This is a genomic window from Streptomyces sp. NPDC001231, from assembly GCF_042896885.1.
Classification (GTDB): Bacteria; Actinomycetota; Actinomycetes; order Streptomycetales; family Streptomycetaceae; genus Streptomyces.
The window spans coordinates 1-106,280 of record NZ_JBIAXS010000031.1 but is presented as its reverse complement, the minus strand read 5'-3'; the positions used below and the strand labels follow the sequence as shown (position 1 = coordinate 106,280).

The following is a 106,280-nucleotide window of genomic DNA, read 5'->3' as shown; positions in this document are numbered from 1 at the left end:
GCCACCGGCCTGCCCCCACGGCACCCGATCCGCCCAGTACGAACCCCTACGAACCAGCCCCGCCAGGGTTGACGAAACAGATAGGGGCACCCCCCGGGTTTCCCGCTGTAGGGGGTCGCATGGAATGCGTGGGCCATATTGCGGCCCTGGGCCCGGATACCGAGGGACTGAAGGTCGGTGAGCGCGTGGTGGCCGCTGTGGTCCCGGCGGTACCCGGGCCCCCCGTGGCCGGCACCTGGCAGGAATACCTCGTTGCCGACACGCGAAGGCTTCTGCCGGTCCCCGACCGTCTGAGCGACTCCAGCGCCTGTCAACTCGCCGTCAACCCGTTGACCGCGCTGCTCCTCGTGACGCGCGAACTCGACGTACAGCCGGGCGAATGGCTGTTGCAGACGGCCGCGGGCTCCACCGTCGGCCGGCTCGTCATTCAGCTGTCCAGGAATCTGGGTATTCGCACGATCAATGTCGTGCGGCGACGTGATGCCGTCGAGGAGATCAAAGTGCTTGGTGGTGACGAGGTCATTTGCACTGAGGACGAGGACCTGTTGCAGCGTGTGGCTGAGATAGCGGGGCCAGTCGGCGTGCGGAAGGCCGTCGACTGTGTCGCGGGCCCCGTGGGTGCCCAGGTGTCCCAGGCATTGGCTCCGGGAGGGGAGGTCGTGGTCTACGGCGCACTCTCGACGCATCGGCAGACCGCCCCTGCGGCACTGACGATCCCGCTGCAGGCACGCTCGGTCATCTACGAGACCAAAGCAGTCCGTGGCTTCTGGCTGAACCGCTGGTTCGGCACTGCCTCACCCGAGGATGCGCTGCGCACGCTGTCCCAGGTTCGCGGTCTCGTCGCCGACGAGGTGCTGAGCATCCCCCGGGGCCAGCCGTTCCCGCTCGAACGCTTCGCTGAAGCCGTCTCGCTCGCCGAAGCACCCGCACACGGCACCAAACCACTCTTCGTCTTCGAAGACGGCCGGGACGAAGACGACAGGTAGGAAGCGGCGCTTCCGGTGCGTCCGCGGCGTGCCAAGGCCGCCAGGTGAACCTAGCCAAGCCCGATGAAGCCCGCGTCATTCGACCAGGTCAGCGCCTGCACCAGTGTTCTGGGGAGGCCGCACGTCATCTCTGAGGTGGAGTGGATCTAGGAGGCTGCTGCGATGGCCCGTCCTCGGTTTCGTCCTCACGTTCGCGGCGGTCACTCTTGTGGACTGGTCGCCGACGGTGAAATGGGCCCCGTAGCCGAGCGCCGTCTCACATGCGTGGCTGCGGCGTCCGATGCACGCTGGTGGTGGCGAGGACTTCGTACGTGGGGACCCTGCGTGCGTGTGCGAGTCGCGCATGGACCTGGGGCGTGCCAGGACACAGTCCGGTTCAGCGCCTCCCATTGCAGAGTCGTCCCTCGCCCCAGTGCCTGATTTGCTCGGCAGGCGGCAGCAGGAAGGAAGCGCGATGGAGATCAAAGGCTCGGTTGCCCTGGTGACGGGGGCCAATCGTGGCATTGGCCACGCGTTTGCTCGCGCACTGATCGAGCGGGGAGCTGCCAAGGTCTACGCCGGTGTCCGCGATCCGGCGAGCGTGAGCGACGGGGACCTTTCTGTGCTGCGTTTGGACGTCACCGAGCCGGAGGACGTCGCCGCCGCGGCCGCGGCCGCCGGTGACGTCACCATCGTCGTCAACAACGCGGGGGTCGGAGGTTTTGGGACCAGGCTACTGACGGGCTCCTTCGACGGCGCGCGCGAGGCGATGGAGATCAACTACTTCGGCACCTGGGCCGTGTCCCGTGCCTTTGCCCCGGTCCTGGCGCGCAACGGCGGCGGCGCGCTGGTGAACATGCTGTCGGCTGTCTCCTGGCTCCCCCGGCCGGAGTATCCCGGATATGCGGCCTCCAAGGCAGCCCAGTGGTCGTTGACGGGCGCGCTGCGGGAGGGTCTGCGCGAGCAGGGAACGCTTGTGATCGGGGTCCACGCCGGTTTCGTGGAGACGGATCTCAGCAGTTTCACGGATGCGCCGAAGATCAGCGCGGCGGAGGTGGCGGAGCAGACCATGGACGCCCTGGCGAACGACCGGGTCGAGGTGCTCGCCGACGAGCGGACCAAGCAGATCAAGCATGCCCTTGCGCAACCGCTTGAACAGTGAGCGGGGGAGGCTATTTGCCGAGCGTCGCGGCCGGCTGAGGTCGTTTGCTCCGGCCTTGGTTGCGTACGGGGCCAGGAACGCGGTCAGCGCCGTGAGCACTTCCTGGGGGCCTCTTCGGCTACCCAGTGGCTGGTGGCGGGAATGACTTTGCTTCGCACGTCGTGTGCGACAGGTTTCATGGTGTCGGCGACGTTTTCACCGAGGCTTCCCGCACCGGGGATCGCAGGGACGGCAGGGTCAGCGGGCGTGTTTTACAGCCAAAGTAGCACCGGCGCAAGGAGGAATCATGGCCGAGACATACGATCCACGCCGCACGGCCGTTCTGCTGGTCGACCCCTATAACGACTTCCTCTCGGAGGGCGGCAAGGTCTGGCCGCGTCTGGAGCCCGTGGCCGGCAAGGTCGGTCTGCTGGACCATCTGCGCTCTGTGATCGTCTCGGCCCGTGCGACCGGTGTGCGCGTGGTGTTCGTGCCGCACCGCCGCTGGGAGCCGGGTGACTACGAGACGTGGGACCATCCGACCCCCTCGCAGCGGAAAATCCAGCAGCTCCACCACTTCGCCAGGGGATCCTGGGGCGGGGAGTTCCACCCCGACTTCCAGCCGCAGCCGGGCGAGGTCGTCGCTCAGGAGCACTGGGGGTCGAGCGGGTTCGCCAACACGGACCTGGACATGCAGCTCAAGCAGCACGGCATCACCCACGTGGTCCTTGTCGGCGTGCTGGCCAACACCTGCGTCGAGGCCACCGCTCGTTTCGCCATGGAGCTCGGCCACCACGTGACGCTGGTTCGCGACGCCACGGCGGCCCTCAGTCCCGAGATGATGCACGCCGCTCACGAACTCAACGGCCCCACCTACGCCCAGGCCATCGTCACCACGAACCAACTCATCGCCGCTTTCGACGGATCCCAACCATGACAGTCGGGCTCGTCCGTGTTGAGGCCGAAGAAGCAGTTCGCCTGCCATGCCTACGCACTGCGGGCCTGCCAGGAGGGACCTGCACAGCGCTCTTCCTGCCCCTCGCAGTGGCCTCTCATGGCTCGGCGATCCTGTGCCGGGCAGTCCGCTCACGCATCGCGCACGCATGGACAAGCGTGGCCTGGGGCGTTGACCGGCTGCAAGACGTCAGCGCGCAGAGCGCTCTTCGGGTACTGCGAAGCGGCCGTCTGCGCGGCGTGGACGTGTCGGAGCCTCGATGCTGCCTGGACGAGTGACCGAGCCGTGGTCCCGGCCTCCGCGCGGCTGGGCACCGAGTCAGCGGCGAGACGGAAAGCGCGTGGACGACGAGCGTTCGACGCACACGACGGACCCCCGACCTCACCCTGCGCAGCAACTCCGCCGACCTTGACGCTGAACGGCTCGTTCGGGCCTGAGTCGAGGATGAGGCCAGGAGGGTCCTACGCCTACTCGCCGAGAAGGTGCTGATTCTGATGGCGGCGCATGTCGGCACACTGCTGCATGCAGCGGCGCCGCTCGGGCTGGTGTGGGCGGCCCGAGGACGGGAATGGTTGACCGTTTCAGCTTCGCCTCATGAGGGCCGTGCCACTGAATGCTTGGAGGTGTTCACTTTCAACTCGGACCAGCGCTCGGGATCCTGATCAGTACCGACCAGGTGGCCGATCTCCAGCGCGGAATAGGTGCTCCCACTGCACCCCCGACTGCCCTCCGGGATCTCGATGAGCAACGCGTAGATTCGCAGCAGATATGCGGGAGAAATGTGGACGCCATTCATCTCGATCTCCGAGCCATCGTCGCCGAGGACGGAGACAGACGAATGCCTTGCCGATCGCGGCGTGCGCGGCTTCGCGCCGCTTTTGGGTGAAGAAGCCGGCGGCGGTTATTCCCTCGACGAGCCAGAACGGTTCATTCCCCAGGAAGCAGTTCTGCTGGGGAATCTCGTTGAAGACGATGAACGTACCGTTCCTGGCTGCACGCTGCTGCCGATCGACCACATTGCCGCGGACCGGCCGTTCTACTCCGGCTGTGAGCATGGTGGTCGTGCCGTAAGAAGCGGGATGAACGTGCAGGTCATCGCGAGATCCTTCCGGTCGACTGCTGTGGGCCTCGCCGGCCCTGCCCGGCGCCATGCACGACGTCCGCGGAGCCCGCGAACACGACATTGTCGACGCTCTCGCCGAGGCCCGCATCAAGTGCTGGGTTACCGGGGTGACGGCGGCACGGTCCGCATCCCGTGCTGGGGACGGTGGGAGGCCCTCTCCGCAGGCCAGGAGGCGGTGGACCAGTCTCCCGCGAAGATTCGGAGCCAGATCACCGCACGCGGCAGCCGCAACTCGACGACGCCCGCTCGGCAGGGCGGAGGACTCCAGATCCCTGCGGTGCGTTCACTCGGATGGCCCGTGTGCGGAGACGAGCAGACAGGTGTCCTCGACTCTGGAATCCCGGGCGTCGCCTGACGCCCTCGCACCGGAGGAGTGGCATGCGCATATCCTGCAAGTCGCGCGTGACCCAGGAGCACGTGACCCACGAGGACCTCGGCGACCTGCTGGAATGCCGCCAGGCTGCGCTGGCGGCCTACGACGGCGAGGAGCCCCAACCTGGGTCGTCGTGAACCGTAGCCCTTCGGCTGCCGTCCCGCGTTGAAGAACTCGGAGTGGGTGACCTGGCAGGCGTAGCCGCCCCCGCGTAATCGCAGCCGAGCGACGGTGAAGATCACCGGCAAGATCGGCTACACCACATGGCGGGACACCGTCTATGGCTGCGCGGCACCCTCGCTCGCCGCTCTTGAGTCGAGGGTGCCGCGCAGTCGGGGCGCGGCCTGGCACCGGGGGGTGCCCTGCCCCGCCGACGCCACCGGAGTGGCTGGTCGAGCACGGACTGAACCGCCGGAACGTGGTCGCCGTGCATGCTGGGGACTGCTGGACGGTCCGCAAGAGCGGGCGGTGCGTGCCGGTGAGCAGGCCGCAGGCGCTGGAGGCGCTGCGGCAGCAGGTACCGGCGTGCGCACAGTGCCGACCGGACACGCTGCTCGGCTTCCTGGAGTAGCCCCTGACCTGCGACGGGCTTCCGCCCCGGCGCCCGGCACCAGCTCGGGGGCAGCGACGATACCAAGGCGGGGGGCAACGGCGATAGCAAGGCGAAGTCGAAGCCGGCCGAGGTGCACAAGCCCGAGGACGACGTCAAGATCACGAAGTGTTCGTCGACCGGCAATCTCGCCGGCTTCCCGCAGGCCGAGCTGGTCGTCGAGAATCACGACTCGCGTAGCCGCTCATACATGGTGCAGGTCGAGTTCGTCGACGGCTCCGGCACGCGCTCCAGCGAGGGCGTGGCGATGGTGAACAACCTGGCGGCGGGCCAGAAGGCCAACGAGAAGGCCGGGGGTCTCGCCAGGGCACCCGATGGGCTGAAGTGCCGTATCACCAAGGTCAGTCGGCACTGACCTGACATCGGATTGTGCGGCGCGAGGCCCCCGCCGCGGAGTTCGGCGGGGGCCTCGTCGTGTGTCTGCGTTGTCGTTGCTACCGCCGCGGCGCCTCGACCAGTGCATGACCGACATTCAGGCGTCGTGATGCCCGCTCTCGGAGCTGGAGCAGGCAATACCCGCGGCGTGCGGCATGGCGGCTGAAGCGAGGGCATACGGCAACCGTCACCCACAAGTGGACTTGTTGGGCGACGGTTCCAGTCTCCACGGGGAGGCCAGCATCTATGGCCTCACAGGATCACCATCCCCCAACTCCAGCCACCACACGTCGTTGTCCTGGACAAGGTCCACCACCTGTCTCTGTCCGTCGCCGAAGCGAAGTTCGACGGCGGCCAGACCCGGTACGACGGGGTCCGATACGACTGCTTCGACCGGCTCGCCGGCGTGTGCGCCGTACCTGGAGATCAGGCCTTGCGCGGCCCGCTCTCTGGCGGTGTACCAGGGCGCGCCGATACGCGCCAGGTCCGCGGCATCACCGGCCTGAAGGCGTTGGACGTACACCTTGACGAGCGGTTCGACCTCGTCGGCGACCTCCTTCGCCTCAGGGTAAGGGTTGTCCCGTAACTGATCTTTGGCAGCACGAGGGTGGCTGGCCGGTATCGCATCCCAGGTTCCCTTTGGGGAGGCACTGAGGTTTTCTCAGTGGATAGACCGGCGATCAGCACTGCCACAGGAATGAGCCCTCGCTGCACAGCGTGCATGCGAAGGCGTATCCGCAACCGCCTCCGCCGAAGTTCATCGCCGTCCGGTGGTCGCGGCCCTCTTCGAGCTGGACCACGAAGCTCATCGGCTGCCCGCACGCCGGGCATGCCGGGGTCTCGTCGTGCTGCAGCCACGACGGAACGCCGCCCAACTGGCCGAGGACGTCCCTCAAGGGGCGTCCGTGAGCCTGGGCCCAGCGGTTGCGTGCCTCATGGTAGGGAGCCGCGTCGATCACCGCGCAGTCGATGCCGCAGGTCTCCGGCAGCAGGGCCTCGCCTTCCGTCGGCACCGGGGCCGCGGTGAGTCCGAGACCAGGGAACAGCAGTGCCCGGTTGCCACCTGCGACCGGGTCCCACTCGTCGCACAGCCCTGGATCGTTCTGACACATGAAGACCGACAGGACCCACCCGGCCGACGCCGTCGGCCTGGCCCCCTGGGCGCCGGGGTCGTTCACCAGCAGCTGCGCAAGGAACTGCATCGGCCCGGAGCACGCGGCGCACTGCGGCCAGCTGAACCCGGCGGGCACCATCGGCACGCCGCCGGTACGTGTCACTAGCGCATGATCATCGACCGGACCAGCGTGCGTCATCAAGGTGGTGGTCATAGCCGGGAAGCCTAGATCAGCCATGCGACAGACCCCTGAGGCCTGACTGTGGGGAGGGCGGCGCCGTGCTGGTAGGACAGGGCTCTTCACATACGATCATCCCCCGAACCAGAGGCTTCACAGTGGTCCCCTACGCTGCCACGCTCGACGTCCCACGCCGCACCGCCGAGTTCCTCGCCCGTCTGCTGGCCGCGCACCGGCGCCGGATCGGCACCCCGAAGGGCTCGCGGGCGCTGGGTCCGTTCCGGCAGGCGGTGCTGGTGCTGCGCTGGTTCCGCGAGCGCGGCTGTGTACATTGCCTGGCCCGCGACGCGGGCATCTCGCAGGCCACCGGCTACCGTTACCTGCACGAGGGCATCGATGTCCTCGCCGACCAGGCCCCTGACCTGCATGAAGTCCTCGCCCGCTGCCGGCGTGAGGGCATCACCCACCTGATCCTGGACGGCACGCTGATCACTGCGACCGTGTGGCCAGCGTGCGCGAGAACGGCAACGACTGGTGGTTCAGCCAGAAACACAAGTCCTGCGGCGGGAACGTGCAGTTCCTGGCCGCCCCGGACGGCACGCCGCTGTGGGTATCCGAGGTCGAGCCCGGCAGCGTTCCTGACATCACCGCCGCCCGACTCCACGTCCTCCCGGCCTTGTACAAGGCGGCCGCCGACGGCCTGCCCACCCTCGCGGACAAGGGCTACATCGGCGCCGGCATCGGCATCCACGTCCCCATCCGCCGCCCGAAGGGCCGCTCCGAACAGGCCCTGCACACCGACGTCCGCACCACCAACACCCTGCTCAGGAGCGTCCGCGCCCTCGGCGAACGCGCCGCCGCAGACCTCAAGCAACGCTGGCGCACCCTGCAGCACATCACCCTCAGCCCCAGCCGGATCGGTGCCATCGCACGCGCCGCACTCGTTCTCAACGGAACCTGGAAATGATCACCGTTGAGAAAACGTCACTGACCTCGGCTCACCCCTGCGACCGCACGACACAACAGCGGGTAGCAGACGCCTCCTCCCGACAACGTGCGGACCTCCCGACCTGGGGCGATGAGCAGGGCCCTGTTATCGTGCGCCGATGTCAACGATCAAACAGTTCCAAGTGACCTTCGACTGCGCGGAGCCTGCGCGCCTCGCCGCCTTCTGGTGCGAGGTGCTGGGGTACGTCGTGCCGACGGTCCCGGAGGGCTTTGCCACGTGGGAGGAGTACCACCGCTCGCTGCCGCCCGAGGATGAGATCTACTTCGCGTGCACTGATCCCTCGGGTGCGGGCCCGCGCTTGCTCTTCCAGCGAGTTCCCGAAGGCAAGGTCGTCAAGAACCGGGTGCATCTCGATGTGCGGGCCGGCGCCGGGCTCGTGGGTGAGGAGCGCCTTGTCACACTCGAGGCCGAATGCGCACGGCTGATGGCGCTCGGCGCGAAACACGTGCTGACGCAGCGCGCCGATGGCGTCAACGAGTCGTGCATCACGATGCAGGACATCGAGGGCAACGAGTTCTGCCTCGCCTGATTCTCCTCCGAGACTGCGAGGTGGGGAGCCGTCTCCGGCCTTGGGGAACATCGGGGCAGCCGATATCGGCTGCCCCGATGTTCCCCAAGGCCGGTCTCCCGTGGACCTCTCAGGTCCCGCATGCGGCGGGAGTCATCCCGTGAGAGCGAGGTTGTGTAGGCGGGCAACGCCGTGCATCGCGTGGCGCACACCGTCGCCTCTCAGGCGGCAGTCGCGCAGGATCTTCCAGGTCTTCATACGGGCGAAGGCGTGCTCGACGCGGGCGCGAACCCGTTTGTGGCTCTTGTTGTGGGCCTGCTTCCAGTCGAGCAGTTCCTCGCCCTTGCGCCGGCGGTGCGGCATGATCAGCCCGGTGCCCAGGTAGCCGCCGTCCGCGATCGTCGTAGTGTTACCGACTGCCTGCTTGGCACCGGACTCGGCCCATGCCCGGCAGTCGTTGCGGTTCCCCGGCAGAGGCCGGCCGACCACCACGACCAGGCGGGTGTCGGCGTCGATGACCACCTGGTGGTTCGTCGAGTAGCGATAGTTCTTCGACTGCTCGGCGACCCTGTGGTCGCGGGTGGGTACCAGCGTCCCATCCACGATCAGCACCGCGTCCTTGGCGAAGCGCCTGCGCGGGGCCAGCGCGAGCCTGGGGCCGAGGTGGTCGATGACGCGATCGGCGGTGGACTTGGACACTCCGAAGAGCGGCGCGAGTTGGCGCAGGGTCAAGTTGGTGTGCCAGTACGCGGCCACCAGCAGCACCCGGTCCTCCAGGGACAGCTTCCACGGCCGACCACGGCCCGGCGCGTCGCCGCCCTCGCGGCGCAGCTGCCTCATCAACTTGCCGAAGGCATGCGGGCTCAGTCCGGCGAACGGGGCTATCCAGGACGGCTCAGACGCCGTGATCACACCAGCCACGGCCGAGATCATCCCACGGCAAGATCACTTACGGGACACCCCTTAGGTGCAATGCCAGTGACTTAAGCGGCTACTGACGCTCCGGGCGAAGGCGTTTCCGCACGTCAGAGCCTCGAAGTGCTACATAAGTCATCGGTATTGCCCTTAGGTGGACTCTACGGGGCGGAACGTCACGTTCACCGCGGGCGTAGCCCGCAGTGCGTAGGGGGCGGAAGGCTCCCGGAGCAGCCACCATGCGGCGGCAGCCGCTCCCAGAAGGGCCAGAGCCGTCGCCATGACCCACAGGCGCTTTTTGGGGAGTTCGGGCATCAGTACCAACCCGGCTTGATACGGACAATGTCCGCCCAAGTGCCCCGCTGGCTGTTGACGTAGACATCGAGGCGCTGGTTCAGACGGTTGTTGTTGTGCGCGCTCACGTAGGCCTTTCCGTTCTTCATCTTGGTGACGACGCCCGCGTGGTCCCAGCCTCCCTTGCCACCCCAGTTGAAGAAGACCACGTCACCGACCTTGGCTTCCTTCTGCTTGGTCTCCGTGTTCACCGCAAAGGTGGCGTTCCGGGAGACAAACTGCCGCATCTTGTCGGCGACGGTCCAGGTCTGCGAGTTGGTGTAGTAGAAACCACCACCGGAGTGCGGCGGCGCCGCATGCTTGAGCCGCCACCAGTTGTCCACGCTCTTCTTGTCCTTGTTCACACCCTTCATGCGCATGCCGCCGCCGTGGTACAGCGCCTTGGAGACGAAGTTGGTGCAGTCCTGACTGTACTCGGCACGGTCGTTCCAATGGTTCTTCGCCCACGTCGCCGTGCCACTGGCGTTGATGTTGGCATACGGCCCGTACTGCGTCTCGGAGGCCAAGAACGCACTGGGGGCGATGGTGAACGTCCGGGTGTCCGCCGCGTCGGGGCCGTCGTTCTCCACGGTGCCAAAGGTGACGGTGCCGAACGCGTCGTCGTCCTTGGCCAGTTGCTGTTCGTACTGCTCAGCGTTCATCCTGTTGCGCAGCACCGGCGCGCCCCCGCCCGAGAAGGTGTAAAGGACAGTCACCTCGCTGGTCTCCGGGTCCGATGGCTCGTCCGCGAGCGTCCGCTGCTCGCTCACCGTGGCGCGGACGGACACCGACCCGTCGGCCGAAGGCAGCACCAGGGCGTCGGACAGGTCGGACGTGATCGACGTATAGGTGAGGTCGTCCGCCTTCAAGGCGTCCCGGGTGTCGATCAGCCACGACTCCTCCGCCTTCAACAGCCATGAGTACATGCCGGCATTCGGTCGCCCGTTCACAGCGGCGCCGGCGCTGTTGTGCGCGCCCGTCGTCAAGGACGCGCCGGCTTGGAGATATTCGCTGACCGCCTGCGTGTACGTCTCACCGTTCAGCGGAGCGCTCAACGGCTTGACCGCCTCGCTGGTGACGGCGTCACTCCTGCCATAGGGATTCGACGCGCTGACCCGGAAGGTGCACGGCGTCCCGTTGGTGAGGCCGGTGATCGCGACGTCCCTGCCGCTCGAGCTTCGCTTGGCCACCACGACGCCGGCGGGGTCGACGGCCGTCACTTCGTACGTGAGCAACGTGTCGTTGTACCCGCTGTCCTCACTGGCACCCCACATGACCAGTGCACCCCTGTCCGCCGCCCGGGCGCGGACCGCGGTGGGCGGCGACGGCGGTGTGGCCGCCCCGTACTCGACCGTGAGCGTGGCCGAGGCCCGGCGAATGCTTCGAACGCCCCTGATTCGCAATCTGCCTCCGCGTGTCAGTCCTGCGCCACTGTCAACGGTGACCCGGGTGAAGATCAGCCGGGGAAGCGGACCGACTCCAGCACCCGGGCTGTCTCCGCGTGCCCCGTGTAGTCCAGGAACAGCACCCGGGAGACGGGCAGGTGCCACGCCTGGGGTGAGAAGCGGTAGCCGCTCGCGCAGGCGGCAGTCCAGCGGTCGTAGGCCGCCTTGCGGCTGCCCACCGGACGCAGGCCCGACTCGATCGGCGGCGACGACGTGCCGCTGGTGATGCCGTTGAAGGAACCATCCGCGAGGGTCGGGCGGACCGGGCAGGGCTGGACGTCGGTGGCCGCGTACCAGCCGCCGGGCTGACGGGCCTCGTAGAGCCGCAGTTCGTTTCCGGCGATGGAGCCGGACTTGATAGCGATTCCGGCGCAGCCGAACGTCGTGGCCAGCCCGGCCCGGTATGCGGGCTGCACGCAGGCGTCGCTGCCGTACTTCGTCAGCGTCCAGCCCGGAGGTATCTCGAACGTCAGCCGGGCGAAGGTGACACGGGGCCAGGCGGCGCGAGTGCGGGGCGCGGCCGTGTTCTCGACGACTGCTTGTTTCGGTGTAGGCGCGGACGTGGTGCGGGCCGGGGTGGGACTCGACGATGCGGGCGCCGGGGAACTCGTTGATGCCTGAGGGGACAAGGGACTCCCGGTTGACGGCTCCGCGCCGGTGACCGCGGGCTTCGCCGACGCGGCTCCCTCGTTGGCCGGGCCGCACGCGCTCGCGGCGACAGCCACGGTCAGGCTCGCGGCCGCCAGCAGCAGGGGTCTGAGGCACTTCTTCATTGAGGATCTCTTCATGGCACGCAGGAGTGTGCCATCCGTCTGCCGACCCGCGTCTCACACGTACATAACGAAAGTCCCGCTTCCCCTGTGGCTGAGGAGAGAGGCGGCGGGCCCGCGGGCTCGGATCGCACAGAAAGTGCGGCTTGGTGTCACATGACTTGACGCAGCGCCGTCGCTCCTTTGACCAACACCTCGCCGTCATCCTTGATTGGCCCACCAAACACCGGCTGTCGACCCGCTGGCGCCGTTGTCGGCGTGGTCGCCCCTCTCGCTGAATCGCCAGGTGAGAGAGGTCATCTAAGACCTCGGTGCCTGACGGGACTCCGAACCACCCATCTCGGTAGCCTTCACGCTACTCAGGGATGATGCCGGCGTCAGCCCGTGAAGGCGGGCAACGGGTTTTCCCGTCCTCGTTCACCAATCCCGGGTGGCGATCAGCTTCTCTGCATCTGCGTCCGGGAACCCGTAGGCCGACGCGACAAACCAGAAGTCCTCAGCGATCTCCTCCCGCGCGACCGTCTCGATCTCACTTCCGGCTGCCTCGAACTCCGCCTCCAGCAGGTTGAACTCCTCTGTCGCGGCCTCGGTGAGCGCGTACAGGGCAACCAGATCCGTCGGCTGCTCAGACTCGACCCGCTCACACAGCCGCAACAGGATCGCCCTGCCCTTGTCAACGACGTGATCGGGGAAGTACGGGTCCGCGTACAGCTGCCTCAGAAACGCGTGTCCCGCGACCTGTTGATTTGTGATCGGCATAGCGCACCCATCCCTGTAGAAGGACTGATCTGCGGATCATGCACCAGACCACTGACAAGACGCCGTCGCCTGGCAGGCGCGGCACGAGCGCAGGGCCCGTTTGACTTTCGTCGTAGGAGGCAAGGGTGGTCCCGCGAGTGCCTTCGCCCGTGTGGTGACAGCCATGGAGGGCCGCTCGGCTTCCGAAGTCTTGGCACTGTTATCTGCCGTCGAACAGCCGGTCAAAGTCGCCGCGGCGAGCAGTGCAAGTAAGGCACGTAGGTGACCCGGCCCCCATATTCGAGTGAGCCCGCGGGATGGATGTACGTAGGGTGGCGGGCGTGGATCCAGCTGACTTCTACTCCGGCATCGTCGCAGAGCTCTACCGACCGCTGAAGTCAGTCTCCCAGGACCCTGAGCCGTACGCGGCCCTCATTCGGCAAGTCGGCGAGCCGGCACTGGAGTTGGGATGCGGGGACGGTGATCCCCTACTGGAACTGCGCCGACGCGGCCTGGAGGTCGAAGGCGTCGACTCCTCCGCGGACATGCTGGAGCGCCTGCGGCGCCGGGCGGATGAGCAAAGCCTTCCCATCACCGTGTTTCACCAGCGCATGGAGGCCTTGAACCTGCCCCGCCGCTATCGGGCGATCTTCCTCGCGGGGCCGACCTTCAACCTGCTCCCGGACGACGCCACCGCGCTGGCCGCGCTGCGCGGCATCCGCGCTCACCTGGCGGACGACGGCGCTGCCCTGGTGCCCCTGTTCACCCCCGTACCGACCCCGGCCGAACAGATCGGCCGTGTGCGCACGGCCGCCGCACCGGGCGGCGCCGAGCTTCGGGTGTCCGTCGTCGCCGAGCAACGCGATGAGACAACTCGGACGCAGACGACGCTTCTGCGCTACGAACGCCACCACGGCTCCGACAGCAGCGTCGTGGAGCGCCCCTGGGTCTTGCATTGGTATTCCCGCGATGAGTTCGAGGAACTGGTTACGACCGCCGGCCTTGCCGTGACCGCGGTCACCGATCCGCGCGGCAAACCTGCCCACGCCGATGCCACCGACCTGCACTTCCGGCTCCAAGTCGCCTCCTGATCGTCCCTGTTCGGGTCATCCGGATTTTCGTGACGCTTCGTCAGCAGGTGGCTGACAGTATCGGCCGTCACGGTCGTCACCGGGCCGAACAGCCAGATCGCGCCGCCTCCTGGCGGTGGTCCGGCCATGGTTGCGGTCCACGTCGTGGACTCGAAACGGCTGTTCGCGACGGGCAGGTCCTACGGTGGCAGGAGGCCTTCGCACACGCCCCGCCGGCCGCGGTGAAGACATGTTGGCCGCGCCGGCGACCACGAAGAGCTGGGCCGCCCTTCCGGGGGCGCCGCGTGGGGTTCTGGCCCTCGTTCACCGCGATGGTCTGGTCGCGCAGTTCGGCCGCCAAGGCGGTGACCGCCTCAATGGGGACAACGCCGCACCTGTTCAGTGAGGTCCGCGAGGCGGAGGCACGGCTGGTGGCCGAATCAGCCGTCGGCCACGGCCACGTCCGCTTCCGCGTCCGCTTCCGCTTCCGCGTCCGCGTGAAGTAACGCCAGGTTCTGGCACCGGATCTTGGACTCGCTCACGCAAGTCCAAGGTCACGTTCAACCAGGCCAGGATGCTCACGCGCCAGATGACGATCGCGGCCAACTCATCGAGCGCCCGCTGAAACCACATCGATGGGGCCCAGCACGGCTGGTGCCTGATGCTTCCCAAGCCTCCCCCCGCACGCCGACGGCGAGCAGCACTACGCGCCGTGAAATCACCTCCCGGTCGGCGTCATAGGTGAACTCGTCCAGCCTGAAAACGCGATCGCGTAGCGCGCCGCCCGCTACATACACTGACGGGCATGGCATGCCGCATCAGCGAGTTGGTCATCGACGCCGCCGACCCCGACCGGCTCGCCGTATTCTGGAGCAAGGTCCTCGGCTACGTCGAACTCGGCCGGGAAGACGACGGAAGCATCGAGATCGGGCCGCCCGGCGTCGGCTTCGGCGGCCCGCAGCCCACGCTCATTCTCAGCCCCAGCAGCAACCCGCGGACCGGGAAGCTCCCGCTGCACATCGACGTCAGCCCCACCGACCGAGACCAGGACGCCGAGTTGGAGCGGCTGCTCTCTCTCGGCGCCAGGCCAGTCGACGTCGGCCAGACCGGCGCCGAGAACTGGTACGTGCTGGCCGACCCGGAAGGCAACGAGTTCTGCCTCCTGCACACCCGGCTCCGGCCCCTCTGACCACGAGCGATTGCGCTCTTTGTTCGGGCGTGACCGCAAGGACAGTCTCGGCTGCGGCCTTCAGGCCAGTCTCGGAGCCGACAGCGAGTCAGCGCAGGAAGGTCCGATGCTCGGGCAGAGAGCAGCTGGTGGCTGGCTCGTCAGCCAATGCCGGTGCCCGCGCGCCGCTGTCGCCGATGATGATGACCACGCTGGCCAACTAACTCGTTCACCGCCCAAGCGCGGTCGTAGTCCGATCGTCGAGGAGGTCGCCGGGTTCGCCACCGCCGCGCTGGCCCGCCAGGACGACCGCGCACGGCAGCGCCGGGGCTCCCTGGGCAGGCTGACCGCCATTCCACATCAGGAGGACTGCGGCTTGGCGGGGGCCGCCGTGCCGGCGCACGGCGCGGGCCTCGACCTCGGTCGGCGCCATGTGGTGCTCCGGGCCCAGCCGGCGGAAGCCGAAAACGGAACGCCCGGCGAACTCGCACAACAGGTACCGCCGAGCGGGTCGCCCACTTGGGGCCGTACGCCGTGACCGCGCCCGAGGCGGACGGGCGGTGGCCGTCGTTCCCCTCGCCGAGGGCGAGCCGGATTCCCGCGGAGAACGATGTCTGCGGCGCCAACTGCGCCTGCTCGCACCTGGCCTGTGCGGCAGCGGCCTCTCGGTCGGCGTCGGCAGACCGGGCGAGGGCGCGCGCGGAATGCGGCGATCGTCGGACGAGGCGCACCACGCGGCGCTGGCTGCGCAGCGACGGTCGGAGGGACGGTCCGAGGCACTGAGCCTGGTGGGCATCGCATCCACAGGGTGGAGGAACTCACCAGCCGCGGCCTGTCCCAATGGCGGGACCGCCTCGACTTCCAACCGGCCCTCGAGATCTCCCGCGATCGGCTGCGGGCCGACCGAAAGTGATGGTCGGCGGGCGGCGTCGCGGGCAGGATGGTCGCCATGACGGATGAAGGCTCCTCCATCGACTCCACCAGGCCCAGCATCGCCCGCGTCTACGACTACCTGCTCGGCGGCAAGGACAACTACGCCGTGGACCGGGAGGTCGGCGACGTGTTCAAACGTGACCTTCCAGGTTCGGTGGCCATCGCCTTCGCCAACCGCGCGGCTCTGACCCGGGCGGTCGGGGAGATCGTGACGACCACCGACGTACGGCAGTTCATCGACCTGGGCAGTGGTCTTCCGACCGCCGACAACGTCCACCAGGTCGCGCAACGCCACGCTCCGGAGTCCCGGGTCGTGTACGTCGACACCGACCCCCAAGTGCTGGTCCACGGCCGCGCGTTGCTGGAGGAGAACGACCGGACCCGGGTCGTCCCGGTCGACGTTCGGAACCCCGAGGACGTCCGTACCCACCCGGACACCCTGGAACTGATCGACTTCGATCGCCCCGTCGCCGTCGTGTTCAGCGCCATCCTCCACCACGTCAACGACGACGAGGACCCGGCTGGAATCGTCCGCTACTGGCGCGACCACGTGCCCTCGGGGAGCTACTTCTTCGTCAGCCACTTCCGTTCCGGCAACAACCCGGAGACAGCGGAGGCCGAGGGAGTCCTCCAGCAGACCTTCGGCCGCGGTCGGTGGCGCACCGACGGGGAGATCGAATCCCTGCTGGACGGCCTGGAGATCCTCGGCCCCGGGATCGTCCCTGCACCCCTGTGGCGTCCCGACATGGCTGAAGGCCCGTGGAGCGGCAACGGCGAACGGGAACTCACCGTCTGGGAATGCCTCATCGCCGCCGGGCTGGCCCGGAAGGCCTAGGGTCCGGCCTCGGTATCGGGGCTCGGCCTTCGGTCTGTGCGGCGTTGTCGGCCCGGAGATGCCTGCCGAACGCCCGTGGCAAAATCAGCGGGTGCAGATCAGGATGCTGGGTCCATTGGAGGTACGCACGGACGACGGCCTCTTGGTCGACGTGCCGGGCGCGCGGTTGCGCGGACTGCTGGTCGCCCTCGCGCTCAAGCCGGGTCACGTGGTCCCGAAGGCATCGCTCATCGACTGGATCTGGGGCGAGCACCCGCCCGCCGATGCGACGAACGCCCTGCAACGCTTGGTTTCCCGGCTGCGGAAGGTACTGCCGGACGGCGTGGTCGAGGGGCTGACGGACGGCTACCGGTTGACGGTGGAGCCCGACGCCGTCGACACCGCGCGGTTCGAACGCCTCGTCGGCGCGGGCCAGGCCCGCGCCGAGGACGCCTCCCGGCGGGTGCGGCCGCTGCGCGAGGCCCTTGAGCTGTGGCGCGGTGCGGCCCTGCAGGACGTCGGTCTTCAGGACAGCGCCGCGTTCGACGCCGCTGTCGTACGGCTGGAGGGGTTGCGCCTGTCCGCCACCGAGGAGCGGGCCGACGCGGAGGTCGCCCTCGGGCGCGGTGCGGGGATGGTCACGGAGCTGACCGACCTGGTGGCCGCGCACCCGGTACGGGAGCGGCTCGTCGGCGCGCTGATGCGCGCCCTCGTCGCGGCCGGTCGCGACAGCGAGGCGCTGCTGGTGTACCAGCGCGCGAGGGAGGCCCTGGCCGACACGCTGGGCGTCGACCCCTCGCAGGAGCTGTCGGCGTTGCATGTCGCGCTGTTGCGGGGTGAGCTGCGGCAGGGTGAACCGAGCCGCAAGACCAATCTGCGCGCCGAGCTGACCACCTTCGTCGGCAGGGGTGCCGATGTCGCGGCGGTCCGTGAGTTGATAGCCGGGCACCGGCTCACCACCGTGATCGGGCCGGGTGGCTCGGGGAAGACGCGGCTGGCCACGGAGACCGCGCGCACGCTGCTCGGCGAACTGCCGGACGGGGCCTGGCTGGTGGAGCTGGCCGCCATCGGGGCGGACGGCGACGTGGCGCAGTCGGCGCTCGCCGGGCTGGGCCTGCGGGACACCCTGCTCGGCGGGGCCCCGAACGCGGAGCCGACGGACCGGCTCATCGCCGCGGTCCGCGAGCGGGAGGCGCTGCTGATCCTGGACAACTGCGAGCACGTGATCGAGTCGGCGGCGGTGTTCGCCCACCGGGTGCTCGGGGAGTGCCGGCGGCTGCGGATCCTGGCGACGAGCCGGGAACCGCTCGGCATCACCGGGGAGGCGCTGTGGCTGGTCGAGCCGCTGGCCCTGCCGGAGGGGGACGCGGACCCGGGTCGGATCGAGTCCTCGCCCGCCGTGCAGCTGCTGCGGGACCGGGCCGGGGCGGTGCGCCGGAATCTCACGGTCGACGCCTCCACGCTGGCGACGGCGGTGCGCGTCTGCCGGGCGCTGGACGGGATGCCACTGGCGATCGAACTGGCCGCGGCCCGGTTGCGCACCATGTCCATCGGCCAGTTGGCCAACCGGCTCGACAACCGGTTCCGCCTGCTGACCAGCGGTAGTCGCACCGCGTTGCCGCGGCACAAGACGCTGCGCGCGGTGGTCGACTGGAGCTGGGAACTGCTCACCGAGGCCGAGCGGATGGTTCTGCGCAGGCTCTCGGTGTTCGCCGGCGGGGCGAGTCTGGAAGCGGCCGAACGGGTCTGCGCGGGCGACGCGGTCGAGCGGGAGCAGGTACTCGATCTGCTCACCGCGCTGACCGAGAAGTCGCTGCTGCTCACCGAGGGCGACAGAGCCCCGCGCTACCGCATGCTGGGCACGATCAAGGAGTACGCCGGGCACCGGCTCGCGGACGTGGGGGAATCGGACCGGGCCCGCCACGCACACCTGGCCTACTTCACCGAACTCACCGAGACCGCGGAGCCGCACCTGCGCCGCGCCGAGCAACTGGAGTGGCTCGCCACGCTCGGGGCCGAGCACGACAACATCGGTGCCGCGATGCGCGGCGCACTCGCGGCGGACGAGGCGCAGGCGGCGATGCGGCTCGCGGCCGGTGCCGGCTGGTACTGGTGGCTCGGCGGGCACAGGACCGAGGGCATCGAACTGATCACCGCGGCCGCCAGGACGCCCGGTGAGGTGCCCGACGAGATGCGGGCCACGGTGTACGCGCTGATCGTGCTGTTCGTGAGCTCCGGGCGCAACGACGAGCGCCAGGCCGCGGAGTGGATCCACGAGGCGCACCGGCTCAGCCGGCTCGGCGGGCGCCGCCATCCGCACATGGGGTTCGTCGAGGCGTTGGAGCGCATACTGCGGGCGCCCGACACGTCCCTGTCCGCGTTCGAACCGCTGCTGGACGACGAGGACCCCTGGGTGCGCGCACTGGCCCGGTGGCACCTGGGCAAGATGCGGATCGTGCTCGGCCAGGACACGCGCAACGCGGACGCGTACCTGGAGACGGCGCTCGCCGAGTTCCGGGCGCTCGGCGAGCGGTTCGGGATCTCGCTCGCCCTGATCGAGCTGGCGGAGCGGACCGCCGTGCGCGGCGGGTTCGTCGATGCGTGCGAGCACTACGAGCAGGCGATCGCGGTCGTCACCGAGGTCGGTGCCATCGAGGACGTCATCCACATGCGGTCGCGGCAGGCGCAGTTGTACTGGCTGCTGGGCGACAAGGCCGCCAGTGCGGCCGCCATCGCCGAGGCCGAGCGGTGCGCGGAGCGGGTCACCTGGCCGTACGCGCTGGCCGAACTGGCCCTCGCGAAGGCGGCACTCGCCCGGTGGGGCGGCGACGCCGCGGAGGCGCGCGGGCAACTCGGCGTCGCGACGGCCCTGCTGGGCGACGAAGCGGAGAGGGCGAACATCCGCGCGGGGACGCACGACCTGCTCGGCTACCTCGCCGACGACCTCGGCGAGGCCCGCGCGCACCGCGTGGCAGCCTGCGAGGCGGCGGCCGAGGCGGGGTACGCGCCGCTGCTCGCGCAGGTGCTCGTCGGGGTCGCGGACCTGGCCCTGCGCCGCGGTGAGCACGAGCAGGCCGCGCGGCTGCTCGGGGCGAGCCTCGGCGTGCGCGGGCTCGAGGACCGCTCCCAGCCGGACACCCCCCGGATCGAGCAGGCCGTGCGGAACCGCCTCGGCGACACGCGGTTCGCCGAGGCGGCTCGGGAGGGGACGCGTGCCAGCTGGTCTCAGCTGGTCGAGGTCACGCTCGCCTCCTGAACGCGGAGACCGCCCACACGTATCCGAGGACGGCGAGCCCGACGCACCAGGCGAGGGCCGCGATCGCGTCGCCGGTCGACGGGTGGCCCGCCAGCAGCCCGCGCAGCGTCTCGATGATCGGGGTGAAGGGCTGGTACTCCGCGAACTGCCGCACGCCGGTCCCCATCGTGTCGGCGGGCACGAACGCGCTGCTCAGGAACGGCAGCATGATCAGCGGCACGGTGGCCAGGCCCGCCGACTCCGCGGTCTTCGCACCCAGGCCCATGGCGACGGTGAGCCAGCTGGTCGCGAAGGCGAGCAGCAGCATGATGCCGATCGCGGCGAGCCACTGGAGGAAGCTCGCGTGCGGACGGAATCCCATCGCGAAGCCGACGCCGATGATGGCCGCGTCGGCGATCAGACTGCGCACCGTGGTGGAGACGACATGACCGGCCAGCACGGCGCCGTGAGAGACGTCCATGGCCTTGAACCGGTTGATGATGCCCTTCGTCATGTCGCCGTTCACGGCCGCCGCGGTCGGCCCCAACCCGTAGGTGATGGCCATCACCATCAGGCCCGGCACCGCGTAATCGACGTACTTTCCCTCGACTTTGAAGGCGCCACCGAACACGTAGACGAACATGAGCATCATCACGATGGGAAACAGGACCGCCTGGAACACGGTGACCGGATTCCGGGCCGTGTGCTTGAAGTTGCGGCGCAGCATGATCGCCGCGTCGCCGAACGACGTCGAGACACTGCTCATTTCGCGATCGCCTCCGTGCTCGTGTTCGTGCTGATGCGTCCGGTCAGGGCGAGGAACACGTCATCGAGGTCCGGCGTGTGCACCGAGAACTCCACTGCGTTGATGGTGTGTTCGTCGAGCTTGTCCAGTAGGGCCCGCAGCGACTTGGACCCGCCGTCGCTGGGGACGCGCAGGGTCAGTTCCTGGTCGTCCCGTGTGGAGTCGGTCAGGACCCGTGCCGCCGCGCCGAGTTCGTAGAGGTCGGTGAACCGGAGCCGGACGTGACTGCCGGGGGCCTGGCGCTTGAGCTCCTCGGGGGTGCCCTGGGCGACCAGGCGGCCCTGGTCGAGCACCGCGATCCGGTCGGCGAGCTGGTCGGCTTCTTCCAGGTACTGGGTGGTGAGGAAGATGGTGGTGCCGTCGGCCACCAACTCGCGGACGATCCCCCACATCGTGCGCCGGCTGCGCGGGTCGAGACCCGTCGTCGGCTCGTCCAGGAAGATGATCCGCGGGTTGCCCACCAGCGTCATCGCCAGGTCCAGCTTCCGGCGCATACCGCCGGAGTAGGCCGACGCCGGCTTGTCCGCCGACTCCAGCAGGTCGAACCGTTCCAGCAGCCCCGCGACCACGCGGCCAGCGGAGCGCACCCGCTTCAGGTCCGCCATCAGCTGAAGGTTCTCGCGGCCGGACAGCAGCTCGTCCACCGCGGCGAACTGACCGGTCACGCCGATGACCGCGCGGACCTCCTTGGTCGCGGTCAGCACGTCGTGCCCGGCGACGCGCACCGTCCCGGCGTCGGCTCGCATCAACGTCGTCAGGACGTTCACCGTCGTCGTCTTGCCCGCCCCGTTCGGGCCGAGCAGGGAAAATACCGATCCTGCGGCGACGTCGAAGTCGATGCCGTCCAACACGACCTTGTCGCCATAAGCCTTCCGCAGCCCTGAAACCGCGATCGCCGAATTGTTCATGCCCCCACGGTCCCCGCCGGGCCTGACACCCACCTGTCACACCCCTGACACGACCACTGACACGCCGCTCCACCGCATCGCAGGCGCCCGGACGGCGCATTCTCCGGGCGGGCTTATGGGGGGAACCTCATGTGCACCCGCATAGAGGGTTCTGCCTGGCATGCACGGCCCGCACGCGAAGCGTACGGCGCTGCTTCCATGCCTCGGCGGAGGCGATCGCCGATGTCACCGGCCTGGTGGCACCCGGCGGCAGCAGCCGCTGAGACGGCCCCTGCGGCGGACCGCCGCGCGGAGGAGCCAGCCGCTGTTACTCGGCGTCGTCGGCGCGGAGGGTCAGGTCGAGGAGGCCGGGGAAGCGGGCGTCGAACTCCTCGCGGCGCAGCCGGTTGAGCCGTTTGGGGCCCTGGTCGCGCTGTTCGACCAGGCCGGCGTCGCGCAGGACCGAGAAGTGGTGGCTCTTTGCGGCCCGGCCGACCGGTACGTCGAAGTTGCTGCAGCTGAGCGCCCAGTCGGGGTGGCAGGCCAGGTCGCGGACCAGCTGGATGCGCACGGGATCCGCGAGCGCGGACAGGGCGGTGAGAAGCGGGACGTCGTCGGGGTGTGTGTGCACGGGCGCCGGACGGTGACTTGCGCCTTCAGCCCGGTCCGACATTCCGATGCCCTCCTTCGCCCAGTGTTCGATGACCATCTTACAGTGCTAGTGTTCGCTTCCGGTTGAACACTCATGGAAGGGTGGGCTTGCGTATGCGTGCGGTCGAGTTCCAGGAGTACGGCGGTCCCGAGGTACTGCGGATCGTGCAGACCGCGGAACCCGAGCCGGGCCCTGGCCAGGTGGCCATCGAGGCCTTCTGGGCGGGGGTGAACTTCGCGGACGTGAAGGCGCGTGCCGAGGGGTACCGGGTGGCGTCGCTGCCCTACCGTCCGGGCCTGGAGGTCTCCGGGCGCATCCGGGCGGTCGGGGAGGGCGTCGAGGGTCTGCGTGCAGGGCAGGAGGTCGCCGCGCTCGTCGACGGCGGCGGCTACGCCGAGGTCGTACTCGCGGAGGCCGCGAGGGTCTTCCCGTTGCCCGACGGGCTGGCCCTGCGGACCGCGGCCACGCTGCCGACCGTGCTGCCGACCGCGCACGCCCTGGTCCACGAGGTGGGGCGGCTGCGGGCCGGGGAGAGCGTGCTGGTGCACGGCGCGGCGGGGGGCATCGGCACGGCCGTCGGGCAGCTGGCCCGGGCAGCGGGCGCCGACGCGGTGTACGGGGTGGCCTCCAGCGACGCCAAGGCCGACTACGCACTCAAGCACGGCTACGACGAGGTGTTCCGGCCCGACACCTTCGAGACGGACGTCCGCCGGGCGACCGGCGGCAGGGGCGTCGACCTGGTCCTGGACCCGGTGGGCGGCGACACGCTGCGCCGCGGTCTGGAGGCACTGGCCGTCTTCGGGCGTCTGGTGTCCTTCGGCAACGCCGGCGGCGCCGAGCCCTGGCGGGCCGGGCAGGGCGAGCTGTACGCGCAAGGCCGCTCCGTCGGGGGCTTCTCCGTGCTCGCCCTCGCCCAGTCCGCACCCGACGCCCTGCGTGCCCTTACCGAACGCGCCCTGCGCACCGTCTGCGACGGAGCGGTCGCCCTTCCCGTCACCGCCGAGTTCCCTCTGTCGGACGCGGCCGGCGCACACCAGCTCATCGGCGGGCGCACGTCCACGGGCAAGCTGCTGCTGCGCATCACCGACTGACCGTTGCCTCCCGCACACGACGGGCCGTCAGCCGGGCCCACACGCCGGTCACCCGACAGGAGTGACAGGCCCGGGGCGCATGCCGAGCGGCGTACGGCCGACCGATGAGCCTGCCCCTTGCCAGGGCGCCCGGAGCGTGTGTCGGGCGGCAGACGGACCAGCGTCACGAAACGGTGACTGTGCCCCCAGAACGCCGCACTTCCCCCCACAGAGCCGCTACGGTCATCGCTTCCACGATCAACCCCCGGGGGCACCATGACCAACCCGTACACAACGCCGCAGCCTGCCCGTCCCGCACCGAAGTGGGCGCGGAAACGGTACGTGCTGCCCGCGCTCGGCCTCGCCTTCTGTCTCGGCATCGGCGCCGGTGCCGGCGACAGCCAGCCGCAGGACGACGCCGAGCCGGCCGCGGCCACGCCTCAGCCGACCGCCACCGTCACCGCGATGGCGACCGTGACCACCACACCGGCCGTCGACCCCGAGCCGACGCCCACCGTCACGGAAACCGTGGAGGTGGAGGTTACGGAGACCGTCACCGCACAGCCCGCCTACAACGGCAGCGGCAGCAACGGCGGGAGCAGCAGTAGCGGCGGTGGCGGCGGAGGCAGCGCCTACTACGCCAACTGCGCCGCCGCCCGTGCAGCTGGTGCCGCACCCGTCCGCCGCGGCGACCCCGGCTACGGCCGGCACCTCGACCGAGACGGCGACGGCGTCGGCTGCGAATAGCCACGGACCCGGGGGATCATGAAACTCGTCCGGCTACTGCCGGCTGTCCTGCTCACTTGCCTGGCCATCGGCGGGCCTCATGGCTGTTGACGAAACGCGGCGCCTGGTTCGGCCCGCTCGTGAGCCTGGCCCTGTTCTCGGATCACGGGTATTGAGCAGCCAAGGCGAGGGCATGCCTGGCATAGGACGGCTGCGTGAGGCGACGCCGCTCGACGTGGGGCCGAACCTTGGCCATGATCAGTGGAACGCTTGGAAACAGCTCCATCACGTCGTCTGATCGAACAAGCCCGCGGCTCGCGAGCAACGCAACAAGCTCCAGCTTCTGCAGCAAGTCCTCAAGCGCATGAGCGTCTTCCTTCGTCAGCGACTCGAAGTCTCCGAGCTCCCCGTCACGGATCCGCCGGCGTATCACGCGAAGCCCAGGAGCCTGGTACTCCTGGTGAAGAGCCACAAGCGACTGCAAAGCGCGTGCGTGCTTCGCCTCCCGCACCTGAGCCGCCGCGTAACCACAGGCGACTGTCACAACCACCGCGCTGAACGCGCCACTTATTGCCGTGACTGCATCCCACCCGGACATACCGCTCCCCCCGCACAAGCTGTCTGGCCCCCCACACACCCGCGCCCCAACCGCAGTAGTGCTCCACCAGACTGGACGTATGGAGTCAAGATCATCCACCCTGGCCACCTGACTGTCCACCAGACCGCGCGCATACTCGGCATCGGTCACGGCTACCGCCCCGACTCCCCTGCGTGCGGCCGGGTTTGACGCGGCCGGCTGAGGCTGTCGGATCAGGCGTCGGACGGAGACGTCAGGGTGGCGGACGAGGGCCTCGTCCGCCGGGTCCTGCTACCAGCCGGCCTTGACCCCGTTGTAGGCCTTGCGGCAGTCGGCGTTGGTGGCCTCCACGGAGAGCTTCTGCATGGTGTTCTGCCAGACCTTCTTGGCCACCTTCTCCAACTCCCGTGTCTGGGCGGGGATGTTCGGAGCGTACTTCTTGATCGTCCCGATGGCGGAGGTGGTGAACTTGTTGCACGCGGGTCCGGCGGCGTTCCGGTAGCGGGTGTCCAGGTCCGTGGCCACCGCCTGGCCGTTCTTGGTGGCCCAGTTGTTCCAGGCCGCGCACGCCTCCTGGGTCATGGCCTGCTGGTCGGCGTCGCTCAGGTTCATGACCTCGACCAGCATGGCGTTCTGGACCTTGTCGGGGACCGTGAAGTCCGTGACCGGGAACTTGTCGAGCGTGGTGAGCAGCGCCTCCTGACACGCGGGCGGCAGCGGGGCCGCCTGCGCGGAGGCGGGGAAGGCCAGGGCGGAGGCGGACAGGAGGGCCGCGGTGAGGACCGTGCGCTGGACGGTACGCGACAGGGTCATGGGGGTGTACTCCTTGCATGAAGAATGTGACGGTTCGGGGTGAATCAACACCCGGTTGCAGAACGATCATTGGCCCCGCAGGACACGGCCGCCCGTTCCGGTGGCAGCGCGTCGCGGGTTCGGCGGCGGAAGACCATGAACCCCGCCAGTGCCGCCCCCGTCAGCCAGAGCAACTGGATCGCGAGGCCCTCGGCCACCGGCGCGGTGGAGAAGGCCGCGGACATGCTGGCCTGCACGGCTCCGTACGAGGGCAGGAAGCGCACGACGGCGCTGTCCGACCCGGAACTGGACAGGGGGTTCTGCAGTGCGACGTCGATGACGCTGATCATCAGGATGGCGAACATGCCCTCCACCTCGCGGCGGAGCACCGAGCCGAAGACCACTCCGAGCGCACCGTAGGTCAGGGCGGCGCAGAACAGCGCGGCGGCGAGCATGAGGGGCTGTCGGGGGGACCAGGCGAAGCCGGCGGCGGCCGTGGCGTACGCGGCGATGGCGGCGCAGACCAGGGTGAGCGCGGAGAGCTTGGCGAGGACCAGGTGGTGGCGCGGGTACCCCGCCATGGCCAGGCGCCGGTCGAAGGCACCGCCCGTGAAGGTGGCGGCGAACATCATGAACCCGGCGATCAGGGTGACGGCGTTCAGCGCGCCGGTGATCTGGGTGAGATGGTTGCCGGGCGGGGTCAGGACCTCTCCCGTGGCCCGCAGCCGGAACGGCGCCGGGCGGTCGGGAATGGTCAGATAGGCCAGGGCGATCCATACGGGGATGTACACCACCACGAGCAGCATCGCGAACCGGTTGCGGGCGTGACCGATCAGCGCGTACCGGGAGGCCGTGGTGAACAGCGACCAGTGCCGCCTCATGCCGCCACCTCCGCGCGCCGGTCCTGGCGGTGGAGGCGTCCGTTCTCCAGGCGCCACAACTCGTCCAGCCGGTCGATGTCGTACGCCAGGTGCGAGACGACCAGCACCGAGCGTCCGGCGTCGCGCAGCCTGGTCGCCAGCTCCCAGAAGCGCAGATACGTCTCCCAGTCGAAGCCTTGGTAGGGCTCGTCCAGCAGCAGTACGTCCGGGTCGTGCATGAGCGCGAGGGTCAGGTTCAGCTTCTGCCGTGAACCCCCGCTCAGCAGACCCGCACGCTGGTCGAGATACTCGGTGAAGGCAAGCGTCTCCATCACCTCCTCGGCCCGCCGAAGGTCCGCGAGACCGAAGGCGTGCCGGAAGAAGTCCAGGTGCTGGCGGACGGTGAAGGAGTCGTCCAGGACCACCGACTGCGGGCAGTAGCCGAACCTGCCGCTGTGGCGCACCGAGCCCCGGTCCGGCCGGAGTTCACCGGAGAGGATCCTCAGCAGCGTCGTCTTTCCGGCGCCGTTCTCCCCGACGATCCCGGCCAGGGCCCCGGGCCGCAGCCGGAGGTCGACGCCCCGTAGAACTGTGTGCTGCCGGTAGGAGTGGTGCACATCTGTGACGTCCATCGCGCTGCTCCGTCGTGCCAGGTGATCCGGTTGGCCGCGGAACCGGTCCGTGTCCTCCGAGTCGGCGACGGAACCGGGCCGCTCGTGCCCAACGAGCAGGCAGCACAGGGGAAACGAAGCCGGGAGCGGTTCCGTCGCACGGCGTCAATCCGGCGCGCACCGCGTCACGCCTGCGGCGGTTTCGCCGGCGGAAGCGGCTGTCGGGGCAGGCGGGGCGGCTAGCGTGGCCGGCACCGGGGTGTCGGCAGGTCCGCCCGCCCGGGTTCCGCCCCGGTCCAGGAAGGTCGGTCAGTCATGCGGAGAACATGTGTGATCGGCGCGGGTCCGTCCGGCCTGGCCGCGAGCAAGGTCTTCGCCTCGCGGAACGTCCCGTTCGATTGCTTCGAGGCCGGGTCCGGCATCGGTGGACTCTGGCGGTACGGCAACGACAACGGCATGTCTGGGGTGTACGCGTCGCTGCACGCGAACATCTCGAAGGAGAGCATGTCCTTCTCCTCCCTGGCCATGCCGGAGACCGGCCCGGTCTTTCCGCACCACAGCATGGTCCTGGCCTATCTGGAGGACTACGCCGCGTCGTTCGGCCTGCACCGCCACATCGTGTGCGGCACGGAGGTCACTTCGGTGCGGCCCCTGGACGGCGGCGGCTGGGAGGTGGTCTGCCGGCGCCGCGGCGACGCGGTCGAGGAGACGCGGCGCTACTCCGAGGTGGTGGTGGCCAACGGGCACCACTGGGACCCGCGGCTCCCGGCCCCCGCCGTGCCCGGTGCCGAGGAGTTCGAGGGGACCGCGATCCACTCGCACGACTACCGCACCCCCGACCCGTACGCCGGTCTGCGGGTGCTGGTGATCGGCATGGGCAACTCCGCGTGCGAAATCGCGGCGGAGATCTCGCGCACGGCGGCGCGGACGTTCCTGTCCGCGCGCGACGCGGCGCACCTGTTCCCCAAGATGCTGCTCGGCCGTCCGGCGGACCACCTGGTGTGGAGCCCGCTGTCCGATGTCCCGCGGTTCCTCAAGGACCCCGCCCTGCGGCTCCTCCTGCGGCTCACCCGTGGTGCCCCGGCTCGTTACGGGCTCCCCGAACCGGACCGCGGGCCGCTCGCACGCCACCCCTCCACGTCCGACGAACTCCTCGTCCAACTGGCCCGTGGCGCGGTCACACCGAAGCCCGGTGTCGGTTCCTTCGGCCGGGACACGGCGGCCTTCACGGACGGAAGCCGGGAGCCGGTGGACGCCGTGGTGTACGCCACCGGCTACAAGATCTCCTTCCCCTTCCTGGAGCCCTCCGTGTTCGCCGTCCCGGACGGCCGCACGGAGCTCTATCTGCGCACGGTTCCGCCCCGCATCCCCGGGCTCTACTTCATGGGGCTCGCGCAGCCCTCCGGTGCGGCCTTCCCGCTGCTCGAACCGCAGGCGGAATGGATCGCCGAGCTGATCGAGGGCGCGGTCGCCCTGCCGTCACCGGCGGACATGACGCGGGCGATCGCGCGTGAGTGGCGCCGCCATCGCAGGACGTACGTGTCCACCTACCGCCACGGGATCGAAGTCGACTTCCGCTCCTACCGAAGGGCTCTCCGCCGGGAACGCCGGGCGGGCAGGCGTCGCGCACACGGCGCCGTCCCGGCCCTGCCCGCCGTGACCGGCGCCGCCCCGGCGGCCGACGCCGTGTGATCCGCTCCGCTCGGGCCGGGCGCTGCCACGCGGAACCCGAAGTGGCGGTCCGGCACGATCGGTTGGCCCGGGGGCCGCACGCAAGCGCTGGGTACGGCCCCGGTGCCGGTTCATTCACTCCGGCGCCACGGCCCCCTCCAGCTCACCGACGGCCCGCTCCCACAGTTCCGGAAGCAACTCCCCGAGCGGTAGGGCGCGGTCGGACACGAAGGCCACCTCGGCCCAGCTGCCGAAGAACGAAAGGCCCACTCCGAAGAGATGGCCGGGCACGAGCAGGGGGAGCAGGGCGACGCCCGTCACCTGGGTGTTCCCCAGGCTGCCCTTGTCGGCGACCGGCATGGACGTGGCCATGACCTGGGTGACGCGCGAGGAGAGCATCCTTCGCAGGTACCACTCGGTCGGGCGGTCCGGCATGTGGCGCACCAGGTCCTGAATCGCCTGCCGCCAGGCCTCGCCCCGCAGTTTCCGGGTCGTCGCCATGACATGCTCCAGCCGCCGCAGGGGCGCGTCGCCGTCCTGGGGCCGGGTGCCGCGTTCCACGGCGGTCCGCACGGGCAGCTCCAGCGGCAGCGCGAAACAGCGGTTGCCCCAGGTCTGTTCCTCGTCCGGACGGCGTGCGTCGACGGGCAGCAGTGCCGTCACCCGGGGAAGCCGTACACCGGACTTGGCCGACCAGGCCGACAACGCCCCGGCGAGCGCGGCCAGATGGGCGTCGTGGGCCGATCCGCCACGTGCCGCACCGATCCGGCGGAGGGCGTCCGCCGGTACCCGTCCCCGCCACAACCGCCGCTCTCCCGTGGGGACGAAGGGGACGGCAGGACGGTGGCCGCGGACCGCGAGGGAGCCGGCCACGAACTTCGCGGCCAGCCCGACGGCGGTGCCCACCCGCCGGGGCAGAGCGGTCAGGCGGCCCTTCCCCGGAACCGGGCGGGCCGAAGCCTCCCCCTCTCCCAGCATGGCGCGGAACGTCATCGCGGCGGCCGAACCGTCCTGGCAGGCGTGGTGGAAGCGGTAGCACAGGGCGTACTCGTCGGGCGCGTGGCCGTGGACCAGCCAGACCCCCCAGTAGGTGCCGGGCGCGAACGGCGCGTTGAGCGCGGTGTGCAGGGCGGCGTCCCACCCCTCGGGGCCCTCCGCGACGACCTCGTGGACGTGCCGGTCGATGCTGAAGTCGGCGTCCTGCCGCCAGCGGGGGCGCCGTGGGCCGCCCTCGACCCGGCTCGTGAGCAGGGGCAGCCGCCCCAGGCGGAAGCCCACGTAGGCGCGGAGGTCCGCCAGGCTCGGGGGCGGACCGCTCAGATACGCGACGCCGCCGGCGTCCCAGCGGACGTCGGGGTGGCGGCGTTCCATGCTGAGGAAGGCCCGGTCGACCGTGTGGGTGGGGCGGCTGAGGCAGGAAGAGGGCTGCTGGGCTGGCTCAACGGACTCGGGCATCGGGGAACTTCCATTCGTGCCGAGGGACGGGCAGGCGGGGCGAGGCCGGGCAGTCGGCCATCCCGACCGGCCGCGGGATGGATCACCGATCGCAAGGGCCGCCGACGAGTACGGATCCGCGGCGGCGCCGAATGCGTCACCTCGGCCTGGATCAACACGGTTTATATCCGGACGTGGTGAGCGGCCGCGCGCCCGCAGCCGCCTCGGAGTACGGGCTTCCTCCGCGCCGGGAGTACGCGTTCCCCCTGCCCCACCGGGCTCGACGCCCCGCACCGCCCGCCGGCGGCGAGGCGGCACCACCCGGAACCACCTGTCCGCCACCGCCGGCGAGATCACCCGGAAGGAGGACAGTCCTCCCCGTGGCCCGCTCGGTCGCGGCTGCTCCGTCGCGTCCGTACGGGCCGGGCGCCCTGGCTCGCGACCGGGGCTTTCAAGGGTCGGTCCGGGACACGCACAGACCGTGGCCTGGGTCATCCGTTCAGGTGAGCCGGCGGGTTCAGAAGCAGCGTCACCATTCACCGTCTGACACTGTGTGCCTTGCGCCGGCGATCATCAGGCCGCGCCCGCCGGTGTCATGCCGCGCCATGGGACGGTCGGCTGCATCCCACTCCCCGGCCGCCGGAGCGGCCCAGCCTTCACCGCCCTCGCGCGCGGTCGTGGTCCTGTCCCTTTTCGGAGCCCTTGGAGCCAAGGTCATGCACGTCGCCCTCACCGGCGCCACCGGATTCCTAGGACTGCGCCTGCTGCGCTGTCTGCTCGACACACACCGGTCGGTGACGGTCCTGGCCCACGCGGGGTCGGGCGACGCGCTGCACCGCATCACCCGGTTCTTCGCGCTGACCGGCGCGCCCGAGGCGTTCGTCGCCGGACTCCCCGGCCGGCTGCGGGTGGTGGAGACCGATCTGGAGCGGCCCGGGCTGGGCCTGTCCGGGCGCGCGTTCCAGGAGTTGGCCGACGGCCTCGGCGCGATCTGGCACAGCGCGGGCAGCATCAACCTTGAGGCCGAGCTTCCCGAGTTGCGCCGGACCAACGTCGAAGGGACCCGCCACGTACTGGAGTTGGCTGCCGCCGGACGCGGGAGACCCGTGGTCCACCATGTGAGTACCGCCTTCGTGGCCGGGAGCCGGCGTGAGGGGGTGGCGTACGAGGACGAGCTGGACGACGCGTACGGCTTCGAGAACGCCTACGAACGCTCCAAGTACGAGGCGGAGGTGTTGGTCCACGCGTGGTCGCGGGAGCACCGCCGTCCGGTCGTGGTGCTGCGGCCGAGCATCCTGGTCACGGACCTGCCGCCGCACCCGGACCTGCCCTCGCACCCGCTTCAGGTCATCGAGCGGATCCTGCGCGACGCGCGACGCACCGCCGGTCCCGGGAGCCCGGATCACGACGGCGCCGCGTCCGAGGGCCCCCGCAGCTCCGGCCCTGGCGGCCGTCCCCGCCTCCGGTTGGTGGGTCATCCGCACGGTCATCTGAACCTGATGCCGGTGGAGCACGCGGCCGAGGCCATGGTGCGGCTGGCCGGCCTGACGCCCTCGGGCGGAGTCGACACGTACCACGTCGTCCATGACCGCGACGTGCCCGTGCCGACGATCGTGACCCTGCTGGAGCGGCTGGTCCGGTTGTCGATCGACCTGGTCGCCACGAAGCCGGACGACCCGTCGGCACTGGAGGCGCTGGTGGACTTCTACCCGGGTCTGACGGCCTACCTGACCCACCGGCGGCGCTTCGACGACACCCGGGTCCGGGCCCTGTTCGGGCCGTCGGCGGCCTCCGGCCGGGTGGACCTCGACCACCTGTGGTCCGGACTGGCCCCGAGGGACCCGGTTCCCACCGGGTCGTCGCCCAGGCCCACGGCCGCCTTCCCGTCCGCCCGGTACGCCTGACCCGCACACCTCCTCTCCCGCTGGAGCCCCTCCGTGCCCGTCCTCTCCGCCCCTGACGCCCCCGCCGCGTCCGTACCGGTCTTCTCCCTGGAGGAGATCGCCGCCCGTGCCCGACGGATCCGGGAACCCGTGCACATCGTCAGCGGGCCGAGCGGCCGTGAGCTTGGCCTCGCGACCGGCCCCTTACCCGAGGGCCCGGTGCTCGGTACGCTGCCGCCGCTGTACCCCGAGTGGCTCGGTGGGCGCACGTTCTGCGAGGCGCACGGCGTCCGTTTCCCCTATGTGGCGGGCGAGATGGCGAACGGCATCTCGACGACCCGGATGGTGTCCGCGATGGCGCGGGCGGAGATGCTCGGGTTCTTCGGCGCCGGTGGCCTGGCGTACGCCGAGGTGGAGCGGGCCGTGCACGCGCTGGCGCAGGAGCTGCGGTCCCGGCCGAACTGGGGGGTGAACCTCATCCACTCGCCGGCCGAGCCCGCGCTGGAGTTCCGCGTCGCCGAGCTGCTGTCGCACCACGGAGTGCCCCGGATCTCGGCGTCGGCGTTCATGGAGCTGACCCCGGCCGTCGTGCTGTGCTCGGCCCGGGGACTGCGCCGGGGCGCCGACGGCGGGATCGTCCGGCGCACACGGATGCTCGCCAAGGTCTCCCGGCCCGAGGTGGCCGAGAGGTTCCTCTCCCCCGCCCCGGCAGCGCTGCTGGACCGGCTCGTCGCCGACGGGAGGCTGACCCCGGAGGAGGCCGGTCTGGCGGCCCGGGTGCCGGTGGCCGAGGACATCACCGTGGAGGCCGACAGCGGAGGCCACACCGACAACCGGCCGCTGTCGGTCCTGCTGCCGAGGATCGTCCTGCTGCGCGACGCGCTGTGCCGGCGGTTCGGCTACCCCCGGCCGGTCAGGATCGGCGCGGCCGGAGGGCTGGGCACGCCGGCCGCGGTGGCCGCCGCCTTCGCCCTCGGCGCGTCCTACGTGGTCGTCGGATCGGTGAACCAGACGGCCGTCGAGGCGGGCCTGTCCGACGAGGCCAAGGCGATGCTCTGCGAGGCGGATGTCGCCGATGTGGCCATGGCACCGGCGGCGGACATGTTCGAACTGGGGGTCACGCTGCAAGTGCTGTCCAGGGGAACGATGTTCGCGCGGCGGGCCGACAGGCTCCACGCGGCGTACCGGGCGCACGGTTCGCTGGAGGAGATCCCGCCCGCGGTGCGAGCGACGCTCGAACGGGACGTGCTGCACGCCTCGTTCGACGAGGTCTGGCAGCGGACGCGCGCGTTCTGGGAGCGGCGCGACCCCTCGGAGATCACGCGTGCGGAGGCCGATCCCAAGCACCGTATGGCGCTGGTCTTCCGTTGGTACCTGGGCAGTTCCAGCCGGTGGGCGATCAACGGCGAGACGGCCCGGCGTGCCGACTACCAGATCTGGTGCGGACCGGCGATGGGCGCGTTCAACCGCTGGGTCGCGGGCACGTTCCTGGCCGAACCGGCGAACCGGTCCGTGGTGCAGATCGCGCTCAACCTGCTCGAAGGCGCCGCGGTGCTCACCCGCGCCCATCAACTGCGCACTTACGGAGTCCCGTTGCCGTCCGAGGCGTTCGCCTACACCCCGTACGGGCCGGCATGAAAGGCCCCGGTGCCCCTCAGGTGTCAGCAGCAGCCGCCCAGCTCCGAGGAGATGCCGTGTCCGCCTCCACCCCCGGGCCGGTGCCCGTCGCCGTGGTCGGTGTAGGCGCCCTGGTGCCCGGCGCGACGGACGCGGCCGGCTACTGGGGGATCGTGACCGGCGGCCGGGACCTGATCACCGAAGTTCCCGCCTCCCGCTGGCTGGTGGCGGACCACTACGACCCGGACCCGGCAGCCCCCGACAAGACGTACGCCCGCCGGGGCGCCTTCCTGCCGGAGGTGGACTTCGACCCGTTGGCGTACGGTGTGCCGCCCGCCAACCTGTCGGCGACGGACACCTCCCAACTGCTCGCCCTGATGGTCGCCGACCAAGTGCTGACCGACGCCGGTGGTCTGCCGGGCATGGACCGGGACCGGGTCGGCGTCGTCCTCGGCGCGGCCGCCCTGGAACTGCTCCCGCACATGTACGGCCGCGCCCAACGCCCGGTGTGGCTGAAGGCGTTGCGGGAGAGCGGTCTCGCCGAGGCCGAGGCGCGAGCCGTGTGTGACCGCATCACGGCGCACTTCAGCCCGTGGCAGGAGTCGACCTTCCCCGGCCTGCTCGGCAATGTCGTCGCGGGCCGGATCGCCAACCGGTTCGACCTGCACGGCATCAACCACACCACCGACGCCGCCTGTGCCAGCTCCCTGGCGGCCCTTTCCACGGCAGTCGGTGAACTGGCGCTCGGGCGGGCCGACCTGGTGATCAGCGGAGGCGTGGACACCGGGAACGACATCGGCATGTTCCTGTGCTTCTCCAAGACGCCCGCGCTCTCCCGCACCGGTGACTGCCGTCCGTTCTCGGACGCGGCGGACGGCACCATGCTCGGCGAGGCGGTCGTCATGTACGCACTGAAGCGGCTGTCCGACGCGGAGCGGGACGGAGACCGGATCCACGCCGTGATCCGGGGCATCGGCACCTCGTCCGACGGCAGGAGTACGGCGATCTACGCGCCGCTTCCCGACGGTCAGGCACGGGCTCTGCGCCGCGCGTACGAGCAGGCGGGCTACGGTCCGCAGACCGTGGAGCTGGTCGAGGCGCACGGGACCGGTACGAAGGCCGGGGACGCCGCCGAACTGACGGCTCTGCGCGAGGCGTTCGAGGCATCGGGGCGTCCGGACGGGCAGTGGTGCGCGATCGGCTCGGTCAAGTCGCAGATCGGGCACACCAAGTGCGCCGCGGGTGCGGCAGGGCTGCTCAAGGCGGTCATGGCCCTGCACCACAAGGTGCTGCCGCCGACCATCAAGGTCGACCGGCCGGTCCCGGCGGCCGCGGCTCCGGACGGCCCGTTCTACGTCAACACCGAGACGCGGCCGTGGGTACGGCCCGTCGGTCATCCGCGCCGGGCGTCGGTGTCGAGCTTCGGCTTCGGGGGCAGCAACTTCCACGTCACGCTGGAGGAGTACGTGCCCTCGGGCACCCCGGCCCGGGTGCCGCCGCGCCATCGCTCCGCGCCGAGCGAACTCGTCCTGTTCAGCGGCGCGTCACCGTCCGACCTGGTGCCTCCGGAGACGGACGGCGATCGACCGCCGGCCGCGCTCGCCAGGGAGAGCCACCGCGCGTTCTCCCCCACCGACCGAGTGCGGCTGGCCATCGTCGCCACCGGCGCCGAGGACCTGCGGGAGAAGTTCGCGCAGGCGCTCACGCTGATCCGGCAGCGGCCCGACACGGCGTTCTCGACACCGAACGGCGTCCGGTACGCCTTCGGGGACCCGGCGCCCGGCCGACTCGCCTTCCTGTTCCCGGGGCAGGGATCCCAGTACGTCGGGATGGGCGCCGACCTCGCGATGCTGTCGCCGGCCGCCCAGGCCGTGTGGGACCGGCTGGGCGGCACCAGGTTCGACGGGCGGACCCTGCACCGGGTGGTGTTCCCGCCGCCCGCCTTCACCGACGAGGAACGCGCTGCCCGGGCGGCGCGTCTGGCCGCCACCGAGTGGGCGCAGCCCGCGCTCGCGGTGCACGCGCTCGCGCTGCTGGACGTACTGCGAGGTCTGGGGCTGCGACCGGACTGCGTCGCGGGCCACAGTTTCGGTGAGCTGGTGGCGCTGCACAGCGCGGGTGTCCTGGACGCCGACGCGCTGGTCGGCCTGGCCCGCAGGCGCGGTGAACTGATGCGGGACGCGGCCGTCGTACCGGGCGCGATGCTGGCCGTGGCGGCGGACCGCGAGCACGTGGTGTCGGTGCTGGCCGCCGGCGACTTCGGCGACATCTGGCCGGCCAACCACAACTCGCCGCGCCAGGTGGTGCTTTCGGGTACGACGGAGGCTGTCGCGCGCGCGGAGGAGGGGTTCGCGGCCGAGGGTGTCGGCACACGCCGACTGAGCACGTCGACCGCGTTCCACAGCCCGCTGGTCGCTCCGGCCGGTGAACCGCTCGCCGCGTTCCTGCGGACGGTCCCGCTCACGGAGCCCCGGATCGAGGTGTACGGCAACGCGGACGCGGCCCCGTACCCGTCGTCGCCCGACGAGGTGCGCCGCCGGATCGCCGGCCATCTGGCCTCACCGGTGCTCTTCCAGGACCAGATCGAGGCGATGTACGCGGCGGGAGTGCGGACCTTCGTCGAGGTCGGCGCGGGAACCGCGCTGACCGGCCTGGTCGGACAGATCCTCGGTGACCGCGAGCACGCGGCCGTCCCCCTGGACCGGCCGGACCGGTCCGGCGTCACCACCCTGCACACCGCGCTCGGCGAACTCGCCGTACGCGGTGTCCCTCTCGACTTCGATCCCCTCTGGGCGCCGTACGCCTCGCCTGGAACCTCAGTGAAGGAGCACGCACCCCGGATGACCGTGAAGATCAGCGGAGCCAACTACGGTCAGCTCTACCCGCCTCGCACGGAAGCCGCCGAACCACCGGCGCCGCCTGCGCCCGCGCTGGAAGCCGGGCCGGAACACCCCCACCCGCATCCCGCACCCGTGTCCGACATCCCGGCGGTTCCCATGTCCGCGTACACCCACGCTCCCGCGCACGCTCAGGAGTCGGCGACGTTCGGGACGGCACCCGTCCAGGATCCCGAGCCCGCGTACGACGCCGCGGCCGCGTACAGTGCCGAGCCCGGCGCCGCCCTCGGCGCCGAGTGGTACGCCGCGGTGGAGAGCGTCCAGCGGCAGACGGCGGAGGCGCACGCGGCCTGTCAACGCATGCTGACCGACAGCCATTTGGCCTTTCTTCGGATGACCGAGACCACCCTGGCCGCGATGCTCGGCGTGCGGAGCGTCGGCGGTGTGCTCGACGCCCCGGCTCCCCCGGCACCGCTGCCGCTCCCCCGTCCCTCGGCGCCCCGGCAGGCTCCGGCACCCCTGACGTCGGCCCCGGTGGCGGCCGGCGTTCCCGAGGCCACGCCCGCCCGCGTTCCCGCCGGGCCGGGCGAGACGTTCTCGTCGGCACCAGTCACCGCCGAGCACCGGGCACCGGCCGCCGTCCCGGTGAATCCCCCGTCCCCGGCCGCCGATGCCGCGCCTCTGTCGGCACCCGCACTCGAGGAACTACTGCTCTCGGTGGTGGCCCGGCTCACCGGCTACCCGGCGGAGATGCTCAACGTGGACATGGAGTTGGAGGCGGATCTGGGAGTCGACTCGATCAAGCGCGTCGAGATCCTGTCGGCCGTACGCCGAAGCGTGGGCGACGTGGCGACGGGAGACGTCGGAGAACTCGGCAGGCTCCGCACGCTGCGCGAGATCGTCGAGGCACTCACCGCGGCCGACCGGCCGCCCGCTGCCCCCGCGCCGGACTCCCCGACCGTGACCGGGGCCCCCGCCGAGACGGTCCCCGCCGTCCCGGAGATCCCCGCCATGCGCACCGGCTCCGGGCAGGAGACGGCGCTGACGAGGCTGGTACAGCGCGCGGTGGAGTCTCCGGCGTCCGGGCTGGCGACAGCGGGGCTCCTGGACGGGCCGCTCGTGGTGACGGGCGGGGGCCCCGAGGGCTCCGCGATCACCGCCCTCGTGGCGCGGAAGCTCGTGGAGCACGGCGTGGACGCCACCGCCGTGGCGGAGGTTCCCGAGGGCGCGCGCGGTGTCGTACACCTCGGCGGGCTGACCGGGGGCGGCGCGCCGGACGATGCGCGGGAGCTCCACCGGTCGCTGTTCCGCGCGGCACGCACGGTGGCGGCGCACGCAGCGGCGGCACAAGCGGCCGGACGGGACGGGCTGTTCGTGACCGTGCAGGACACCGGAGGAGACTTCGGGCTCGGCGGCCACGCACCCGACCGCGCATGGCTGGGCGGGGTCGCCGGTCTGGCCAGGACCGCGGCGAAGGAGTGGCCGGGCGCCTCGGTCAAGGCCGTCGACTGCGAGCGGGGCGGCCGGAGCGACGAGGAGGTCGCCGAGGCGATCGTGCGGGAACTGCTCGAAGGCGGCCCCGACCCGGAGGCCGGTCTCCGCGCGGACGGAACCCGCTCCACCCTGCGGGCGGTACCCGCGCCGGTGATGCCGGGCGGCACCCGGCGGATCACGTCGGAGTCGGTGATCGTGGCCACCGGAGGGGCCCGCGGGGTGACCGCCGCCGCGCTGCTCGACCTGGCCAGGACCCACCGTCCGCGGATCGTGCTGCTGGGCAGGACGGCACCGGTTCCCGAGCCCGAAGGGCTCGCGTCCGCCGCCGACGAACCGACGCTCACCCGGCTGCTCGCCGAGCGCTCCGCAGAGGACGCTGCGGACTCCTCGCCCGCCCGGATCGCGGCGCGGGCCCGGGAGATCCTGGCCGCGCGCGAGGTGCGGGCGACGCTCGCGGCGCTGGAGGAGGCGGGGTCCCCCGTCCGGTACGTCCAGGTGGACGTCCGCGACGGCGACGCCGTGGCCGCCGCGCTGCGCGACGTACGTGACGCGTGGGGGCCGGTCACCGGCATCGTGCACGGTGCGGGAGTGCTGGCCGACAAGCTGATCGCCGACAAGACCGACGAGCAGGTCGAGTTGGTGATGTCCACCAAGGTGGACGGTCTGCGCGCGCTGCTGGCCGCGACGGCGGACGATCCGCTGGACGTGATCTGCCTGTTCTCCTCGGTGGCCGCCGTGTTCGGCAACGCGGGTCAGAGCGACTACGCCATGGCCAACGAGATCCTGGGTCAGGTCGCGTCCGCCGAACAGGCCCGCCGCCCCGGCTGCCTGGTGCGGTGCGTCGCCTGGGGTCCGTGGCACGGCGGCATGGTCACACCCGCTCTGGCCGGGCATTTCGACCGGTCCGGGGTTCCGCTGATCCCTCTGGAGCAGGGGGCGGCCGCATTCACGGCCGAGCTGGACGGCACAGCCGGTGAGACCCGTGTCGTCCTGGTGGCCGGGGAAGAGCCGGCGGCCCTGTCCCCGGCGGGCGATCCGCGTCCGACGCAGTTGCTCGTCCGGGCGGACAGCCTGCCGCAACTGGCCGACCACGCGATCACCGGGGTTCCCGTGCTGCCGGTGGCGATGGTCCTGAACTGGTTCGCGGGGGCGGCCACCGCCTGGCTGCCGGATACCGGCCCTCTCGTCCTGCGCGACCTGCGGGTGTACAAGAAGTGCGTCCTTCCCGAACTGGCCGGCACAGGCCACCGGCTCACCGTGCACGGCAGCCGGGGCGCGGCCGGTTCGCCGTCGGGGCTGGAGGCGGAACTGCGGGGGGACAGCGGGATGACGCACTTCCGGGCCGTGCTGGACACCGGGATCGAAGCGCCGGATCCGGCCGCGTGGGGCGGCCCGGACGGCCTCAAGCCGCTGGACCGCACCGAGTTGTACGACGGGGAGAACCTCTTCCACGGCCCCCGGTTCCACTCAGTCCGCTCGCTGAACGGTGTTTCGAAGCACGGAGCCGAGGCGACCGTCGCGGGCGTACGCGCCCTGGACTGGCCGGGTGAGCACTGGCCGCTCGACCCGGCCGCCGTGGACGGCGCGCTCCAACTCGCCCTGGTCTGGGCGCAGGAGGAGCTCGGGGCGGCGACGCTGCCGATGGCCGTCGCGGAGTGCAGGGTGCACCGGCGCGGCCCTGTGGACGGCACCGTGCGGTGTGTGCTGCGGGGCCGGAAGGTGCACAGCACGGGGGCGCGCTGCGACGCGGCGCTGATCGACGCCGACGGAGCCGTCCGCCTGGAACTGCTCGGCGTGGAACTCGTCCGCCGCCCTTCCTGAGCCCCCGGCGCCACCCGAGCCCCCGGCCCCCGCGAACCAGCCCTGCCCTACCCTGCCCAGCCGTGCCCTGCCGTGAAGTGAGACCCGTATGGAATTCGAACCGATCGCCGTCGTCGGCCGGGGCTGTGTGCTGCCCGACGCACTCGATCCGGACACGTTCTGGGACAACGTCGCCGCGGGCCGCACCAGCCTGTCGGCCGTCCCGGAAGGCCGGTGGCGGCTGCCGCGCCACTGGGCCATGGGGTCGGTGGACGACCACCTCGACCGCACCTGGACCGATGTCGGCGGGTATGTGCGGGGGTTCGAGTCCGTCTTCGACCCGAGCGGCTTCCGGATCGCCCCGGAGCGGATCCTGTCGCTGGACCCGCTCTTCCACTGGGTCATGTACGGCGTCCGGCAGGCGCTCACGGAGGCGGGCCGCGAGGGCCCGCTGCCGCGCGCGGGCCTCGTGCTGGGAAACCTGTCCTATCCCACGCCCTCGGGGGCGGCTTTCGCCGAGCACGTCTGGCTGTCCGCCCAGCGGCCCCCGCTCCGTGACGCCCTGCTGACGGGGGAGCGCCGGGAGCGGCCCGACGCCCGGAACCGCTTCTCGTCCGGGCTGCCCGCCCGGCTCGCGGCCCGGGCCCTCGGGCTGGGCGCGGGGGCGTGGTCCCTCGACGCCGCCTGCGCGTCGTCGCTGTACGCGGTCAAGCTGGCGTGCGACCGGCTGCACGACGGCACGGCGGACCTGATGGTGGCCGGTGCGGTCAGCCGGGCGGACCCCCTCTACCTGCACGTGGGGTTCTGCGGGCTGTCCGCGACGAGCCGCACGGGGCGCAGCCGGCCCTTCCACCGGGACGCGGACGGGCTGGTGCACGGCGAGGGCGCCGGGTTCGTCGCCCTGATGCGGCTGTCCGAGGCCCGCGCCGCCCGTCTGCCCGTGCTCGGGGTGATCCGCGGTGTCGGGTTGTCCAACGACGGGCGCGGCGCCGGGCTGATCAGTCCGTCGGAGGAGGGCCAGGTCCGGGCCATGCGACTGGCGTACGACGCGGCGGGCGTCGCGCCCGAGACCGTGTCGCTCGTCGAGTGCCATGCGACGGGGACGCCGGTCGGGGACGCGGTGGAGGCGCGCGGCATGACGCGGGTCTTCGGGGCCGGTGCAGACGTGCCCATCGGTTCGGTGAAGTCGAATGTCGGGCATCTGCTGGCCTCGGCGGGCGTGGCCGGGCTGTTGAAGGTGCTCGGCGCGCTGCGCTCGGGGGTCCGTCCGGCGACGCTCGGGGCGGAACGGCCGCTGGAGGCGCTGGCGGGCACGCCGTTGCGGGTGCTGACCGCGCCGGAACCGTGGTCGGGGCAGCGCCGGGCCGCGGTGAGCGCGTTCGGGTTCGGCGGGACCAACGCCCATCTGGTGGTGGACCTTCCGGACGGCGACCTGGTGCCGGCCGTACCGCGGCCGATCCGCCCGCCGTCCGCCGCCGTGCCCGCCCCGGCCCGGGTGCGGGAAACGCCGGGCGGCCGTGCACCGGTGGCGATCGTGGCCCTCGGCGCCCGCGTCGGCGACGGGACCTGTACCGAGGACTTCCGGCGGGCGGTGCTGGGCGGTGAACGGCGTGGCCCCGCGTCGGAGATCGCCGTGGAGTTGAGGGACCTGTGCTTCCCGCCCCTGGCCCTTCGGCGAACGGTGCGCCATCAGCTCCTGGTGCTGGAGGCCGCCCGCGAGGCCGTACGGTCGGTGTCCCTGCCCCGGGAGCGGACCATGGTGGTCGTCGGCATGGGGGTGGACCCCGAGGTGGCCCGGGCGGGCGCCCGCTGGCGGGTTCCTCACTGGCTGGAACAGGCCGGGCTGCCCGCCACGGCACCGTCGGCGGGCCTCGCCCGGGACGCGTTCGTGCCGCCCATGACCGCGGAGGCGGTGGTGGGCAGCATGCCGAACCTCGTGGCGAACCGGATCAGCACCCAACTCGACCTGGCAGGCCCGGGGTTCGCGGTCTCGGCGGAGGAGGCGTCCGGGCTGGTGGCGCTGGAGCTCGCGGCCCGGGCCATCCGGTCGGGGGAGGCCGACGCCGCGCTCGTCGGTGCCACCGACCTGTCCTGCGAGGCGGTGCACCGGGCCGCACAGCGGGAACTAGTGCCCCGACAGGCACTGGGACGCGAGGACGAACCGGGAGACGCCGCCGTCGTCCTGGTCCTCAAGTCCCTGGACACCGCGCGCAGGGACGGCGACACCGTCGTCGCCCTGCTCGACGAGGATTCCGCCGGCGCACCCGACATGGTCATGGGGGACGGCCCGGACGCGGTGTTCGACCCGGCATCCGTCTTCGGGCGCGCTCACGCCGCGTATGGTCTGGTCTCCGTCGCGGTCGCGGCGCTGTCGCTCCAGCACCGCGCGGTGCCGCGGCCGGGCGCTCCGGCGGACACCGCGGCCGTCGCGCACACCGCGAAGGCCGCGGTGACACCGTTGGAAGGGCCCACCGCGAGTGTCCGGCTGCGCGCGGGAGACGCCCGGCCGTGGCTGCGGAGCCCGGCTCCGCGCCTGCACGTCTTCTCCGGGGCCGACCGGCAAGAGGTACTGGCCGCGCTGGAGGCCGGTGCGGAGTCCGGCGCCGGACCGGCCCGGCTGGCGCTCGTGGCGGACGACGACGCGTTGCCGGGCCGTATGGAGGCCGCCCGCCGCTGGCTGGCCGGGGGCGGGGCCCGTCCGGCCGATGCGGTGTACCGGGACAGGCCGGTCACGGGGCAGACCGCGTTCGTGTACACCAACGGCTCGGCCACGTACCCGGGTATGGGCCACGAGCTGATGCTCGCACTGCCGTCGCTCGGCGAGGCGGTCCGTGCCCGGCACGGGGCGATCGGTGCACGACTGCGGTCCCGGACGGAGCCCGGAGTGCTCGACCAGATCTGGGCCGCCGCCGAACTCGCGGTCCTCCACACCGTGTTCACCCGGGAAGTGCTCGGGCTTCGACCGGACGCCGCCCTCGGGTACTCCTCGGGCGAGTCGGCCGCCCTGGTGGCGCTGGGTGCCTGGCCGGACGCCGCGAGGCTGTACGACGCCACCCGGGACAGCGGCCTGTTCACGACCGAACTCACCGGTAAGCTCCGGGCGGTCCGGCGCCACTGGGAGCGTCTGGGCGTCCAGGGCTCCCGCTGGTCGAGCTATCTGGTCACCGCGCCCCTGGAGGCGGTCCGTGCGGAACTCGCCGCCGAGGCCGCGGTCCATCTGATGGCGGTGAACGCGCCCGGAGTCTGCGTCATCGGCGGCGAGTCGCGCGCGTGCGCGGCCGTCGTGTCCAGGATCGGCGCCGACCGCGCGATCGGGCTCGACTACGACATGGCCGCCCACGCACCGGAGTTGGCGGACGTCCGCGAGGTATGGCGTCAGGCCCACCGCCAGCCCACGGTCGACGTGCCCGGTGTGCGGTTCTACAGCGGGGCCACCGGGCAGTCGTACCGGCCGACGGCCGAACGGGCCGCCGAGGCGCTCACCGCGCAGGGGCTGAACACGATCGACTTCGCCGCCACGGTCGAGCAGGCGTGGGCGGACGGCGTCCGGATCTTCGTGGAGCACGGGCCGCGCAAGCTGTGCACCGGCTGGATCAAGCGGGTGCTCGGCGACCGGGACCATGTGGCCGTCGCGCTGGACACCCCGGGCGACACCGGGCTGCGGCAGCCCTGCCTCGCGGTGGCCGAACTCGTCGCCGCCGGGGTGCCGGTCCGCGCCGACGAGCTGTTCGCCCGGCTCGCGGAAGCGGCCACCGAGGTCCCGCGTCCCGGGCCCACCGTCACCGTGCCCGTACCCACGCCGCCGATTCTGCCGCCGCTGGAGCCGGCCCTGGTGACCCTCCCCCGGGCCCCCGAACTGGCGCCGGTGCCGGACCGGGCTGTCCGCCCGTCGGAGGCGCCCGGTGCCGTGGGGCGGCGCCCCCTGCCGGACGTCCGGCCGACGGACTCGGACGGGCGGGAGGCGCAGGAGGCCGGCGCCCGTGCCGCGGTCCTCCGGCAGAGCCGGCGCGTCGCCGCGCTGCACCAGGAGATCCTCGCCGGGCACACCGAGGCCCATCAGCGGTTCCTGCGGATGTCCGCTCTCGCCGTCACCGCGCTGAGGAGCGGCGCGCCCGTGCCCGTACGGCCACCGGGCCCACCGGTCCTCCCGGCGAGGCGTCCGACGGCCGGGCCGCCATCGGTTCCCACACGGCCCACGCCCCGCCCGGCGCCCGTACACCCCGCGCCCCGCCCCGCGCCCCTGCCCGCTTCCCCGCCGGAAACGGCACCCGCACCGCCCCTCAGGCCGGGGCCGAAGTTCAACCGCGCCCAACTGGAGCACCTCGCCTCCCGGGAGATCTCCACGCTGTTCGGCCCCCGGTTCGCCGAGCAGGACGCGTACGCGGTGCAGACCCGGATGCCCGGGCCGCCCATGCTGCTCGCGGACCGGGTCACCGGCATCGACGCCGTGCCGGCGGCGCTCGCCGCGCCCGGCCCGGTGCGCACCGACGGGACGATCTGGACGGAGACCGACGTCCTGCCGGACAGCTGGTACCTGGACTCCACCGGGCGTATGCCCGCCGGGCTGATGATCGAGGCCGGCCAGGCGGATCTGCTTCTGCTCAGCTGGCTGGGCGTCGACCTCCTCAACCGGGGCGAGCGCGCCTACCGGCTGCTCGGCTGCGAAGTGACGTACCACGGCAGTCCGCCGGAAGCGGGCGACACCCTGCGCTACGAGATCCACGTCGACGGCCACGCGGAGCACGACGGCGTCCGGCTGTCCTTCTTCCACTACGACTGCTACGTGGACGGCGAACTCCGGCTCAGCGTCCGCGAGGGCCAGGCCGGGTTCTTCACCCCCGGGGAACTCACGGGCAGCGGCGGTGTGCGGTGGGATCCCGCCGGGCGGCCGCCCGGCGACGACCTGCCGTTCGACCCGCCCGCCGTGCGCTGCGCGCGGACCCGCTTCGACGCGGACCGGGTACGCGCCCTGGCCCAGGGGCGGCCGGCGGACTGCTTCGGCCCCGGCTGGGAGGCGACGGCGGCCCACGTCCGCTCACCGGTGCTCGACGACGGCAGGCTGCGGCTGCTGCACGAGGTGACCGCGTTCGACCCGGCCGGAGGGCCGTGGGGCCGCGGCTACCTGCGGGCCGAAACCCCTCTGTCGCCGGACGACTGGTTCTTCGCTGGGCACTTCAGGAACGACCCCTGCATGCCGGGCACCCTGATGCTCCAGGGCGGTCTCCAGGCGATGGCGTTCCACCTGACGGCGATGGGCTTCACCGTGGACCGGGACGGCTGGCGTTTCGAGCCCGTCGACGGTCGGCCCGTCAGGGCGATGTGCCGCGGCCAGGCCACTCCGGCCGGCCGGCGGGTCGTCTACGAGGTGTTCGTGCGCGGTGTCTCGGCCGGGCCGGTGCCGACGCTGTACGCCGATGTGCTGGGCTGGGTGGACGGGACGAAGGCGTTCCTGGGACAGGACGTGGCGCTGCGGCTGGTGCCCGACTGGCCGCTGTCGCACTGGCGGCGCTCGGGCCCGCCCGTCGTGCAGGACAGCGGTACACCGGTGCCGCTCCCCCTGCTGGGCGGGCTGGCCGGGCACCGTGAGGAGAAGCCGGTCGCGACGGCGGCCGATGGACTCCCCTTCGGCTACGCCTCGTTGCTGGCGTGTGCCTGGGGCAGACCGAGTGAGGCGTTCGGCACCGCGTACGAGCCGTTCGACGGCACCCGCAGGGTCGCGCGGCTGCCCGGTCCCCCATACCACTTCATGAGCCGGATCGGCTCGGTGGACGGTCCGCAGGGCGGTATGCGGGAGGGCAGCAGTGTCGTCGCCGAGTACGACGTGCCCGCGCGGGCCTGGTACTTCGAGCAGAGCGGCGGCCATGCGATGCCGTTCGCCGTCCTGATGGAGATCGCGCTGCAACCCTGCGGGTGGCTGGCCTCGTACGTGGGCAGCGCGTTGACCACGGACACGGATCTGCTGTTCCGCAACCTCGACGGGTCGGGGACGGTCACCGGTGAGGTCACTCCGGCGACGGGTACGGTCCGCACCCATGCCGAACTGACGCGTGTCTCCCGCAGCGGGGACATGATCATCGAGTCGTTCCGGGTGAGGTGCACGGCCGACGGCATGCCGCTGTTCGACCTGTCCACGGCCTTCGGCTACTTCCCGCCGTCGGCCTTCGACGACCAGCAGGGTCTCACGGTGTCGGCCGAGGACCGGGCCCGCCTCGACGAGCCCTGTGACCACATCGTCGATCTGACCGCCCGGCCCGCTCGCCACTGCGCCGGGGAACCGCGGCTGCCGGGCCCCATGCTGCTGATGCTCGACCGGATCACCGGCTCCTGGCCGGACGGGGGCAGCAGGGGGCTCGGGCGGCTGCGGTCGGAGAAGGACGTGGTCCCGGACGAGTGGTTCTTCCGGGCGCACTTCTTCCAGGACCCGGTGCAGCCGGGATCGTTGGGCGTCGAGGCCATGTGCCAGCTGCTCCAGTACCACCTGCTCGAGCGCGGCGCGGCGGACGGCATCCCGCACCCACGCTTCGAGCCGGTGCTGCCCGGCCGCGAGACGACCTGGACGTACCGCGGCCAGATCACCCCGGCCAACCGGCTGATCCGGGTGGACATGGACATCGTGGAGAGCGGCACGGACGCCCGGGGGCCCTACGCGACGGCTGACGCGACGCTGTGGGGCGACGACACGTGCATCTACCGAGTACGCGGGCTGGGCATGCGCGTGGTGTCCGCCGCGTCCATGCCCTGACCTGCTGACCTGTCTCATTACCTCAGCGGTAATCGATCTTCCGTGCGGAACCGGTCAAGGTGGGAGTCACCGGGGCCCGGCGGTCCACTCCGCACGGGTCACGATCCACGTGACCAGCGTTTTCGACCTCGACGGAGGCTGATCGGCATGTCCGCCACCACCCTGCTCGGCACCCTCTCCCGCACGGACCACCCGCACACCATGCTGCGCCGCTTCCTCGCCCTCGACGCCGTCGTCACCGGCGTCAACGGGCTGGTCTACATGATCGACTCGAAGCCGGTCGGCAACCTGCTCGGCATCGGATCCGGTCTGCTGTTCGAACTCGGCATCTTCCTGGTGCTGTACGCCGCGGGGGTCGGCTGTCTCGCCACGCGGAAGCAGCCGTCGGCCCTCGCCGTGAAGGCGGTCATCGACGCCAATGTGCTGTGGGCCGTGCTCAGCATCGTCGCGATGCTCGCCTGGTTCTCGCCGACGACCGCGGGCGCCGTCTGGATCCCCGTGCAGGCCATGACCGTCGCCGGTTTCGGTGTGCTCCAGTTCCTCTCGCTGCGTGCCACTACGGCCTGAGGCGCTGGGGTATCGCCCTTCTTCCTCCTTCACGGACCCCGTCCCGCCGCCGGCAGCAGGACGACCAGCCGGGCGCCGGGACGGTTGTCCTCGATGCGGGTGCTGCCGTGGTGGGCCGTGACGGTGTCGCGGACGATGGCGAGGCCGAGACCGCTGCCGCCGGTGTCCCGGGCACGGGCGTCGTCGAGCCGGGTGAAGCGCCCGAAGACGCGCTCACGGTCGGCCTCGGGGATGCCCGGCCCGTCGTCGGCGACGGTCAGTTGCGCGGTGTCGCCGAGCGTGTGGAGGCTGACGTCGATCCGGGCGCTGGCATGGCGCAGCGCGTTGTCCAGCAGGTTGCGCACGACCCGGGCGAGGGCGTCCTCGTCGCCCGCCACACGTGCCGCGCCGACGGCGTGCTGGTCGATGACGAGCCGGGTCCGCCGACGGGCTTCGCGCACCTCGGTGAAGACGATCTCATCCAGGTCGACGGGGTGGGCCCGCAGCCGTGGACGGGCGTCGAGCCGCGCGAGCTGGAGCAGGTCGTCGACGAGCCGCGTGAGCCGCTCGGTCTGCGACAGGAGTCCGGTGGCGAGGGACCGCCCGTCGGCCAGGCCGGGGTGGTGGGCGGCGACGGACAGGCGTGTGTGCAGGGTGCTCAGGGGATTGCGCAGTTCGTGTGCCGCGTCCGCGACGAACCGCCGCTGCCGCCGGGTCGATGTGTCCAGACGGGCCAGCAGGTCGTTGAGGGTCGTGGCCAGCCGGCCGAGCGCGTCGTCGGCGGGCGGTACGTCGAGGCGGCGGCTCAGGTCGGAGGCGCTGATCTCGGCGGTCTGGGCGCGCATGCCGTCCACGGGGCGCAGCGCGCGCCCGGTGAGCAGCCACACGACTCCGGTGAGGGCGGCGACGACCGCCGGAACTCCGGTGGCCAGACCGACGGTGAGCTGGGCCAGGCCGTGGTCGACGCTCTCGGTGGGTACGGCCACGTAGACGGTCACCGGGTCACGGGCGGCGCCCGCGGGGATGCCGACGGCGCGCCATGTCCCGCCCGTCCCTACGGGAATGTCGTCGACGGTGTGGGCGTGCGGGGTGTCGGCCCGGCTCGCCGGGAAGGTGAAAGCGCGCGGCCGGCCACGCAGGTTGGCCGAGCTGGACAGCACTCTCCCGCTCCGCGCGATCACCTGTACGGCGACTCCCCCGTGGTCGGTGGTGGGCACTTCCGCCGTCATCCGGTTGCTGTCCTCGTCCGCCGCCACGACCTGGGCTCGTTGCAGGGCGGTCTGGTCGAGTCCGGTGATCAGGCTGGCGTGCAGCCAGACGACGAGCAGCACGGCGGCTCCGGCCAGCCCCGCGGCGATGACCGCTGCCGCGGCGGCGGTCAGGCGCAGCCGCAGTGACCGGCGGGCCCACCAGTACCGGACGCCCGCGGTCATGGGTCACCCCGCACCGCCGCGCAGCCGGTAGCCGGCACCACGGACGGTCTCGATGGTCCGGCGGCCGAAGGGCGCGTCGATCTTGCGGCGGAGGTAGCCGACGTAGACCTCGACGATGTTGGTGTCGCCGTCGAAGTGCTCGTCCCATACGTGGGTGAGGATGTCCGTCTTGCTGATCACCTCGTCGGGGTGCCTGAGCAGGTATTCCAGGAGGGTGAACTCCCTTGTGGTCAGTTCGATTTCGCGGTGTCCACGGCAGCAGCGGCGGCGGGCGGGGTCGAGTGTGAGGTCTCCGGCGGTGAGGACGGCGGGGCGGGCGGGTGCTCCTCGCCGCAGAAGGGCCCGGAGGTGGGCGACGAGCACGACGTAGGAGAAGGGCTTGGTCAGGTAGTCGTCGGCGCCGAGGTCGAGGGCGTCGGCCTCGTCGTACTCCCCGTCCTTCGCGGTGAGCATGAGCACCGGTGTCCAGGCTCTGGCCGCCCGCAGGCGTTTGAGGACCTCGTACCCGGACAAGCCGGGCAGCATGATGTCGAGCACGATGACGTCGTACGGTTCGTGGAGGGCCCGCCACAGTCCGTCCGGGCCGTCGTGTGCCAGGTCCGAGACGAAACCCTCGGCGGCAAGTCCGTCGGCGATCGCCTCGGCGAGTGCGTGCTCGTCCTCGATGATCAGCGTCCGCATGGCAGCCTCTCGAGAACCACGATAGCTCCGGACCGGAGCGGCTGTTTCCCGGGAGGGAGCCGGAGAAGTGTGCGCCACGGCGGTGGGGTCACCTCTCCATCACCGATTCCACCAGGTCCATGGCCAGGTCCAGGGTGTGGTGCACCGGCAGGCCGTGGTCGGTGTACCAGTCGGTCGTGGCCTCCGGGTGGGGGCCGGTGACCGCGACCCGCCCGCGGCCGAAGCGGGTCACGAGGGCGGCGGGGGCGCCGTTGTCGTAGGTGGCGAGGACCGTGGCGTCGGCGTGCTCGTCGAGGTCGAAGAGGGGGCCGTCCTGGAAGAACACCGTGCGGGGGCGGCCTCGCCAGGTCACCGTGATCAGTGTGTCGCTCTCCTCGTGGACGGTGGCTCCCGGGGAGGAGATGTACTGGTCGGTGTCACCGGGGAGCAGGGCGAAGCCCGGTGTGGCCCCGGCGAGGTAGCCGCCGAGGCAGAACCCGAGGTAGCGCCCGCCGTCGCGGACGAAGCCGCGGATCGCCCGGCGCCGCCACCGCAGTCTCCGGTAGGCGGAGGCGAGCGTGCCGCCACCGGGCTGGGCGTACAGCAGGGCCTGGGAGAGAAGTCCGGCCGAGAGCGGAAGCGCCTCGTTCGGGCCGGTGAAGCGGACGTCGAGGTTCCACGGCCCGGAGGAGAGCAGTCCTGCGACCGCCTCGGGGCAGCCGGGCGACGAGGCCGGGCCGCGGTAGACGAGAGCGAGAGGGCGGCGCCCCGCGGCGGCCCCTGAATGCCTTGGGTATGTCATGGCTGCCTCACAGCGGGCACGTCGTCGGCCCGGCCGTCCGCAGGTGCGCTGTCGTCTCCTTCGGCGGGGAGCCCGTGCCAGCTCGTTCCCGGCGTCAGACGCTCGCCCTTCATCACCAGGGACAGCGCACCGAGCCGGACACCGGCGCCCACCTGCGTGTCGTAGAGCACGACGGTCCGCGTACCCACGCTCGCGGCGGGGCCGACGGTCACCGTGGACATCTTCATCACACGGTCCTCGAACAGGTGGGTCTGGAGGGAGACGAACATGCCGATCGAGGCGTCGTCGCCCACCTCGACGAGGTCGAACTCGGTGAGGTACGTGGTGCCGATCCAGGTGCGCCGTCCGATGCGGGCACCGAGCCGGCGCAGCACCGGCGGCAGGAAGGGCGTCCCCACCAGGGCGCCCACGCCCGCGGGTACCGCCGCCGCTTCGAAGAGGCCGGTGACGAACTCCGTGCGGCGCACGAACAGGCTCCACAGGGGCTCCACACGCGGCCGGTACCGTCCGGCGACGGCCCACTTCGCGAGCACGCAGCACCCGATGACGGCCAGCACCGCCCCGGCGGCGAAGAGCGGCGACACGAGCGGCGGCACCCACGGCCCGGTGCGGCGGGCGGTGTCCGACAGGGCGAGCAGGTACAGGAAGGCGGCGGTCGCGAGCACCGACATGGGCAGGGTGGCGCGGAAGAACTCGATGGCCAGGCGGCCGAGTACGGCCTTGCGGGTGGGCCGGAACGTCTTCTCCTCCGGATAGGACCCGCTGTCCTGGCGCACCGGCAGCCGCAGGGCCGGTGAGCCGAGCCAGGTGCTGCCGGCGGGCACGCGCTCCGGGGGCGGCACCGTGCCCACGCCGACGAGAGAGCCCGGGCCGAGCCTCGTCCCGGCCGGGACGAGCGCCGCGTTGCCCACGAAGGCGCGTTCGCCGATGTCGGTGGGTTCGAAGGCCATGCGTCCGGCCGCGAAGGCGGCTACGCCGACGCCGGCCATGTCGGCGACGAAGCTGCCGTCGCGGAGGGTGAGCAGGTCGGGATCGATGTGCGCCGCGGTGGAGATCTCGGCGCGCCGGCCGACGCGGGCGCCGAGCAGCCGCAGCCACGGGACGGTGTAGAGCGTGGCGTAGAGCGAGTTGGTGAGGGTGAGGCTCTGCTCCAGCAGCTTGTCGGCGATCCACTTGCGCACGCCCAGCGCCGAGCGCGCCGGGTGGATTCCGGCAGGCGTCCTCGGCAGGACCGCCCGCTTCCCGGCGGCGACGACCACGCACACCGTGGCCACGAAGACCGGGCCGGACAAGATGGTCGCGGCGACGGCCGCGGGCGTGTCACCGCTCGACCAGGCCCACCAGAGAAGGGCGGCACTCGGCAGGGCCGCGGCGACCACGACGGACTCCAGCAGGACCAGTCCGAGCACGACGGCGGCCAGTTGCCGGGGCCGCCAGCGTTCCGCCTCGGTCCGCTCGCGCAGCATCGTCTCGACGAGCGGGGCGAGTGCCCCGACCGGTCGTGCGGGCGATCCGGCGCGGCGCGCTCCGGCCGGGACGGCCTTGCCCGGGCCCGACACGGACTGCTCGCCGAGCGCGGACCCGGGGCCCAGGTAGGCGCCTGGTTCGAGGACCGCGTTGGCACCGACGTACGCCCTCTCGCCGACGGTGATCGGGGCGACGGTGACCCATCCGTCGGCGACCTGCCAGGGGCGCAGGGTGGCGCCGTAGCCGATCGTGGCGTCCCGGTCGACGCGCAGCAGCGTGGGCAGGCCGACGAAGCCGGTGGCGATGGTGGTGCGAGGGCCGACGTGGGCGCCGAGGAGCCTCAGGTAGGGGCCCATGAACGGGGATCCGCTGAGCATCCGCAGTGGGCTGATCCCCAGCAGCAGCACGTCCAACAGCCACAGCCGCAGGTACGTCGCCCCCCAGAGGGGGTACCGGCCGGGCCGGATGCCCGCCGCCAGCGGCCGCGCGAGAAGGACGGGAGCCAGCCAGCGTACGGCGAACCAGCCGGCCAGTACCGAGACGGCCGGCCCGGCGGCCGCGCTGCCGGACATCTGTCCGTGGCTCAGCGCGAAGGACGCGGCCACCGGGCCGGTGAGCAGGAGGAGCAGTGCGTAGAAGGCCGTTGCCTGGAGGAGTCCGGCCCGCGCGATGCGGGCGCGGCCGTGCCGCAGGGGGGCGGGGCGGGGCTGCCGCGGCGCGCGGGAGGCGCCGGCCGCGGCGCGCAGCCGGGCGGCGAAGCTGGTCACGGTCGGGTTCTCGTACAGGTCACGCAGGGTGGGGCCGGGTCCGCCGCCCGGGTCGCGCAGCAGCGACACCGCGCGGGCGGCGAGCAGCGAGTGACCGCCGAGGTCGGTGAAGAAGTCGGCCTCCGCGGAGAGTTCGCCGGGGTCCATGCCGAGCGTCCGTGCCCAGGCGTCGCGCACCCTCGCCTCGAGCCGGTCGCGGACCGGCGCCACTGGGCCGGTGCCGGCGAGGCGGCGGCCGGTGGGTGCGGGCAGTTTCGTGCGGTCCGTCTTGCCGCTGGGCATGACGGGCAGCCGATCGAGGAAGTCCAGCGTCGCGGGCACCATGTAGGCGGGCAGCGACCGGCGCAGGCGCCGGTGCAGCCGGGCCGCGAGATCGTCGTCGGGGACCGCGCCGTCCCCGGCGGGCACGACGTAGGCGGCGAGGACACGGCCACCGTCGGGTCCGTCCCGCGGCGACACGGGGGTGGTGGCCGCCTGGGCCACGCCGGGGTCCTCCAGCAGCACGTTGTCGATCTCCTCCAGGGACACCCGGTAGCCGCGGATCTTCACCTCGGCGTCGGCCCGGCCGAGGTACTCGATCTCCCCGTCGTCGGTCATCCTGCCGAGGTCTCCGGTGCGGTACAGGCGGCCCGAGCCGGGCGCCGAAGGGTGCTGGACGAAGCGCTCCGCGGTCAGGTCGGGCCGTCCCGTGTAGCCGCGTGCGAGGCCCGGACCGCCCAGGCAGATCTCACCGACGGCGCCGTGCGGCACGGGCCGCAGCCGCTCGTCCAGGAGGACGGCCGAGCAGGTCGGCAGCGGGCGGCCGATGGTCACCGGACGCCCCGGCAGGAGTTCCTGCCAGGTGGCGGTGACGGTTGCCTCGGTCGGCCCGTAGGTGTTGAGGATGCGCCGCCCCGGCCTGCTCCACCGCTCGACGAGCGAGGCGGGGCACGCCTCGCCGCCGACGACGACCTCGCGGAGCCGCGGAAGGTCACGGGAGATCGTCGCCAGCAGTGTCGGGACGCAGTACAGAGCGGTGACCTGGTGCTCCTCGAGGAAGCCGGCGAGATCGTCGCCCAACTGCCCGGGGCCGCCCGGTCCGGCGACGAGCGTGGCGCCGGCCGCCCAGGTGGGCCAGATCTCCTCGATGGAGAAGTCGAACGAGAGGGTCATGCCCTGGTACACGCGATCGTGCGGCCGTACGCCGTAGATCGGTCCCACCACGCGCAGGAAGTTGCAGATGCTCGACTGCGCGATCTCCACGCCCTTCGGCCTGCCGCTGGACCCCGAGGTGTACATCACGTACGCCAGCGGATCGTCCGCGCCCCCGGCCGCGGCGGCGGGCCGCTCGGGCGGCAGGGCGGCCAGGTCCGCGGCACACGTGTCGACCTCGATCACCGGGCACGACCGCTCCGCCCAAGCGGCACCGGACGCGAGCGCCGACGTGGTCAGCACCACGGCCGCGCCCGCGTCGCCCAGGATGAAGGCGACCCGGTCCGGCGGCGCGGCCGGGTCGATCGGCACGAACGCCGCGCCTGCCTTGCACACGCCCAGCAGGCACACGTACATGTCCACGGAGCGGGGCAGCAGCAGGGCCGCGCGGCTGCCCGGACCGATGCCGGCACGGTGCAGATGCCGGGCCATTCGATTGGCCCGCGCGTCGAGATCGGCGTAAGTGAGGAGCCGCGATCCGCATTCGAGGGCCGGGGCTGACGGAGTGCGGTCGCAGGCGTCGTCGAAGAAGCGGTTCAGCCTGTCACCGGCGCCCTCGCTCGCCGGGGCCGCGCGGCCCCGGCGAGGAGAGACGGGTGGGGCCGCGGTGCGGGAAACCATGGGCTCCTCCTCTTCGATGCGAGATGGACTCGCTTCCCCTGTGCGAAAAGGACCCGGTCGTCCCCAGGACACCTCCAGCCTCGGTGACGCCCGCTGAGAAGACACTGAGAAGCCGGCCGGGGGCGGCCCCGCGTGCCGCCCCCGTCAAGTCCCGGGCGAACCGGACGTGGTGGTGACGTTGACGACCGCCGCCACCCCGTCGACGCGAAGGGTGCCGCCGTCGCGGTCCGGGAACAGGACCGCGTCGAACCGGTCGAGGGTGACGCCGGACTCCTCGACGGCCACCGTGCCCGCCAAGGCGATCACGAGGACCAGGACCCCGGTCCGCGGGACGACGGCGAACCCCTCACGCGCCATGCGGACGTGCGCCGTCGCGCGGGTGCGCCGCGTCATCACGTTGAGGTCGACGATGGGGCCGGAGAGCAGCCGGCAGTCGGTGACCGCGTCACCCGGAAAGGAAAAGGGCTCGTACGCGTCGGCGACGGTGTGCGCGGCACCGTCGACGATCAGCTCCATCCCCGCCCCGTCCACGACGGTGATGACCCTGTCCACGCCCGCGAAGGAGGAGAACGGCCCGCTTTGAGCGATGTCGGCGAGACTCACACGCCAGACGAAGTCCTCCAGACCCGCCCTGGAGGCGTCGGCGGCGACCTGACGGGTCAGACCGCCGCCGTTCTTCCAGCGCGTCACCGACCGGTCGCGCGCCCGCAGCACCTGGCCGCCCGTCATGCCGTCATCTCCTTCAAGGCGGACTCGGTGAAGACCCGGTAACCGGTGTCGGGCCGGTATCCGTGTATCTCGCGAGTGTCGAGAGCTCCCATGTACCGCAGCACAGTCTCGTTGATCACCTGGCCCGGAACGAGCACGGGGAAGCCCGGAGGGTACGGAGTGACGAAGGTGGCCGAGACGACCTCCTGCCCGGCCGCCACGGCCTCGGCGACTTCGTCCGCCATCACGTACTCGCACTTGTCGTCGTCGTACGCCAGGAAGAACGCCTTGCGCAGGTCGCCCTCCGGTGTGTGAACGCCCGGACGGAACGCGGCATGGAACGCGCTGAAGTCCGGCAGGGCGGCGGACCCGTCGCCGAGGGCGGCTCTTCGCCGATGGTGCAGGACACGTTCGCGGGGGCTCATCTCCTCGATGTTCTCCTCCAGTTCCTCGACGATCTTGACGAGCACCTCGATGAGGTAGGCGACCGCGCTGCGGGTGGTTCCGATGGTGGTCATGAACAGCAGCGTGTTGCGCGTGGTCTTGTTGACCTGGACGCCGTAGCGGTCCATGAGATGTTCGTGCTTGAAGGTGTCCCCGTCGATGCCCGTGCGGCCGATGTGCAGGGTCGCCCGGGTCGGATCGAGGACGAACTCGTCGTCCTCCCAGGCGGCCGCCATCTTCGCCAGCCCGGTCCGCAGGGGCTGGTCCACACCGGAGGAACGGAACCGGGCGGGTATCAGCTCGGGCGTGGTGAGGAAGTGCAGGTACCGGCTCAGCACCGGGTGCTGGTCGATCGCGTCCCTGAGGACGCCCGCCTGTTCGAGCTGCTTCTGCACCAGTTCGAAGCCCTCCAGGGCGGCCTGTCGGCGGCCGAGGTCGAGCGAGGCGAGGATCTGGTAGTTCGGCGACGTCGACGTATGCGTCATGTAGGCCTCGTGGAACGTCTCGGCCGCCTTGTGTCTGAAGTCCTGGTCGAAGACGTGGATCATGGAGCCCTGGCGCAGTGACGTCAGCGTCTTGTGCGTCGACTGGGTGGCGTACACGCGGATGCGGACGGTGTCCGGATCCGGCATCAGACGGTGGCTGAGCAGGGTCTCGTCGTCCGGGTCGTCCCCGAGGGCCTCGCGGTGCGCGGCGTACTGTCCGGCGTAGTCCGCGTCGCGGTAGCGGTCGGTCAGCTCGCGTGCCGCGGCCATGGCGGTGCGGCGGCGGTAGACCGGGTGGAAGCGGGCGAAGGCGAACCAGGCCTCGTCCCAGAGGAACGCCAGGTCCGGCTTGAGTGCCAGGCACTCCTCCATCACCCGGGCGGGGTTGTAGACGATCCCGTCGAAGGTGCAGTTGGTGAGCAGGAGGAGCCTGACCCGGTCCAGCAGTCCCTCGCGGCGCAGCATCAGCAGCTTTCGCTTGATCTCCTCCACCGGCACGGCCCCGTACATGCCGTACTGGTCCATCGGATAGGCGTCGAGGTAGACCACATGGGCACCGGCGAGCATCAGCCCGTAGTGGTGCGACTTGTGACAGTTGCGGTCCACGAGCACGATGTCGCCCGGCCGGACCAGGGCCTGCACCACGATCTTGTTGGCGGTGGACGTGCCGTTGGTGACGAAGTACGTCTGCCGGGCACCGAACGCCTGGGCCGCGAGGTCCTGTGCCTCCCGCAGCGGGCCTGTGGGCTCCAGCAGCGAGTCCAGGCCGCCGGAGGTGGCGGACGTCTCGGCGAGGAAGATGTTGAGCCCGTAGAAGCGGGCCATCTCCGGGATCCAGTGGGAGCCGACCACGGAGGTACCGCGGGAGATGGGAAGAGCGTGGAAGACCCCGGTCGGGCGCCGGCTGTGCGCTCGCAGAGCGGTGAAGAACGGTGCCGTGTAGCGTTCGCCGATGCCGTGCAGGATCGACAGGTGAAGTTCCAGAAGCCCCTCCCGGGCGTGGAAGACCCGCGCGAAGCCCCGGCTGAGCGTGCCCGCGGTCCTCTCCACCGCCCCTTCCGTCATCAGGTAGAGGTCCAGCTCCGGCCGTAGTTCCAGCAATCGGGCGCCGAGCGCCTGGGCCCGCTGCTCGAACCGGTCCTCCTCCGGGACGGTCTCGGCGGCGGTTCCTTCGAAGAACCGCCGCACCACCTGCAGGTCGTGCCGGGAACGGTTGGCGAATCGGCGGCGGATGACGACGGCCTGAAGACTGGGGTTCACCAGCGCCGCGATCACCGCGTCCTCGAAGCTGGGGGCCACGACGAGGTCGTAGACGAATTCGTCCTCGGCGCGGCGCAGGTGGCGCAGGGCCTCCCGCAGCGCCTGCTCCTCCGTCTCGTCGAGATCTCCGACGACGAGCACTTCGAAGTACGGCTTGGCCGCGGGCTCGTGCGGCGAAGACGGCTCCTCGGCGGCCGCTTCCTCGGGGTGTTCCGGTGCCGTCGAGACATTGCGGTAGGTGTCCGTGCCCAGGGCCAGGTTCAGGTCGTCCGCGCACTCCGCCAGCCGGCGCCGGTCACCGATCTCGTGGAGCCGGCGCAGCTCGCCGAGGCCCGCCTTGCCGGGAAAGGCATAGCAGTTCTCGATCGGCGTCAGCAGCCGGAACAGTTCCGCCAGCTGGTCGGTCAACGACTCCGGGCGGGTGTCGGTGCTCGGGCCGAGGCGCAACCGACGCGTCAGTTCCGCCAATGAGTTCCATGCGTCGGCGCGCAGTTGCCTGACGCTGTTGTAGACGCCTGGGAATGTCACCTCGTCGGTGTGGGTCGCGGCGACGGCCACCGACCGGGCGCCGCGTTGTGGTGCCGACGGGGCGTCGGCCGATCCAGCAGTCTGTGCCATGTGTTCCATGAAGCCCCAGGTCATGGCGCTCTCACTACGCCCGGGAGCAGCAATCCGTCTCGTATCCCAGACGCCTCGGGGTGATTCGGAATCGGCGTTTCCGGACGGACGTACGCTCGCGATATGTCCACGGTCCCCGCCGCAGCACAGGTGCTCGCCGTCCTCCGCTACCTCGCGGCCCAGGCCGGTCCGGTGCCGGCCGCGGCCATCAGCCGCGACGTGGGACTGCCCCGGTCGACGACCTATCACCTGCTCGACACCCTGGCACGCGACGGCTTCGTCGTGCACCTGCCCGAAGAGCGTCGCTACGGCCTGGGGGTCAGCGCCTTCGAGCTCGGCTCCGGATACAGCCGCCAGGCACCGTTCCAGCGCCTGGCGCGGGTCCCGCTGGCACAACTCGTCGACCGTACCGGGCACAACGCGCATCTGGCCGTGTTGCACGGCCGCGAGGTGATCTACGTCATCGAGGAGCGAGCACCGGGACGCGCGCCGCTGGTCACCGAGGTCGGCGTACGGCTGCCGGCGCACCTCACCGCGAGCGGCCGGGCCGTGCTGGCGCGCCTGGCGCAGGCCCAGGTCCGCGCCCTGTTCCCCGACCCCTCTGCGTTCGTCCTGCGCAACGGGCTCGGACCCACCTCGCTGTCCGCTCTGCGCAACCTCCTCGTGGAAGTACGGCGCCGCGGATACGCGACGGAGGACGGAGAGGTGACGACCGGTTTCTCCTCCGTCGCCGCCCCCGTTCTCGATCACAGCGCCCACCCGATCGCGGGTGTGGCGGTCACCTTCCCGGCCGAGGAAGCGGATCCGGAGCGTCGGCAACGGTTCGCCACGGAGGTGGCCCGGACCGCCCGTGAGCTGAGCCGCCGCGTCGGCGGAGTCGCCGACGCGCCACACCGCCCGGGAGAACCGGCTCCCTCGGCGTAGGAACTCGTACGAGCTCGTGGGCCCGCGCGGGCTCGTACGGCCTCGCCATGTCTCCTCATGGCCTCCCACCGCCTCTCACGGCCTCTCACGGCCTTTCACGGCGAGACGGCCGCTGCCCCGGCGCACCGCGATGGGTGCGCCGGGGCCGCCGGCTCCTGGATACGGGCTCCCGGATACGGACCTCCTCGGAGAGGGAGACCGTCAGGAGAGGCGGCCGACCTCGGCCTCGGCCGCGGCAAGGGCCCGGCCGGAGGCCACGTACTGGACGGCCTCCTCGATCTCGGGGGCGAGCCAGCGGTCGGCGCCAGGACCCTCGACCACCTCGCGCAGACCGTCACGTACCGCGGCGGTGCCCGGTGCCGGCGTCAGCGGGGCGCGCAGATCCAGGGCACGAGCGGCGGTGTAGAGCTCCACGGCGAGGACGCGGGCGAGCCCGTCGAGGGCGCGGCGCAACTTGCGGGCGGCGGCCCAGCCCATCGAGACGTGGTCCTCCTGCATGGCGCTGGAGGGGATGGAGTCGACGGAGGCCGGGCCGGCCAGGCGCTTGAGCTCGGAGACGATCGCCGCCTGGGTGTACTGGGCGATCATGTGTCCGGAGTCGACGCCCGGGTCCTCGGCGAGGAACGCGTTCAGGCCGTGGTTCCGGGACACGTCGAGGAACCGGTCCGTGCGGCGCTCGGCGACCGAGGCGAGGTCGGCCACCGAGATGGCCAGGAAGTCCAGGACGCAGGCGACGGGCGCGCCGTGGAAGTTGCCGTTGGACTCGACCCTTCCGTCGAGCGTGACCACCGGGTTGTCCACCGCGCTGGCCAGTTCGCGGGAGGCCACCAGTTCGGCGTGCGTGAGGGTGTCGCGGGCCGCGCCGTGGACCTGCGGGGAGCAGCGCAGCGAGTAGGCGTCCTGGACGCGGGTGCACTCCGGGCCGCGGTGGCTGGCCGTGATCGCCGAACCGGCGAGCAGCGCCCGCAGGTTGGCGGCACTGTCGGCCTGGCCCGGGTGCGGGCGCAGCGCCTGAAGGTCGGCGGCGAAGACGGCGTCGGTGCCCAGCTGTCCCTCGACGCTCATCGCCGCGCTGATGTCGGCGGTGCGCAGCAGCAGCCTCAGATCGTGGCAGGCCAGGACCAGCATGCCGAGCATGCCGTCGGTGCCGTTGATGAGCGCCAGGCCCTCCTTCTCCTGGAGGACGACCGGGGTGATACCGGCGGCGGCGAGCGCCTCGGCGGCCGGCTTGAGCACCCCCTGGGCGTCCCGGACCTCGCCCTCGCCCATGATCGCCAGTGCGCAGTGTGCGAGGGGGGCGAGGTCACCGGAGCAACCGAGGGAACCGTACTCGCGCACCACCGGGGTGATCCCGGCGTTGAGCAGCGCGGCGTAGGCCTCGGCGGTCTCCGTGCGAACGCCGGTACGTCCGGTGGCAAGGGTCGACAGACGCAGCAGCATGAGTGCGCGGACGACCTCACGCTCGACCTCGGGACCGGAGCCCGCGGCGTGGGAGCGCACCAGGCTGCGCTGGAGCTGGGTGCGCAGTTCGGTGGGGATGTGGCGCGTGGCCAGGGCGCCGAAGCCGGTGGAGACACCGTAGTGCGGCACCACGTCGTCGGCCAGGCCCTCGATCACTTCGCGACTGCGAGCGATCTCCTTGAGGGCCTCCTCCGCGAGGACCACGGGCGCACCGTGGCGGGCGACGGAAACAACGTCGTCGGCGGAAAGGGGGCCGACATTCACAACAACAGTCATAAATCTATGAAGTCCCATGTCAGAGCAGCTTCGCGAGGCGCTGACGGCACTCATTGTCCGGGATCCCAGACATTGCGCTCCGGGCGGTGCGGGAACGCCGATGGGGTCCGCCCGGCCGGGCGGACCCCATCGGCGTTCGAGGGTGGTGTGCGGTTACCCCCGCAACTATCCCTGAGCTGCGGAGACGGGTTCCTCCGCCGCCTGCTCGGAGGCCTCGGAGAGGTCCGCGCGGGCACCGCGCGGACGGGCCCACAGGAAGTACACGCCCGACAGGAGTGCCAGCCAGACGGCGCCGACGATCAGCGCGACTCGGGTGCTGTCGGAGAAGGCGAGGAGCCCGAGCACGCCGATCATGAAGGCGATCGTGATGATCTGGCCATAGGGCCAGAACGGGGCCGGGTACTTGAGTGCGGCCTGCTCCTGCGGAGACATCTTGCGGCGGGCGGCGACCTGCGCCACCAGGATCATCAGCCAGACCCAGACGGTGGCGAACGTCGCGATCGAGGCGATGATGACGAAGACGTTCTCGGGCATCAGGTAGTTCAGCAGGACGCCGAGCAGCAGCGCGCCCATCATGATGACCACGGTCAGCCACGGCGCCCCGTTGCGGGAGACCCGGCGCAGGGCCGTGGGAGCCTGGCCGCGCTCGGCCATGCCGTACATGATGCGGCCGGCGGCGAAGATGTCGCTGTTGATCGCGGACAGGGCCGCGGTGATGACCACCAGGTTCAGCACGGTCGCCGCGGACTTGATGCCGAGGCCGACGAAGATCTGGACGAACGGGCTGCCCGAGGAGTCGACGTTCTGCCAGGGGTTGAGCGACATGATCACCGCGATGGTCAGCACGTAGAACAGCACGATGCGCAGGGGGATCGTGTTGACCGCGCTCGGGATCGTCCTCTCCGGGTCCTGGGCCTCTCCGGCGGTGACGCCGATGATCTCGGTGCCGCCGAAGGCGAACATCACCACGGCCAGGGACATGATGACGCCGTGGACTCCGTGCGGGAAGAACCCGCCGTTGTTCCAGAGGTTCGACACCCCTATGTGGGCGCTGCCGGTGTGGATGCCGAAGACGAGGATCGCCACACCGGCGATGATCATCGCGATGATGGCGACGACCTTCACAAGGGAGAGCCAGAACTCCAGCTCACCGAAGACCTTGACGCTGAACAGGTTCATCACGCCGACGACGCCGACGACCGCCAGCACCCAGATCCAGCGCGGTACGCCGGGGAACCAGAAGCCCATGTACACGCCGAACGCGGTGACATCGGCCAGACAGACGATGACCAGCTCGAAGGCGTAGGTCCATCCGGTCGCGAACCCGGCCAGCGGGCCGAGGTACTTGGTGGCGTACTCACCGAACGATCCCGCGCACGGGTCGCTCACCGCCATCTCGCCGAGGGACCGCAGGACCAGGAAGACGGCTGCTCCGCCGATCAGATAGGCCAGGAGGACCGCGGGACCGGCAGCCTTGATGGATTCGGATGATCCATAGAAGAGCCCTGTCCCGATCGCTGAGCCCAGCGCAAGGAAGCGGATGTGCCGGGACTTGAGTCCCCTGGTCAAGGTCGTCGCCGTGTCCTTGGTCAACGTAGTGCTCCTTGGGGACGGGAGGTCCCGGACGGGTGTGAGGTGAGGGGGGCGCTTGCCGTTGCTGCGACGGCCATCGCCGCGCTCCTGGAACGAGAGCCTTGTATATTCCTGTATAGACAGGCACGTCAATAGGTGAACCAATGAGCGGACACGAGATCATCGAGACGAAATCGAGCAGCACCTCGCCCGCGGTCGGGCGCGCGCTGGACATCCTGCTGCACCTCGCCAGCCGCTCGGGCCCCGCGCAGGCCGGCGCGCTGGCCCGGGATCTGGGCATCCCGCGCTCGTCCGTCTACCACATCCTCTCGGTGCTGGTCGATCGCGGATTCGTCACCTACGTCCCGAAGGAGCAGGCGTACGGTCTGGGCGTCGCGTCCTTCGAGATCGGCTCCGCCTATCTGCGGCACGAACCACTGGAGCGGCTCGCGCGCCCGATCCTGCGCAGCCTGGCCCATCGCCTGGGCCAGACCGTGCACCTGGGCATCCTCTACGGCGCGGAGTCGGTCTACCTGCTCAAGGAGCGGCCGCCCGCGGGCCAAGGCGGCGACGTCGACGTCGCCCTCGTCACCGACATCGGTGTCCGGCTGCCGGCGCACCTGACGGCCAACGGCCGTTCGATCCTCGCCCACTGCGGCGAAGCGCAGCTGCGCGCCCTCTTCCCGCGACCGGGGAACCTCGTCACCCGCACGGGCAAGGGCCCGCGCTCACTGTCCGAGCTGCGGAGCCTGCTGGCACGGGACCATGAGCGCGGCTGGTCGGAGGAGATCGAGCTGGTCTCCGAGGGGCTCCGCTCGGTGGGGGTGGCGGCGTTCGACCACAACGAGCGGCCCGTGGCGGCCCTCAGCAGCACGTGGAGCCGGCACTACAGCCGTCATGACGCGGACCATGTGCGGCACGTCCTGCAACAGGGGGCGGCACGGCTGACGGCCGCGGTGTCCGGCCGCGCTCCCTCGGGGCCGGCGGCCGGCAGCGGGGCGCAGGATCCGTCCCCCGGACATCGGCGTTGCCCGGACGCGGCATGACCGGTGCGCGGCCCGGCGGTCAGTGCGTGTCGAACGTGCCCTCGAGGCGGTACCTGGAACCGGGATGCAGCAGCCGCGCGATGCTGACGAGCGCGCCCCGCGACCAGGTGCGGCGCTGAATCAGCAAGCACGGCTCCGACTCCTCGACACCCAGGATCGCGCACTCCTCCGCGGACGGCAGGACCGCCTCCACGATGTGTTCCCCCTTGCCCAGCGGCGCGACCTCGGACAGGAACGTGAACGGCGTGCGCCGGGTGAAGTCCTGCTCCAGGTAGCCGGGGGCGAAGTCCGGGTTGACGTAGCGGTCCTCCAGCTGGATGGCCACGCCGTCCTCGAAGTGCACCACTCGCGACCGGAAGACCGTGTGCCGCTCGCCGAGGCCGAACTGAGCGCTGACCTTCCCCGCTTCCTCCTCGCGCAAGGACAGCACCCGGGCGTGGTAGCGGTGGCCGCGGCGGCGGACCTCGTCGGCGATGTTGTGCACCTCGACCAGGGCGGAACTGCCCTTGTTCAGGGCCACGAAGGTACCCACCCCCATGACGCGCCGGAGCAGGCCCTGCGCGGTCAGCTCGCGCAGCGCGCGGTTGATCGTCATGCGGGACAGGCCGAGTGACTCGACGAACTGGTTCTCCGACGGCAAGGCGTCGCCCTCGCGCCAGCGACCGCTGGTGATCTGCTCGGTCACGAGGTCCTTCACCCGCTGGTACGCGGGAGCCGAACCCGGCGCCTGTTCCTCGTACAGACGGGCGAGGTCCGCACCCTCCACGGCCACGCCGTTCACCATCCTCGTCACCCTTGGTCCCCCCTGACACCCGGCCGGCGGGCTGTCGGAAAAATTCTAGGGGAAGCGCCTTCGTCCCTGTCCGCCGAGTTGGTCCGTGCCTGCCCGCCGAGCCGGTCCGTCCCCGTCCGCCGAGCTCGTTTCTCGGATCCGAGAAATCCGGGCGACGCGCCTGGCCGCCGGTGTGCCCCTCACGTGTCATGGGGCACGGAACAAGGTTCGACATCCCACCCAGGAGACAGCATGGCCGGCGATTCCCCAGAGGCCCGCAGCATCCGCGCCCCCCGCGGCTCCGAACTGAACTGCCTCGGCTGGCAGCAGGAAGGCGCCCTGCGGATGCTCATGAACAATCTCGACCCCGAGGTCGCCGAGCACCCGGAGGAGCTGGTCGTCTACGGCGGCACCGGCAAGGCCGCCCGCAACTGGGCCGCTTACGACGCCATCGTCCGCACCCTCAAGACGCTGAAGAGCGACGAGACACTGCTCGTGCAGTCCGGCAAGCCGGTCGGTGTCATGCGCACCCACGAGTGGGCACCGCGGGTGCTCCTCGCCAACTCGAACCTGGTCGGCGACTGGGCGAACTGGGAGGAGTTCCGGTCCCTGGAGGCGCAGGGCCTGACCATGTACGGCCAGATGACGGCCGGTTCCTGGATCTACATCGGCAGCCAGGGCATCCTCCAGGGCACCTACGAGACCTTCGGCGCCGTGGCCCGGAAGAAGTTCAACGGCACACTCGCCGGCACCATCACGCTCACCGCCGGCGTCGGCGGCATGGGTGGCGCCCAGCCTCTCGCCGTGACGATGAACGACGGCGTCGCCATCTGCGTCGACGTCGACCGCACCCGCATCGAGCGCCGCATCGCCCACCGCTACCTCGACGTCGCGGCGGACAGCCTGGACCACTCGCTCCAGCTCGCCATCGAGGCCCGGGACGCCCGCAGGCCGCTGTCCATCGGCCTCACCGGCAACGCCGCGGAGATCTTCCCGAAGCTGCTGGAGATGGGCGCGCCCATCGACATCGTGACCGACCAGACATCGGCGCACGACCCGCTGTCCTACCTCCCCGTCGGCGTGAGCGTCGAGGAGTGGCACGAGCAGGCCCGCAAGGACCCGGCCGACTTCACCGAGCGTTCCCGCAAGTCCATGGCCAAGCACGTCGAGGCGATGGTCGGCTTCCTCGACAAGGGCGCCGAGGTCTTCGACTACGGCAACTCGATCCGCGACGAGGCCCGCAAGGCCGGTTACCAGCGCGCGTTCGACTTCCCCGGCTTCGTCCCGGCGCACATCCGCCCGCTGTTCGAGGAGGGCCTCGGCCCGTTCCGCTGGGCCGCCCTGTCCGGCGACCCCAAGGACATCGAGGCCACGGACAAGGCCATCATGGAGCTCTTCCCGGAGAACGAGCACCTGCACCGCTGGATCAAGATGGCCGGCGAGCGCGTGGCCTTCGAGGGTCTGCCCGCCCGCATCTGCTGGCTCGGCTACGGCGAGCGCCACCGCGCCGGCCTGAAGTTCAACGAGATGGTCGCCTCCGGTGAGCTGTCCGCTCCGATCGCCATCGGCCGTGACCACCTGGACTCCGGCTCCGTCGCCTCGCCGTACCGCGAGACCGAGTCGATGCTCGACGGATCCGACGCCATCGCCGACTGGCCGCTGCTCAACGCCCTGGTGAACACCTCCTCCGGTGCCTCCTGGGTCTCCATCCACCACGGCGGAGGCGTCGGCATGGGCCGCTCCATCCACGCCGGCCAGGTCTGCATCGCCGACGGCACCGAACTCGCGGCCCAGAAGCTCTCCCGCGTGCTGACCAACGACCCCGGCATGGGCGTCATCCGCCACGTGGACGCCGGCTACGAGCACGCCACCTCGGTGGCTCAGCAGCGCGGCGTGCGCGTCCCGATGGCCGAGAGCGACACGGAATGAGCACGGACCGCACCGCGATGCCCGCCGGCACCGCGACGGTGACGGCGGATGTGGCTCCAGAGCCCTGGACGGGCCGGGACGACGGGCCCGGGGCCGACAACCTGCGCTGGCACCACGTGGTCGGCCTCGAACCCCATGACGCCGAACCGGGGGACGTCGCGTTCGTCGGCTTCCGCAGCGACGAGGGAGTCCGGCGCAACAAGGGCCGTCAGGGTGCGGCGGACGGCCCGCACGCGCTGCGCGGCGCCCTCGCGTCCATGGCACTGGCGACGCCGGTGCGGGCGCTGGACGCCGGCGACATCGAGGTGGCGGACGGCGACCTGGAGAACGGGCAGCACCGCCTGGGCCGGGTACTCACCTCGCTCGTCGACCGCGGCCACCCCGTGGTGGTGCTCGGCGGCGGCCACGAAGTCGCCTACGGCAGCTACCTGGGGCTGGCCGGCACCCGCGCCCTGCACGAGGGCGCTCGTCTCGGGGTGCTGAACCTCGACGCGCACTTCGACCTGCGCGACGACGTCCGGCCCAGCTCCGGCACACCGTTCCTCCAGATGGCACACGGCGAGGAGCGGCGCGGACAGCGGCTGAACTACTGGGTGCTCGGAGTGAGCCAGCCGAGCAACACCACCCGTCTGTTCCACACCGCGGACAGGCTCGGGGTGCGGTACCTGCTAGACACCGAGTGCGGCCTGCCCGACCTCCAGCGCGTCGACGCGTTCATCGACGAGTTCCTCGCGAGCTGCGACGTCGTGCACCTCAGCATCGACCTCGACGTGCTCCCCGCCGGTACGGCTCCGGGTGTGAGTGCCCCGGCCGCCTACGGGGTGCGGATGGAGGTCGTCGAGCACGTCTGCGCCGTGGTGGCGGCGAGCGGGAAGCTGGCCGTCTGCGACGTCGCCGAGCTGAATCCCGACCTCGACGTCGACCACCGCACGGCGCGGGCCGGCGCCCGGCTGGTCCACCGCATCCTGACCACCAGGAGCGCGACCGCCCGCCGGGCGTGACCTTCGAGCCGGTCGCCAGGCTGCGAGAGCGAAAAGGCCGCAGCCTGGCGACCTCCGTCTGAGTACGGACCTGAGTACGCGCGCTCATGCTCCGCGGCACGGCGCGCGCCAGACTCCACGGCATGACCCACCTACCGCCACCGGCCGAGGAGTTGCGGATCCTCGACGCGGAGTTGTGGCAACTCGACGCCCGCCGGACCCAGTTGCTGGCCCGCCGCGCCTACCTGATCGGTCTCCTCCAGCCGGCCTTCCCGCCCGCTCCGCCCGGGGCGCGGCGGCCCGAGACCACCGCGCCCCGGGTGCAGAACGTGCTCCTCGTCCTCGGCGGCGTCCTGCTGACCGTCGCCGCGATCGCGTTCACCCTGGTCAGCTGGGGGCACCTGGGGATCGCCGGGCGGTCCGCGGTACTCGCCACGGTCACCGTGGCGGCGCTCGGCGCTCCCGTGCTGCTGCTGAAGCGCGGGCTGGGCTCGACGGCGGAGGCGCTGGCGGGCCTCGGTCTGGCGCTGACGGTCCTCGACGCGTACGCGTTGCACGAGGTCGCGCTGCCGGCCGCCGACGGCACGGGGTACGCGGCCGTCGCGGCGGCGGTCCTGGGCGGGGCGTGGTGGGGGTACGGGAAGGGGCTCGGTTCCCTGCGCGTCCCCTTCCCCGCGGCGCTGGCCGCCGCCCAGTTTCCACTGCTGCTGTGGGCGGTGGCGGCCGGTACGGGCCCGTACGCGATCACGGCCGCGCTGTTGCTGACGGCCGCGTTCGATACGGTCGTCGCGCTCCAAACGTCCGCGAGGTCCCTGCGCGTCTCCGCCGCCATCGGCTCGTACGGGACGGGCGGTTGGGGCGTGGGGGCGGCCGGCGTTCTCTCCTGGGAGGCCTCGGGACCGAGCGCCGCCGCCCGTGCGTCGGCGCTCCTCGCCCTCGCGGCGGCGGTCGCGCTGTACGCCGCGTGGCGCGCTCCGCGGCAGGGCCTCGCCGTCGGCGCCGCGGTGACCGGCGGGCTGCTCCTGGTCGCGGCGCTCGGCGGCATCCCGCGCGCGTCGCTGCCCGGGGTGTGGACGGTGCCCGGCTATCTGGCCTGCGGGGTCGGGCTGCTGTCGGCCGTCCGCGGTCCGCTCCCGGAACCCGTGCGGCGCGGTGCCGTCCGGGCGTCGGCCGCCGTCCAGTCCCTGGCGGTGGTGTGGGCGCTGCCCCTGGTCGTCGTGGCGCTGTGGGGTCCGGTCGGATGGACGGGACGGGTCTGGTCGGGGGCGCCGTCGGATCTGCGCGCCGCGGTGACGGTCTGGGCGCCCTGGCCGGCGGACGCGGCGGCCGCGCCGCTGGTGCTCGCGGTCGTCGCGGCGGTTCTGGCCGGGGCGGCCCGCGTCACCACGACCCGGCGCGACCCGGCCGCGGCCGGTGCCGCGGTCCTGGTCTGGGCGACCGCGCTCGTCTTCCCGGCCGCCCTGCAACTCCCTTATGTGGCCGGTCTGTTCACGCAGGGGCTGACGGTCGTGGCGGCGCTGGCCGTGGCGGCGTACACGCCTCGGACGCCGACGTCCCGCACCGCCGTCCTCCTCTCCCTGTTCACCGCGGCCGGCCTCGCGCTCCTCTCGCTGGCCTCCCAGGGCGCCACCCTGGCCGTGCTCGCCGCGCTGACGGCGATCTTCGCGGTGGCCGCCGCACACCCGCGCCTGACCGCCGTCTGCGCGAGCGCGTCCCTGGCCGGTGCGGCGGGTCTCGCCTGTGCGGTGGGGGCCGCCGCGGGCCGGGCGCCCGCGCACACGGCGCTGCTGGTCCTGGTCGTCCCGGCCGCAGCGGCCCTGCTCGCGGCGCGGGTCCCGCGGGCCGGGGTGCCGGTCGAGGTCACGGGCGCCGTCGCGGGGCTGCTGGCCGTCGGGCTGGCCGTCACCGACCCGCCCGTGCTGGCCCTCGTACTGGCCCTGTGCGGGGTGATCGCGGCGGGCACCGCCGTGCGTGCCGACCGCCGTCAGGTGGGGTACGTCGCCGCCGCGCTGTTCGTGCTGGCCACCTGGGTGCGGCTCGGGTCGTGGGCCGTGGTCGCCCCGGAGGCGTACACCCTGCCGGTGACCGTCCCGGCGCTGGTCGTGGGCTTCGTCCGGCGTCGTCGGGACCCGGAGACTTCGTCGTGGACGGCGTACGGTCCCGGGCTGTCGGTGGCGCTCGTGCCGAGCCTGCTCTCGGCGTGGGCCGACGCGGACTGGCCGCGCCCCCTGCTGCTCGGCACGGCGGCCCTCGTCCTCACCCTGCTGGGTGCCCGCCACCGGCTCCAGGCGCCGCTCGTCCTCGGCGGGAGCGTGCTCGTGCTGGACGCGCTGCACCAACTCGCCCCCTACCTGGTGCAGTTGGCGGGCGTACTCCCCCGCTGGCTGCCTCCCGCGTTCGCCGGGCTGCTGCTGCTCGTGCTGGGTGCGACGTACGAGCAGCGGCTCCGGGACGCCCGGCGGGTGCGGGAGGCACTGGGGCGGATGCGCTGAGGGACGGCTACGGCATTCGGACGGCGAGCGTCGAGAGACCCGTAGGCTCGTGGCTGTCCATGGTTACGGAAGAGGGGGTCCAGAACATGAACGGGACAGTGACGGCGGTCAGCAGCAACGGGGAGTACTCGTTCACCAAGCCGAACCGGGGCAGCATCACACTGCTCGCCGGGCTCGGTGTGGAGGGGGACGTGCACGCGGGTGTGACGGTCAAGCACCGGTCGCGCGTCGCGCAGGATCCGACCCAACCGAATCTGCGCCAGGTCCACCTCATCCATGAAGAGCTCTTCGACGAGGTCGGCGCAGCAGGGTTCACGGTGGCGCCCGGCGAACTCGGCGAGAACATCACCACGCGCGGCATCGATCTGCTCGGTCTGCCGGTCGGCACCTTGCTGCGCGTCGGCGACTCCGCCGTCCTGGAGGTCACCGGCCTGCGCAATCCCTGTCGGCAGATCGACACCTTTCAGGACGGCTTGCTGAAGCAGGTCGTCGGCCGCGACGAGGCGGGGAACATCGTGCGCAGAGCCGGGATCATGACCATCGTGAGGGAAGGCGGCGTGGCGCGTCCCGGCGACACGATCGAAGCGGAACTGCCCAGCGGTCCGCACCGACCCCTGGACCGGGTCTGACGTGACTTCCGCGCAGCCCGTGGCACGAGCAGTCGAGACGCCGGGGCTACGGGCCGCTCGGGTGGTGGGTGAGGCTGCCGGTGTTCTTGACGATCACCGTGTCGCCGGTCCGGCTGAAATCGTAGAAGCGGTGGGCGTCCGCCGTGCTCAGGTGGATGCAGCCGTGTGAGGTGTCGGCCCGGCCGATGACGTGGTCCCACGGTGCCGCGTGGACGAACACTCCCGCGCTGGTCAGGCGCACGGCCCAGTGGACCGTGAGGACGTAGTAGTTGGGGTTGCCCGGATCACAGGTGACGTTCGCGCTGCACGAGGTCATCTTGACGACGGCGTCCTTGCCCAGCACGTGGAACGTTCCGGACGGCGTCCGGAAGCCGGGCTTTCCGAAGCCGATGGTGAAGGTCATCACCGTCCGGCCGTGATCCGTGACGGTCATCCGGTGGGTCGCCGCGTCGATCGTCGAAACGTGGCCCCCGGAGGCCGCCCGGGCGGGACCGGCGCCCAGCGTCAGGACCGTCGCGAGGGCGCCGACCAGTACGAGCCGGGTGGCGTCACGGAGGCGTGGGCGTGGAACCTGGCGTTGGTGTGCCATTTCTGATCACCGCCGCTCTGTGCATGAACCAGGATATTCCGCCCTCTCCGCGTCGGCGTCCGCGAGCGTCTCCTCCGAGAGCGTCCACAGGCGCCGGGCGCCCGCCGGGTCGACGGCGTAGCGGGCCACGCCCTGCGGGGACCTCCGAGGCGTCGCAGTCGTCAGCCGGGAAGGCGGCACCCCGACACCGACACAAACCTTGCGGGCGGGCAGCATCGATCTCGCCCTGTTGTCGTCGGCGCCGCCGTTTCGCGCGCCGGACAGCGAATCGCCCCCCACTGGCGCTGCATACGCTGAAGGCGCGGGCCCTGTGTCCGGCCGTGCCGGCGGCGCACCCGCTGGGGCGCGGGGATTTCTTCGATGTGACGGACCTGCGCGGACAGCGGTGGATCGCTGGTTCGTCACCCGGCGCGGACGGGCTGATGGGGGTGTGGCCGGGCCTGGACGAGCGCCCCGAGATCGTGCACACGACCCGGGACTGTCCGGCGAGACTGCATCCGGTGGCCGCGGGCTGCGGACTGACCACCGTGCCCTCGTCACCGGCCCCGGCAGCGCCGCCCGGCGTGCGCATCCTGTCGGTGAGCGGCGGACCGCGGGAGCAGCGGCGCCGGTTCCTGGCCCGGCTCCCCCAGCCGCCGGCCGAACCCGTGCGACTTGCGGCCGCACTGCGGGCCGCGACCCTCGGCACCACTTTGGATCCGTCGCCCTCGTGAGCGAAGCCGCGGTGGCCACCCCCGCCGGCCAGGGCCATCGCGTACAGGTCGGCGACCTGTACGCGAGGGGTTTCCAGGCGATCCCCGACGCCGTCCGCCGCGGGCGGGCTCAGCGCATGTCGGCCGGCCGGTCGGGCCCGTCGAAGGGGAAGCGGCGGCGGAAGTCGTCCGCCGCGTCCTCCAGCGTGCAGAAGCCGACCCCGTCGTGCCCGGAGACGTAGTCGATGAAGCGTTCCAGCATGAGCAGCACCTGGGGGCGGCCGCTCACATCGGGGTGCAGCGTGATCGGCAGGACCGCGTAGTCCAACTCCCGGTGAACCCAGTCGAACTGGTCCTTCCAGTCCTGCTCCAGGACCCGCGGGCTGACGTAGCCGTGGCTGTTGTGGGCGTGCTTGTTGAACATCATCGGCGGCAGGTCGTCGACGTACCAGTTGCCGCAGAACTCGACGAGATCGACCTCGTGGCCGTGGATCAGGGGCTTCATCCAGTCCTTGGCCTCGGCGGTGTAGTCGATCTTGGTCCACTGGTCGCCCACGCGGGCGTAGAAGGGGGTGAAGTCGCGGTAGTTCTGTGAGTGGTCGTAGGAGAAGCCGTACTTGTGCAGGAGCTCCGCGGTGTACGGGGACATCTCCCACCAGGGCGCGACGTAGCCGCGCGGCTTGCGTCCGGTGTACTGCTCGATGAGCTCCACGCACTTGGCGAGGACGTCCTCCTCCTGCTGCGGGGTCATCGCGATCGGGTTCTCGTGCGAGTAGCCGTGGGCGCCGATCTCATGGCCCGCCTCCACGACCATCCGGGTCTGCTCGGGGAAGGTCTCGATGGAGTGGCCCGGGATGAACCAGCTCGTGCGTATGCCGTACCGCTCGAAGAGCCTCAGCAGGCGCGGGGTGCCGACCTCGCCCGCGAAGACGCCGCGCTGGATGTCGTTCGGGGAGTCCTCGCCGCCGTAGGAGCCGAGCCAGCCGGCGACGGCGTCCACATCGACACCGAGGGCGATCTTGATGTCCTTGGTGGCCGTGGGACCGGTCGTCGTGGCCCGGGTGGTGCTTTCCTGCGTCACAGTGCGCATTGCCTTCCGTGCGAAGAGGTCAGAGTCGGTGGTCGAGGGCGCTGTGGATGCGGGCCGTGGCGGCGGACAGCGCGGCGGTGTCGGCGCCGGACCAGTCGCGTTCCTCCATGCTGTGCACGGAGAGCCAGCCCGCGAGGGCTCCGTCGCGTTCGACGGGGCCGAGCATCTGCGCGTGTACTCCGTAGACGTCGATCAGCGCCTGCGGCGGGTGCGGGATCGCCTCGAAGTGCGGCTGGACGAGAGGGGTCCGGTTGCGCTCCAGCCACTCGACGGTGTTCAGCCGCCGCTGGTCGAGGGAGGCGTCGCGGCGGATGGACCGCACGCCCTCGCGGTGCGCCTCGCCCGCCGTGAGGTCGACGTGCAGTCCGTGCTCGGGCAGGTCGACGCGGAAGGTGGTGCGGTCGGCGCCGGTCGCGGCGAGCAGGTCCGTCAGCACCTCCTGGAAGCGGGCGCGCGGGCTGCCGGTGCGCAGCAGGTCGCCGTGGCCGGGGAGCGCGGGGGCGGCGCCGGCCAGGTCCAGCGACTTCCACAGGGTCGCGGTGACACTGTCGAACACCGGGACTTTCAGTTCCTGTTCGAGTTGCTCGGCGACCCCGGCGCCGTGCACGTTGGTGCAGACGACGGCGACCGCGTGGGCGTCCTCGCGCGCGGCGTCGCGGATCTGGCGGGCGACCTCGCCCTGCGGGATGCGGGCGAAGGCCTCGTTGTCGCTGATCCCGAACGGCTCGGCGGCCAGGGTGCAGACGACGCCCTCCTTGGCGTACGTCGCCGCGATCCGCTCGGCCACGTCGCGGGTGTAGGGCAGGGCGAGCCCCAGCCGGGTCACGCCGTACGCTGCGCAGGCGTCGAGCAGCGCGAGGGTGGAGGTGGTGGCGGGCACGCCGGTGGCCTCGGTGATCGCGGCGCACAGTGCGCGGTCGCGGTCGACGCCGAGCCAGGAGCCGGAGGTGCCGTTCCAGGCGATCACATCGACTTTGGCGTCGGCGAGTTGCCGGGCGGCGGCGAGCATCGGCTCAATGTCGAACTGGGCGTCGCAGCCGTCGTCCAGCGCGATGCGGGTGACGGGTACGCGGGCGAAGTGCGCCGTCACACCGGCGTCGGCGCCGGTGGCTCCCAGCAGCCGGTATGTCACCGGTTCCAGGCAGGTGTTGGAGGACGGGGTGAGCATGCCCAGCCGATGGGGCAGTCCGTCGGGCTTCGCGCGCGTGAGCGCCGTCGCCATGGTCGAGGTCGTCGGGGGCTTCGTCATCGGGTCGTCAGCCTCCTGCTGCAGTCGAGGGCGAGGGACGACGCGGTGAAGAGCACACCCGCGCCGACGAAGTACAGAAGGGCCCAGGTGTAGGAGCCCGTGCCGCCGACGATGAAGCCCACGACGATCGGTGTGACGATGCCGGCGATGTTCCCGGAGAGGTTCATGGCGCCGCCGACCATCCCGGCGTTGGCGCGGCCCGCGAGGATGGACGGCAGCGACCAGTACAGGCCCGCCCAGCGCAGGAAGAACAGCACGGTGGAGAGCAGGACGACGGCCGTGACGGCGTCCGGCACCAGCACCACGCCGAGCAGTCCGGCGACGACGACGGCACCCGCGACGCCCAGCAGCGTGCGCATGACCGTGTTGACGGGGGTGCCCTTGGACTGCCAGCGGTCGGACAGCCATCCGCCGATGAGTTCCCCGACGAATCCGGCGCCGAAGATGGCGAGAGTGGACCAGCCGAGCGTCGCGATGTCGAAGCCCTTGGCCTCGGAGAGGTAGAGGGGCCCCCAGGTGAGCAGTCCGTAGAAGACGCCGTTGAAGCCCATCCAGCCCAGGCACATCGCCCAGAAGGAACGGTGCCTGAGGTAGGGCAGCAGCCCGGCGCGGCCGCCCTTCTCCCCTTGCGCGTCCTCCACCGCGTGGGCCTGTTCGATGTACGTGGCCTCGGCTTCGTTGACCCGGGGATGCTCGCGCGGGGTGTTGCGGATGTACCAGGCCGCGTAGAGCCCGACGGCGGAGGTCAGCACACCGGCGATGACGAAGCTGACACGCCAGCTGCCGGTCCAGGTGATCAGGCCGGAGATGATGACGCCGCCGAGCGCCGCGCCGAGCGGGGCGCCGCCGTCCAGCAGCACCGCGCCCCTGCCGCGCTCCCGGGCGGGCAGCCACTGGGCGTTGAGCTTGCCGCCGGCCGGCATCACGGGGGCTTCGACGGCGCCGAGCGCGAGTCGCAGTCCGAGCAGCGAACCCGCACTCGTCGCGCCGGCGGTGAGCGCTTGGACGACGCCCCAGCCGACGCAGGAGCCGGATGCCATGAACCGGGCGCCGAAGCGGTCGATCAGCCAGCCGCTGGGCAGTTGCATCAGCGCGTACGTCCAGAAGAACGCGCTCAGGACGAAGCCGGTGGTCTCCTTGGAGAGGCCGAGATCCTTCGTGATCAGTGGCAGGGCCACCGAGACGGAGCTGCGGTCGATGTAGTTGAGCGCGACGACACCGAGGAGCAGCACGAACATGGTCCAGCGCACCCGGCTGGGCCGGGCGCCCGCGGGGGAGGCGGAACCGGGCGCGGTTTCGACGTCCGCCTCCCGGGCGCTCCCCGGGGCGGTCCCTGAGGTGGGCTGTCTTGCTGAGGCACTCATGGTGAACCCTCGTTTCAGCAGGGGAAAGGAGGTGAAAAGGGCACGGTCCGGCGCCGGGCAGGACGGGGTCCAGGCGGGACCAGGACAGCTGCAGCAACGTCACAGCCAGGCCGTTCGTCGGCTTGGTATACCTAAAATGAAGGTGCGAGATCTCCCCGTCAAGGTTTTGGTATACCTTAATTTCCTCGACATGCCCGGAGGGCTTGTGAACCCGAAGAAGACCGCGGCGGCCGGCACCGACCCGGCGGCACAGCAGTCCGCCTCCACCTCGGCCACCGGTTCGATGTGGCTGCGCGACCAGGTCTGCGAAGGCCTGCGCGACCGCATCATCACGGGCCGCCTGAGACCGGGAGACCGCCTCATGGAGCGCGAGGTGGCGGACGAGTTCGGGGTGTCACGCGTGCCGGTGCGCGAGGCGATCCGCATCCTGCTGTCCGAGGGGTTCCTCCAGGCGCTCTCACCCCGCCGCATCGTCGTGCGCAGTATGACCCGCGAGGACGTCGAGAACCTCTTCGACATGCGCGAGGCCCTGGAGGTCCTGGCGGCGCGCCGCGCCACCGAGCGCGCGACCGCGGGCCAGCTTCAGCACCTGGCCAAGCTGTTGCAGGCGGCACGGCGGGCCACCATGTCCGGTACGCCCGAGCGCATCTCGCGCGCCAACACCGCCTTCCACCACCAGATCATGGAACTCGCCGGCAACGACCTCCTCAGCACCACGCTCGGCTCGCTCGAAGGACGACTGCGCTGGCTCTTCCAGCAGATCGACGATCCCCACCCGCTGTGGGACGACCACCGAGGGCTGTACGAGGCGATCGCGGCCGGAGACGCGGAACGGGCCGCGGACCTCTCGCTGCGGCACATCCAGCACTACCGAAAGGTCGCGCTGAGAGTGCTGTTCGAGGAGCCGCCCTCCCGGCCGTGAACAGCCGAGCCTGCGCGCTCACGGCCACCCGGCCGGAGGGGCGCCGTGACCTGCCGGCGCCCCTGCATCGCTGCGCGGCATGCGCTCGCGGGCTCTGCACCGCGTGCCCGACTTCCATCCACGCGGGCCTGCCGATCCTCGGGATCGGCGGCGCGCAGGCCCAGGTCGGGATCCTCGGGCGCTGCGGCTGTCGGAGGAGGAGCGCGCGCACCTGTTCCGGCTGGCCGGGCTCGCGCCGCCGGGCCCCGAGACGGTGCCGGCGTACATCACCCCGAGCATCCAGCGGCTGCTGGACCGGCTGACGGGAACACCCGTGGCGGTCTTCGACGCGTCCTGGACCCTGCTCATGGCCAACGCGCCGTACGCGGCCCTGATGGGCGACCCGTCCGGCCGGCGCGGCAACGAGCGCAACGGCGTGTGGCGCCACTTCCTCAGTCCGGGGACCGGGGCCCGGCGCGCACCGCAGGCGCAGCGCGATCACGAGGCCGCGCTCGTCGCCGACCTGCGCGCGGCCGCCGAACGCCACCCGGCCGACCGGCGGCTGCAACGGCTGATGGCCGAACTGCGCGGCGGCAGCGAGCGGTTCGCCCAGCTGTGGGACGCGGGCGCCGTCGGCCGCCACGAGGCCTCGCGCAAGACGATCGACCACCCGCGCGTGGGGCCCGTCATGCTGGACTGCGACGTCCTCACCGTGGCGGGCAGCGACCTGCGGATCATGGTCTACACGGCCGAACCCGGCACCGAGGACGCCGAACGCCTCGCCCTCCTCACCGTCCTCGGCACCCAGGACCTCGTCACCCCCACCACCTGAGCATCCCGCCGGATACGTCCTTGGCCTGCCTCGACGTCGATTTTGCCTATAGGTATTAGGTAAATGCATAATGGCTATCGGATCGCGGGTGGCCCCGATGGCCGCGCCGCGTACCGGCACCCGTGAACAACCCGTAACTCTTGATCAACAGGCTGAGGCGATGAACACCGAGCACGACTGGATCACCACACCCGTCACCGCGGACCTCCTGCGCGGCGCCCTCGACGTGGAGCGCACGGCGCACGGACTGCTGCCGCACCGGCTGCCCGCCGGGGCGCGTCGGCAGATCCCCGACGAGCAACTGGCCATGGCCGAGGCCCAGCCGTCCGGCGTACGGCTGGCCCTCCGCACCCGGGCGACCACCATCGAACTGCTCACCCTGCCCACCAAGAGGGCCTACCGCGGTCTCCCGGCCCCGGCGGACGGCGTGTACGACCTGCTGGTCGATGGACGCCTCGCGGGCCAGGACACGGTGACCGGTGGCAACGTCCGCACCATCGACATGGCCACCCAGTCCGCCGAACTGCTCGAAGGGCCTCCAGGCACCGCCCGGTTCACCGATCTGCCCGCACGGGACAAGGACGTCGAGATCTGGCTTCCTCACGCGGAGATCACCGAGTTGATCGCGCTGCGCACCGACGCCCCGGTCGAGCCGGCGCCGGACAGCGGCCGCAGGGTGTGGCTCCACCACGGCAGTTCCATCAGCCACGGCTCGAACGCCGCCCACCCGACCGCCATCTGGCCGGCCCTGGCCGCGGCCCGGAGCGGAGTGGAGCTGGTCAACCTGGGATTCGGCGGCAGCGCGCTGCTCGACCCGTTCACCGCCCGGGCGATGCGGGACACCCCCGCGGACCTGATCAGCGTCAAGATCGGCATCAATGTCGTCAATACCGACGCGATGCGTCTGCGCGCCTTCGTCCCCGCCGTCCACGGCTTCCTCGACACCATCCGCGAGGGGCATCCGACGACGCCGTTGCTGGTCGTGTCCGCCATCCTCTGCCCGGTCCAGGAGGACACTCCCGGCCCCCTCGCGCCCGACTTCCAGGGCGGGACCCTGCGGTTCAGGGCCACGGGCGATCCGGCCGAACGCGCCGCCGGGCGCCTGACGCTCAACGTCATCCGCCACGAACTCGCCCGGATCGTCGGGCAGCGGGCGGCCGACGACCCGAACCTGCACCACCTCGACGGCCGTGAACTGTACGGCGAGACGGACTACGCCGAACTCCCGCTGCCCGACGAGGTCCACCCCGACCCCGCGGGTCACCGCCGCATCGCCGAGAACTTCGCACGGCTCGCGTTCGGCGCCGGCGGCCCCTTCGCCCCCGAGACCAACGGCTGACCACATCACGGTCAACTCCCCTTCGTCGGGGGGGGGCGTTGAGCCGGCGTGGACGTACCCGATCAGGCGACCCGGCACGGCCCGTGTCCGCGGAGGGGCCGGGAGACTAACCTCGGGCCATGCCCAAGACCCCGGTGGCACGCTTCTACGACGAACTGGCCGACGACTACCACCTGATCTACGAGGACTGGGACGCCGGCACGCGCCGGCAGGGCCAGGCCCTGGACGCCCTCATGGGCGAAGGGCGAGCGGCAGTGCTCGACTGCTCCTGCGGCATCGGCACGCAGGCCATCGGCCTGGCCCTGCTCGGGCACCGCGTCACCGGGACGGACCCGAGCCCCCGCGCCGCAGCCCGCGCCGCGCGTGAGGCCGCCCACCGGAATCTGACGCTGCCCACGGCCGCCGCCGACATGCGGCACCTCCCCTTCCCCGGCGCCCGGTTCGACGCCGTCGTCTGCGCCGACAACTCCCTGCCCCATCTGCTGACAGCAGGACGTCCACACCGCCCTGTCGGAGATGCGCCGCGTCCTGCGTCCCGACGGCCTGCTGCTGGTCAGCACACGCCCCTACGACGACCTGCTGCGCACCCGCCCCACTTCGACACCTCCGCAGGTCCACCGGTCTCCGGACGGCGCGGAACCCACCATCGGCTTCCAGCTGTGGCACTGGCACGAGGACGGCGAGCACTACGACTTGGAGCACTTCCAACTCCTGCCGGATGGCGGGCAGTGGCGGGTCGCGGTCCACCGGGCCGTCTACTGGGCACTCGGCCGCGACCGGCTGGCCTCCTTCGTGGCCGACGCGGGATTCGTGGACCCGGTGTGGCGGATGCCGCAGCAGACGGGCTTCTTCCAGCCGCTGCTCATGGCGCGTGCCGGGAAACAGTGAGGGCCGCGGGCCCCGCGTGGCACCCCGGCAGGCCGCACCCGGCCCCCATACGACTGCATCCCGTTCACCGACAGTTCACGCACCGGCATGGCTGCCGCACACTCGGCCCTCCTAGCGTCACGCTCTACCAAGAGTTCGTATAGGGAGAGCAAAGTGCGCAAGCTGCTGCCGCTGATCGGAACACCGTCCGGTTCGCATCCCGGCGGGCGGTCCGCCCTGACCTGCCGCTACCGCTGCGGCGACGCGTGTTTCCACGAGGTGCCCAACACCAGCTCGGGCGAGTACGTCGGCGACGTCATCGCCGGTGCCCTCAGCCGCCGTTCCGCGCTGCGCGCCGCCGCCGTCGTGACCGTGGCCGCCGCCACCGGCACGGCCGCCCTCACGGCCGCGGCGCCCGAGGTCCAGGCCGCCCCCGCGAAGGGGCAGGCAGCCGCCGGGGGCAGCGGTGACGCCGCCCGCGGCCTCCGCTTCACCCCCGTCGCCCCCAACACCGCCGACGCCGTCACCATCCCGGCCGGTTACGACCAGAACGTGGTCATCCGCTGGGGCGACCCCATCCTCCGCGGCGCGCCCGCCTTCGACCCCGAGAACCAGACCGCCGCCGCCCAGGCCGGCCAGTTCGGGTACAACAACGACTTCCTCGCCCTGCTGCCGATCCAGGGCGAGCACGACCTCCAGCTCCTCGTCGCCAACCACGAGTACACCGACGAGGTGATCATGTTCCGGGGGTACGACCCGGAGAACCCCACCCGGCAGCAGGTCGAGGTCGCCTGGGCCGCGCACGGTCTGGCCGCCGTCGTGGTCCAGAACGACAAGCGCTCCGGACGCCTCACCGCCGTCCCCCGCCACCCCCTGAACCGCCGTGTGACCGCCACCAGCGAGTTCCGCCTCACCGGGCCGGTCGCCGGGTCCTCCCTCCTGAAGACCTCCGCGGACCCGAGCGGCCGCAAGGTCCTCGGCACCCTCAACAACTGCTCCGGCGGCGTCACCCCGTGGGGCACCACCCTCCACGGCGAGGAGAACTTCAACCAGTACTTCGCCAACGGCGGCCGGACCACCGACAAGCGGTACGGCATCGGGACCGGTGCCACCGAGCGGAAGTGGGAACGGTTCGACAAGCGGTTCGACATCGCCCAGGAACCCAACGAGGTCCACCGCTTCGGCTACGTCGTCGAGTTCGACCCGTACGACCCCACCTCCACGCCCCGCAAGCGCACCGCCCTCGGCCGCTTCAAGCACGAGGCCGCCACCGTGCGGCTCACCGCGGACGGGCGGCCCGTCGTCTACTCCGGCGACGACGAGCGGTTCGACTACTTCTACAAGTTCGTCGGCAGCAAGCAGATGCGGCACGGGAACAGCCGCGGGGCACGTGAGCACAACCTGACGCTGCTCGACGAGGGCACCCTCTACGTGGCCAGGCTCACCGGCGACTCCCCCGCCTCCGAGATCGACGGCAGCGGCAAGCTGCCGAGCGACGGCGAGTTCGACGGCTCCGGCACCTGGATTCCGCTCGCCACCGCCACCGCCCACGGCGCCGTCTCCCACGTCGAGGGCATGACCGCCGAAGAGGTGTTCGTGTTCACGCGGCTGGCGGGCGACAAGGTCGGCGCCACCAAGATGGACCGCCCCGAGGACATCGAGCCCTCCCCGCACACCGGCAAGGTCTACGTCGTCCTCACCAACAACACCAACCGCGGCAAGAGCGGCCAGGCGCCCGCCGACGAGGCCAACCCCCGCAACGCCAACAAGCACGGGCACATCCTGGAGCTCACCGAGGGCCGCGACCGGCCCGAGAGCACCACGTTCGCCTGGTCGGTCTTCCTCGTCGCCGGCGACCCCGCCGACCCGTCCACCTACTTCGCCGGGTTCCCCAAGGACAAGGTCAGCCCCATCTCCTGCCCCGACAACGTGGCCTTCGACCCGCACGGCAACCTGTGGATCGCCACCGACGGCGCCCAACTCGGCTCCCACGACGGCCTCTTCGGCGTCGCCACGCGCGGCGACCGGCGCGGTGAGCTCAAGCAGTTCCTGACGGTGCCCGCCGGCGCCGAGACCTGCGGGCCGATCATCCAGGACCGGCGCGTGCTGGTGGCCGTGCAGCACCCGGGCGAGATCGACGGCGCGTCCGTGGAGAAGCCGGCCAGCACCTGGCCCGACGGCCCCGGCAAGATCGTCCGCCCGGCCGTGGTCTCGGTGTGGCGCACCGACGGCCGCGACATCGGCGCCTGAGACCCGACGACGCTCCGGGGGCTTCCCGGCAACGGCCCCCGGAGCGTCCGGTCAGAGGTGCTTCTCGGCGTGGTGTGGAGGATCGATCCGGGTCAAGCCGCCGGAGACCGGTGTGGAGCCGAGAGCGTCGTCGCCGTCCTGATGGCGCAGGACCCAGTCGTCGAGGTCGAGGGCCGTTTCCAGCGGTTCTCCGGCCATATGGGCGCGCAGGCAGCTCGTCTCGCCGGCTTCGGTGGAGCCGGTTCCCCCGGGGAGGAGCAGTTCCTCCCGGAAGCCGGTCTCGGCCATGGCGAAGCGCGCCCGGGCGGCTTGCGCTGACACACCCAGGACGTCGCCGATGAGCTGCCAGTCGGCGCCACCCACGCGCTCGAACACCGCGGCGGTCTCGAAGAACCGCCGCGCCGCCGCGAGCACTCGGGCGGCATCGGCCAGTACGGCACCCGGCGAACGGGTGGTCCCGTCGGTGTTCAGCTCCTGCTCGCCGATGGGAACCGCGGCCCGCGCGAGGTCGGCCAGTACGCAGGCGTCGTAGGCCATCACCAGCCTCGCTCGCGTCGCATCCGTGTACGGCACGGTGGCTCCCGTGTCGACTTCGCTCATGTCGGTCGGCCTCGGCTCCCAACGATCGGGGACGGTCATCGCAGGCTTCTCCACGTGGTCAGCCGCGCAGGAGATCGCGCAGGAAATACAGAGCGGTCATCACGACGGCGGTGGTGAGGATGACACCGCGCAGCAGCCGGGCGGGCAGACGGCGTGCCAGGTGGGCGCCGGCGAAGCCGCCGATCACCGTCCCGACCACGGTGACGGTGAGGGCAAGCGGAGCACTCGGTGCGTCCGAGGCCACGAGGAACAGCATGGTCGCGCCGAGATAGACGGCCGCGAGCTGCGCGATCCGCATCGGGTTGCTGTCCGCGGCGTCGAGACCGAGGCCGATGCCCCACAGGGCCATCATCATGATGCCTACGGCACCGCCGAAGTATCCGCCGTACACGGAGAGGAAGAACTGTCCGATCAGGACGGCCCGGGGACTCATGCCGGCCGATCTTCCCCGCACCGTGCTCACCACCCGGGAGATGCGGCGTCCGGAGGCGAGGACGACCGTGGCCAGGGCGAGCAGCCACGGCACCGCGGCGTCGAACGACGCGGCAGGCAGCGCCAGCAGCAGCCCGGCGCCGACTGCGCCGCCGACCACGCTGACCGCTGTCAGCGCCTTGGTCGACGTCGCCCCGATCGGCCTGAGTTCGCCCTGGTAGACCCATGCACTGGCCACGGCACCCGGTACGAGGGCGATCCGCGACAACGCGTTCGCCGTCACCGGCGGCAGGCCGAGCGCCACCAGAGCGGGCAGCGCCACGAACGTGCCCCCACCACCCATGGCGTTCAGCACTCCCGCGGCGACACCGGCGAGCAGGACAGGAAACAACTCCAGCACCCGCCGAGCATCGCCGCGCGACCGGTGCGTCCACAATGCGCAATCGGCGCAGCCGGCCTAAGTCTGGGACTTAGCCTGAGCCTAAGGTTGAGCCTTAGGCTGGGACGATGCGCTATGACCTGGACGACCTGCGGCTCTTTCTCCACATCGTGACCGAGGGGTCGATCACGGCGGGCGCCGAACGGATGCACCTGAGTCTTCCTTCGGCCAGCGCCAGGGTGCGCTCGCTGGAGCACCACGCCGGCGTGGCCTTGCTGATCCGCGGGCGACGGGGCGTACGGCCCACGCCGGCGGGGACGACGCTGGCACGCCACGCACGCGACGTGCTGGACCAGACCGCCCGGCTCGAAAGCGCCGTCGCCAGCTACACCCGGTCACCGACCGCTCCCCTGACCCTGTTGGCGGGCGGATCCGCGATGCATCGGCTCGTTCCCCAGGCCCTGGTCTCGTTCCTCCGCGCGCACCCGGACGTCGACGTCACGGTGTGCGAGAGCCGCACGCCGCAAACGGTGCGGCTGCTCGCCGACGGCGAGGCGGACCTGGGGGTCGTCGTCGACGACGAGGCCCGTGGCTGCGGCCTGCGCATGGAGCCCCTCGGTGACGACTCCCTCGTGGTGATCGGCCAGGCCGGAGGAATCATCGCAGGGCGGACCTCGCTGACCTACGGCGAGGTCGCCGAGCACCCGCTCGTCGGGCTCGACGCCGGCTCCTCGCTGCGCCGCTGGATCGAGAAGCACCTCGGGCCGCACGCTCCGGTGGCGCGCTACCGCACCACCGTCGCGGACCTCGGCGTCCTCGTCGCCCTCGCTGCCGCAGGCGTCGGGCTCGCCGTGGTACCGCGTCGCGCCATCGACCCCGACCAGCCACTCACCGTGTGCGAACTGCAGGATCCCTGGGCCCGCCGCCACCATCTGCTGGCCTGGGGCGTCAAGGACCGCGCCTCGTCGACGGCCACCGCGGCGCTCGCCGAACACCTGCGCAACGCGGCACTGTCCGAGGGGCGCGCCGAGGGCTACAGCCAGTGACCGATCAGCCGCAGCCGACCGCACCCGGAGTCGGGAGGCCGATCGCCCACGCCCGGCCGTCTGTGGCGGGAGGCGGTCTCGGACCGCCTGGTGCAAGCTGCGAGAGGAGGCAGCACATCGCCGTCCACGGTGGGGCGGCGGTGGCTGCGATCCGTGAAGGACGGTGATGAGCGTGAGGGATCCGAAGACCGGACCCATGAGAACCGCGGATCGGAGCGACACGTCGCCCGGCGCCGACGCCGAAGCCCCTTTGTCGGGATGCGCGGCTCTGGTGACCGGTGCGTCCAGCGGCATCGGTGCGGTGACCGCCTGGCAACTGGCCCGGCAGGGCGCGGCCGTTGCGGTCGTCGCCCGGCGTACGGGGCGGCTGGAGGAACTGGCCACGCGCATCCGTGACCAGGGCGGCTCGTGCGCCGTTCTCACCGCCGACCTGGGCGATCCGGGGCAGGCACGTCAGGTCGTCGAGGAAACCGTCGGTCGCTTCGCGCGGTTGGACGTGCTGGTGAACAACGCCGGTTACGTGGCCATGGGTCCCGTCGAGGAGGGTGACCCGGCGGAGTGGGAGCGGATGGTCGACCTCAACCTCAACGCCGTCCTGCAGATGTCACGGTCGGCGTTGCCGCATCTGCTGCGGGCGGCGGCGGGTGGGCCGCGTGGGACCGCCGATCTCGTGAACGTCAGCTCGGTCGCGGGCAGGGTGGCGCGGAGGAACAACGCCGTGTACTCGGCGACGAAGCACGCCGTGTGCGCGTTCAGCGAGGCCCTGCGCCAGGAAGTGACCGGAAGGGGTGTGCGGGTAGGGCTGATCGAACCGGGCTTGACCATGACCGAGATGGCGACCGGCGGCGGGCGCCTCGCCGCCCGTGACCTGCCGGAGGACGTCTGGCTGCGTGCCGAGGACATCGCCCGCGCCATCACGTTCATGATCACTCAGCCCGCGCACGCCGCGATCAACGAGATCATGGTGCGCCCGACGGCCCAGGAGCACTGACCGCCGCGCGGCGGATACCGATGCCGGCGCGACGGCCCCGCGCAACCGCAGGAGCATGCCGCCGCGGTTAGCCTGGCGACATGGAAGCAATCCTGGTCAGCGCGTGCCTGCGCGGGGTGCCGTGCCGGTTCGACGGGCATCACAAGGGGTCCTCGGAGGTCGAGTCGGCAGTGGCCGGCCGCGAAGTCGTCTCCTTCTGCCCGGAGGTCGCGGGCGGGCTCGCGACCCCGCGACGGCCCGCGGAACTGGTGGGCGGCGACGGGTACGACGTGCTCGACGGGACGGCTCGGGTCGTCGACGACACCGGGCGTGATGTGACGGCAGAATTCGTGCACGGAGCACGACGCGCCCTGGCGGCGGCGCGGAACGCCGGCTGCACCGAGGCTCTGTTGATGCCGCGCAGTCCCTCGTGCGGACGCGGTGCGGTCTACGACGGTTCGTTCGCCGGGCAGTTGACGCCGGGAGACGGGGTCACGGCGGCGCTGCTGGAGCGGAACGGGATCGCCGTACGGCCTGCACCAGGAGTGTGAAGTCTCCTGAGAGACGCATTCCGGATTCACGCATAGCGGTCGAAAAGGGCCTGGAGGTATTCCTCCAGCCGCCTGGTCAGCAGGGTGGGTTTCAGATCGGGACGGCTCGTCTCCCGCCAGGGGACAGCGACCTTCTCGGCGTCCGGGGCGAAGGCCAGGGCGTCCAACAGCCGCCAGTAGAGATGGGCGGCGCGGTCTTCGGCCGGCGTCCCGCCCGCCGCGCGGTAGCGGTCGGCGAAGTTCATGCCCGCCGTCACCCCGTGCAGCAGAGCGAGGGCCGTCGAGCAGTGGGCCACGTCCAGGTCGGCCGGCCCCCAGGAGGTCTCCACCCAGTCGACGACGCCGCTGATTCGCAGACCGTCGCCGTCGCCCGTGAAGAGGACGTTGCCGGGGTGGAAGTCCCGGTGCAGGAAGCAGGCCCGGTACTCCGGGGGCTCGCGGCGGATCACGTCAACGGCCCGTTGCCAGAGTTCAGGCCGATCGGTGTCTTCGGGCGGGCGCACTCGCTCGGGAGCGGTCCACGCCTGATAGGTGCGAGGCCGTGCCTCGGGGGTCACCGGCAGCCGGTGGATGCGCAGCAACTGGCGGGCCAGCAATTCGGCACGCCGATCGGCCCCCTCGTCGGTCAGGCGTACGGTCCCGGGCAACAGGGTCATCAGCAAGGAGGGGTGATCGCAGTACCGCGCTGTCGCGTCGACGGCCACCGGCCTGGCCGCAGGCACGTCCGTGCCGCCGAGCAGGCGCAGAACGGCTGCCTCGCGGGTCAGCAGGCCCTCCGCGTGCCGAACGAAGAAGGGCCTCACGAACGACCGCAGCACCAGCGAGCGCCGACCACCCGGCCCACAGATGTCGAGACGGCGCATCTCCGACGTCCAGCCGCCGCGCAACCGCGTGACTCCTTCGATGCGTTCGGCCTCGGACAGCCCCTTCTCCACCCAGGCGCGCGTCGCACCCCAGCCCTGGTCGTCAAGATCGGCACCCATGCGCTTGGCCCCCTCACCCGTAACCCCCGCGGCAGGCTACCGATTTCGTCGACGAACGCAGGATGGATGGACTATTTCCGGCTCCTGGACGGCCCGCCCGCGTGTCCGGTGATGTGAGAGGAGGGCCGGGCAGCCCGGCCCTCCTCCTCGGTTGTTCCGCCGGCGCCGCGGCAGGAAGGCGTCGGGGCGTGCGTCAGAAGTGTCCGCCGGGGAACGTCAGGAGCGCACCTTCTCCGGCTCGGTGGCCGGCTTGGGGCTGGTGGACGGGCCGGGCACCGGCAGCGGGCCGCTGGGCAGCAACGCGCCGCTGAGGACGGCGCCCAAGGCGAAGATGCCGGCGCACCACCAGAACACCCGGGTGTAGCCGTGGATCGTCGCCAGGTGGAGCAGCGCCGGCCCCGGCTTCCCCCGGGCGTGGCCGGTCAGGTAGTCGGTGGTGGCGCCGGCCGCGATCGTGTTGAGCAGCGCGGTGCCGATGGCGCCGCCGAGTTGCTGGCCGGTGTTGATGGCGGCCGAGGCGATGCCCGCGTCCTGCGGCAGTACCCCGGAGGTGCCGGTGCGCAGCACGGCGGCGAAGATCATGCCCATGCCGAGCCCGATCACCATGGTCGGCCCGAGGAGCGTCGAGGCGTAGTGGGAGTCCGGCCCGATCCGGGTCAGCCAGACCATACCGCCGGCGTTGATCAGCATGCCGGCGAAGACCAGCGGCCGCGGGCCGAAGCGCGGCATCAGCCGGATGTTGCCCACATTGCTCGCCACGGCCGTGACGGCCACCATCGGCAGCAGGGCGAGACCCGACTTGATCGCCGAGTATCCCAGGTCGGACTGCATGTAGTAGATGAGGAAGAGCAGCACGCCGAACATGCCGGCTCCGATGACCAGTGCGGCGATGTAGGAGCCGCCGCGGTTGCGGTCGAGCACGACCCGCGGGGGCAGCAGCGGGTGCTGGGCGCGACGCTGCCAGAAGGAGAACAGGACCACCAGCACACCGCCGGCCACGAGGAAGCCCCAGGTCGAGGGGGTGTGCCAGCTGTGCGTCGCCGCGTTGGAGAAGCCGTAGACCAGGCAGAGCATGCCGCCGGACACCACGACGACGCCGGGGACGTCCATCCGGGCGCCCGTGCGCGGCTGCCGGGTGAGCAGCGAGGAGCCGACGATCAGCGAGAAGGCGGCGAAGACCAGATTGACGTACATGCACCAGCGCCAGTTCAGGGCGGAGGTCAGCGCGCCGCCGATGAGCAGGCCCAGGCCGCCGCCGCTGGCCGCGACCGCGCTGAAGACGCCGAACGCCTTGCCGCGCTCCTTCGGGTCGGTGAACGTGGTGGCCAGCAGTGACAGGGCGGTGGGCGCCAGCAGTGCGGCGAAGATGCCCTGGCAGGCGCGGGCGGCCACCAGCATGGCGAAACTGTTCGCGGCGCCGCCGACCGCGGAGGCGGCCGCGAAGCCGGCCAGGCCGGCGACGAACGTCTCCTTGCGCCCGATGAGGTCGGCCAGCCGGCCGCTGAACAGCAGCAGACTGCCGTAGCTCAGCGCGTACGCCGTCACGACCCACTGCTTGTCCGCGTCCGAGAAGCGCAGCGAGGTCTGCGCCGACGGCAGCGCCAGGTTCATCACCGTGGCGTCGAGGGTCAGCATGAGGTAGGCGGTGCAGATGACGGCGAGGACCATCCACCGCCGTGAGTCCCCGGCCGCAGGTACGGCGCTGGGTGTGGACATGAGGTGTCTCCTACTCGCATGGGGAGGAATTCAGGCTCAGTCCGTATGACAGGCCGCGGCCGCCGGATGTGACGGAACGTCCGCCAAGGCCACGGCCCGGACAGCGCCGACGTCGGCGAGCTCCCGCACGGCCGCCCGGCAACAGTCCGCGGCGGCACCCGAGCGGCTGACCCGCCGCGGCGGCGGGCCGCTGCGGACCGCGCCCCTCCCGCGGCAGGAAAACGTGCCGCGGCGGTTCAGCACAGAACGATGTCGAGGCCGGTGAGGTCGGCCCGGACGTCGATGCCGGTGATCAGGTCGTCGGCGACGCCGAAGCGGTACACGGCCCGCGGCACGCCGTCCGGGGCGTAGGCCAGTGCGGCGGAGCCGTCGACGAGGGCGGGCACCGGGTCCCAGGAGAGCTTGGCGAAGGCGCGGGCGACGGCGTCGGAGCCGCGGATCTCCGCTGCCGCGTCCCTCCCCATGGCCCCGGCCATCCGCACGACCGTCCGGTCGGAGCGGAGCACGATGTCCGGGGCGAGCATGGCCAGCAGCGCCTCGAAGTCGCCCTCGCGGGAAGCGGTGAGGAAAGCGCGGATGAGATCGGCCTTGCCGGCCTGGTAGGTGTCGGCGCCCTCGCCCTGTCCCCGCTCGGCCTTCGGACCTGCGCCCGTTGCGCCCGGGTCGCCGCCCTGCCGCTGGATGCGGCGGCGGGCACGGCTGGCCAGTTGGCGGGCAGCGGCCGGAGTACGGTCCACGATCGGCGCGATCTCCTCGAAGGGCACCGCGAACATGTCGTGCAGCACGAACGCCAGCCGCTCGGCGGGCGTGAGCGTGTCGAGGATGAGGAGCATGGCGGTGCCGACCGACTCGGCGAGCAGCGCCTCCCATTCCGGGTCGACCGGCGTGTCCAGGCTGGGCGGGCCGCCGGTCTCGGGGGCGTCCACCAGTTCCTCGCGGCGCGACTTGCGGGACTGGAGCATGTTCAACGACACGCGGGCCACGATGGTGGTCAGCCAGCCGCTCATGTTCTCCACCGCGGCGGCGTCCGAGCGGCTTGCCCGGAGCCAGGTCTCCTGGACGGCGTCGTCCGCCTCGGCCGACGAGCCGAGCATCCGGTACGCCACCGCGCGCAGTCGGGGGCGGTCGGTCTCGAATCGAGCCGCCAGCCAGTCGTGTTCGCGCATCGGGTCACACTCTCCCCACGGGTGCCTCGGACGTCTGACGGGCCGGAGCCCACCCATGTGACGCCCGAGGACCGGAAACTGTGACGTGCCCGGGACGGCCGTGCTCGCCCGGCGGCATGAGAGTGCGTCAGCCTCGCTCCGGTCCGGGCGCCTGATCGGATCGGATCGCAGCGGTCGGATGCGGCCGGGATGCCTCTGCCAGGGTTGATGTCGAAAGGAGGCCCCGTGATCTCAGCACTGAACCGGCTTGCCGATCTCGTCGAGGAACACCTCGCCGAGGAGCTCGACGTCCACGGACTGGCCAGGACACTCGGCACGACCGAGTACCACCTGCGCCGGATGTTCTCGTCGTTGGCCGGCATGCCGCTGTCGGAGTACGTGCGCCGGCGCCGTATGACCGTCGCCGCCGCCGACGTCGTCCGGGGCGAGGACGATCTGCTGAGCATCGCCGTCCGGCACGGATACGGATCGACCGAGGCGTTCGGACGCGCGTTCCGGGCGGTCCACGGCGCCGCCCCCCGTGACGTGCGCCGCGAAGGAGGCCCCCTGCGCACTCAACCACAACTCAGGTTCCGCCTGACCGTCGAAGGGAACATCCCCATGGACACCCGCCTCGTCGACCGCCCCGCGTTCCGGCTGGTCGGACACGCCGCCCGGGTCCCGCTCATCCACCAGGGCGTCAACGCGCACATCGAGCGGCACATCACCGCACTGCCGCCGCAGGAGCATCTCCGGCTGAAGGCCCTCAGCGGGACCGAACCGGGGGGCCTGCTCCAGGTCTGCGACGATCTGGCCCCCGACGGCGCGGAGGGCAGCGAACTGACCTACCTGCACGGGGTCGCCGTCTCCCGGGACACGGCGGCCCCCGACGACCTCGACGCCATCGAGGTACCGGCCGGCAGGTGGGCGATCTTCCGCAGCTCCGGACCGTATCCGAGGACGCTCCAGACGACCTGGGCCGCGACCGCGACCGAGTGGTTCCCCTCCAACCCGTGGCGTCTGCGGCCAGGTCCCTCGATCGTCACGGTCATCGAGCGCGCGGACGACTTCAGCACCGCGACCTGCGAGCTGTGGCTGCCCGTCGAACCGGCGTGACGGATCTCCCGTACTACGGGCGGCGGCCGCACGATGGAGTGTTGCGTGTCGCCGGCAGTGGTCCTCACTGCCCCATGACGTACTTGACGGTCGGTCCGGTGGTCCAGCCGCCGTCCACCGCCAGCTCCGCGCCCGTGACGTAGGACGCGGCGTCCGAGAGCAGGAACACCACGGCGCCCGCGATCTCGGACGGCTCGCCGACCCGGCCCATGGGCGTGTTCGGGTACTTGCCCTCACCCGGCTCGATGCCGACGGATGCGGTCATCGGGGTGTAGGTCATGCCGGGGTGCACCGAGTTCACCCGGATGCGGGCCGTGCCCAGTTCCACCGCGCCGATCTTCGTCAGTCCCCGCACACCCCACTTGGAGGCGCCGTAGCCGGCCGTCAGCGCGAGGCCCATCAGACCCGCGGCGGAGGAGATGTTGACGATCGAACCGCCACCGTTCTCCTTCATCGCGGGGATCACGGTCTTCATGCCGATGAAGACACCGGTGAGGTTGATGTCGAGCACCTTGCGAAAGTGCTCCACGGACTCGGCCTCGAGGAGCCGGCCGGTCGAGATTCCGGCGTTGTTGACGAGGCCGTGGATCCCGCCGAACTCGGCGACCGTGAAGTCGGCGACCCGCTGCCAGCCCTCCTCAGAGGTGACGTCGTGGTGCAGGAAGCGGGCGTTGGCGCCGAGTTCGGCGGCGGTGGCCTTGCCTTCGTCGTCAAGCACATCGGTGATCACCACATTGGCTCCGGCCGCGATCGCCTGACGGGCCGCTTCGGCCCCGAGGCCGCGGGCTCCGCCGGTGATGATCACTCTCTTGCCGGTCAGGGCGTTCATGGTGCGCTCCTTCGTTGTTGTCATCCGTGCGGTGTGGACGTCGGTGAAAAGGGGCCGCGGCGGAAGGGGCCGCGGCCTCCCCGGGATCGGCGGCGGACAGCGCCGTCCTCGGGTGCCGCAGCCGTACGTCCTCAGCCGGCGGCGCCGAGCCGCCGCCGGGCCGTCCTCAGAAGTGGGTGCCGCCGTCGATGCGGACCTCGGTGCCGGTGATGAAGCTGCCGTCGTCGGAGCCGAGCATCGCGACCACGGACGCCACCGTCTCCGGACCGGCGAAACCCTGGCCGAGCGCCGGGGAGAGCTTCATGAACAGGCTCATGTCGGCATCCTCCGGCAGCCCCGGTCCCGTGCTCTGCTTGCTGGCGCCGCTGCCGTCGGTCATGCCGGAGGAGATGGAGCCGGGCTGGACTGCGGTGAAGCGGATGCCCTGCTTCGCGTACTCGCCGGCCAGCGCGTGCGTCATGGACTGGACGCCCCCCTTGCTCGCCGCGTACGCGGCCATGTAGGGGTGCGCGAACAGGGCGGAGGTCGAACTGAAGTTGACGACCGCCGCGCCCCGGCCCTCCAGCAGCGCCGGGATGGACTCGCGGATCATGAGGAAGGTGCCGACGAGGTTGACCTGGAGGACGCGGGTGAAGTCCTCGAGGCTCGTCTCGTGGGTGTGCGAGGAGCGCAGGATCCCGGCCGCGTTGACCAGCACGTCCAGACCGCCGAGCGCGTTGACGGCAGCGGAGACCCCGGCACGTACCGAGGCCTCGTCGGATATGTCGATGACGAGCGTCGTGAGGCGGTCCGCGTGGGCGCCGGCCTTCTTGACGGTGTCGTTCAGACCTCGCTCGCTGACGTCCGCGGCCACGACGGTGCCGCCCTCCGCGAGGATGCGCAGCACGGTGGCCTGGCCGATGCCCGAGCCACCACCGGTGATCAGGGCTCGACGGCCTTCGTAGCGGTTCATCTGTTCTCCAAACCGGCCCCGCGGCTGTCCGGCCAGGGCCCTGTGACGCCGGCTCTCTCTCGCCTTCGGCGTCCTCGATCACCTACACGTTACGCCTAGGTGGCACGTTTTGCCACTACGTCAATGCATGCCAAAAGCATGCCGCGGACCGTATCCTTGTGCGGTGAGCACTCATGCCTCTCCCTCCTTGACCGAGCGCCGCAAGGCCGCCACACAGCTCGAGATCGCGCACGCGGCGATGGAGCTGTTCGCCACGCGAGGCCCGCAGGGCACGACAGCCGAGGAGATCGCTCGGCGCGCGGGGATCGCACTGCGCACCTTCTACCGGTATTTCCGCTCCAAGGAAGACGCCGTGAGCCCGCTGCTCGCGAACGGCGGCGACCGCTGGCGGGCGCTCCTCGAGGCCACGGAGCCGGGGACGCCACTCCCCCGGGCGCTGAAGTCCGCCGTCGAGCAGGCGCTGCTCCCGCCGGACGAGGAGGCCGTCCAGGCGCTGCTGCGCACGCGTGGGCTGCTGCGGGCCGCGGCCGAGGACCCCGCGCTGCGGGCGGTCTGGTACCGGGTCAACCAGGAATCCGAGGAGCGGCTCGTCCCGGTGATCGCCCGGCTCTCGGGCGGGCACGTCGAGGACTTGGAGGTACGGCTCACCGCGGCCGCCGCGACCGACGCGATCCGGATCGCCCTGGAGTCATGGGCGGGCACGGAGGCCGGAGTCGAGGGACCCGGTTCCCCCGCCGACCTCGCGGTCCGGTGCCTGTGCCAATTCGGCCACACGGCAGGATCGTCGGCGTCCGGGGACGAGATCGCTCGGTAACGAGTTCGCGCCTGGTCGGCGGCGAGTGCCGCGGCCACCTCGACCGTTGCGGCACTCACACCCCGGCCGTGAACAACGCCACGGCCGAAAGCCCCGGCGCGGCGCGTAAAGGAAGCGTTCAGGGAATCGGTGGCACGGTCTGGCCACATGACCTACGAAGCCTCCGAAACCACTGCGACACCGGCGGTCGGCCTCGGCCACCGGATGCGCTGGAACAAGGTGCCCGAAGTCACCGTCTACTTCTGGATCATCAAGGTGCTGTGCACGACGGTCGGTGAGACCGCGGCTGACCTGCTGAACGAGAAGGCCGGCCTCGGTCTGACCGGTGTGTCGGTTCTGATGAGCGCCCTGCTGGCCGTGGTGCTGGTGGCGCAGTTCCGCACCCGCGCCTACCGCCCGGCCGTGTACTGGCTCGCCGTGGCCCTGATCAGCGTCGTCGGCACGCTGATAAGCGACAACCTCACCGACAACATGGGAGTGCCGCTGGAGACGAGCACCACGGTGTTCGCCGTCGCGCTCGCGGTCGTGTTCGTCGTCTGGTACCGACGTGAGCGGACCCTGTCCATCCACCACGTCGACACCCTGAGCCGTGAGTCCTTCTACTGGCTGGCCGTGCTCTTCACCTTCGCCCTCGGCACCTCCGCCGGCGACCTCGTCTCGGAGCGGATGAATCTCGGCTACTGGCTCTCCGCCGCGCTGTTCGCCCTCGCGATCGCCGCGGTCGCCGTGGCTCACTTCGCGCTCGGCCTGAACGCCGTGTGGAGTTTCTGGATCGCTTACATCCTGACCCGTCCGCTGGGTGCCTCGATCGGCGACTTCCTCTCCCAGCCGAGCGCGGACGGCGGTCTCGGACTCGGCACCGTCGTGACCAGCGTGCTCTTCCTGCTGGTCATCCTCGGTCTGGTGGTCTACCTGTCGGCGACGCGCAGGGACGTGATCGATCCGGAGCGGAATGCGCGACAGATGACCGCCTGAAAACGACAGAGCGGGGCGTTCAGGTTGTTTTCATGATGTTCCTGCCATCGTGGGGGCGCCGGCCGTTTCCGCGCGGTCGGCGCCCCCTGACAAGGCGCTCGTCCCTCCGGCACGGGCGCCCCACTGCTGGACGGACAGGAGCATCGGACGATGGAGCGACCCGAAGTCCTCACCGGCCTCGACGTCGCGGGCACGCACCGCCCGGCGGCCGGTACGGCGAAGTCTGTGATGAAGAAACTGCCCGAGGTCACCCTCGCGTTCTGGATCATGAAGATCGCGGCGACCACCCTGGGGGAGACGGCCGGGGACCTCTTCGCGCAGACCCTGAAGCTGGGCTACTTCCTCACCACGATCGCCCTGTTCCTGGTCTTCGTGGTGACCCTGGTCGTCCAGCTGGGAGCACGCCGCTACAACCCGTTCTTCTACTGGACCGTGATCCTGTCGACCAGCATGGCCGGCACCACGATGTCCGACTTCATGAACCGCGACGCCAGCGCGAAGTACCTTTCGGGCGGTGCCACGTCGCTCGGCTGGGGGCCGCAGGGCCTCGGACTCGGATACCCGGCGGGCGCGGCGATCCTCATCTCGGTCCTGCTGGTCATCTTCGCCGTGTGGAAGCGGTCCGGGATGACGTTCCAGATCCGCGACATCGTCACCTTTCGCGGTGAGGCGTTGTTCTGGTCGGCGATCCTCGTCTCCAACACGCTCGGCACCTCGACGGGCGACTTTCTCTCGGACAGCTCCGGACTCGGCTACGCCGGTGGCGCACTGCTCGTCACCGGCGCCCTGGCCGTCCTGGTGGCGCTGATGCAGGTGCCCGCGGTGCCGAACGTGCTTCTGTTCTGGATCGCGTTCGTCCTCACCCGCCCGCTGGGCGCCACCGCGGGGGACTTCCTCACCAAGCCGGCCGCCAAGGGCGGTCTGGACCTGGGCACGGTGGGTTCGTCGGCGGTGCTGCTGGCGATCCTGTTCGGACTGATGGCCGTCGCCCAGGTGCGCGAGCGCAGGACCACCGCCTCGGCGACCGAGGCGGAAGCGGTCAGCCGGTCGGCACGCTGACCGTGAACCGCGCCCCGGGCACGTGTTCGGGGTCGTGGGACACCTCGCCGCCGACGGCACGGGCAAGGCGCCGGGCCAGCGGCAGTCCCAGTCCCGCGCCGTCGTGCCCGTCGGCACGGTCGGCGCGCCGTCCGGGCTGGAAGAGCTCGGCCAAGAAGGCCGCGGGTACGCCGGGGCCGTCGTCGATGACGTCGATGCGTACGGCCCCGGGTCCGCGACGCACGACGACGGTCACGCTGGAGTGCGCGTACCGAGCGGCATTGGCCAGCAGCGGACTGACGATCCGCTCCAGCAGGGCCGGTGCGATCCCCGCCTTCGGGTCCGGATCAGCCGACTCGACGGTGGCCCTCATGCCCTGCGGTGTTCCGAGCTGATGGATCAGGCCGCGCAGAACGGGCACGACGTCCACGGTGCCGGGGACCTCCGAGGGATTCACGGCGTCTTCGCGGGCCTCGTTCAGCAGGGTGTCGCAGATGGTGCGCATGGACTGCGCAGCCTCGTCCATCACCTCATGGGTGGCTCGGGTCTCGGCGGCCGAGCGTGGCCGGGACCGCCACCAGTCGAGCTCGATGATGATGCGGCTGAGCGGGGTGCGCAGTTCGTGGGAAAGCTCTGCGGTGAGCTGTCGCTCGTGGCGCAGCACCGCGCGTATGCGGTCCAGCAGCGCGTCCAGCGAGGCACCGAGCCGGGCGAGTTCGGCGGGCCGCTCCGCGACGCCGAAGCGGTCGTCGGAGGCCACGGCGCTCCACTGGGTGGCCTGGTCGGTCATCGTGCGCACCGGACGCAGCGCTCTGCCGACGGCCAGGCGCGTCAGCACGTAGGTGCACGCGAGCATGACGGCGTCCAGGGTCAGTGACGCCAGCAGCAGGGTGTCGGCCGAACTTCGGTAGGGGGCGAGGTTCAGCGCGGTGACCACAATGGCGGCGGCGTGGCGGCCGGGTACGGGCTGGGAGCACAGCCGGACGTTCTCGGCGGGAACGGTCGCGCAGGCGCGCCTTCCCACGGCCGCGAGGTGTACGGCGGCCCTGGTCAGGGCGCTGTGGGCCGTGGTGGCGGGCGGCTGTTCGAGCAGCCGTGCCCCGGCGTAGATCCACACGTTCGTGTCGAGCAGCTGGTCGTTGGTGGTTTCCACGACGCGCACCCGGGGGCCACTGGTGTCGACGGTCGTGGCGACGGCGGCGGCCCGGGTCCGCAGCTCGTCGTCCGCCTGGTGCTGGAGGTGCCGGCTCGTCGCGACGTTGAACGCCACGGTCAGGACGGTCATCAGGAGCGCGGCGGTGGTCAGGGCCACGAGCGAGAGCCGGCCGCGCAGCGTGCGCGGAGCCAGACGGCGCAGCAGCCGTTTCATGACAGCCGGTGTCCGATCCCGCGGGCCGTACCGATGGTCAGGCCGCTGCCGGCCGTCCGCAGCTTGCGCCGCAACCGGGTCAGGTACTGGTCCAGGGTGTTGTCGCTGACCTGTGCGCCCGCCGGCCAGGCCGCCCGGACCAGGTCACGACGGCGGACGATGCCTCCGCCCGCGGCCACCAGGGCGGCCAGCAGGCGGAACTCGGTCGGGGACATGGCGACGTCGGCGCCGCGCACGGTCACGCTGTGCTCGACCGCGTCCAGGACCAGCTCTCCGACCGTGGCGGGGGGTGGCGGCCCGGCGCGTTTGAGGGCCGCGCGCAGCCGGGCGACGAGCTCGGCGAGGTGGAACGGTTTGGGCAGGTAGTCGTCGCCTCCGGCGGAGAACCCGGCCAGCCGGTCGGTGAGCTGGTGGCGCGCGGTGAGGAAGACGATCGGGGCGCGGAACCCGTTGGCGCGCATCGCCTGGCACACGTCCCGGCCGTCCGCGTCGGGCAGCCCGATGTCGAGGACGGCGGCGCAGACGTCCTCCGAGACCAGGCGCAGGGCGGTGGCGCCGTCGGCGGCGCAGACGGGGTCGAAGTCCTCGTCGGACAGGCTGCGGCGCAGGACGTCACGCAGGGCGTGGTCGTCCTCGACGACCAGGATCTTGCGGCGCATGCTCCTCCGTTCTCCGGTGCCCTTTTCCTTCTGGTCGGCCTGGCATGCGCCACGGCCGACTACAACCTCGTAGACGGTCTACCGCACTGTAGACGACGAGGGGCGGCAAGGCCGCTGGAGGCCACCCGTGGTCACGGAGCGCGTCGACGTCGTGACGGTGCCGGTCGCGGGTGTCGAGGGCGTGGGGCAGGGGCCCCAGGGCGGAGTGCCGGAGGAGCGACGGCCGGGTCGCAGGAGGGGAGCCTGGACTCCGGGGCGGCAGGTGTGCGGCCGCCGTTTGCCACCCGCCTGGTCGAAGGCGTCTTGCCACCCGGCTGGTGGGAAGCGTCGCCCGCGGGGCCTGGCCCGCCGGCCGGTCGGAGTCACTTGATGACGGCGACGGCGATCAGCGCGGCGAGGGCGCCGAGTCCGTCGAGGATTGCGGCACCTGTGGCGATCCTCACGCCGGCGGGCTGCGCCTCCCGCCGGACCGGCCTCCCGGCCGCACCCCGGATCAGCCGGTGGCCCTCGACGGACGAGAAGGTGTACTGCTCGGAGTCGGGGCCGCAGCCGTCCGAGGCCCGGTACGAGGTGACGTACACGCTCCGACCGACGGACACCGTCCTGCCCAGCCGCACTCCGCCCAGGCCCGCCTCGTACTCGACGGTGCGGACGACATCCGTCAGCGTGAAGACCTTCTTCTCCGGACGCGGCGCGACGCGGTGGGTGTGCACCTGGGTGATCCGGCGGCGGGTCGGCAGCGCCCGCCACTCGCGCCTCCGGAATGGCCGGCAGGACGACGAACGTGATCGGTTACTGCCGGCGGCGGCAGTTCTCACTCGTGGGGTACGACGGCCAGCGGGCAACGGACGTGATGGACGGCGGCGTGGGTGACGGGGCCGACGCGCGGAACCGTCGGCCGCTCGGACAGGCGGCGGCCGACGACGAGGAGGCTCGCCGCGGAGGCGGCCCGCACCAGCACGGTGGAGGCCTTGCCCTCCACAACGGTCTCCAGGACCTCGGTGTCGGGGTACTTGTCACGCCACACCCTCAGCAGAGCGGACAGGAAGTTCCGCCATTCCTCGGCCTGCGCGGGATCGTTGATCAGACCGATGTCCCCAGGGCCGAGGCTGATCGCGGAAGGCGGCTGCCAGGCGTACACGACCCGCAGCCGGGCGTGCCGGAGGCGGGCCGCCTCGAACGCGAACTTGATCACCTCGTCGCAGGCATCGGCGAGGTCGATGCCGAGCACCACGTCACGGAAGCCGGTGCCGGTGGACGGGCCGCCGTCGTCGGCCGGGAAGTGCTCGTCCTCGGCCTCCTCCCCCGCCCGTACGAGCACCACGGGGCGCGGGGCCGTGGCGATCACCCCCTGGGCGACCGAGCCGACGAGGACTCCCGTGAAGCCGCTGAGGCCTCGCGAGCCCAGCACCAGCAGTTCGGCCTGCTCGGTGGCCTTCAGCAAGGCCGCGGTCGCCGGGCCTTCGACCTGCTCGTCGGTGAGTTGCACGTCGGGTACGGAGCCACGGATGTGCTCCTCGGCCAGCCGCAAGGTGCGACGCGCCAGGTGCTGCTGCGCGGTGTTCGCGGGTTCGCTCTCCGTCTGCCTGCGGGTCCAGTTCCTGGCATGCACCATGCGCAGCGGTCGGTCGCGACGCACCGCCTCACGGGCGGCCCACTCGACGGCGGCGAGACTCTCGGCAGATCCGTCCACTCCGACGATGACGGGCGACAGCATGGTGCGCACCTCCTGCGCTCGGTCTGCTCGTTACTGTCAGTGTCTTCCCACGATCACTCGGTGGATATGGGCCGCAAGGACTCCCGCAGGCCCATTCGGCCCCTAAGCCGGTCCTGAAGGGGACGGCAGGACAGGAGGCGTGAGGCCGGGTTGCTCCTGCCCCCGAGAGGCGGATCGTCGTGAACTGTGTCACCATCACCTGCGCCGACGGGACGGGACTCGATCGTGCGGTCGTCGACTGGGCGACGCGCGAGGCGTCGCTGCGCGGTCTGCCGCTCGAGGTGGTGCACGGCTCACCGCCCGGCGACCTGAGCGCCGCGGCGATGCTCGTGCTGGGCCTGTCCACGGCGGAGGACGACACCGCCGGCCCAGCACAGCTCGCCCTTGTGCCGGCCTCCGCCTGCCCGGTGGTGCTGGTACCCGATCACACCCCATACTTCAGCCGCCATGGCCGCAGCGTGTCGGCCAGGAGTTGAACCTCGTGGTCCTCCCGGGCGCCGGCGAGAGCCAGTTCTCCTCGGTTCCGGTCCGTTCAACGAATATCGCGACGCAGAGGAGTGCAGGTGTCAACGGACCGTCAGTCCATGAACCTTGAGGCCTGCACGGCCCGCCTCCTCTGGCACATCGCCGCCCTGCCGGCCGGTGTCCCCTACGAGCAGCAGCAGTTCCACGCCCTGATGACCGAGAACGGGGTCCTGCCCGTGTCCCCGCAGGAGGCGGCCGAAACGGCCGCGCGCCTCCGGGCGGCCATTGCCGCCCGGGGCGTGCTTCGTATGCCGGAGGCACCCGGAAGCGTGTGACCACGCCGACCGAGGTGAGCGTCAGTCGTGGGCGACCACGGCGACGGGGGCGGCGGCGTGGTGCAGGACCGCGTGGGTCACGGGGCCGAGGCGGGCACCGAAGGTGGCCCGGCGGATACGCCGGCCCACGACGACCAGGGATGCCTCGTGGGAGGCCTCGATCAGGAGGAGCGAGGGGCTGCCGAAGTGGGGCTGTTCGACGACCTCCACACCGGGGAACTTCTGCCGCCAGGGGCGCAGCACCTCGGTCACGGCGGCGGCGTCGGCCTTCGCCATCTCCCGCTCGACCGCGGGTTCCAGGCCCATGCCGTAGGCGTAGTAGGGCGGCGGGTTCCAGCCGTGCACGACGCGCAGCGGCGCGTTCCGGCGCGCGGCGGCGTCGAAGGCGAACGCGAGCAGCGCCTCGTCGGGGCCGGCGGCGTCGAGCCCGAGGACGACGGGGCGGATGGCGGCCGCGGTGGACGGCTTGCCGGCCTCGTCCGTGTCGGGCTCGGCGGTGGTCTGCTCGCCGGTGGTCTGCTCGCCGGCGCGGACCAGGACGACGGGCCGCTCGGTGGACGCCACCGCCGCGAGCCCGACCGAGCCGACCAGGAAGCCGCGGATCCCGCCCAGGCCACGCGAGCCGAGGACGAGCAGTTCGGCGTCCCGCGCCGCGCGGGCGAGGGCCTCGGCGGGCTTTCCTGTGACGTGTTCGGTGGTCACCTCGACGCCGGGATGGCGCGACCGGAGTTCTTCGGCGGCCTCGCGCAGCACTCTCTCGGTCCAGTGCTGGTGGGTGTCGGCGCCCAGCAGCTGCGCCAGGGCGATGGGCTCCGGCACCGGCTCCCAGACCTGGAGGAGCTTCACCGGCAGTCCGCGCAGTTGCGCCTCTCGGGCCGCCCACTCGGCGGCGGCGCGGCTCTCGGGCGAACCGTCGAGACCCACGGTGATGGTGCGGGGCATGATCTCCACCTTCCAGTGTCGTGTTCAGTGTTCAGGGAGTTCTGCGAGGCAGGGGGCCGCGGTTGAGTTCTGCGAGGCAGGGGGCCGCGGTCCTGCGGCGGAGCCGAAGATCCGTGCGGGGCTTGGCGCGACGGCCCGCGTCGCGGGACCGTCGCGCTGTGGGGTGGTCGCGTTGTGGTGCGGTCGCACCGTGGGTGTTTCAGCGCAGCCAGGTGTGGTCGCGGACGATCGGCAGCCGCGCCCACGGACGGCCCAGGCCCCAGGTGGTGCCCGCGCCCGCTGCCGCCACGGCGACCAGGGCGACGGCGTAGATCAGGTGGTAGTCGGCGAACGGGTTCGTCGACATGCTGGGGGCTCCGTTCGACAGATGCCTGGCCGGTGGCCACTCGGCGATCCACATCAGCGCCATCATCGCCGTGCCCGCCACGGCGGCCGGCCGCAGCGCCACACCGGTCATGACGGCCACACCGATGGCGAGCAGGCCCAGCATGAACAGCCAGTCCGCCCACGTCTGGCCGGCCCACGAGTGGAACGTCGACTCCATCGGCCCGACGGAGACGGAGCTGAGGAAGCCCTTCGTCGGCGATCCTCCGTCGATCCAGCCCTTGCCGGACGCGGTCGCGTAACCGAAGCCGAAGACCTTGTCCAGGAACGCCCACAGGAAGACGAAACCGGTCAGGATGCGAAGGGATGCGAGGGCGTACGCCTGAGCGGCGGTGTGCGTGTCGAGCTGTGCCGACGCGGCGGACGCGGAGGCGGAACGGTTACGTCGGAAGGCCGGCAGGTGGATGCCCGGGCTCCGGTGCTGGTGCTCGTCCACGGCCATGGCAGTGATCCCTTCGCGAGTGTCCGGTCCTGGTCCTTGCACTCCTCACTCTTGTCGCGGACGCCGCGCGCCGCCCGGTGCCGAAAGGCCACGACCGTTGGGCTGAAGGTCCCTTCCTGCGGGGCCAGTTGGTCGAGCACGCCACAAAGGCCCACGTGGGCCGCTTTACGCGATGGGCGAATTCGCTCGGCGGACCGGTCTCACGGTCACGACTGGTTCATCGAGGCCCTGAGCGTCCGGGCGTGCCGGCCGGCGGATGACGCATCTCGCGGGAGCGGGCAAGGCCCTCCGCGGATGGTTGCGGCATGTCCGGGAGGTGGGCGACCAGATCGAGGTGGTGCAGCGTCCACTCCAGGACGTACGCGGAGAGGTGGTCGCCGGCGGTGAGGACCTCGCCGCGGGTCCTGACTCCCAGGCGCGGGTCGGCGCGTTCGGCGGCGCGGCCGACGGCGGAACCGACTTCGTCGAGGCGGAACTTCAGCAGCCACGGCTCCTCGTACGCTGCGGCCGGCCGGACGATCAGCGCGTCGAGCGGGTCGTCGCCGGTCGGCGGTGTTTCCGCGACGTTCCAGTAGGTGACCGGGTCACGGGTCGGTTCCGTCCCGGCCGGGGTCACGAGGGTGATCAGGACGTCCTGTGCGTCGATGATCAAGTGGCACACCAGGTCCCGTACGAGCCGGCCGGCACAGCCGGGCGCCTGGTCGAAGTCCCCGTCCGGCAGCTCGGCGACCGCTGTGCGCAACGCTGCCCACGACCGTGAGAAGAGATCCACGTCGGCACGGTGGTGCGGGGCCGGAACGACGGACAGGACGACCGGCATCCACGTGATCACGTACTGCTAGTCTGGCGATCTTCTGTAACCGGACAGTCACCGTACGAATGGAGTCAGTGGGCGGTGCGTTCAGCGCCGCCGGGGTTGGGGGACACATGCGCGAACTGCGCCCGTTGCAGGTACTGGGGCTCTCCGCGACGGCGGAGGCCGTCTATCTCGTGCTCGTGGAACAGGGTCCGCAGACCTGGATCGAGCTCACCGAGCGGCCACCGCTGGTCGGGGCGCCTCTCGAAAGCCTCCAGTACGCGGTGACCGAACTCGGCGACATCGGTCTGGTCTCGCGCACGCGCGACAGGCTGACCGCCCAGCCACCTCGCGCGATGCTGGAGGCCGTCGCCGAGCGACGCGCCCGCGAGGCCCGGATCGCCTACGAGAGCGCGACGGTGCTGTCGCGGTTCTGGCTCGACCACACCGCGGGATCGAGCTATGTCGAGGTCGTCGACACCTCCGGCAGACCCGAGGCGGTTCAACAGCGGGTCCACAGCGAGGCGTTGGCGGAGGTGCGCGCCCTGTCGATAGGACCCGTGGGCGGAGGCGATCGGGTGCCGGAGGTCGGGCCCGGAACGTTGGACGCGCTGGACCGCGGGATCGCCTACCGGGTGGTGTACAGCGCCAACATCCTCCAGGACCCCAAGGCGCTGGAGGTGGCGCACACGTGTGTCGACCGCGGGGAGCAGGCACGGGTCTTCCCCGACGTCGCACTGAACCTCCTGCTCTGCGACGACCGCTTCGCCGTGGTGTCCGTCACCGCGCCGGACCGCACCGGACACCACAGCGTCGTCGTCCAGCCGTCGGGTCTGCTGGACGGGTTGATCGGCGTCTTCGAGTCGTACTGGCGGATAGCCGTTCCGCTCCCGCCGGCCCGTGAGGTCGTCGGGAGCGAGGCCAGTCCGATGAACGAGAGCCGCCAGCTCCTGAGTTACCTCAGTGCCGGGCTGACCGACGAGTCGATCGCCCGTGAGCTGGGGGTGAGTGAGCGGACCGTCGCCCGGCGCATCGCCCGCCTGCAGGAGATGCTCGGCGCCAAGACCCGGTTCCAGCTCGGTGTCCAGGCCAGCCGCCGCGGCTGGCTGTGAACCGCGCCCCCGGTCGGACCCGTGCACTTGGCGCGCGGGGCGGGCCGGTGTCCGACCCGGCCCGCCCCGCGCGGGTCTTCAGCCGCTCAGGCGGTCAACGCCGCTCCGTCGGACCGCAGTCGTCAGCCGGCGTCCGGCTTGACCAGGTCGGGGAGCTTGGCCTCGAACAGTTCGTCCAGCTTGAGCGAGGGCAGGATGTGCCCCTGGTTCGGCGCGGCGTTGGCCACGTCCGCCGCCCAACTGGAGGAGGCAAGCCGCTGGTTCGGCGTGCCGTGGTGGCCCGAGCTGGTGAAGCTGCAGTCGCCGACCTGGTAGAACGACTTCTCGGACTTGAGGAGCCGGGCGGCGTTCAGTGCCTCGCCACGGGCGTGGGTCAGGTAGTACGTGCCGAACGCGTCGGCCATGAGCTCGGTTCGGCGGGTGGCCTCCGGGCCCGCCAGGTCGCTCTCGAAGAGGTTGTTCTGGTACTGCACGTGGTGGCCGAACTCGTGGCCCACGATGGCCCGAGGCGCGACATCGCCCAGGCCCACCTCGGTCATGCCCTGGATGATGCCGTCACCCATGATGATCCGGTCCGAGATGCCGAGGGGATCCGGATCGTCCACCTCGCTGTAGGCGAAGGCGTTGAACGTGAAGATCGGGTTCGCGCCGCCCTGGAGTACGGGTTCCGAGTCGACCAGCTCGATGAACAGCTCGGCCAGGTCGAGGTTGTCCTCGGCCGTCCCGCCGTACAGTACGGAGAGCGTGCGCGCGAGCCGGTCGGGGCTGGAGAAGACATCGGCCCCGTGCATGGGAATCAGCTCGATGCCCGCCGAGTCGATGTCCCAGAAGCGCTTGAGGTTCTTCATCTCGGCGGTGAGCTTCTGGGTGTACTCGCCGTTGACGCCGAAGGTGTTCGCCTTCGACTCCGAGCCGAAGATCAGCGCGTCGTAGGTCGGGAAGTCGAAGCCGCCGAAGAGCTGGAGGATCAAGAGGGTGAACGGGTCCTCGACGCCGTTGAGGAGGGTGTTGGCGTACGTCGTCAGTTCGGTGCGCTGGCACTGGTAGTCGCCGGGATTGATCGCACTGTCGCGGATCTCGCTCCACTGCGACTCGCTCAGGCCGTACTTGGCACGGGCCGCGTCGACGCGGGACTCCCAGTCGGCGGGCAGCTTGGCCAGAATCCGGTCGACGAGTGCCTTGGTCTGCGGGGCCATTGCCGAGGTGTCGACGGCCGACTGCAGCGACCGGCTCGCGACGCTCGTGGTCCCGGTCGTATCGGCGGCGTGCGCGGGAAGCGCCATGCCAAAAGCACAGGTCGCGGCGATCGCCATGCTCGCCGCCACGGAGAGGGCCTTCTTCACGGGGACTCCTTTCGAGGGTGCCTGGTAGGCATCCGCGGGCGTCGCCCAGTCTGTAAGCCCAACTACCCATAGTTGAACGGTCGTTTACTGTCTGAAACCGGCATGTCTGGAACCCGACAACTCACCGTCCGTCGGTGCGGCCCGTATTGCGTATGCGGGCGAACGAGGTGTCCAGGCCCCTCTTCAGCGCACCTGCCAGGGGACGCTCCACGCAAGCGTGGACCAGGTAGCTCAGCACCAGGAAGCAGGCGAGCAGCGAGGCGACCAGCAGCCGGGCGTCCATCGTGTCCCGCAGGCGGTTGATCAGCGTCGTACCGGCCGCGTAGTGCATCAGGTAGAGCGGGTAGGTCAGGCTCCCGGCCGTGACCAGCCACCTCCAGCGGACGCGGTCGGTCATACCGAGGGCGATGGCGATCATGACGAGCAGGAACACGGTGTAGAGGAGCACGGCACCCCGCCAGCTGGAGACGTGCTCGACCTCGTCGATGCGCTGCCCCAGCTCCCGCTGGCCCATGAGCCACGACATGGCGAGGATTCCCCACAGGAGCAGGTCCTGGCCGAAGCGGTGCATGAGGTAGAGCGCGAGGCCGGCGATGAAGTACCAGGCGGCGTCGGGGACGGCGAGCAGATCGAGGAGGGGGAACGAGGCCACCGGCGCGAGCATCGCGGCGGCTCCCCACACGCAGCAGAAGACGACGACCTTGCGGTATGTCAGTCCGGTGACCACCACCAGCAGAAAGAGCAGGTAGAAGCGGAGTTCCGCCCACAGGGTCCAGTACACGCCGTCCACGTTCCCCACGCCCGAGCCGGACTGCAGCATCGTGAAGTTGAGCAGGACGTCACGCGGCCGCAGACGCTCCCAGACGCCCGGCAGGGCCGCCAGCACGGCCGTCGTGAACACGATCGCGAACCAGTACGCCGGGTAGAGCCGGATCACACGCGAGACGAAGAACTGGCGAGGGGTTCGGCCCCAGCACGACATGCAGATCACGAAGCCGCTGATCACGAAGAAGATCTCGACGCCGATCCAGCCGTACGTCGCGAAGTGGAACACCGTCGGCATGATGTCGGAGACCGGGCGGTCCCATATCAGGTTGCCCGGCTGGTCGACCCGGTTTGTGCCCGCGAAGTGGTGCACGGCGACCATCAGGGCGGCGATCAGACGGATGCCGTCGATGGCGTACAAGCGGGGGCGGGCCCGTCCGGAGGTGGCGGGCCCGCGCGGCAGGTCGGGCCGGGGCAGTCGGCCGGTCCCGGCCGCAGTCCCCGGTACAGGTATGGACAATGTGCCCTGCGCATCACGCATCGGAACCCGTCCCTCCTCACGAAGAGTCACGGCTGGACGATCAAGGACGCCTCAACGTTACGGACCTCCCGGCCGCCCCCTGCCACAAAAGTGCCGGGGGTCAGCCGAAGTTGCCGCGATGCTCACTGGGCCGACCCGAAGGGTTCTCCAAGACTTCAGGCGCCGCCCATCGGCCCCCGAGCACCCAGGTCAGGAGCTCTGCCCGGTCGGCAGCGGGATGCGGTCCAGGAACCAGTACAGGCTGATCGTCACAATGGCCACCGTCACCGTGACCGCCACCCAGCGGGCCGCGGGCGTCCGGCGGGCCAGGGTCAGCAAGGGGAAGAGGACGGCGATGAGGAGCAGTTGGGCGGCCTCGATGCCGAGGTTGAAGCTCAGCAGCGACAGCAGCAGCCCCCACGATCCCGGCTCGCGGACGTCGAGCGCCCCGGCGAAGCCCAGCTGTGTACCCCTGTGAACACCTGCTTGACGAACTCATTGCAGAAAGCCCTCCGTGGCCCCCACGGTCGGGTCGTGCTCGGGCAGCACGCGGTATCCCGCATGGCGGCGTCCCGGTTGACGTGCTTCCCGGCCTAAAGTCCAGGGATTCCGGCCTGGGTCGTCTGACCCTTCCGGGGGCTTCCTGCTTCAACGCGCTGTGCCGGGACTTTCGCCCTGGTCTTACCGGCGCTCCACGAGGCGTTTAGCGTCTCCGCCCGTCCGGCGGCGACGATACGGCGTCCTTCGAAGAGGACGTTGCGGGCTGCGTTGTGGTCGCGGTCGTGCACCGTGCCGCACGCGCGGCACGTCCACTGCCGCACGTGCAGGGGCTTGGGCCCGTCCCTAAATCCGCAGGCCGAGCAGACCTGAGAGGACGGGAAGGCCCGGTCCACCTTGGCGAAGGTGCGGCCGTGCTTGACTGCCTTGTACTCCAGCATGCCGACGAACGCGGACCATCCCGCGTCGTGCACGGACTTGGCGAGCCGGGTGCGGCCGAGGCCGGACACCGCGAGGTCTTCCACGTACACCGCTTGGTTGTCGCGAATGATCTGCGTGGATGCCTTGTGGTGCCAGTCCCGGCGCCGGTCCGCCACCCTGGCATGCTGGCGTGCGACCTTGATGCGGGCCTTGGCCCGGTTCTTCGATCCCTTCACCTTGCGGGACAACTCCCGCTGAAGACGCTTGAGCTTCTTCTCCGCCCGCCGCAGGAAGCGGGGGCTGCCGATCTTGCTGCCGTCGGACAGGACCGCGAAGGCGGACAGGCCCAGGTCGATCCCGGTATCGGATTCCAGACCGGGGAGGATGTCGGGCTCGGTGTCCACGACGAAGCTGAGGAAGTACCGGCCGGAGCTGTCCTTGGTGACGGTCAGGGACGTGGGCGCGGCCGGCAGCCGGCGGG

The 106,280-nt window shown here is 71.2% G+C and carries 84 protein-coding genes and 6 pseudogenes; 45 read left to right on the top strand and 45 right to left on the bottom strand.

The window, feature by feature from the left end; all coding sequences use genetic code 11:
* Window positions 1-68: 68 nt before the first annotated feature.
* The 7 genes and pseudogenes from ACFY3J_RS31240 (at window position 69) to ACFY3J_RS31210 (ending at window position 5,522) form a co-directional block, all read left to right on the top strand.
* A complete protein-coding gene (locus ACFY3J_RS31240; protein WP_390842240.1) occupies window positions 69-986 on the top strand; it encodes a zinc-dependent alcohol dehydrogenase family protein in 918 nt (305 codons plus the stop codon).
* Between the two features lie 454 nt (window positions 987-1,440).
* A complete protein-coding gene (locus tag ACFY3J_RS31235; RefSeq protein ID WP_384178594.1) occupies window positions 1,441-2,127 on the top strand; it encodes an SDR family oxidoreductase in 687 nt (228 codons plus the stop codon).
* A 286-nt stretch (window positions 2,128-2,413) separates the two neighbouring features.
* Window positions 2,414-3,043, top strand: coding sequence for an isochorismatase family cysteine hydrolase (locus tag ACFY3J_RS31230; RefSeq protein ID WP_390842238.1), 630 nt, complete (start codon window positions 2,414-2,416; stop codon window positions 3,041-3,043).
* 1,013 nt (window positions 3,044-4,056) lie between these two features.
* Window positions 4,057-4,395 (top strand): annotated as a pseudogene (locus ACFY3J_RS31225) (transposase family protein); the annotation flags it as partial.
* 167 nt (window positions 4,396-4,562) lie between these two features.
* The gene (locus tag ACFY3J_RS31220; protein WP_384178588.1) at window positions 4,563-4,694 is read left to right on the top strand and encodes a hypothetical protein; all 132 of its coding nucleotides are present in this window, start codon (window positions 4,563-4,565) and stop codon (window positions 4,692-4,694) included.
* 143 nt (window positions 4,695-4,837) lie between these two features.
* Window positions 4,838-5,128 (top strand): DUF6233 domain-containing protein, encoded by a 291-nt coding sequence (locus ACFY3J_RS31215; RefSeq protein ID WP_384178585.1) that lies wholly within the window; start codon window positions 4,838-4,840, stop codon window positions 5,126-5,128.
* Between the two features lie 112 nt (window positions 5,129-5,240).
* Entirely contained in the window at window positions 5,241-5,522 is a 282-nt protein-coding gene (locus ACFY3J_RS31210) for a hypothetical protein (RefSeq protein ID WP_384178582.1), read from the top strand.
* Between the two features lie 700 nt (window positions 5,523-6,222).
* Here the strand turns inward: ACFY3J_RS31210 and ACFY3J_RS31205 are convergent.
* Entirely contained in the window at window positions 6,223-6,819 is a 597-nt protein-coding gene (locus tag ACFY3J_RS31205) for a DUF1963 domain-containing protein (RefSeq protein ID WP_384178579.1), read from the bottom strand.
* A gap of 173 nt (window positions 6,820-6,992) precedes the next feature.
* On the opposite strand from ACFY3J_RS31205, the pseudogene ACFY3J_RS31200 reads away from it, so the two are divergent.
* Window positions 6,993-7,801, top strand: a pseudogene (locus ACFY3J_RS31200) (transposase family protein).
* 139 nt (window positions 7,802-7,940) lie between these two features.
* On the top strand, window positions 7,941-8,372 hold the full coding sequence (locus tag ACFY3J_RS31195; RefSeq protein ID WP_384178572.1) for a VOC family protein: 432 nt from the start codon (window positions 7,941-7,943) through the stop codon (window positions 8,370-8,372).
* Window positions 8,373-8,504: 132 nt separating this feature from the next.
* Here the strand turns inward: ACFY3J_RS31195 and ACFY3J_RS31190 are convergent, their stop codons facing one another.
* From ACFY3J_RS31190 to ACFY3J_RS31175, 4 genes are all read right to left on the bottom strand, one after another.
* The gene (locus ACFY3J_RS31190; RefSeq protein ID WP_390842236.1) at window positions 8,505-9,272 is read right to left on the bottom strand and encodes a transposase; all 768 of its coding nucleotides are present in this window, start codon (window positions 9,270-9,272) and stop codon (window positions 8,505-8,507) included.
* A gap of 308 nt (window positions 9,273-9,580) precedes the next feature.
* On the bottom strand, window positions 9,581-10,834 hold the full coding sequence (locus ACFY3J_RS31185; RefSeq protein WP_390842235.1) for an amidase domain-containing protein: 1,254 nt from the start codon (window positions 10,832-10,834) through the stop codon (window positions 9,581-9,583).
* 221 nt (window positions 10,835-11,055) lie between these two features.
* Window positions 11,056-11,832 (bottom strand): hypothetical protein, encoded by a 777-nt coding sequence (locus tag ACFY3J_RS31180; RefSeq protein WP_390842234.1) that lies wholly within the window; start codon window positions 11,830-11,832, stop codon window positions 11,056-11,058.
* A 399-nt stretch (window positions 11,833-12,231) separates the two neighbouring features.
* Window positions 12,232-12,573 carry a DUF5713 family protein gene (locus ACFY3J_RS31175; RefSeq protein ID WP_390842233.1) on the bottom strand — a complete coding sequence of 114 codons (342 nt, stop codon included), beginning with the start codon at window positions 12,571-12,573 and terminating at the stop codon, window positions 12,232-12,234.
* A gap of 320 nt (window positions 12,574-12,893) precedes the next feature.
* On the opposite strand from ACFY3J_RS31175, the gene ACFY3J_RS31170 reads away from it, so the two are divergent.
* From ACFY3J_RS31170 to ACFY3J_RS31145, 6 genes are all read left to right on the top strand, one after another.
* A complete protein-coding gene (locus ACFY3J_RS31170; RefSeq protein ID WP_390842232.1) occupies window positions 12,894-13,643 on the top strand; it encodes a class I SAM-dependent methyltransferase in 750 nt (249 codons plus the stop codon).
* Window positions 13,644-13,927: 284 nt separating this feature from the next.
* Complete coding sequence (locus tag ACFY3J_RS31165; protein ID WP_390842231.1) at window positions 13,928-14,128, top strand: hypothetical protein; 201 nt, start codon at window positions 13,928-13,930, stop codon at window positions 14,126-14,128.
* A 299-nt stretch (window positions 14,129-14,427) separates the two neighbouring features.
* Complete coding sequence (locus ACFY3J_RS31160) at window positions 14,428-14,811, top strand: VOC family protein (RefSeq protein WP_390842230.1); 384 nt, start codon at window positions 14,428-14,430, stop codon at window positions 14,809-14,811.
* Window positions 14,812-15,221: 410 nt separating this feature from the next.
* Entirely contained in the window at window positions 15,222-15,743 is a 522-nt protein-coding gene (locus ACFY3J_RS31155) for a hypothetical protein (RefSeq protein ID WP_390842229.1), read from the top strand.
* A complete protein-coding gene (locus ACFY3J_RS31150) occupies window positions 15,740-16,558 on the top strand; it encodes an SAM-dependent methyltransferase (protein ID WP_384178550.1) in 819 nt (272 codons plus the stop codon). The genes ACFY3J_RS31155 and ACFY3J_RS31150 overlap by 4 nt, the downstream gene beginning before the upstream one ends.
* Window positions 16,559-16,649: 91 nt before the next feature.
* Window positions 16,650-19,793 (top strand): BTAD domain-containing putative transcriptional regulator, encoded by a 3,144-nt coding sequence (locus tag ACFY3J_RS31145; RefSeq protein WP_390842228.1) that lies wholly within the window; start codon window positions 16,650-16,652, stop codon window positions 19,791-19,793.
* Here the strand turns inward: ACFY3J_RS31145 and ACFY3J_RS31140 are convergent.
* The 3 genes from ACFY3J_RS31140 to ACFY3J_RS31130 all read right to left on the bottom strand — a co-directional run bounded on the left by ACFY3J_RS31140 (window position 19,777) and on the right by ACFY3J_RS31130 (window position 22,137).
* The gene (locus tag ACFY3J_RS31140; RefSeq protein ID WP_384178547.1) at window positions 19,777-20,538 is read right to left on the bottom strand and encodes an ABC transporter permease; all 762 of its coding nucleotides are present in this window, start codon (window positions 20,536-20,538) and stop codon (window positions 19,777-19,779) included. The two genes, ACFY3J_RS31145 and ACFY3J_RS31140, sit on opposite strands and share 17 nt — an antisense overlap.
* A complete protein-coding gene (locus ACFY3J_RS31135; RefSeq protein WP_384178544.1) occupies window positions 20,535-21,485 on the bottom strand; it encodes an ATP-binding cassette domain-containing protein in 951 nt (316 codons plus the stop codon). The genes ACFY3J_RS31140 and ACFY3J_RS31135 overlap by 4 nt, the downstream gene beginning before the upstream one ends.
* 307 nt (window positions 21,486-21,792) lie before the next feature.
* Complete coding sequence (locus tag ACFY3J_RS31130) at window positions 21,793-22,137, bottom strand: ArsR/SmtB family transcription factor (protein ID WP_384178659.1); 345 nt, start codon at window positions 22,135-22,137, stop codon at window positions 21,793-21,795.
* A gap of 92 nt (window positions 22,138-22,229) precedes the next feature.
* On the opposite strand from ACFY3J_RS31130, the gene ACFY3J_RS31125 reads away from it, so the two are divergent.
* A complete protein-coding gene (locus tag ACFY3J_RS31125; RefSeq protein ID WP_390842227.1) occupies window positions 22,230-23,207 on the top strand; it encodes a zinc-binding alcohol dehydrogenase family protein in 978 nt (325 codons plus the stop codon).
* Window positions 23,208-23,462: 255 nt separating this feature from the next.
* Complete coding sequence (locus tag ACFY3J_RS31120; protein WP_390842226.1) at window positions 23,463-23,933, top strand: excalibur calcium-binding domain-containing protein; 471 nt, start codon at window positions 23,463-23,465, stop codon at window positions 23,931-23,933.
* Between the two features lie 142 nt (window positions 23,934-24,075).
* Here ACFY3J_RS31120 and ACFY3J_RS31115 read toward each other — a convergent pair whose 3' ends face one another.
* The 4 genes from ACFY3J_RS31115 to ACFY3J_RS31100 all read right to left on the bottom strand — a co-directional run bounded on the left by ACFY3J_RS31115 (window position 24,076) and on the right by ACFY3J_RS31100 (window position 26,773).
* On the bottom strand, window positions 24,076-24,510 hold the full coding sequence (locus ACFY3J_RS31115) for a hypothetical protein (protein WP_384178535.1): 435 nt from the start codon (window positions 24,508-24,510) through the stop codon (window positions 24,076-24,078).
* Between the two features lie 270 nt (window positions 24,511-24,780).
* Window positions 24,781-25,302, bottom strand: a complete 522-nt coding sequence (locus ACFY3J_RS31110) for a hypothetical protein (RefSeq protein WP_225077092.1) — start codon at window positions 25,300-25,302, stop codon at window positions 24,781-24,783.
* A 44-nt stretch (window positions 25,303-25,346) separates the two neighbouring features.
* A complete protein-coding gene (locus tag ACFY3J_RS31105; protein ID WP_384178532.1) occupies window positions 25,347-26,162 on the bottom strand; it encodes an ABC transporter permease in 816 nt (271 codons plus the stop codon).
* On the bottom strand, window positions 26,159-26,773 hold the full coding sequence (locus ACFY3J_RS31100) for an ABC transporter ATP-binding protein (RefSeq protein ID WP_384178529.1): 615 nt from the start codon (window positions 26,771-26,773) through the stop codon (window positions 26,159-26,161). Before ACFY3J_RS31100 ends, ACFY3J_RS31105 begins: the two co-directional genes overlap by 4 nt.
* 309 nt (window positions 26,774-27,082) lie before the next feature.
* Between ACFY3J_RS31100 and ACFY3J_RS31095 the strand changes: the two genes are divergently transcribed.
* Window positions 27,083-28,444, top strand: coding sequence for an NAD(P)-binding domain-containing protein (locus ACFY3J_RS31095; protein ID WP_390842225.1), 1,362 nt, complete (start codon window positions 27,083-27,085; stop codon window positions 28,442-28,444).
* Between the two features lie 114 nt (window positions 28,445-28,558).
* Here the strand turns inward: ACFY3J_RS31095 and ACFY3J_RS31090 are convergent, their stop codons facing one another.
* Complete coding sequence (locus ACFY3J_RS31090) at window positions 28,559-29,878, bottom strand: wax ester/triacylglycerol synthase domain-containing protein (RefSeq protein WP_390842224.1); 1,320 nt, start codon at window positions 29,876-29,878, stop codon at window positions 28,559-28,561.
* Window positions 29,879-30,573: 695 nt separating this feature from the next.
* Between ACFY3J_RS31090 and ACFY3J_RS31085 the strand changes: the two genes are divergently transcribed.
* The 5 genes from ACFY3J_RS31085 to ACFY3J_RS31065 all read left to right on the top strand — a co-directional run bounded on the left by ACFY3J_RS31085 (window position 30,574) and on the right by ACFY3J_RS31065 (window position 46,797).
* Complete coding sequence (locus ACFY3J_RS31085; RefSeq protein WP_384178523.1) at window positions 30,574-31,761, top strand: SDR family oxidoreductase; 1,188 nt, start codon at window positions 30,574-30,576, stop codon at window positions 31,759-31,761.
* Between the two features lie 33 nt (window positions 31,762-31,794).
* Complete coding sequence (locus ACFY3J_RS31080) at window positions 31,795-33,378, top strand: PfaD family polyunsaturated fatty acid/polyketide biosynthesis protein (RefSeq protein WP_384178520.1); 1,584 nt, start codon at window positions 31,795-31,797, stop codon at window positions 33,376-33,378.
* A 56-nt stretch (window positions 33,379-33,434) separates the two neighbouring features.
* On the top strand, window positions 33,435-39,509 hold the full coding sequence (locus ACFY3J_RS31075; protein ID WP_390842223.1) for an SDR family NAD(P)-dependent oxidoreductase: 6,075 nt from the start codon (window positions 33,435-33,437) through the stop codon (window positions 39,507-39,509).
* Between the two features lie 88 nt (window positions 39,510-39,597).
* A complete protein-coding gene (locus ACFY3J_RS31070) occupies window positions 39,598-46,230 on the top strand; it encodes a beta-ketoacyl synthase N-terminal-like domain-containing protein (RefSeq protein ID WP_390842222.1) in 6,633 nt (2,210 codons plus the stop codon).
* 147 nt (window positions 46,231-46,377) lie between these two features.
* Window positions 46,378-46,797, top strand: a complete 420-nt coding sequence (locus ACFY3J_RS31065) for a hypothetical protein (protein WP_384178511.1) — start codon at window positions 46,378-46,380, stop codon at window positions 46,795-46,797.
* 29 nt (window positions 46,798-46,826) lie between these two features.
* Here the strand turns inward: ACFY3J_RS31065 and ACFY3J_RS31060 are convergent, their stop codons facing one another.
* From ACFY3J_RS31060 to ACFY3J_RS31030, 7 genes and pseudogenes are all read right to left on the bottom strand, one after another.
* Window positions 46,827-48,209 (bottom strand): sensor histidine kinase, encoded by a 1,383-nt coding sequence (locus tag ACFY3J_RS31060; protein ID WP_384178508.1) that lies wholly within the window; start codon window positions 48,207-48,209, stop codon window positions 46,827-46,829.
* A 3-nt stretch (window positions 48,210-48,212) separates the two neighbouring features.
* Complete coding sequence (locus tag ACFY3J_RS31055; RefSeq protein WP_384178505.1) at window positions 48,213-48,890, bottom strand: response regulator transcription factor; 678 nt, start codon at window positions 48,888-48,890, stop codon at window positions 48,213-48,215.
* An 88-nt stretch (window positions 48,891-48,978) separates the two neighbouring features.
* The gene (locus ACFY3J_RS31050; RefSeq protein ID WP_390842221.1) at window positions 48,979-49,671 is read right to left on the bottom strand and encodes a BPL-N domain-containing protein; all 693 of its coding nucleotides are present in this window, start codon (window positions 49,669-49,671) and stop codon (window positions 48,979-48,981) included.
* Window positions 49,668-51,635, bottom strand: a pseudogene (locus ACFY3J_RS31045) (Pls/PosA family non-ribosomal peptide synthetase); the annotation flags it as partial. The gene ACFY3J_RS31050 and the pseudogene ACFY3J_RS31045, both read right to left, overlap by 4 nt.
* A 306-nt stretch (window positions 51,636-51,941) precedes the next feature.
* A pseudogene (locus tag ACFY3J_RS31040) lies at window positions 51,942-53,717 on the bottom strand (amino acid adenylation domain-containing protein); the annotation flags it as partial.
* A gap of 144 nt (window positions 53,718-53,861) precedes the next feature.
* Window positions 53,862-54,446 carry a HutD family protein gene (locus ACFY3J_RS31035; protein ID WP_390842220.1) on the bottom strand — a complete coding sequence of 195 codons (585 nt, stop codon included), beginning with the start codon at window positions 54,444-54,446 and terminating at the stop codon, window positions 53,862-53,864.
* Window positions 54,443-57,232, bottom strand: a complete 2,790-nt coding sequence (locus tag ACFY3J_RS31030) for an aminotransferase class I/II-fold pyridoxal phosphate-dependent enzyme (RefSeq protein WP_384178496.1) — start codon at window positions 57,230-57,232, stop codon at window positions 54,443-54,445. Before ACFY3J_RS31030 ends, ACFY3J_RS31035 begins: the two co-directional genes overlap by 4 nt.
* A gap of 123 nt (window positions 57,233-57,355) precedes the next feature.
* Between ACFY3J_RS31030 and ACFY3J_RS31025 the strand changes: the two genes are divergently transcribed.
* On the top strand, window positions 57,356-58,156 hold the full coding sequence (locus ACFY3J_RS31025) for an IclR family transcriptional regulator (protein WP_384178493.1): 801 nt from the start codon (window positions 57,356-57,358) through the stop codon (window positions 58,154-58,156).
* Window positions 58,157-58,357: 201 nt separating this feature from the next.
* Here ACFY3J_RS31025 and hutH read toward each other — a convergent pair whose 3' ends face one another.
* Window positions 58,358-59,911, bottom strand: a complete 1,554-nt coding sequence (hutH, locus tag ACFY3J_RS31020; protein ID WP_384178490.1) for a histidine ammonia-lyase — start codon at window positions 59,909-59,911, stop codon at window positions 58,358-58,360.
* 147 nt (window positions 59,912-60,058) lie between these two features.
* The gene (locus ACFY3J_RS31015; protein WP_390842219.1) at window positions 60,059-61,486 is read right to left on the bottom strand and encodes an amino acid permease; all 1,428 of its coding nucleotides are present in this window, start codon (window positions 61,484-61,486) and stop codon (window positions 60,059-60,061) included.
* A 143-nt stretch (window positions 61,487-61,629) separates the two neighbouring features.
* Between ACFY3J_RS31015 and ACFY3J_RS31010 the strand changes: the two genes are divergently transcribed.
* A complete protein-coding gene (locus ACFY3J_RS31010) occupies window positions 61,630-62,511 on the top strand; it encodes an IclR family transcriptional regulator (protein WP_390842218.1) in 882 nt (293 codons plus the stop codon).
* A gap of 19 nt (window positions 62,512-62,530) precedes the next feature.
* Here the strand turns inward: ACFY3J_RS31010 and hutC are convergent, their stop codons facing one another.
* Entirely contained in the window at window positions 62,531-63,295 is a 765-nt protein-coding gene (gene hutC, locus ACFY3J_RS31005) for a histidine utilization repressor (RefSeq protein WP_390842216.1), read from the bottom strand.
* Window positions 63,296-63,535: 240 nt separating this feature from the next.
* Here hutC and hutU point away from each other — a divergent pair, with 240 nt between their 5' ends.
* From hutU to ACFY3J_RS30985, 4 genes are all read left to right on the top strand, one after another.
* On the top strand, window positions 63,536-65,212 hold the full coding sequence (gene hutU / locus ACFY3J_RS31000) for a urocanate hydratase (protein ID WP_390842215.1): 1,677 nt from the start codon (window positions 63,536-63,538) through the stop codon (window positions 65,210-65,212).
* Window positions 65,209-66,213, top strand: a complete 1,005-nt coding sequence (gene hutG, locus ACFY3J_RS30995; RefSeq protein WP_384178475.1) for a formimidoylglutamase — start codon at window positions 65,209-65,211, stop codon at window positions 66,211-66,213. The genes hutU and hutG overlap by 4 nt, the downstream gene beginning before the upstream one ends.
* A 122-nt stretch (window positions 66,214-66,335) precedes the next feature.
* Entirely contained in the window at window positions 66,336-68,684 is a 2,349-nt protein-coding gene (locus tag ACFY3J_RS30990; RefSeq protein ID WP_390842214.1) for an SCO7613 C-terminal domain-containing membrane protein, read from the top strand.
* Between the two features lie 86 nt (window positions 68,685-68,770).
* Window positions 68,771-69,313, top strand: coding sequence for an MOSC domain-containing protein (locus tag ACFY3J_RS30985; protein WP_390842213.1), 543 nt, complete (start codon window positions 68,771-68,773; stop codon window positions 69,311-69,313).
* 46 nt (window positions 69,314-69,359) lie between these two features.
* Here the strand turns inward: ACFY3J_RS30985 and ACFY3J_RS30980 are convergent, their stop codons facing one another.
* Window positions 69,360-69,902: a L,D-transpeptidase gene (locus ACFY3J_RS30980; RefSeq protein WP_390842212.1), complete on the bottom strand. Its 543-nt coding sequence runs from the start codon at window positions 69,900-69,902 to the stop codon at window positions 69,360-69,362.
* 148 nt (window positions 69,903-70,050) lie between these two features.
* Between ACFY3J_RS30980 and ACFY3J_RS30975 the strand changes: the two are divergent.
* A pseudogene (locus tag ACFY3J_RS30975) lies at window positions 70,051-70,615 on the top strand (LysR substrate-binding domain-containing protein); the annotation flags it as partial.
* A 109-nt stretch (window positions 70,616-70,724) separates the two neighbouring features.
* Here the strand turns inward: ACFY3J_RS30975 and ACFY3J_RS30970 are convergent.
* The 3 genes from ACFY3J_RS30970 to ACFY3J_RS30960 are packed head-to-tail and all read right to left on the bottom strand — an operon-like array spanning window position 70,725 to window position 74,297.
* On the bottom strand, window positions 70,725-71,684 hold the full coding sequence (locus ACFY3J_RS30970; protein WP_390842211.1) for a polysaccharide deacetylase: 960 nt from the start codon (window positions 71,682-71,684) through the stop codon (window positions 70,725-70,727).
* A gap of 19 nt (window positions 71,685-71,703) precedes the next feature.
* On the bottom strand, window positions 71,704-72,933 hold the full coding sequence (locus ACFY3J_RS30965) for an aspartate/glutamate racemase family protein (RefSeq protein ID WP_384178460.1): 1,230 nt from the start codon (window positions 72,931-72,933) through the stop codon (window positions 71,704-71,706).
* The gene (locus ACFY3J_RS30960; RefSeq protein WP_384178457.1) at window positions 72,930-74,297 is read right to left on the bottom strand and encodes an MFS transporter; all 1,368 of its coding nucleotides are present in this window, start codon (window positions 74,295-74,297) and stop codon (window positions 72,930-72,932) included. Before ACFY3J_RS30960 ends, ACFY3J_RS30965 begins: the two co-directional genes overlap by 4 nt.
* Before the next feature lie 190 nt (window positions 74,298-74,487).
* On the opposite strand from ACFY3J_RS30960, the gene ACFY3J_RS30955 reads away from it, so the two are divergent.
* From ACFY3J_RS30955 to ACFY3J_RS30935, 5 genes and pseudogenes are all read left to right on the top strand, one after another.
* On the top strand, window positions 74,488-75,219 hold the full coding sequence (locus ACFY3J_RS30955; RefSeq protein ID WP_390842209.1) for a GntR family transcriptional regulator: 732 nt from the start codon (window positions 74,488-74,490) through the stop codon (window positions 75,217-75,219).
* Between the two features lie 79 nt (window positions 75,220-75,298).
* A complete protein-coding gene (locus ACFY3J_RS30950) occupies window positions 75,299-76,030 on the top strand; it encodes a transcriptional regulator (protein ID WP_390842208.1) in 732 nt (243 codons plus the stop codon).
* 160 nt (window positions 76,031-76,190) lie between these two features.
* On the top strand, window positions 76,191-77,369 hold the full coding sequence (locus tag ACFY3J_RS30945) for a GDSL-type esterase/lipase family protein (protein ID WP_384178447.1): 1,179 nt from the start codon (window positions 76,191-76,193) through the stop codon (window positions 77,367-77,369).
* Window positions 77,370-77,488: 119 nt separating this feature from the next.
* A pseudogene (locus tag ACFY3J_RS30940) lies at window positions 77,489-78,257 on the top strand (class I SAM-dependent methyltransferase).
* A 153-nt stretch (window positions 78,258-78,410) separates the two neighbouring features.
* Window positions 78,411-80,486, top strand: a complete 2,076-nt coding sequence (locus tag ACFY3J_RS30935; protein WP_390842207.1) for a PhoX family protein — start codon at window positions 78,411-78,413, stop codon at window positions 80,484-80,486.
* 51 nt (window positions 80,487-80,537) lie between these two features.
* On the opposite strand, the gene ACFY3J_RS30930 is transcribed toward ACFY3J_RS30935, so the two are convergent.
* Both ACFY3J_RS30930 and ACFY3J_RS30925 read right to left on the bottom strand, forming a co-directional pair.
* Window positions 80,538-81,086 (bottom strand): hypothetical protein, encoded by a 549-nt coding sequence (locus tag ACFY3J_RS30930; RefSeq protein WP_390842206.1) that lies wholly within the window; start codon window positions 81,084-81,086, stop codon window positions 80,538-80,540.
* A gap of 58 nt (window positions 81,087-81,144) precedes the next feature.
* Window positions 81,145-81,918, bottom strand: a complete 774-nt coding sequence (locus ACFY3J_RS30925) for a sulfite exporter TauE/SafE family protein (RefSeq protein ID WP_390842205.1) — start codon at window positions 81,916-81,918, stop codon at window positions 81,145-81,147.
* A 107-nt stretch (window positions 81,919-82,025) separates the two neighbouring features.
* Between ACFY3J_RS30925 and ACFY3J_RS30920 the strand changes: the two genes are divergently transcribed.
* The 3 genes from ACFY3J_RS30920 (at window position 82,026) to ACFY3J_RS30910 (ending at window position 84,464) form a co-directional block, all read left to right on the top strand.
* Window positions 82,026-82,943 (top strand): LysR family transcriptional regulator, encoded by a 918-nt coding sequence (locus tag ACFY3J_RS30920; protein ID WP_390842204.1) that lies wholly within the window; start codon window positions 82,026-82,028, stop codon window positions 82,941-82,943.
* 271 nt (window positions 82,944-83,214) lie between these two features.
* Complete coding sequence (locus ACFY3J_RS30915) at window positions 83,215-83,934, top strand: SDR family oxidoreductase (protein WP_384178432.1); 720 nt, start codon at window positions 83,215-83,217, stop codon at window positions 83,932-83,934.
* Window positions 83,935-84,014: 80 nt separating this feature from the next.
* Complete coding sequence (locus ACFY3J_RS30910; protein WP_384178429.1) at window positions 84,015-84,464, top strand: DUF523 domain-containing protein; 450 nt, start codon at window positions 84,015-84,017, stop codon at window positions 84,462-84,464.
* A gap of 26 nt (window positions 84,465-84,490) precedes the next feature.
* Here ACFY3J_RS30910 and ACFY3J_RS30905 read toward each other — a convergent pair whose 3' ends face one another.
* The 3 genes from ACFY3J_RS30905 to ACFY3J_RS30895 all read right to left on the bottom strand — a co-directional run bounded on the left by ACFY3J_RS30905 (window position 84,491) and on the right by ACFY3J_RS30895 (window position 88,329).
* Window positions 84,491-85,447 (bottom strand): phosphotransferase family protein, encoded by a 957-nt coding sequence (locus tag ACFY3J_RS30905; RefSeq protein WP_390842203.1) that lies wholly within the window; start codon window positions 85,445-85,447, stop codon window positions 84,491-84,493.
* 216 nt (window positions 85,448-85,663) lie between these two features.
* The gene (locus ACFY3J_RS30900) at window positions 85,664-87,163 is read right to left on the bottom strand and encodes an MFS transporter (protein ID WP_390842202.1); all 1,500 of its coding nucleotides are present in this window, start codon (window positions 87,161-87,163) and stop codon (window positions 85,664-85,666) included.
* 236 nt (window positions 87,164-87,399) lie between these two features.
* Window positions 87,400-88,329: a sigma-70 family RNA polymerase sigma factor gene (locus ACFY3J_RS30895; protein WP_390842201.1), complete on the bottom strand. Its 930-nt coding sequence runs from the start codon at window positions 88,327-88,329 to the stop codon at window positions 87,400-87,402.
* Between the two features lie 225 nt (window positions 88,330-88,554).
* Between ACFY3J_RS30895 and ACFY3J_RS30890 the strand changes: the two genes are divergently transcribed.
* Window positions 88,555-89,424 carry a GyrI-like domain-containing protein gene (locus ACFY3J_RS30890; RefSeq protein ID WP_390842200.1) on the top strand — a complete coding sequence of 290 codons (870 nt, stop codon included), beginning with the start codon at window positions 88,555-88,557 and terminating at the stop codon, window positions 89,422-89,424.
* Between the two features lie 64 nt (window positions 89,425-89,488).
* Here the strand turns inward: ACFY3J_RS30890 and ACFY3J_RS30885 are convergent, their stop codons facing one another.
* Window positions 89,489-90,253, bottom strand: a complete 765-nt coding sequence (locus tag ACFY3J_RS30885) for a glucose 1-dehydrogenase (protein WP_390842199.1) — start codon at window positions 90,251-90,253, stop codon at window positions 89,489-89,491.
* A 166-nt stretch (window positions 90,254-90,419) separates the two neighbouring features.
* Complete coding sequence (locus ACFY3J_RS30880; protein ID WP_390842198.1) at window positions 90,420-91,205, bottom strand: SDR family NAD(P)-dependent oxidoreductase; 786 nt, start codon at window positions 91,203-91,205, stop codon at window positions 90,420-90,422.
* 127 nt (window positions 91,206-91,332) lie between these two features.
* Here ACFY3J_RS30880 and ACFY3J_RS30875 point away from each other — a divergent pair, with 127 nt between their 5' ends.
* From ACFY3J_RS30875 to ACFY3J_RS30865, 3 genes are all read left to right on the top strand, one after another.
* Entirely contained in the window at window positions 91,333-92,019 is a 687-nt protein-coding gene (locus ACFY3J_RS30875; RefSeq protein ID WP_390842197.1) for a TetR family transcriptional regulator, read from the top strand.
* Window positions 92,020-92,166: 147 nt separating this feature from the next.
* Window positions 92,167-92,994, top strand: a complete 828-nt coding sequence (locus ACFY3J_RS30870) for a hypothetical protein (protein WP_384178408.1) — start codon at window positions 92,167-92,169, stop codon at window positions 92,992-92,994.
* Between the two features lie 150 nt (window positions 92,995-93,144).
* On the top strand, window positions 93,145-94,053 hold the full coding sequence (locus tag ACFY3J_RS30865) for a hypothetical protein (RefSeq protein ID WP_384178405.1): 909 nt from the start codon (window positions 93,145-93,147) through the stop codon (window positions 94,051-94,053).
* Here ACFY3J_RS30865 and ACFY3J_RS30860 read toward each other — a convergent pair.
* The 4 genes from ACFY3J_RS30860 to ACFY3J_RS30845 all read right to left on the bottom strand — a co-directional run bounded on the left by ACFY3J_RS30860 (window position 94,034) and on the right by ACFY3J_RS30845 (window position 97,777).
* Window positions 94,034-95,401, bottom strand: coding sequence for a sensor histidine kinase (locus tag ACFY3J_RS30860; protein WP_390842196.1), 1,368 nt, complete (start codon window positions 95,399-95,401; stop codon window positions 94,034-94,036). The genes ACFY3J_RS30865 and ACFY3J_RS30860 overlap by 20 nt on opposite strands.
* Window positions 95,398-96,060: a response regulator transcription factor gene (locus ACFY3J_RS30855; protein ID WP_384178399.1), complete on the bottom strand. Its 663-nt coding sequence runs from the start codon at window positions 96,058-96,060 to the stop codon at window positions 95,398-95,400. Before ACFY3J_RS30855 ends, ACFY3J_RS30860 begins: the two co-directional genes overlap by 4 nt.
* A gap of 362 nt (window positions 96,061-96,422) precedes the next feature.
* The gene (locus ACFY3J_RS30850; RefSeq protein ID WP_384178397.1) at window positions 96,423-96,773 is read right to left on the bottom strand and encodes a hypothetical protein; all 351 of its coding nucleotides are present in this window, start codon (window positions 96,771-96,773) and stop codon (window positions 96,423-96,425) included.
* A gap of 101 nt (window positions 96,774-96,874) precedes the next feature.
* Window positions 96,875-97,777, bottom strand: a complete 903-nt coding sequence (locus ACFY3J_RS30845; protein ID WP_384178394.1) for a universal stress protein — start codon at window positions 97,775-97,777, stop codon at window positions 96,875-96,877.
* Between the two features lie 179 nt (window positions 97,778-97,956).
* Here ACFY3J_RS30845 and ACFY3J_RS30840 point away from each other — a divergent pair, with 179 nt between their 5' ends.
* Window positions 97,957-98,253: a hypothetical protein gene (locus ACFY3J_RS30840; protein WP_390842195.1), complete on the top strand. Its 297-nt coding sequence runs from the start codon at window positions 97,957-97,959 to the stop codon at window positions 98,251-98,253.
* Between the two features lie 108 nt (window positions 98,254-98,361).
* A complete protein-coding gene (locus ACFY3J_RS30835) occupies window positions 98,362-98,577 on the top strand; it encodes a hypothetical protein (protein ID WP_390842194.1) in 216 nt (71 codons plus the stop codon).
* Window positions 98,578-98,598: 21 nt separating this feature from the next.
* Here the strand turns inward: ACFY3J_RS30835 and ACFY3J_RS30830 are convergent, their stop codons facing one another.
* The 3 genes from ACFY3J_RS30830 to ACFY3J_RS30820 form a co-directional block, all read right to left on the bottom strand.
* The gene (locus tag ACFY3J_RS30830) at window positions 98,599-99,519 is read right to left on the bottom strand and encodes a universal stress protein (RefSeq protein WP_384178385.1); all 921 of its coding nucleotides are present in this window, start codon (window positions 99,517-99,519) and stop codon (window positions 98,599-98,601) included.
* A 199-nt stretch (window positions 99,520-99,718) separates the two neighbouring features.
* Complete coding sequence (locus ACFY3J_RS30825; protein WP_384178382.1) at window positions 99,719-100,345, bottom strand: hypothetical protein; 627 nt, start codon at window positions 100,343-100,345, stop codon at window positions 99,719-99,721.
* 217 nt (window positions 100,346-100,562) lie between these two features.
* Window positions 100,563-101,117, bottom strand: a complete 555-nt coding sequence (locus ACFY3J_RS30820) for a maleylpyruvate isomerase N-terminal domain-containing protein (RefSeq protein ID WP_384178655.1) — start codon at window positions 101,115-101,117, stop codon at window positions 100,563-100,565.
* 155 nt (window positions 101,118-101,272) lie between these two features.
* On the opposite strand from ACFY3J_RS30820, the gene ACFY3J_RS30815 reads away from it, so the two are divergent.
* A complete protein-coding gene (locus ACFY3J_RS30815) occupies window positions 101,273-102,253 on the top strand; it encodes a LuxR C-terminal-related transcriptional regulator (RefSeq protein ID WP_390842193.1) in 981 nt (326 codons plus the stop codon).
* 122 nt (window positions 102,254-102,375) lie between these two features.
* Here ACFY3J_RS30815 and ACFY3J_RS30810 read toward each other — a convergent pair whose 3' ends face one another.
* The 4 genes from ACFY3J_RS30810 to ACFY3J_RS30795 all read right to left on the bottom strand — a co-directional run.
* Window positions 102,376-103,596: a hypothetical protein gene (locus tag ACFY3J_RS30810; RefSeq protein ID WP_384178376.1), complete on the bottom strand. Its 1,221-nt coding sequence runs from the start codon at window positions 103,594-103,596 to the stop codon at window positions 102,376-102,378.
* Between the two features lie 121 nt (window positions 103,597-103,717).
* Window positions 103,718-104,902, bottom strand: a complete 1,185-nt coding sequence (locus tag ACFY3J_RS30805; protein ID WP_390842192.1) for an acyltransferase family protein — start codon at window positions 104,900-104,902, stop codon at window positions 103,718-103,720.
* Between the two features lie 189 nt (window positions 104,903-105,091).
* Entirely contained in the window at window positions 105,092-105,343 is a 252-nt protein-coding gene (locus ACFY3J_RS30800; RefSeq protein ID WP_390842239.1) for a HupE/UreJ family protein, read from the bottom strand.
* 131 nt (window positions 105,344-105,474) lie between these two features.
* Window positions 105,475-106,280: RNA-guided endonuclease TnpB family protein (locus ACFY3J_RS30795; RefSeq protein ID WP_390842191.1), on the bottom strand; the 806-nt coding region annotated here is incomplete at its 5' end.

Excerpts from the sequence above, each read along its gene's own strand:
- ACFY3J_RS31105 (WP_384178532.1), bottom strand. The coding sequence starts at position 26,162 with ATGAGGCGGCACTGGTCGCTGTTCACCACGGCCTCCCGGTACGCGCTG.
- ACFY3J_RS31030 (WP_384178496.1), bottom strand. The coding sequence starts at position 57,232 with ATGGCACAGACTGCTGGATCGGCCGACGCCCCGTCGGCACCACAACGC.
- ACFY3J_RS30885 (WP_390842199.1), bottom strand. The coding sequence starts at position 90,253 with ATGAACGCCCTGACCGGCAAGAGAGTGATCATCACCGGCGGAGCCCGC.
- ACFY3J_RS31230 (WP_390842238.1), top strand. The coding sequence starts at position 2,414 with ATGGCCGAGACATACGATCCACGCCGCACGGCCGTTCTGCTGGTCGAC.
- ACFY3J_RS31215 (WP_384178585.1), top strand. The coding sequence starts at position 4,838 with ATGGCTGCGCGGCACCCTCGCTCGCCGCTCTTGAGTCGAGGGTGCCGC.
- ACFY3J_RS30880 (WP_390842198.1), bottom strand. The coding sequence starts at position 91,205 with ATGAACCGCTACGAAGGCCGTCGAGCCCTGATCACCGGTGGTGGCTCG.
- ACFY3J_RS30905 (WP_390842203.1), bottom strand. The coding sequence starts at position 85,447 with ATGGGTGCCGATCTTGACGACCAGGGCTGGGGTGCGACGCGCGCCTGG.
- ACFY3J_RS30870 (WP_384178408.1), top strand. The coding sequence starts at position 92,167 with ATGACCTACGAAGCCTCCGAAACCACTGCGACACCGGCGGTCGGCCTC.
- ACFY3J_RS31010 (WP_390842218.1), top strand. The coding sequence starts at position 61,630 with ATGAGCGGACACGAGATCATCGAGACGAAATCGAGCAGCACCTCGCCC.
- ACFY3J_RS30945 (WP_384178447.1), top strand. The coding sequence starts at position 76,191 with ATGAACACCGAGCACGACTGGATCACCACACCCGTCACCGCGGACCTC.
- ACFY3J_RS30930 (WP_390842206.1), bottom strand. The coding sequence starts at position 81,086 with ATGAGCGAAGTCGACACGGGAGCCACCGTGCCGTACACGGATGCGACG.
- ACFY3J_RS30805 (WP_390842192.1), bottom strand. The coding sequence starts at position 104,902 with ATGCGTGATGCGCAGGGCACATTGTCCATACCTGTACCGGGGACTGCG.
- ACFY3J_RS30960 (WP_384178457.1), bottom strand. The coding sequence starts at position 74,297 with ATGAGTGCCTCAGCAAGACAGCCCACCTCAGGGACCGCCCCGGGGAGC.
- hutH (WP_384178490.1), bottom strand. The coding sequence starts at position 59,911 with ATGGGACTTCATAGATTTATGACTGTTGTTGTGAATGTCGGCCCCCTT.
- ACFY3J_RS30920 (WP_390842204.1), top strand. The coding sequence starts at position 82,026 with ATGCGCTATGACCTGGACGACCTGCGGCTCTTTCTCCACATCGTGACC.
- ACFY3J_RS31115 (WP_384178535.1), bottom strand. The coding sequence starts at position 24,510 with ATGTCCGGGTGGGATGCAGTCACGGCAATAAGTGGCGCGTTCAGCGCG.
- ACFY3J_RS30990 (WP_390842214.1), top strand. The coding sequence starts at position 66,336 with ATGACCCACCTACCGCCACCGGCCGAGGAGTTGCGGATCCTCGACGCG.
- ACFY3J_RS31220 (WP_384178588.1), top strand. The coding sequence starts at position 4,563 with ATGCGCATATCCTGCAAGTCGCGCGTGACCCAGGAGCACGTGACCCAC.
- ACFY3J_RS31160 (WP_390842230.1), top strand. The coding sequence starts at position 14,428 with ATGGCATGCCGCATCAGCGAGTTGGTCATCGACGCCGCCGACCCCGAC.
- ACFY3J_RS31125 (WP_390842227.1), top strand. The coding sequence starts at position 22,230 with ATGCGTGCGGTCGAGTTCCAGGAGTACGGCGGTCCCGAGGTACTGCGG.
- ACFY3J_RS30835 (WP_390842194.1), top strand. The coding sequence starts at position 98,362 with ATGAACCTTGAGGCCTGCACGGCCCGCCTCCTCTGGCACATCGCCGCC.
- ACFY3J_RS30865 (WP_384178405.1), top strand. The coding sequence starts at position 93,145 with ATGGAGCGACCCGAAGTCCTCACCGGCCTCGACGTCGCGGGCACGCAC.
- ACFY3J_RS31235 (WP_384178594.1), top strand. The coding sequence starts at position 1,441 with ATGGAGATCAAAGGCTCGGTTGCCCTGGTGACGGGGGCCAATCGTGGC.
- ACFY3J_RS31035 (WP_390842220.1), bottom strand. The coding sequence starts at position 54,446 with ATGACGGGCGGCCAGGTGCTGCGGGCGCGCGACCGGTCGGTGACGCGC.
- ACFY3J_RS30860 (WP_390842196.1), bottom strand. The coding sequence starts at position 95,401 with ATGAAACGGCTGCTGCGCCGTCTGGCTCCGCGCACGCTGCGCGGCCGG.
- ACFY3J_RS31140 (WP_384178547.1), bottom strand. The coding sequence starts at position 20,538 with ATGAGCAGTGTCTCGACGTCGTTCGGCGACGCGGCGATCATGCTGCGC.
- ACFY3J_RS30980 (WP_390842212.1), bottom strand. The coding sequence starts at position 69,902 with ATGGCACACCAACGCCAGGTTCCACGCCCACGCCTCCGTGACGCCACC.
- ACFY3J_RS31120 (WP_390842226.1), top strand. The coding sequence starts at position 23,463 with ATGACCAACCCGTACACAACGCCGCAGCCTGCCCGTCCCGCACCGAAG.
- ACFY3J_RS30970 (WP_390842211.1), bottom strand. The coding sequence starts at position 71,684 with ATGCGCACTGTGACGCAGGAAAGCACCACCCGGGCCACGACGACCGGT.
- ACFY3J_RS31175 (WP_390842233.1), bottom strand. The coding sequence starts at position 12,573 with ATGCCGATCACAAATCAACAGGTCGCGGGACACGCGTTTCTGAGGCAG.
- ACFY3J_RS31180 (WP_390842234.1), bottom strand. The coding sequence starts at position 11,832 with ATGAAGAGATCCTCAATGAAGAAGTGCCTCAGACCCCTGCTGCTGGCG.
- ACFY3J_RS30910 (WP_384178429.1), top strand. The coding sequence starts at position 84,015 with ATGGAAGCAATCCTGGTCAGCGCGTGCCTGCGCGGGGTGCCGTGCCGG.
- ACFY3J_RS31065 (WP_384178511.1), top strand. The coding sequence starts at position 46,378 with ATGTCCGCCACCACCCTGCTCGGCACCCTCTCCCGCACGGACCACCCG.
- hutC (WP_390842216.1), bottom strand. The coding sequence starts at position 63,295 with ATGGTGAACGGCGTGGCCGTGGAGGGTGCGGACCTCGCCCGTCTGTAC.
- ACFY3J_RS31025 (WP_384178493.1), top strand. The coding sequence starts at position 57,356 with ATGTCCACGGTCCCCGCCGCAGCACAGGTGCTCGCCGTCCTCCGCTAC.
- ACFY3J_RS31050 (WP_390842221.1), bottom strand. The coding sequence starts at position 49,671 with ATGACATACCCAAGGCATTCAGGGGCCGCCGCGGGGCGCCGCCCTCTC.
- ACFY3J_RS31150 (WP_384178550.1), top strand. The coding sequence starts at position 15,740 with ATGACGGATGAAGGCTCCTCCATCGACTCCACCAGGCCCAGCATCGCC.
- ACFY3J_RS31135 (WP_384178544.1), bottom strand. The coding sequence starts at position 21,485 with ATGAACAATTCGGCGATCGCGGTTTCAGGGCTGCGGAAGGCTTATGGC.
- ACFY3J_RS30825 (WP_384178382.1), bottom strand. The coding sequence starts at position 100,345 with ATGGCCGTGGACGAGCACCAGCACCGGAGCCCGGGCATCCACCTGCCG.
- ACFY3J_RS31090 (WP_390842224.1), bottom strand. The coding sequence starts at position 29,878 with ATGCCCGAGTCCGTTGAGCCAGCCCAGCAGCCCTCTTCCTGCCTCAGC.
- ACFY3J_RS31130 (WP_384178659.1), bottom strand. The coding sequence starts at position 22,137 with ATGTCGGACCGGGCTGAAGGCGCAAGTCACCGTCCGGCGCCCGTGCAC.
- ACFY3J_RS30965 (WP_384178460.1), bottom strand. The coding sequence starts at position 72,933 with ATGACGAAGCCCCCGACGACCTCGACCATGGCGACGGCGCTCACGCGC.
- hutG (WP_384178475.1), top strand. The coding sequence starts at position 65,209 with ATGAGCACGGACCGCACCGCGATGCCCGCCGGCACCGCGACGGTGACG.
- ACFY3J_RS30815 (WP_390842193.1), top strand. The coding sequence starts at position 101,273 with ATGCGCGAACTGCGCCCGTTGCAGGTACTGGGGCTCTCCGCGACGGCG.
- hutU (WP_390842215.1), top strand. The coding sequence starts at position 63,536 with ATGGCCGGCGATTCCCCAGAGGCCCGCAGCATCCGCGCCCCCCGCGGC.
- ACFY3J_RS31110 (WP_225077092.1), bottom strand. The coding sequence starts at position 25,302 with ATGACCCTGTCGCGTACCGTCCAGCGCACGGTCCTCACCGCGGCCCTC.
- ACFY3J_RS30875 (WP_390842197.1), top strand. The coding sequence starts at position 91,333 with ATGCCAAAAGCATGCCGCGGACCGTATCCTTGTGCGGTGAGCACTCAT.
- ACFY3J_RS30895 (WP_390842201.1), bottom strand. The coding sequence starts at position 88,329 with ATGCGCGAACACGACTGGCTGGCGGCTCGATTCGAGACCGACCGCCCC.
- ACFY3J_RS30950 (WP_390842208.1), top strand. The coding sequence starts at position 75,299 with ATGCGCTCGCGGGCTCTGCACCGCGTGCCCGACTTCCATCCACGCGGG.
- ACFY3J_RS31070 (WP_390842222.1), top strand. The coding sequence starts at position 39,598 with ATGGAATTCGAACCGATCGCCGTCGTCGGCCGGGGCTGTGTGCTGCCC.
- ACFY3J_RS30955 (WP_390842209.1), top strand. The coding sequence starts at position 74,488 with ATGCCCGGAGGGCTTGTGAACCCGAAGAAGACCGCGGCGGCCGGCACC.
- ACFY3J_RS30855 (WP_384178399.1), bottom strand. The coding sequence starts at position 96,060 with ATGCGCCGCAAGATCCTGGTCGTCGAGGACGACCACGCCCTGCGTGAC.
- ACFY3J_RS30900 (WP_390842202.1), bottom strand. The coding sequence starts at position 87,163 with ATGTCCACACCCAGCGCCGTACCTGCGGCCGGGGACTCACGGCGGTGG.
- ACFY3J_RS30985 (WP_390842213.1), top strand. The coding sequence starts at position 68,771 with ATGAACGGGACAGTGACGGCGGTCAGCAGCAACGGGGAGTACTCGTTC.
- ACFY3J_RS31055 (WP_384178505.1), bottom strand. The coding sequence starts at position 48,890 with ATGCGGACGCTGATCATCGAGGACGAGCACGCACTCGCCGAGGCGATC.
- ACFY3J_RS31085 (WP_384178523.1), top strand. The coding sequence starts at position 30,574 with ATGCACGTCGCCCTCACCGGCGCCACCGGATTCCTAGGACTGCGCCTG.
- ACFY3J_RS30845 (WP_384178394.1), bottom strand. The coding sequence starts at position 97,777 with ATGCTGTCGCCCGTCATCGTCGGAGTGGACGGATCTGCCGAGAGTCTC.
- ACFY3J_RS31100 (WP_384178529.1), bottom strand. The coding sequence starts at position 26,773 with ATGGACGTCACAGATGTGCACCACTCCTACCGGCAGCACACAGTTCTA.
- ACFY3J_RS30830 (WP_384178385.1), bottom strand. The coding sequence starts at position 99,519 with ATGCCCCGCACCATCACCGTGGGTCTCGACGGTTCGCCCGAGAGCCGC.
- ACFY3J_RS31060 (WP_384178508.1), bottom strand. The coding sequence starts at position 48,209 with ATGACCGCGGGCGTCCGGTACTGGTGGGCCCGCCGGTCACTGCGGCTG.
- ACFY3J_RS31155 (WP_390842229.1), top strand. The coding sequence starts at position 15,222 with ATGTGGTGCTCCGGGCCCAGCCGGCGGAAGCCGAAAACGGAACGCCCG.
- ACFY3J_RS31195 (WP_384178572.1), top strand. The coding sequence starts at position 7,941 with ATGTCAACGATCAAACAGTTCCAAGTGACCTTCGACTGCGCGGAGCCT.